The sequence below is a fragment of the Bacillus sp. YP1 genome, assembly GCF_000877815.1.
Taxonomy (GTDB): domain Bacteria; phylum Bacillota; class Bacilli; order Bacillales; family Bacillaceae; genus Bacillus; species Bacillus subtilis.
Window position 1 is genome coordinate 749,727 of sequence record NZ_CP010014.1, and the last position, 114,715, is coordinate 864,441.

Consider the following 114,715-nt stretch of genomic DNA (forward strand, 5'->3'; position numbering starts at 1 on the left):
TTCACTGTGTAAACAGAACTTCCGCTCTTCTTGGTTGTTGAGCTCGAAGTAGATGAAGAAGTGCTGGATTTGCTGCCTGGAATAGTAAGCGTCTGGCCGATCGACAGAACAGTAGTCGAAAGATGATTGGCGGATGTGAGGGCCGCCACACTTGTGTTATAGGTTTGGGCCAGTTTCCATAAAGAATCTCCGCTTTTGACCTTAATCGTTGCTGCTTCAGCTGGTGTCACTACTAAAGTTGTGCCGACAATCGCAGATGCTGTCAGCCCTGCTGCTAATTTCTTTTTCATCTTAGCTCTCCTTTTTCCCCCAATGATTTTGCATTTGCTGTTTCTTTTTTATATCGGCACATTTGTCTCATCGTTTTGCCTTTTTATAAAATTAGCCATATTATCTTAACAATAAGGGGGAAAAAGGGCATAAAAAAAAGAAGGAATCTTGATTCATTCCTTCATTTTTAAAAGCTTCATGATATCTTCTTTGTTTTTGACGAGGTCGCGCAGTGTGTATCTGTCTAAAACTGCGAGGTAGGCCAAAAGCGCTTCATTCAGCACATGTTTTAAGCCGCACACCGGGGAAATAACGCAGAGATTCTTGTTCGCATCAAAACATTCAACAATATTAAAATCGTCCTCCGTTTTTCTGACAACCTCACCGATGTTGATGTCTTCAGGGTCCATGCCTAATCGTATGCCGCCGCCCCGTCCGCGTATCGTTTCTACGTAGCCGAGCTGGCCGAGCCTGTATATGACTTTCATGAGATGATTTTTTGAAATAGAATACGTTTCGGCAATCTGTTTTATATTTGAAAGTTCTCCGGGACGCTCTGCAGCCAGAAAAATCAACACTCTTAATGAATAATCTGTATAATTGGTTAACTTCATAATAAGACCTCAGAATAAGACATTTTCTATATCTTATCATAATCGATTGAAAAATGAAAAAAAAGGAATTAAAAAACATGCACCCAGCTGGGTGCACGTTTTTTGCTTACATGTCATTCGGCGGATTTTGGTTTTTACGGTTTTTTTCGATTTCTGTGTTTTGCATTTTGCGTTCAAATGTAGACAGATAGCGTGATGCAAAATCCTTACCGCCAAGGCCGAAGGATAAACCGAAAGCGAGTGCGAAGCCGCTAAGTACGATGATGAACGCGGAATTGACGATTGTCGCAGCGACACCAAGCTGATCCAGGGCCATAAAGAAAGCAAGTGCGATAATCGTATATTTAGCAATAGGCGCTAAAGACTTGAATTCCTGGCCTTTTATCATGCTTGAGAGCACTTTTCTCACCAATTCTCCTGCGTAAAGGCCGAGTCCGAGAATGAATACTGCGACAAGGACATTCGGCAGATACGCGATGATGCCAGTGGCAATTTCTACGAGGAAGTGCAACCGAACAATTTGAAGCGCCTCAGCTGTAAAGAGCAGAATGACAATGATTTGCGCAATCATACCAACAACTTGAGACAAGGACAGCTTTGCAGGCGTTCCTGCTTCCATGCCCATTTTCCCTAAGACAGAATCAAAGCCTGCGCGATGGAGCAGTCCGGACACCATGGATTTCACCCATTTTCCTGCCCAGATACCCGCTAATACAAGCACGATGGCAATTATGATGTTCGGAAGCATGTTTAAAATCGTATTCAGCATAGAGACAGCTGGTTTTGAAATGCCGGCGACATCCAGCTGATCAAGCGCTGAAATGACCACCGGAATCATAATGAGCACATAAGCAATTGTTCCGATGACTGCTGAAAGGCTTGTGTCTTTTAAGTAAATTGATAAACCCATACGTGCCGCGAATCTTTCCGTGCCGATGCTTGCAAGGAAATTCGTAATGATATCACGGACAAGGCGGGCAACAAGCCAGCCGATTAATACGATAAGCGCCGCTGCAAATAATTTCGGCAGAAAAGCGAGCACGCTTTCCATCATATTTGTAAAAGGACCTGAAATGCCGCTGATTTTCAAAGAAGATAAGACCCCCGGCAGAAAAACAAGCAGCACGAGATAAAAGACAATTTGTGAAGCGGTATTGACAGCCTGGTGAATATCTTTTCCTTCAGACACCAAATTCCACTTGCGCAGTTTGTCACTCGTGTTCAGCTTCATCCCGATTTTTTTGACAAGGAAGCTTAAAACAGAGGCTGCAGCCCATCCTAACAGCAGAATGAGTCCGGCTTTCAGCACGCTTGGGATCGCAGCTGCAATCGCCGAAAGCATACTGACAAACGGCGATGCCACTGTTGTCAGGTGCAAAATGTTAAAGAATAAAATAAAGACGATGATCAGTGCGATAAAATAAACGACCTTGCTTATCACTTTTTCTGAGGAATAGCGTGAAGGCTTTTTCCCAGCAAAGAGCTTGTCGTCGATTTTTGTTTTGCTGAGTCCTTTGTATACCGCTTTTTCAATGATTTTAGCAATAGCCCAGCCGATTAATAAGACGAGTAAAGCAATGATTACGTTTGGCAGCTTACTGAGATAAGAAGAAAGCACGTCTGCTACATTCAATTGGTATCGCTCCTTTTTCGTAGTATGGTGTGTGTTTACCCACTGATCCAATAAGCAAACAGATGAATGTGCCGGGGGAATTTTTTCTTGCCCGAGTGAGACTATCATCTTTTGTATGGCGGGCTCATACATTATAGATAAGTCCAAGTAGGGGGGATTCGGTTGAACGCGGAGGAGAAGAAGGGATTACAGCGGGCAATTGAGGAAATTACCGAAATTGCAAAAGGATTCGGCCTTGATTTCTACCCGATGAGATATGAAATCTGCCCGGCTGAAATTATTTATACATTTGGCGCGTACGGGATGCCGACAAGATTCAGCCACTGGAGCTTCGGCAAGCAGTTTCATAAGATGAAGCTGCACTATGATCTAGGGTTAAGTAAGATCTATGAGCTGGTCATTAACTCAGATCCATGCTACGCTTTTTTGCTGGACAGCAACTCACTGATCCAAAATAAATTGATTGTCGCACACGTTCTTGCCCATTGCGATTTCTTCAAAAACAACTGCCGTTTCCAAAACACGAAGCGCGATATGGTGGAAAGCATGGCGGCAACAGCTGAACGGATAAAACACTATGAACAGGTTCACGGGATAAAAGAAGTGGAATCTTTTTTAGATGCGATCCTTTCGATTCAGGAGCATATCGATCCGTCGTTGGTCCGACCAAAGCTTCAATGGAGTGTGGATGATGAGGAAGAGGAGATTGAAGAGGCAGCCACGCCTTACGATGATCTATGGTCTTTGGATGAAAAGAAACCGAAAAAACAAGTGAAAAAATCGAAAAAACCGTTCCCGCCGCGGCCTGAAAAAGATATCCTGCTTTTTATCGAGGAGCATTCCCGGGAGCTGGAGCCATGGCAGCGTGATATATTAACGATGATGAGAGAGGAAATGCTTTATTTCTGGCCTCAGCTGGAAACCAAGATTATGAATGAGGGCTGGGCTTCCTATTGGCACCAGCGAATTATACGTGAGCTTGATTTAACCTCTGATGAAGCGATCGAGTTCGCCAAGCTGAATGCAGGTGTCGTTCAGCCGTCCAAAACAGGCATTAATCCTTATTATTTAGGGCTGAAAATATTTGAAGACATTGAGGAGAGGTACAACAACCCGACGGAGGAAATGAAGAAAATGGGCGTGCAGCCTGACTCCGGCCGGGAGAAAATGTTTGAGGTCAGGGAGATTGAATCCGATATCTCTTTCATCCGCAATTATTTAACCAAAGAATTAGTCATGCGCGAGGATCTTTATTTATTTCAAAAACAGGGCCGAGATTATAAAATCATCGATAAACAGTGGAAGTCGGTGCGCGACCAGCTCGTAAGCATGCGGGTAAATGGCGGTTTTCCATATTTGACAGTAAACGACGGCGATTATATGAAAAATAACGAGCTCTATATTAAGCATTGGTATGAAGGAATAGAGTTAGATTTGAAATATTTGGAGAAGGTGCTTCCTTATTTATTCCAGCTTTGGGGAAGAAGCGTGCACATTGAGTCTGTGCTTGAGGATAAGGAAGTCATGTTTTCGTACGACGGAAAAGGTGTTCACCGCAGATATTTATAAAAAAGAGGATGCAGCGTTCTGCATCCTTTTTATTTTCCAGTTTTTAAAATCTTAAATATGATGTTTGCCTGGTCCGTATTGTTAATCAATCCGCGGAATTTTTCTTTTCCGGGGCCGTACGCGTATACCGGTACTTCTTCGCCGGTATGATCGGTACTCGTCCATCCGCTGTTGGAGCGAGTATTATAAATCTTGATGATGGCTTTGTAGGCCCCTTTGCTTTTGTCAGCCTGTGCAGCTGCTTCAACGCTTTTGATTTCTTCAGATGTGACTTTCAGATTGCCATAGCGGGCGAGCACATCTTTAACCGGCTTGCCTTCACTGATTTTTTTGGCCATGAATTCAGGTGTTTTCTTAGCGGAGAGAATCGGTTCTGCGTGCCAATTCTTTTCCCCGTTTGCGCCAATGGTAAAGCCGCCGGTTGTATGGTCAGCAGTTGCAATCACAAGTGTATGTTTGTCTTTTTTCGCAAATTCAATCGCGGCTTTATAGGCCTGTTCAAAATCTTTAACCTCGCTCATGGCTCCTACTGTATCATTGTCATGGGCCGCCCAGTCAATCTGGCTCCCTTCGACCATCAAGAAAAATCCTTTTTTATTTTGGTTCAGGCGATCAATTGCTGAAACCGTCATGTCTTTGAGAGACGGTGTTTTACTGTCACGGTCGAGCGCTTTAGCAAGCCCTCCATCTGCGAAAAGCCCGAGCACCTGCTGATCTTTATTTTTTTTCAATGCTTGTTTAGTTGTCACATAGCTGTAGCCGGCTTGTTTGAATTCCTTTGTCAAGTTTCTGTCCTTGCGGTTAAAATAAGATTTTCCGCCGCCGAGCAGCACGTCTATTTTATGTTTGCCTTTTATCTTGTCATCCATATAGCTGTTGGCGATTTGGTCCATGTTTTTCCGTGATTCATTGTGGGCGCCATATGCGGCTGGAGTGGCGTGGTTAATTTCAGACGTGGCGACAAGCCCTGTTGACTTGCCTTGCTGTTTGGCCTCTTCAAGTACAGATTTCACTTTTTTTCCGTTTTTATCGACGCCAATTGCATTGTTATATGTCTTAACGCCTGTCGCTAATGCTGTTCCGGCTGCTGCTGAATCTGTAATATTATAGTCAGGGTCATCCGGATGCGTCATCATCATGCCTGTCAGGTTCCGGTCAAATTCTGTTAACTTCGGGTTATTCGGTGTGTCACCGTTATTTTTCATGGAACGGTAGGCTCTTATGTAAGGCGTCCCCATGCCGTCGCCTATCATCACAATGACATTTCTGATCTCAGCTTTGTCTTGTTTTTTGGCGCTGGCCTTTTCTGTTTGCTGAAGCTCAGCTCCGGCAAAGATTCCAGCTGTAAGGACAGAAACAGCGGCGATTGGCAGAAGTTTTGATTTCATATTTTGAAACAAACTCATTATTTTCATGCCTCCTTTAATGTATTCCGTTTATCATGTTAGGGAAATTTTGTTAAATGCGGCTGTTGATCATGTAAACAATAAGTAAAGCCTTGTAAGGAAATGAAAAAACGCTTTTCGTTATCTTGCCTTATTTGATGTAAAGCATTCATTTTTCAGAAAAATCTTTACCTCTCTGTCTTTGCATGATATGTTTGTTTAAATAAAAAAACTGCGGATAACCACAGCTCTCCTCGAATATTCTTTATCACTCATTTTTCCGATATGTGAGCCGACCCCGAAAGTTTTTCATTTATTTCCTTTATGTTGAAAAACATCCCATAAAACATGACAAAAGCACTCGTTTTTTGTCACCTTTGCAACGAAAATGAAATATTTAATACCCTTAAAAACTTTTTTTTAGAACGAATAATTAAGAAATTTGTCACATGAAGTCAAGACTATTTCTGATGGGAATCTATCCTTATAATAGAAATCAATAAGATTAATTAAAAAAAAGAGATACATATATATAGAGTTAACATTTGGGGAGGAAAATATGAAAAAGCAAATCATTACAGCTACGACAGCAGTCGTTTTAGGATCGACGTTATTTGCAGGAGCGGCATCTGCACAAAGCATTAAGGTGAAAAAAGGCGACACGTTATGGGATCTTTCAAGAAAATACGACACAACGATCAGTAAAATTAAATCAGAGAACCACCTTCGTTCAGACATTATTTATGTGGGACAAACTTTATCGATTAACGGCAAATCTACAAGTTCAAAAAGCAGCAGTTCTTCTACCTCTTCTTCTACATACAAAGTAAAGAGCGGGGACAGCCTTTGGAAAATTTCAAAAAAATACGGCATGACAATCAATGAACTGAAGAAGCTGAATGGCTTAAAATCAGATTTGCTTCGTGTTGGACAAGTCCTGAAACTGAAAGGTTCAACTAGTTCAAGCAGCTCCAGCTCATCAAAAGTGTCATCGTCTTCAACTTCTACTTATAAAGTGAAGAGCGGAGACAGCCTTTCTAAAATTGCGAGCAAATACGGCACTACGGTTAGCAAATTAAAAAGCTTAAACGGCTTAAAATCAGATGTAATCTATGTCAACCAAGTATTGAAGGTGAAAGGAACAAGCACAAGCAGCTCAAAACCTGCTTCATCTTCATCATCTTCAAGCAGCAAAACGTCATCTACATCACTTAATGTGAGCAAGCTGGTTTCTGATGCAAAAGCGTTAGTCGGAACGCCATATAAATGGGGCGGAACGACAACTTCAGGCTTTGACTGCAGCGGATTCATTTGGTACGTACTGAATAAACAAACAAGTGTGGGCAGAACAAGCACTGCAGGATACTGGAGTTCTATGAAGAGCATTGCCAGCCCGTCTGTTGGTGATTTCGTCTTCTTCACAACATATAAATCCGGCCCTTCTCACATGGGGATTTACATTGGAAACAACAGTTTCATTCATGCAGGATCTGACGGCGTACAAATCAGCAGCCTGAACAACAGCTACTGGAAGCCTCGTTACCTCGGTGCGAAAAGATTCTAATTTTTAGAGAAAACCCGTTCATTGGAACGGGTTTTTTTCATTAGACGGAGCACAGGCGTTTTGGTTGCTCCTAAAAATGAAAATGTGATAAAAAATCCAAGAATTTTTTTTCTTTCTTATTTTCATAAAGGGCAATCGCGTAAGCGCCGGCATAGGGCAGCTGTACAGACTGATAAGGAATTCTGATCATCTGTTTCTCTGCTAACTCACGCTTTACTGTAGATAAAGGCAGAAATGAAACTCCGAGTCCTTCCTTGATAAACCGTTTCGTTATATGTGTTTGAGTGACCTTCATTGTTCTCACAAATGGAAAAGTCATTCTGACTTGACGGAGCAAGTCGTCCCAGTAATCAGGGTGATTGTGGGTCAAAAGCAGGTATTGTTCGAGCACCTCTTTGGCATCAATTTCGTTGTCTTCTATGAAACGCTTATCGGGCGGGGCAACAAGGACGACAGGGTCTTTGTATAGGCAGTGGCAGCTTAAAGATGAAGACTGTACCTTTAAACAGCTTAGTCCGATATCTGCTTCCCCGGCTTTAATCAGTGACGCGATTTCCGCTGATTCGAAAATTGTAACCGCCATTTCTGTTTCCGTATTCATTGCTGTGTACCGTTTCATGACAGAAGGAAGCACAGTATCTGCAATAAGCGGAGAAACCGCGAGCTGTAAGGTTTGAGAGTAGCCTTGTCTCACTCTGTGAAGCTCTGCCATGCTGTTTTCATAATCATCAAGAAGCCTGAGCGCATACGGCAAATACGCCCTGCCTTCATCAGTCAGCTGGATTTGCCTGCCTTTACGCTCGAACAGCTTGCAGCTGATTTCTTTTTCTAATTGCTTGATATGTACGGTCACAGTAGGCTGAGATAAGAAAAGCGTTTCCGCCGTTTTTCGGAAGTTCTCATATTTTGCAGCGGTCACAAAGGTGTGAAGCCATTTGAAATCCATTTCTATTCTCCCTCTGATTAATATTTTTAATTAATTCCCTTTAAAATATTCATTATTTTTTAAATATTATATTTACTATAATAACAGAAAAGGATAGGGGGAATACAAATGGTACATTACGGATTAAAGGGAATTACATGTGTAGAAACATCCATCAGCCATATTGATGGTGAAAAAGGGCGTCTGATTTACAGAGGACATCATGCAAAAGACATCGCACTGAATCATAGCTTTGAAGAAGCGGCTTATTTGATTTTATTTGGAAAACTGCCTTCAACTGAAGAATTGCAGGTATTTAAAGATAAGCTGGCTGCGGAACGGAATCTTCCGGAACACATTGAGCGCTTGATTCAATCACTGCCAAACAACATGGACGATATGTCGGTGCTGAGAACGGTTGTTTCAGCATTGGGGGTAAATACGTACATATTCCATCCGAAAACAGAGGAAGCAATCCGGCTGATTGCAATCACGCCTTCCATCATCGCATACAGAAAAAGATGGACGCGCGGTGAACAAGCAATTGCACCTTCTTCCCAGTACGGACATGTCGAAAACTACTATTATATGCTCACAGGTGAACAACCTTCAGAGGCAAAAAAGAAAGCGCTTGAAACCTATATGATTCTGGCCATGGAACACGGCATGAACGCATCCACTTTTTCGGCACGAGTCACGTTATCTACAGAGAGTGATTTAGTGTCAGCCGTCACGTCTGCTCTCGGCACGATGAAAGGTCCGCTGCACGGAGGCGCTCCTTCTGCGGTGACAAAAATGCTTGAAGACATTGGAGAAAAAGAACATGCTGAAGCATATCTGAAAGAAAAACTCGAAAAAGGAGAGCGCTTGATGGGATTCGGCCACAGGGTGTACAAAACAAAAGACCCGCGGGCAGAAGCTTTAAGACAGAAAGCAGAAGAGGTGGCCGGCAATGACCGTGATCTTGATCTTGCGCTGCATGTAGAAGCAGAAGCGATTCGTTTGCTTGAAATCTACAAACCGGGACGAAAGCTGTACACAAATGTTGAATTTTACGCAGCTGCAGTGATGAAGGCCATCGATTTTGACGATGAATTGTTTACTCCGACCTTTTCAGCAAGCCGAATGGTAGGGTGGTGCGCCCATGTGCTGGAACAGGCAGAAAACAACATGATTTTCCGCCCGTCAGCGAAATATACTGGTGCCATTCCCGAGGAAGTTCTTTCATAACATATTTTGGCGTTTATTCATTTCTGTCGTGTGGTAACGTTCAGTATCAACCACATGTCTAGGAGTGATGAATGTGAACCCAATGGACAGACAAACAGAAGGACAAGAACCGCAGCATCAGGACAGACAGCCGGGCATTGAATCAAAAATGAACCCGCTGCCGCTGTCAGAGGACGAGGATTATCGAGGAAGCGGAAAACTGAAAGGAAAAGTCGCGATCATTACTGGAGGCGACAGCGGAATAGGGAGAGCAGCAGCTATTGCCTTTGCTAAAGAGGGGGCTGATATCTCCATTCTATACTTAGACGAGCATTCGGACGCAGAGGAAACACGTAAACGGATCGAAAAGGAGAATGTCCGCTGCCTGCTTATCCCGGGAGATGTCGGGGACGAGAACCATTGTGAACAAGCTGTGCAGCAAACAGTGGACCATTTTGGTAAACTTGATATCTTAGTGAATAACGCCGCTGAACAGCATCCGCAGGACAGCATTCTCAAAATTTCAACAGAACAGCTGGAAAAAACCTTTCGCACAAATATTTTTTCCATGTTTCATATGACGAAGAAAGCTTTGCCTCACCTGGAAGAGGGGAGTGCCATTATTAATACGACATCGATTACCGCTTATGAAGGGGATACGGCGTTAATTGATTATTCCAGCACAAAGGGTGCGATTGTCTCCTTTACGCGTTCCATGGCGAAGTCGCTTGCAGATAAAGGCATCAGAGTGAATGCGGTGGCGCCCGGTCCGATTTGGACACCGCTTATTCCGGCGACATTCCCTGAGGAAAAAGTGAAACAGCACGGCTTGGATACCCCAATGGGAAGACCGGGACAGCCGGTTGAGCATGCAGGCGCCTATGTTCTGCTGGCGTCTGACGAATCTTCCTATATGACAGGGCAGACCATTCATGTGAATGGCGGCCGTTTTATTTCAACGTAATCAACGAAAAACCAGCTCTAGAGCTGGTTTTTTTGTGCGGTAAAAAATTAAAAATAAAAAATTTGTCGATTTTTCTAACAATTTTGTTTTCATTTTTGCAATTTTATATATAATATTGAGTAGGAGAAAGGAATGATTCGCGACCAGTACAAATATAGTAGAAAAAAAGAAAAATGACCATTGTTGCTCATGAATTCAGAAAATTCAAATAAAATATATAAAAATAGATGATCGGGAGTTGAAGGGGAATGAAAGGGAGCGTTTTTAGGAAGAAAAGCATTCAGGATTTAATCGCTGCGACGAGCGGTGAAAAGTCTTTAAAAAGAGAATTAGGGGCATTTGATTTAACGTTGCTTGGAATCGGCGCCATTATTGGCACAGGGATTTTTGTTCTGACGGGAACAGGTGCAGTCACGGCCGGTCCCGGGCTGACGATTTCATTTGTTGTGGCGGCGCTGGCTTGTTTATTCGCCGCCCTGTCTTACGCGGAATTTGCGTCAAGTGTGCCTGTTTCAGGTTCGGTGTATACATTCACTTATGCGACATTGGGAGAGCTTATGGCCTTTATTATCGGGTGGGATTTAATTTTAGAATACATGCTGGCGGTAAGTGCAGTGTCGGTCGGCTGGTCTGGTTATTTCCAATCGTTTTTATCAGGGCTCGGCATTCATATTCCGGTTGCTTTAACAGCGGCACCGGGCGCAGTGAAAGGCACCTTTACCCTGTTTAATCTTCCTGCATTCGTCATTGTAATGGCGATAACATATTTGCTTTATTTAGGCATCAAAGAATCAAAAAGAGTCAACAATATCATGGTTATCTTGAAGATACTGGTTGTTCTGCTGTTTATCGCGGTGGCAGCCGTTTACGTGAAGCCGCACAACTGGCAGCCGTTTATGCCAATGGGCTTTGGCGGCGTGTTCAGTGCAGCGGCGCTCGTATTCTTTGCTTTTATCGGATTTGACGCTGTATCCTCTGCTGCGGAAGAAACGAAAAATCCCGCGAAGGATCTGCCTAAAGGCATTATTTTCTCTTTATTGGTTTGCACGATTTTATATGTCACCGTATCAGCGATCATGACTGGGGTTATCCCGTTTGCTCAATTTGCGGGTGTAGATCATCCGGTTTCTCTAGTTCTTCAAAGCGCAGGGCAAAATTGGGTGGCAGGCATCATTGATATTGGCGCCGTGCTGGGAATGACAACAGTTATGCTCGTCATGCTTTACGGGCAGACACGCGTCATGTTTGCCATGTCGCGTGACGGGCTTGTGCCGGGCTCACTTTCTAAAGTGCATCCAAAGCACAAAACACCTTATGTAGCCACTTGGTTTTTCGGAACGATGTCGGCGCTTCTCGGCTCACTTGTTCCGCTGGATGAACTTGCAAAGCTGGTGAACATCGGGACGCTGTCGGCATTTGTACTGATTTCTGTGGCAGTTATCGTTTTGAGAAAGAAGCAACCGGATCTTCCGAGAGCCTTTAAATGCCCGGGAGTTCCGTTTATCCCAGGCCTGGCGATTCTGTTCTGCCTGTTCTTGATTTTAAATCTGGGGTGGGTGACGATTGTTCGCTTCCTAGTGTGGCTGTTAATCGGCTTGGTAATCTATTTCCTGTATTCAAGAAAGCATTCAAAATTAAATCAATAACCTTTTGATAAAGAGAGCGGCCATACAGGCCGCTCTCTTTTCTGTTCTTGGCAAATGAATCTATAGAAATGAAGACAAAAATAAGAGATAATATAGGCTGGAAAGGAAGTGACGTTTATTGTCTGAGCAAAAACCAGTCCAATGGGCTTCGAAAATCGGTTTCGTCATGGCAGCGGCCGGCTCGGCTATCGGCTTGGGCGCGATTTGGAAGTTCCCTTACGTAGCGGGGACCAATGGGGGAGGAGCCTTTTTTCTTATCTTCGTGTTATTTACCATCCTCTTAGGCTATCCGCTTTTGGTGGGGGAATTTATTTTTGGAAGACGGAACCAGACGAATGCCATTGATGCATATAAAAAAGAAGCGCCGCGATCAGCTTGGTTTCTTACAGGGTGGATCGGCGTAGCCGCGTGTTTCTTAGTGCTGTCGTTTTACAGTGTAATTGGGGGATGGATTTTGCTGTATATCGTAAAAACGGCGTCAGGCTCACTGTCCGGGCTTTCTCAAGCACAGTATGGCTCTCTTTTTGCTTCTATTATCCAAAATCCGGTGCAGACGCTCGCGGCTCAGCTTGTCTTTATGGTACTTACTGTCATCGTTGTCGCAAGAGGGGTTCAAAAAGGGATTGAACGGGTAAGCGCGGTGATGATGCCGATTTTGTTTTTATTGTTTATTCTGCTCGTTCTTCGGTCTCTTACGCTTAATGGTGCAATGGAAGGCGTAAAGTTTCTGCTTGTGCCTCATTTCGGCGATCTGACTCCGGAATCCATATTATTCGCGCTGGGACAGGCCTTCTTTACGTTAACACTGGGGGTTTCGGTGATGGTGACCTACAGCTCCTATTTGCCGAAAACACAAAATATCCCTCGTTCGGCAGCCTCCATTGTCTTGATGAATATCATTGTGACACTCTTGGCAGGTTTGGCTATTTTTCCGGCGGTTTTCTCATTCGGTTTTCAGCCAAATGAAGGACCGACACTGCTGTTTACAGTGCTTCCGGCCGTTTTTGAACAGCTTCCGTTCGGCACGTTGTTTTTTATCGGTTTTCTCGTTGCATTTTTATTTGCAGCCTTAACCTCAGCATTTTCGATGGTTGAAATTATCGTTGCCACAATCGGAAAAGGGGACGAAAAGAAGAGAAAAAAACTGTCATGGACGAGCGGGCTTTTGATCTTTTTGGTCGGAATCCCATGCTGCTTGTCTTATGGCGTATTGAGTGATGTGCACCTATTTGGCAAAACATTTTTTGATATTGCCGATTTTACCGTCAGCAATGTTTTGATGCCTTCAGGCGCTCTGTTAATTTCTCTATTTATCCCGCTGAAAATTTCGAAAAGCGAACTCTTGGCTGAAATGCGAAATGGATCAAATGCAGGTAAAGCATTCTTTTACTCGTGGTTTTATTTGCTTCGTTTTATCGTGCCGCTTGCCATTATTATCGTGTTCTTAAATTTAATCGGAATTTTATCATTTTAAAAAAACAGGCTCCGTTTCCGGGGCCTGTTTTTTATTTAATAAGATGATATCAACGGTGCCCATGCCGTTTTCAGTTTTTGGATGCCGAGCCTGATGTCCTCTTCTGACAAACCGCCATAACCGATTAAGACAGAAGCAAAAGGCGTCTGTTCTTTATATGAGGGAGACACGGGATAGATGGTTACACCGTGGTCTGCGGCTGCTTGTATTGCTTCTTCCTCACTTGCTGGAAACAAAAGGCGCAGCAGAATGTGAAGCCCCGAGTTCTTACCGAGAATCTCAACGGTGTTTCCCAGTTCAGAGCGAATGGCTTCTAACAGGATAGCGTGTTTTTTTCGGTATAAGCTTCTCATTCTATTTATGTGTTTTTGCCACTCTCCGGTTTCGATGAAGTCTGCCAGTGCCAATTGCGAGTGGGCAGAAACGGTCTGCTTCATTAACTGAGCATTGTTTTGGATCGGTTCCATGAGTTCAGGGGGCACAATCATGAAGCTGAGCCGCAAGGAAGGCAGAAGTGACTTTGAAAAAGTGCCCAGATATATGACTCTGCCATTCGGATCAAGACCCTGTAAAGACGGAATGGGATGGCCGCTGTAGCGAAATTCTCCATCGTAATCATCTTCTATAATGAATGAATTTGTTTCTGCCGCCCATGCCAGCAGCTCCTGTCTGCGGGTAATCGTCATAATGGTCCCAATCGGAAACTGATGCGAAGGAGTCGTATACATGAGATAAGGATTCTGACGGTAGAGCTCATCCGGCAGGACGCCTTCTGCATCAGAACAAATCGGAGTGACATCCATGTGATTTGCTTCAAACATCCTTCTTGAACGGTGAAAGCCTGGTTCTTCAAAACCGATTTTTGTACCTGGCTTTAGCGAAAGGCAAAGAATTTGCAGAAGCACGGTGGTTCCTGCGCCGATGATAATCTGGCCGGGCTCGCAATTTACTCCCCGAGACAGCCTGACGAATCGGGCAATCATGTGTCTGAGTTCGTATTCTCCTTGAGGGTCGCCAGAGGTGTGAAACAATCCGGAATAGCGCTCAAGACTTTTTACTATGCTTTTTCTCCATGCGTTAAAGGGAAAGAGGGTCGGATCAACGCTGCCCTGATGGAAGTCAATAGCAGGTGCGTTCTTTTCATGTAATCCCGGCTGTACAGACTGCTGAAAATGGTCAGGAGCTGTCGGGAATCCTGGTTCTACTTCCGCCGCGAACCAGCCGATTTTCGGCTTGCTTTTGACATAGCCCTCAGCAGTTAATTGCTCATAAGCTCGTTCTATAGTTGCCGTGCTGACATCGAGCAAGCTGGAGAGCCTGCGTTTTGACGGAAGTCTTGTTCCCTTTGTGATTCGCGCATGTGAAATTTCTTGTTTAAAAAAGGTATAAAGCTGTTCATACAGCGGTGTTTTGCTCTTTTTATCAAGAAACGGCGTAATATCCATCTCATGTCTCCTTTGTAGCTGGCATGGTCATTTTTTCTGATATTGGCTATTTGGCAAATGCCATTTATTAGCTATGATCATTGTAACGAAAGGAAAGGGGATTGAGAAGATGATCCATATGAAACAATTAACCTCGAAAGAAGAATGGGCTGAGTCGTATCCGATTATGAGTGAATTGAGAACAGAACTGGATATAGAGACGTATTTACAAAGGCTTGAAGCCTGTGTGCAGAAAGAATCGTATATGCTGTTTGCCTTATATGAAAATACAGCAATCAGAGCGCTGTGCGGGGCTCTGCCGAGAGTTTCCATTCATAAAGGAGAGCACTTGTGGATTGCGGATCTTGTTACAACGGCACCTTGCCGATCAAAGGGATACGGCAAAATGCTTTTGGATTATGCCTCAGACTGGGCGAGAAAAGCCGGACTCGGTTTTGTCAGTCTTTCATCTGGCCTGCAGCGTAAAGACGCACATCGATTTTATACAGATAAAATGGGTTTTACTATAGAAAGTTATTTGTTCCGAAAACCGGTATAACGAAAAAAGACGCCTGAAAAGGCGTCTTTTTTAAAAGCCAAACTGTAAATTCGTATCTACAGATACAATGGTATACACACAAATAATCACAAAGAGATTAAGGATGACGCCGAGCAGGCCTGGACCTGTGCGCCCTCTCTTGATGAAGAGTTCAACAACGCCGAACGGAACGGCAGCCATGGCGAACGGAAGCATTTGATAGGAATAAAACGTGACGTTGCTGATAATGGCCAAATTCAGCAACAGCAGGGACAGAACCGCTGTCCCGACAGAGATCCAGCCGAATACATTGTGTTCTTTAAAAATTCTTACCAGTTCCATAATTCCACCTCGCCGACATTCGCTGATTTTACAGATTTATTTTTCAGCATGCGCTGGATTTCCTTGGTTGGCCCTGTAACGACCGAACCGTATACATTGACACCGTTTTTCTCTACATAATCTAATCGGTTATCTACATTCAGGTCTTTCCGTTTTGAAATGACCTGAGCCCATTTTTCGTGTTTGGACATGAATTTCAGGGCGTTGATAAACTGATCGCCATTCGACTTGCCTTTTGTATTAAGGGCGGCCAAGAACTTTGAATCCTTTCCAGGATAGCCAAGAGGTTCTGTGGAAGCTGTCTTATTTGTGTTTTTCTCTGTTTCGATTGCGTTCCACAAAAAGCTCACATCATAGCCTTTGAATTTGTTATACACGTCTTTTGTCGGATATGCACGGTCATATGAAAGGTAGACCTCTGATACCGTTCCTTCAGGCAATGTGCTTAACGTTTTTTCTGCTTTTGCGGTCGTTTGTTCAGACTTGTTTGAAGGATGTGTAAAGTAATGGCCGGTTTTATTCACTTCTAAGTCATAGTAGTTTACTGCCGGCGCTTTTACTTTGTTATAAAACATTTCAACCCGTTCATTCCCTACGGCAGCCGTCTTCGTGCCAATCTGCTTTTGCAGCGGGAATTCCGTATTCATTCCAAATAGCTTCACTTGGCTTTTCAGTCCGGAAGTATCAACAAGAACATTCGGCATGGTCAGGGCTACAGTGACTGCGGCAGTTTCCATAAACTCATTGCCGGTGCTGTGTTTCCCACCCATTCCGTAATAGAGGTAGCTTCCCAGCGTACAAAGCGGCAAAATCATCAATGTCGAAATGACGGCAAGCACAGAAATTCGCAAATAAGACTTGCGTTTGCCGTAGGCTAAAATCGCTTTTTGTTTTTCAGGACTGATGCTGAGATCCCAATCGTTATCGTCCTCTAGTTCGCTGTCAATCAGTTCCTGATATACTTCGAGCTTCTCAAGTTCTTCCTCAAATGCAGTCATTTCCTGGTCGCTCATTTCCCCATTTTTATATTGATCAAAACGCTTTTTAAATTCTTCATTCATCATTAACACCTCTATTATAAAGTGCTTTCAGCCGCTGTCTGGCACGAAATAAAACACTTTTAAAATTCGCCTCTGAAATATTCATAATATGGGATGCTTCTTTGTAGTTTAACTCTTTTAAATAATATAGCGTTAAGGCCTCCCGATAATTATCGGGGAGCTCGGACATATAACCAGTCAGCACTTCCTTTATCTCTACCTGATGGGCAGGACTTTGAACAGCATTTTGAAAGAGGCTTCCGATTAAGTCATCAGAAATGGTTACTTCTTTCTTATGCTTTCTGACGTAATCAATGAAGGCGTTTCGCGCCACTTGAAAAAGCCAGGGCTTTACTTTGCTGTGATCATAGGAGTGAATGTGTATGTATGCCCGCATAAAGGTTTCCTGCAGCAAGTCTTCAGCAAGATGCTTGTCTTTTGTCATGGAGAGCAGGAACCTGTAAACATCATTCATGTACATTTGGTAAATTTCATCGATCGTCACTGCCTTTTCTCCCCTCTATGTTATACACGCATAAGAAAGGTTTAAAGTTGCACATTACATGCAAACGGCTTTTTTATACCTAATCAAACACCATTACTATATAGTACCCAAAAATGGCCGCAAAAGATAGTGCGGAGAAATGTTTAACATTTTTTCCAGAGGGGAAAAGATAGTGAAAAAGTGAAGGAGTGGCACAATGGAATATACCAGTATAGCAGATACAGGAATAGAAGCCTCCAGAATCGGCCTCGGCACATGGGCCATTGGCGGAACGATGTGGGGAGGCACTGACGAAAAAACATCGATTGAAACAATCCGCGCCGCTCTTGATCAGGGGATTACACTGATTGACACCGCGCCGGCTTACGGCTTCGGGCAGTCCGAGGAAATCGTCGGAAAGGCAATCAAAGAGTACGGCAAAAGAGACCAGGTGATTCTCGCAACGAAAACGGCTCTGGACTGGAAGAACAACCAGCTGTTCCGCCATGCGAACAGAGCGAGAATTGTAGAGGAAGTTGAGAATTCTTTGAAGCGGCTTCAAACAGACTATATTGATCTTTATCAGGTGCATTGGCCCGATCCGCTTGTGCCAATTGAAGAAACGGCTGAAGTCATGAAGGAATTATATGATGCGGGAAAAATCCGGGCGATTGGCGTCAGCAATTTTTCAATTGAGCAAATGGATACATTTCGCGCCGTCGCACCTCTCCATACGATTCAGCCTCCATATAATCTGTTTGAAAGAGAGATGGAAGAGAGTGTCCTTCCTTATGCGAAAGATAACAAGATAACAACATTATTATACGGCAGTTTATGCAGAGGGCTGTTAACAGGCAAAATGACTGAAGAATATACATTTGAGGGCGATGATCTGCGTAATCACGATCCAAAATTCCAGAAGCCCCGCTTTAAAGAGTATCTTTCTGCTGTGAATCAATTGGATAAGCTGGCGAAGACACGTTATGGAAAATCAGTGATTCACTTGGCTGTCAGATGGATCTTAGATCAGCCGGGAGCGGATATCGCTCTTTGGGGAGCAAGAAAGCCTGGGCAGCTTGAGGCCCTATCTGAGATTACAGGCTGGACGCTGAACAGTGAAGATCAGAAAGATATCAATACTATATTGGAAAATACGATATCAGACCCTGTCGGACCGGAGTTTATGGCCCCGCCGACCAGAGAGGAAATATAACAAAAGCTGAGGGCGAATCCTCAGCTTTTTGGCGTTTTAACGGGAGAAATCTTAAAAATTAGTACCAGGTAATAAAAAATGTTGTTATAATAGATGACAGAAAGAATCATTGATTACGACAAAGGAAGTGCGATATGTATAAGTTTTGTGCAAATGCTTTAAAAGTTATTCTTTCTCTTCGCGGAGGAGTGAAGGTGTATAACAAAGAAAACCTTCCGGCCGATTCAGGTTTTGTCATCGCGTGTACACATTCCGGCTGGGTTGATGTGATTACACTCGGAGTCGGGATTCTTCCTTATCAAATACACTACATGGCGAAAAAAGAGCTTTTTCAAAATAAATGGATCGGTTCGTTTCTGAAGAAAATTCATGCCTTTCCGGTAGATCGGGAAAATCCCGGGCCAAGCAGTATTAAAACGCCGATTAAGCTGCTGAAAGAAGGAGAGATCGTCGGTATCTTCCCAAGCGGAACAAGAACCTCTGAGGATGTGCCTTTGAAAAGAGGTGCGGTGACGATTGCGCAAATGGGGAAAGCGCCGCTTGTCCCCGCTGCATATCAGGGCCCTTCAAGCGGAAAAGAATTATTCAAAAAAGGAAAAATGAAGCTGATTATCGGTGAGCCTCTTCACCAGGCTGATTTTGCCCACCTGCCTTCAAAGGAAAGACTTGCAGCAATGACAGAGGCTTTGAATCAGCGGATTAAAGAACTAGAGAATAAACTTGATCAGCTATAAGGCGTTCTGAGAGATTACCCTGAACTGTAAAAATAAGAAAAGCACCTTATACAAGGTGCTTTTCTTATTATGCTTCCTGCTGGTTAGCTGTCTCCAGAAGTTCTTCTTCTTGAAGCTTTTTCACTTCAATATATGCGACGTGGTGGCCGTCAATTTCATTAATAATGAATTCGCAGCCCTCTTCGATGATGGAATCATCTTTTTCAACATCGTATTTTTGAGTAAGGAACCAGCCGCCGATTGTATCGACTTCTTCGTTCTCTAAATGAATGCCTAGCAGGTCGTTTACTTGGTCAATTAACACTTTTCCGTCAAGAATATAATGGCCTTCGCCGATTTTGCGGATTTCGCTAATTTCATCAATATCAAATTCGTCGCGGATTTCACCGACAATTTCCTCAATGATGTCCTCAACCGTCACAAGCCCGGCAGTACCGCCGTATTCATCAGACAAAATGGCCATGTGGACCCTCTCTTTTTGCATTTTGACAAGCAGGTCTTGGATCGGCGCAGATTCAATGACATGAATGATAGGGTTGACGAATTGAGAAATGGTGGAATCAACAGATACCTCACCGCTGATGCAGGCGGTCAGCACTTCTTTAATGTTAATAACCCCGATAATGTTATCTTTATCGCCCTCTTCCACAGGGTAGCGGGTATATTTTTCAATCTGAATGATGTCCATCATTTCAGAAATCTTGATATCATGCGGAAGGCTGACAATTTCGGTCCGCGGAATCATAATTTCTTTCGCGAGCCTGTCGTCAAATTCAAAGATTTTATTCACATATTTAAACTCTGATTGGTTGATTTCACCGCTTTTATAGCTTTCAGACAAAATGATTCGCAGCTCTTCTTCTGAGTGAGCCAGTTCGTTTTCTGAAACGGTCTCCAGGCCAAATGCTTTGGTCAATAACCGTGCGGAATTGTTCAAAAGCCAAATGAATGGGAACGCGATGCGGTAAAACCAAATCAGCGGTTTCGCAAACAGCATAGACACTGCTTCCGCCTTTTGGATAGCGACTGTCTTAGGTGCAAGTTCTCCGACAACAACGTGTAAGAACGTGATAATGGCATACGCAAAAATAAACGATATGACATGTGAAAGGGAACCTGGAACGTTCATTTGGACGAAAAGCGGGTGAAGCAGCCTTTCGATCGTTGATTCACCTAAAACCCCTAATCCGATGGAAGTCAATGTAATTCCGAGCTGACACGCAGATAAATATTCATCAAGATGCGTGGTCACTTTTTTTACGGCTATTGCTGCTTTATTTCCTTCCGCGATCAGCTGATCGATCCGTGAGCCTCTGATTCTGATAATGGCAAACTCAGATGCCACGAAAAATGCCGTCAGGGCGATTAAAACAGCAACTAAAATCAAATTCACTATGTCCAATTAGAACCTTCACTCTAGCAATGAGAATGAAGGTAACACCTCCTGTTAGATAAAATGGTTTTAACTTAACAGCAGCATAAATGATTGGAACACGGCGAGCTTTTCAGGCGGGAGTTTGCTTTTCAGCTTGTCACGATCCTCGGGCTTCAGCCGTTCAAACCGATGCAAGATTCCGGAGATGTTTTGATTCATATGATCAATTTCTAATGCCAGATTTCCAATTTCATCATCAAGTTTAGCTGAAGAGGGAAACTGGTTCTCCAGTCGATCTTTAATATCGGACAGGGCCAATCGCTGCTTCTTGCAATCTACAATAAATATAAGTCGTTTGAGTGCATTTTCGTCGTAGTAACGGTAATTTGAACAGGATCTGGCCGGCGTAAGCAGACCGAGATTCGTATAATAATCAACTGTCCGTTTCGTTACTCCGGCGAGTGCCGCTAGTTCACTGATGCGATAAGTCTCAGCCCCATCTATATCCCTCCCAACCATCACGTTATAGTTATGAGAATAGTTTAATATATGAACGGTGTCTTGCACAAGTTTATTGTTTTTTTCAGACCGGAATTGGAAGTTGTGGAATTCATCATCTGATTGAAGTAACATAGGAAGATAGAATTTTCAAATTTTTATATGCGGAAGGGACAGATGAAATTGGCTGGGTTATCCCGGGAAGTTGAAGAAAATTTAAATAAAGGATCATGGATTCGCAAGCTGTTTGATGAAGGTGCAAGGCTGAAGAAGGAGTTCGGGGAAGACCAGGTATTTGATTTTTCACTCGGCAACCCGATTGTTGAACCGCCTGAAGCTTTTAAGAGAGCGTTAATAGAGGAAGCTGAAAAAGGCAGCCACGGATACATACAAAATCAAGGGCTTCCTGCAGCGAGAGAAAAAGTCGCGCAATTTCTGGGGTCACGTTTTGAAGCTGATTTCTCAGCGGAGCGTATCGTCATGACGGTGGGTGCGGGAGGCGCTTTGAATGTTGCGTTAAAAAGCATCGTAAACCCTGGGGAAGAGGTCATTATTCTCGCACCTTATTTTGCCGAATATAAGTTGTATATTGAGAACTACGGGGGAAAGGCCGTCAGCTGCCCGTTGACAAGCCGGTTTGAGATCGACATTGAAGCGGTAAGGCAATCGATCACTCCACAGACGAAAGGGCTGATTCTCAATACACCGCATAACCCCACAGGCACTGTTCTCAGCCAGAAAAATATAGACGATTTAGGCGCTTTATTAAAAGAAATAGAAGAGAAGAGCGGCCAGACGATTTATGTGCTGTTTGATGAACCGTACAGTCAATTAATCTATGATGAAGAGCTGGCAAATCCGTTTCGATCGTACCATCGTGTGATATTGGCCAGCTCATTCAGTAAAGATCTCGGCATAGCCGGAGAGCGGCTCGGGTATATCGGATTGGACAGCCGAATGCCGGATGCGGACCTTTTGATCAACGCTTTTGTGTATTGTAATCGAACGCTTGGATTTGTGAATGCCCCTGTCATGATGCAGCGGGCTGTGGCACGAATGGATGATTTAAGAGTAGACGCGAGCGCTTATAAAGAGCGCCGGGATTTAATGGTAGACATTTTAAAAGAAGCCGGTTTTGAATTTGAAATGCCAAAGGGAGGTTTCTTTGTTTTTCCGAAATCGCCGATTGAAGATGAAGTTGCATTTTGCGTGCATGCCGCCCAAAAATACAAATTATTAATTGTGCCGAGCAGCGGTTTTGGAATGAGCGGGCATTTCCGATTATCCTTCAGTGTGCCGATCGAGCAGATTAAAAACTCACGGGACATTTTCATTTCTTTATATAAAGATTTTGCTTAAGAAGGCAAAGAAAAGAAAACAGTTTTCAAGGCTGTTTTCTTTTTATATCCGCAAAATCCTTCCTCTTCCAATCCAGACAGGCGGAGAATTGACAAGCAGGCATGCAGTTAAGGCTTTCTTCATGATAAAAGTCTAAAAATTAAAAATCATTTTTGGAATGAGTTGTGTTACAATAAAATATACAATTTATAATCAAACTTTGACTTTTGGAGGTGGTATGATGGGGCCCTCTGCTTAGGCAACAATACACCGCGTACCTCAATGTTAAGGAAAAATGATTATATCAGGAGGTGACTCCTTATCCTTTGTTGAGAGGATAGGGTTAAATGGACGATATTGACAGTCTGATTTTAATTGGCGTGCTCATTGCTTTAACCGCGTTTTTCGTTGCAAGCGAGTTTGCGATTGTTAGAGTAAGGAGATCCAGAATAGATCAGCTTATCACAGAAGGAAACAAACGGGCGATACTCGCAAGGCGTGTCATTACAGATTTGGATGAATATTTATCCGCATCCCAGCTGGGCATTACATTGACATCAATTGGACTTGGCGTACTGGGTGAACCGGCCTTTGAACGGCTGCTGCATCCACTGTTTGAACCGCTCGGCTTGCCAGACTCGGTTTCACATGCAGCCTCTTTTGCAGTCGCGTACGGCTTGATCACGTTCCTGCACGTTGTTGTAGGTGAACTGGCCCCGAAAACGGTCGCGATTCAAAAGGCAGAACAGCTGACTTTACTGATAGCGGGCCCTTTGCGTTTATTCTATTTGCTACTGTTTCCATTTATTTGGATCCTCAATGGATCGGCGCGGCTTTTATGCGGGATGTTCGGTTTGAAGCCTGCGTCAGAACATGATGGTTCCCATTCTGAGGAAGAACTCAGGATGCTGTTATCTGAGAGTTTAAAAAACGGAGAGATTAATCCGTCTGAATATAAATATGTGAATAAGATTTTTGAATTTGATAATCGGATCGCCAAAGAGATTATGATACCGCGGAAGGAAATGGCTGCTGTGTCAACTGAGATGACAATGGCCGAGATGCTCGAAGTCATGCTGAAGGAAAAATACACGCGCTGGCCAGTCACAGATGGAGACAAAGACAGTGTGATCGGTTTGGTCAATACGAAGCATTTGTTTTCTGATTTGCTGTTTATGACAGAAGAAGAACGAATGAAGATGACGATCCATCCGTATGTGAGGCCGGTCATCGAAGTGATTGAAACGATCCCGGTTCATGACTTGCTGATTAAAATGCAGCGCGAGCGCATTCATATGGCTATATTGTCGGATGAATACGGAGGAACCTCGGGACTTGTGACGACAGAGGATATTCTTGAGGAAATTGTCGGAGAGATCAGAGATGAATTTGATGAAGATGAACAGCCGCTGATCCAAAAGCTTGGCGACGGCCATTATGTGATGGATGGAAAGGTTCGGATCGATCAGGTGAACAGCCTTCTTGGCGCATCGATTCAAGAAGACGTCGATACGATCGGCGGGCTGATATTAAAAGAAAACATCGATATTGAGGCTGGTGAATCCATTCGCATCGGTTCATATACGATAAAGGTGCTGAAGATGGACGGCCGATTAATCAAGCAAATCGATATAAAAGAAGAAGCCGGCAACACAACCGGGATTACGGCGCACCACAAGCTGCCGCTGCCTGAGCCTGTGATGCTGAACAGTGCAACCTTGAGCGAGAAATAAGCTCAAGGTTTTTTTACATTGTGATTGTCCAGCCGCACCAAAATGTCAAAAGCGATCCGCAAAGTGTCAGGGCGATGTACAAGATGCTTTCTATTACACGTTTGGCCATAAGGAGTTGAATACTTTCAACGCTGAAGGTGGAAAAGGTCGTAAAGGCGCCAAAAAACCCCGTGCCGATGATAAGCGAGACCGAAGCATTTGCAACGTGAAGTCCTGTAAATATTCCGAGCCCGAGAGCTCCGAGAATATTGACTGTCAGTATGCCAATGGGCAGGCTCAGACCTTTGGTTTTGGCGGTTATGACATTGCCAAGCCAGAAGCGAAGCATTGCGCCAAGTCCGCCCCCTATGAAAATACCCGCTAGTGTCATCTTTCCTGCAGCCCCTTTCTTTGCTGAATGCCTGCTATGCGCCGTCCCGCAAAAACACCAATCAGTGCAAATATGATCCCTGATATCAATGAGGCTGCCATATATAAAAGAGCCAATGAGGGTTGTCCTTGCAAAAGCATCACTGTTTCCTTAGAAAACGTGGACATTGTTGTGAAGCCTCCGCAAAAGCCGGTGCCTAAAAAAGCCGACAGCAGAGGCCGTTTTGCCCCGATCATAAAAAATCCGGTCAAAATGCCTAATAGAAGGCTGCCTGCCGCATTTTCCAGCCAGGTTGCCGCCGGGAACTGACCGGTGTGTATCCATAAGTTTAATCCGTATCGGAGGCAGGCGCCAAGCGCGCCTCCGATAAAAACCGCGCTATATATTTTCATGTTTGCCATCCTTTATGATGAAATCCGGGTAATCTGTAACGATGCCGTCCACGCCCATGGCTTGTAATTTTGCCGCTGTCTTTTGATTGTTGACAGTCCATGCAAATATGTTTAAGCCATTTTTATGGACGGAGCCGATTATCAGACGGTTGAGCCGTGTGTATTTTATATTGACATAGTTTGCAAAAGAGCGGAAGGCCTTCATCTGATTTCTGGACAGCATGCCAAAGTTGGGCCTTGTAATGACCGCTGTCGGAATCGAAGGATAAAGCTCGCGGAACCTTTGGACGGAGCGGAACTGAAAGGATTGAACAATATTATTGATAGAAAAAGAAAATTGCCCTAATAGCTGTCCCACCTCTTCTTCAATTCCGACTTGAGACGGATGGCCTTTTAGTTCAATTAAAAGGCCGATTTTTTTGTGGTAGCGCTTGAGCACCGCTTCCAGGGTCGGAATACGCTCTCCTTGAAAAGCGGGACCGTACCAGCTTCCTGCATCGAGTTTTTGCAATTCCTCCAAGGTAAAATCCTTAACAAAGCCCGATCCGTTTGTTGTTCGGTCAACCCTGTCATCGTGTATCACAACAATCTGCCTGTCTTTTGTAAGCTGGACATCCAGTTCGATCATATCTGCATTCATTTTCACCGCAAGGTCAAATGCGGCAATCGTATTTTCCGGAGCGTAGCCGGATGCTCCGCGATGGGCAATGATGTACAAGCTAAGTCAGCTCCTCGTATGGGCATTTCTGTTATTGTATCAAATCCATATATGCACCGCGATACAAACTGGTGAATTTTTTCTGCCATATCGGAATGGTCCGGGCTGAGGAATGCGTATAACTAAAAAAAGACACTCAGCGTATCAGAACACATTTCGTCAGAAAATTAGGTCTTTCGACATGTTCACAACAAAATATGATCCTTTATAATAGCAAAAAAGGAGGCGAGATCATGGGAAAAGGGAGAATCAGAGTGGAGGAAAGAATTAAAGCCGAAACGGATGCTGAAATGCAAAAAGCAACTCTCCTTGATCAGACACAAACGAAAAAAGGTAAGTGACTGTCCCTATTGAATCTGGCTGATAGATGAATTGAGAAATGACCCCGGCGTTTCGCCGGGGTTTTGTGCTGCAAAAGACATTTAAATGAACATCTTTACGAATATTTTAGTATAATAAACAATTGATTGGGATAGAGGGGAGACAGTCATGCCGGATTATCTGCAGCAGTATTTTACGCTTGATATCATCATTCAAATCGGCATCAGCTTGGCGATTTTGCTGGTGTTTCTTATACTTAGAAAATTATTCACAAGATATTTCTTTAACCTGCTTTTTAATTTGACAAACCGGCCGAAAACAGAAATTTTTAAACAGGTGGTTCTGGCGTTTGATAAACCGGCCAGATGGTTTTTTGTTGCCCTTGGGCTGTTTTTAGCGATCCGGTATTCACCGTTTTTAGATGAGCAAATGCCGGTCATCAGCAAAATATACCGCTCACTGATTGTGGCGCTCTTGTGCTGGGGTCTTTGTAATTTGACCGCAACATCGTCGTTTATCTTCCATAAGGTGAATCAGCGCTTTGAGCTTGACATGGATGACATTCTGGCCCCGTTTTTATCCAAATTGCTCCGTTTTGTGATCATTGCGCTCAGTGTCAGTGTGATCGCTCAGGAATTCAATTATGATGTCAACGGATTTGTAGCGGGCCTAGGTCTTGGCGGGCTGGCTTTTGCGCTTGCCGCGAAGGATACCATCAGCAACTTCTTCGGCGGTATTATTATTATTACTGAAAAGCCGTTTACAATTGGTGACTGGGTGGAGACGTCGACAGTAACAGGATCAGTCGAGGATATTACCTTTAGGAGCACGAGATTCAGAACAGCACAGGGGGCGCTTGTAACGGTGCCGAACTCTACGCTGTCGATGGAAGCGATCACGAACTGGACAAGAATGACCAAACGCCAGATTACGTTTTCCATCCATGTGTCCTACGCTACGCCGATTGAGAATCTTGAACGCTCCATTCATTCTCTCAGAACAATGCTCTTAGAGCATGAGGGCGTTGATAATGAAACAATCATGGTCAACTTCGATACGTTTGCCGACAGCTACTACAATTTATTTTTTAACTTCTATACAAAAACGACAGTTTGGGCTGAAAACCTTAATATTAGAGAGGATATCAACTATAAAATTATTGAGATTTTAGGTGCAGAAGGTGTCCAGTTTGCATATCCCGGCCAAATGGTTGTTGTCAAGCAAAAGCACGAAAGCGACCCATTCCAGGTGAATCTAAATAAAGAGGAAAAGGAACGGGCTTAAAAGAGAGACTTCGTCTGACAGAGGCGGAGTCTTTTTCATGGTAAAATAAGAGAAAAAGGCGGTGTTGAGTTGGAAGCATTCAAAAGTATTCTACATGAAGCACAGCGAATTGTTGTGCTGACCGGAGCGGGAATGAGCACAGAATCAGGGATTCCCGACTTTCGTTCAGCAGGGGGCATTTGGACGGAAGATGCCTCAAGAATGGAAGCGATGAGCCTTGATTATTTTTTAAGTCATCCGCGTCTGTTTTGGCCCAAATTCAAAGAATTGTTCCAGATGAAAATGAGCGGCAGCTTTGAACCGAATGAAGGACACTTGCTTTTAGCTGAGCTGGAGAAGCAAGGGAAGCAGGTCGATATTTTCACGCAAAACATTGACGGTCTTCATAAAAAAGCGGGGAGCAGGCATGTATACGAACTGCATGGTTCTATCCAGACAGCAGCTTGTCCGGCATGCGGCGCCCGATATGATCTTCCCCATTTGCTGGAGCGGGAGGTGCCGGAGTGCACGGCGGCCGGAAACAATGGGGACATTTGCGGAACGGTATTAAAAACCGATGTTGTTCTCTTTGGCGACGCCGTCATGCACTTTGACACCCTTTATGAAAAGCTGGATCAAGCAGATCTTTTATTGGTTATCGGCACGTCTCTCGAAGTGGCTCCGGCTAGATTTGTGCCTGAGGATGCAAGTCTGATTCCCGGCATGAAGAAAGTCATCATAAACCTTGAACCAACGTATTGTGACAGCTTGTTTGACATGGTCATCCATCAAAAAATCGGCGAGTTTGCCCGAAGTTTGGGCATAAAAAAGTGAGCCGCCTTATGCGCCTCACTTTTTTATTCATGAACAGGAACCATTGTGTCCTCTAACACTCCGAAGGAATAGCCTTTTTCTTTTAATTTATTGATTAGTACCGGCAGCGCGTTTACGGTAGCGGGAAGATCATGCATGAGAATCACATTCGGGAGGCCTGAAGAGCTGTGTTCCATATTTTCAAGCTGCTCTAACACGGCCGTCACATACTTTGAATTTCGGTATTTCCAGTCCATGCTGTCAATCGTCCAATCCCAGTATACAAAACCGTCTTTCTCAAGATTGCGGATTTGTGAGGGGGTTAGTGACGGTTTGCTTCCGTAGGGCGTTCTGACAAGAGCGGTTTTATATCCTGTAATGTCCTGCAGCGTGTCACGCGCCTGCTGCATTTCTTTTAGCGGAGATGTCGGTGTTTGATAGAACAATCTGTTATTGTGGGTAACGCCATGTAAACCGAGTGCGTGGCCTTCCTTTTCTGCTCTTTTCACAGCTTGTTTGAATTCGTTCATCCGCGGTGACAGCATAAAAAACGTCGCTTTTACATCAGCGCTTTTCAGCACATCGAGCAAGCGGTTTGTAAAGGCTGACGGGCCGTCATCGAAGGTTAAGTAAACCGTTTTATCTCCCATGTCCTGCTTTGTCTGCAGATGTTTTATCAGCAGATCGGGGGAGTCGTTTTTCAGCTTAAGGCTTTCCTTCTCATCTCGAAGCTGTCCGTTAGTTGTGACAGTGACTTCCTTTGCTTTCGTTGAACTGTTAGAATAACCCAAAATCACCATAAGCAAAAGCAGCACACATAAAACTGCTAAACTTGCAAATTTAAAAGCAAGCGAAACTGCAGAAGGAGAAGCCTCTCCTCTCGTTTGTCGCATAACAATCTCTCCATTGGCATAAAATCTCTACATAATGCTGTACAGCAGGCAGCTTATGAAGATGCCTTATGTTTACAACCTATGTATTACCAGTCAAGTATACAGGAATAAAACTGGAAAGCACATAGAAAATTTGTCGAAATGTCAGATTTTAAGGAAAAAATAAACTCCTTTCCGCTATAGATCTCTTGATCTTTCTGTTTTTCAGCTTGTCCAATATGGTAGAATTAGTGATAATGACAGCTTGAATGACATCAGGGACATCTCGAAAAGGGAGGGCTTTTATGAAGGTTTTAGTCAATGGCCGGCTGATTGGGCGCAGTGAAGCATCAATCGATTTGGAAGATCGCGGTTATCAGTTTGGTGACGGCATCTATGAAGTGATCAGGGTGTACAAAGGAGTATTGTTCGGCTTACGTGAGCATGCAGAGCGTTTTTTCAGAAGTGCTGCTGAAATCGGAATTTCACTGCCATTCAGTATAGAAGATCTCGAGTGGGACCTGCAAAAGCTTGTACAGGAAAATGCGGTCAGTGAGGGAGCGGTATACATTCAGACAACAAGAGGTGTGGCCCCGCGAAAACACCAGTATGAAGCCGGCCTCGAGCCGCAGACTACTGCTTATACGTTTACGGTGAAAAAACCGGAGCAAGAGCAGGCATACGGAGTGGCGGCCATTACAGATGAGGATCTTCGCTGGTTAAGATGTGATATCAAAAGTCTGAATTTACTGTATAATGTCATGACGAAGCAAAGGGCCTATGAAGCGGGAGCATTTGAAGCCATTTTACTTAGGGACGGCGTTGTTACGGAGGGTACATCCTCTAACGTTTATGCCGTTATCAACGGCACGGTGCGAACACATCCGGCTAATCGGCTCATTCTCAATGGAATTACACGGATGAATATTTTAGGACTGATTGAGAAGAATGGGATCAAACTGGATGAGACTCCTGTCAGTGAAGAAGAGTTGAAACAGGCGGAAGAGATCTTTATTTCGTCAACGACGGCAGAAATTATTCCGGTCGTGACGCTCGATGGACAATCGGTCGGAAGCGGGAAACCCGGACCGGTGACCAAACAGCTTCAGGCTGCTTTTCAAGAAAGCATTCAACAGGCTGCTAGCATTTCATAAATGAACGAAGAAAAGAGCCCGCTTTTTACAGCGGGGCTCTTTTTATTTTTTAACAAATCCAATCAAAATGGAGATCATCGGCGATATATAGAGGAAGAACGTAAACGGGATGTAGTCTATGACTGGAACACCAAGTGCGCTCGCCATAAATGCGCCGCTGACGCCCCAAGGAATCAATGGGTTAATTAATGTTCCGCCGTCCTCTAATGATCTTGTCAGAAATTTTCGCTGGATGTTTCGTTTGTCATATAAAGATTTAAATGATTGTCCCGGTATTAATATCGATAAATACTGTTCGCCCGTTGCCAAGTTGACGCCGATGCTTGAGCAGACAGTTGCTGCAACAAGACGGCCTTTTGAGCGGATGCCTTTCATGACGCCTTCCAATAGTGCAGAAATCAATCCGATTTTCTCCATCAATCCGCCGAGTGCAAAAGCAATCATAATGAGAGAGACAGAGCCCATCATGGATTGCAGTCCGCCTCTGTTGATAATTTTAGCGGCTGCCTCATTGTCAGTTTCGAAAGTTGTGCCATTTTGCAAAGCTGTCATAAACGCCTGCAGGCTGCTGTCGGGTACAAAAATAGCAGTCAAAATTCCCGAGGAAATAATTCCGGCAGTCAGAACGGGGATTACTGATACCCGTTTCATTGCCAGCAAAACGACTAAGAGCGGAGAAAGAAGGGCCCACGGTGTCACGTTTGCAGCATCTTTTATTCCGGTTATGACCTGCTGAATATTATCGGTTGAAGCAGCGTCCGCTGACACTGATGAACCGAGAAAGTAAAACAGAACGACAGTGATGAGCAAAGCTGGAATGGTTGTGCCCATCATATGGCGAATGTGTTCAAAGATTGGTATTTCGCCTATTCCGGCTGCAAAGTTGGTTGTGTCCGACATCGGCGACATTTTATCCCCAAAACAAGCGCCGCATATGACTGCGCCTGCTGTCCATTCAAGCGGAACGCCAGCCGCGCTCGCTACGCCGATCAGCGCTACCCCGATTGTGCTTACAGTTGTCAGGCTTGAGCCAACAAGTGTGCTGATGATCATACATGAAAACAAAGCAGTCAACAGAAGATGGCTTGGTTCAATAAAGGATAGGGCATAAACTGTCACAGTCGGTATGGCGCCACTGTACATCCAGGCGCCGATTAAGATGCCGATCAGCGCTAGAACGATAATCGGCTGTACGCCGTTTTTGATCCCGTCTACAATCCCTTTTTCAATGCTCTTCCAGGGAAATCCAAACCATAAAGCTGCTGCTGAAAGCATGACAACACTTAAAAACAGCGGGATATGAGGTTCTACATGAAGCAAGAATAAGCAAGAAATAATAATGCATAACATGAATATAAATAAACCGACGGCTAACGGAAACGTCAGCTTTTTTTGAGAATCCAAAATAACACCCCATATTTATCTTTAATGCTTTTGTGCTTTTGGGCACGAAAGCATTATAACAGAAAAAAACGAAAATCTATGTTTTTTCACAATTATGAATATAAAAGAAGTGAGCACAGGGCGTGCTCACTTTACAATCAGGACGGGTATATCCGATTTCGCTGAAAGCTTTTCACTTACACTTCCGAATATTAGCTTTTTCAGCCTGTTTTGGTCTCTGCTTCCGGTTACGATCAGATCGGCAGAAATGCGGTTTGCATGCTCGATAATTGATTCAGCCGGATCGCCTTCTAATATATCGATATCTCCATCTGCCTGCTGTTCATTCAGCATCATTCTGGCTTCGGCGATGACTTCTTCCGTACGGTCTTCATAGATCATTGGCTCAGGTGATGTTACATCCGATATCAGCGGATCAGGAACACTTGTCATGCCTCCGCTGATATAGCTTGCCTCAGCTGCGGGTCTGGGCGGGTCGATGACGGTCTGATTGTCTTTCATATCATGTGAATGGGCGACGGTAATAGCGGCATTTACGGTTTTAGCAAGATCAATGGCTGTCTGAAGCGCTTTCTTACTATTTTCACTTCCGTCAAACGCAACGATGATACGGTCAGCATGGAACATCCTTCTCACCCTTTCAAAGCGTCTTACAACACTACTACCCGAATTTGAGCACAATTAACCTTTTCCTATTCAAGTAATGATTGACAATAAAAGGTTTTGTTTATATGATGATAAAAAGATGAAATCAGAATGGAAGGAGGGTTTGCTATGCCAAGGAATTTGCGTGTTTATCAAACAGTTTCATATTGGCGCGGCAAACCTTTTGTTCTGTTTTCGTGAACGGTTTTTTAGGTCGGACCGCGCGCTGAAAAGCGCTGTGCGTAACATATCGGTTAAAAAAGGCATGGAGCTGACGCTTCATGCCTTTTTTATATACAAAATCTAAGGAAAGACAGGTGTATGGGATGTGAAGACAAATACAGAGGCGAGAGCTGTTCGTGCCAAACTGGATAAAAAAAGCTGCAAGGAAAAAATAGAAGGCGGCTGATAAGGAGATGGGGATAGATGTTTTCAGTTTTGAAAAAGCTTGGCTGGTTTTTTAAGGCGTACTGGCTGCGCTATACGATTGCGATTGTCCTTTTATTAGCAGTCAATGTCATTGAAATGTTTCCGCCTAAGCTCTTGGGGAACGCCATAGATGATATGAAAGCAGGGGCATTTACTGCGGAAGGGCTGCTGTTTTATATCGGTATCTTTTTTATGCTGACGGCGGCCGTGTATATCATGTCTTATTTTTGGATGCATCAGCTGTTTGGCGGAGCGAATCTGATGGAGAAAATTCTTCGTACGAAGCTGATGGGGCATTTGCTGACTATGTCGCCGCCGTTTTATGAAAAAAACCGGACAGGCGATTTAATGGCACGAGGGACAAATGATCTTCAGGCCGTCAGTTTAACGACAGGATTTGGCATCTTGACGTTAGTCGATTCTACGATGTTTATGATGACGATCTTTTTGACAATGGGGTTTTTGATCAGCTGGAAGCTGACCTTTGCCGCCATTATCCCGCTTCCAGTCATGGCGATTGCAATCAGTCTATATGGAAGTAAAATTCATGAGCGGTTTACTGAGGCCCAAAACGCGTTCGGGGCGCTGAATGACAGAGTGCTGGAATCTGTTTCAGGCGTGCGGGTGATTCGCGCGTATGTTCAGGAAACAAACGATGTTCGCCGGTTTAATGAAATGACCGCTGATGTTTATCAGAAAAATATGAAAGTGGCTTTTATTGATTCACTGTTTGAGCCGACGGTGAAACTGCTTGTCGGCGCAAGCTATCTGATTGGGCTCGGCTACGGAGCGTTTCTTGTATTCCGGAACGAGCTGACGCTTGGAGAGTTAGTGTCCTTTAACGTTTATCTCGGCATGATGATTTGGCCGATGTTTGCAATCGGTGAACTCATTAACGTGATGCAGCGCGGCAATGCGTCATTAGACCGGGTAAATGAAACTCTTTCTTATGAATCGGATGTGACAGATCCAAAACAGCCCGCTGATCTTAAAGAGCCTGGAGATATCGTTTTCAGTCATGTCAGCTTTACATATCCAAGCTCAACAAGTGACAATCTTCAGGATATTTCATTTACGGTGCGAAAAGGGCAGACTGTCGGGATTGCAGGTAAAACCGGGAGCGGAAAAACGACAATTATTAAGCAGCTTTTGCGCCAGTATCCTCCAGGTGAAGGGAGCATTACATTTTCAGGTGTACCGATTCAGCAAATCCCTCTTGACCGTCTCCGCGGATGGATCGGATATGTGCCTCAGGATCATTTACTGTTTTCACGGACTGTAAAAGAAAATATTTTATACGGAAAACAGGATGCAACTGATAAAGAGGTTCAGCAAGCCATTGCCGAAGCACATTTTGAAAAAGATTTGCACATGCTTCCGTCCGGTCTGGAGACAATGGTCGGTGAAAAAGGCGTGGCACTGTCAGGCGGGCAGAAACAAAGAATTTCGATCGCGAGAGCACTCATGGCGAATCCGGAAATCTTGATTCTGGATGATTCACTTTCCGCTGTAGATGCCAAAACAGAGGCTGCAATTATCAAGAACATCAGAGAAAACCGCAAAGGAAAAACGACATTTATTTTGACACACCGATTATCCGCGGTAGAGCACGCTGACCTGATCCTTGTGATGGACGGCGGCGTCATTGCTGAGAGAGGCACGCATCAAGAACTGCTGGCCAATAATGGGTGGTACCGGGAACAATATGAAAGACAGCAGCTGTTCACTGCGGAAGAAGGGGGAGCAGGGGCATGAAAATAGGAAAAACGTTATGGAGATACGCACTTCTTTATCGAAAATTGCTGATCACAGCCGTCCTTTTGCTAACTGTTGCCGTCGGTGCAGAACTGACTGGGCCCTTTATTGGCAAAAAAATGATAGACGACCATATCCTCGGCATTGAGAAAACATGGTATGAAGCTGCGGAAAAAGATAAAAATGCCGTTCAGTTTCACGGCGTCTCATATGTCAGAGAGGACCGCTTGCAGGAGCCTGTTTCAAAAGCAAAAGAAGCGCATATTTATCAAGTGGGAATGGCGTTCTATTTTGTTGATCAGGCTGTCAGCTTCGACGGGAATAGAACGGTTTCTGACGGGAAGCTGACGATCACAAACGGAGACAAGAGCCGGGCATATGCTGCCGAAAAGCTGACTAAGCAGGAACTTTTCCAGTTCTATCAGCCGGAAATAAAGGGAATGGTGTTACTGATCTGCCTGTATGGGGGCTTGCTTGTGTTTTCGGTATTCTTTCAATACGGACAGCATTATCTGCTGCAGATGAGCGCCAATCGGATTATTCAAAAGATGAGGCAGGACGTGTTTTCGCACATACAGAAAATGCCGATTCGCTATTTTGACAACCTTCCGGCCGGAAAAGTCGTTGCGCGGATTACCAATGATACGGAGGCTATTAGGGATTTATATGTCACAGTGCTTTCAACATTTGTGACAAGCGGAATCTATATGTTCGGGATATTCACGGCTTTGTTTCTGCTTGATGTGAAGCTTGCGTTTGTATGTCTGGCAATTGTGCCGATTATCTGGCTGTGGTCGGTCATATACCGGAGATATGCGTCATATTACAACCAAAAAATCCGCTCGATCAACAGTGACATTAACGCAAAAATGAATGAGTCAATTCAAGGCATGACCATTATTCAGGCTTTCCGCCATCAAAAGGAAACAATGAGAGAATTTGAGGAATTAAATGAATCACATTTTTATTTCCAAAACAGGATGCTGAATTTAAACTCCTTAATGTCCCATAATCTGGTCAATGTCATCCGCAATCTTGCGTTCGTCTGTCTGATCTGGCATTTTGGCGGTGCGAGCCTGAATGCGGCGGGGATTGTTTCTATCGGTGTGCTGTACGCGTTTGTCGATTATTTGAACCGGTTATTTCAGCCGATCACAGGCATCGTCAATCAGTTTTCAAAGCTGGAGCTTGCAAGGGTCTCCGCCGGGCGTGTTTTTGAACTGCTTGAAGAAAAGAATACGGAAGAAGCGGGTGAACCGGCGAAGGAGCGCGCGCTGGGGCGGGTTGAATTTCGTGATGTGTCATTTGCGTATCAAGAAGGTAAAGAGGTATTAAAGCATATTTCCTTTACTGCGCAAAAAGGCGAAACCGTAGCGCTCGTCGGCCATACCGGATCAGGAAAAAGCTCGATTTTGAATCTTCTGTTTCGTTTTTATGATGCGCAAAAAGGTGATGTCTTAATTGATGGAAAAAGCATTTACAACATGTCAAGACAGGAACTCAGATCCCATATGGGTATTGTGCTTCAGGACCCGTACTTATTCTCGGGCACAATCGGATCTAACGTAAGTCTGGATGACGAAAGAATGACTGAAGAAGAAATAAAAAATGCACTGCGGCAAGTCGGTGCTGAGCCTCTTCTTAAGAAGCTTCCGAAGGGCATTAATGAGCCCGTGATTGAAAAAGGCAGCACGCTATCCTCTGGAGAGCGGCAGTTAATTTCTTTCGCTAGAGCTTTGGCGTTTGATCCCGCGATCTTGATTTTAGATGAGGCAACGGCGCATATTGATACAGAGACAGAGGCCGTGATCCAGAAGGCGCTTGATGTCGTCAAACAAGGACGCACCACCTTCGTCATCGCTCACCGGCTTTCAACAATCAGAAATGCTGATCAGATTTTGGTTCTTGATAAAGGAGAAATTGTTGAGAGAGGGAACCACGAGGAACTGATGGCATTAGAAGGCCAATATTATCAAATGTATGAACTGCAAAAGGGACAGAAACATTCCATTGCATAACGCTCAAAAACCCAAAACAATCGTGTTTTGGGTTTTTGGTTTATGTAGTCAATAAGCCAGTCCGACACGGTTTCCGACATACTCACCTGTAACGAGCTCACGATATAAAAAGTCCGCAGTATCGCCGACCGAAATGCTTGTGCCGCCCTCAGGCAAAACGTTACGCTCCGTACGATAAACGCCGGTTGCTGTTCCGTCCGGGAGGTAAGTGGGGCAGATGATTGTCCAGTCTAATGATGATTGTTTAAGCATTTCGTATACTTTTGCATGCTCCTTGGCTGCGCGGGTCTGCTTTCGTTTCGATTCATTTGTTTCAAACCGGTATTTTCCCGGTTCATATCGGGAATCTAGGATCCCTGCGGTGCCGATCGTAATAAGCCGTTTGATATGCTGTTCCTCCATAGCGGAGAGAATGTGTGCCATAGCAGTTGACAAGGTATCATCACCATCTGTGCCTAGACAGCTGATCACGATTTCAGCATTCTCCATTATTTTTTTCACATCATCTAAGCGGCGGGCGTTCCCCATGACGGTTCTGTCTTTTGAAAGGGGAAGATCAGCATGTTGAGATCTGATCAGAGCGAAAATATCAAATCTTTCATCTGCTGCAGCTTGTGTTAAAAAGGCTTGTCCGACGCGGCCGCTGGCTCCTAATAAAGCGATTTTCATCAAAAAACCTCCTCGCCTTTTATTATAAAAGGATGTTCTCAGTTTGAACAGCGCGGGAAAGAATACCTGTAAAAATAAACAGAACGATGGGAAACATATTCATGAATCATGGATACACTTACGAATTGAACCAGCTCCCAATTCACAATGGTGATGAATGACACCCCGATTCCCTCCCTTTTTTTCTAGGATATGTGGAGCAGGAAAAAAGGGTGACAAAATAAAGAGAGCGCGGAAACCGCGCCCTCTATAGCCATATATTGAATTGTTATTGAACTCTGCCGCCCATTTGCTGCTGAGCGAAAGATACTAAACGTTTTGTGATTTCTCCTCCGACAGAACCGTTAGCGCGAGAAGTTGTGTCCGCTCCAAGGTTAACGCCGAATTCAGAAGCGATTTCAAGTTTCATTTGATCGATAGCCTGAGCTGCGCCAGGAACTAGTAAGTCATTTGAAGAGTTTTGGTTAGCCATGTGTAAAATCTCCTTTTTATTTAGTATGGTTGGGTTAACTGGAGTTGCACCAATCTGTGAACCCTTCTCGGGTGTCACTGCCGCCTCGGCGTAACCCAATGCTTTGCCGGCTTGTTACTACGTATTATGTTAAAATGGCCGGAAAATCATGCGGAGAATTGTGTGGTAAATCTTGAGAAATAAAAAAAGCTTAGCCGTTTAGGCTAAGCTAGTCATAAATATGAAAAAGCATCAGTTCATGTATCTCGTTTGTAAGAGCAGGCTCGTCAGCGCGGGCGGGAAACAAGTCTCCCCATTCAATCTCACCGCTCTTATGATAGATGCCTTCATAATGGGTCCCTTTATAATAAAATGAAATTTTCCATCCGGGCAGCTTTTCTTTTGGGAACAAAGGTTTCCAGCTGAAATGAGAAATCATTACGGCCACGCTCCTTACATTTGGTATCAATTGACCTAAATAAAAACGGCTTATGTTCATTGTATCATTGTTTCAGAACATCATTGAAGAGGCCTAAATATGCAGTTTGTCCCAGCTTTGGATAAAGATAAGCCCGCTTTATTAAAAAAGCGGACAGGTTACGAAGGCCACAATGCTTCAGGAGATATGATTGCCTTCTCAGATAAATATGACGCGTATTCAAAGCTTCTTCGTTTTGTAAGAGAATCAACATGATGCAAATTTGGATGAGAAAAAATGCTTCGGCCCGGGCGCGAATTCGCTTCAAACATCCATACTTTACCGTTCTGATCAATGCCAAAATCGAAACCGATCTCCCCGATAAACCCCTCGATATGATCATGAAGGACATGGCTTGCCGTCAGTGCCGCTGCAGAAAGCTTTTTAATGACCTCAACTCTTTCAGCGGGATCATCGTATACTTCCGCAAGTGTCTTTACAGTGCCGCCGTTAGAAAGATGTGTTGTAATGCTGTTCTTTCCGGAAATTTTTACGGCGATTGCTGTCACTGTCCATTTTCCTTTTCTGTTTTTATTGGTATGGACACGGAAATCCGCTGGTTTGCCTTGAAATTCGATGAGATCAACACCTTGCTGAATGAGAAAGTCGGACGGGTTGTGATGTTTTTGAAATTCTGCAAGGAATGAGGCGGCATCGGAATAATCAATTGATGTAAAAGTTTTGGCGTCATTCGTATGCTTTACCGTCAGGCCGCCATCTGTTCTTGTCAGCTGATAAATGCCGGTGCCGAGTGCTCCATTTGCCGGTTTGATATAGACTTTTTTGTATGCGCCACAGAGCTCATCTATCAGCTCCACAGACGGTGTCAGCTCGGATCTAGGCAAAAAGGGTGCCGTTCTTGGATCTTTTTCGAGCAATTGATGAACGTTCCATTTATTGAAAAACGTTTTATTAAACCATGGGATCTGATATTCATCGATCAGCCTCTTTTTTGTATGTTGCAAGAGAAGTGAATCTTCAATTTTTCGGTTCGGCAAACGGTCATAAACGACGTTCGGCAATGGAACGATTTTTTTCTCCCAGCCGTTTTCCCTGTAAAGGAGGCCTTCAATCGTGCCTTCCTCCCAATTGATTTGGTGCGCGCCAAAAACGAAGCAGTAGCCCCCGGCTTGCTCGTGTAACGTGACAAGCTTAGAAAAAAAGAGGGAACGATCCTTAAATGGGCGTTCAAGAGATACAGTAAACCCTGCCGTAAAGATGCCGACTAACGGCCCGATATGCACTGTATGATCATGAATCAGTATATCTGCCCTGCTTCGGTGGGGAAGCAAAAGCTCATGAAACAGATTTTCAGAGAGAAGCACGGTTTGTTCCAGATGCCGTCTGTAAGCAACGTGGCATCTGACAACCTTCGTTCCGAATGCAGCATGCAAAAGTCCGTCTTGCTTCAGCGAAGAGGGCAGAAACAGGGTGTTTTCACTGGTTTTGTCTATGCCGATCAAAAACCGTTTAGGATTCACGCGGAAGAACTCCTTTCTGGCTTTGCTCAGAAAACAGATATTGGCAGCGCTTTAGGGGACAAGTGTACAGCTGTTCTTTTTGCTCGGGAGAGACACGCAGGATTGACTTTCTGCCTGGTTTGGAATTGATATCTAAAATCCAAATTCTCCCGTCCTTAGCAAGACATATATCAAGACCGAGTTCAAACAACGGCCCATAGCGCTCGTCAAGATAATACGGAACCGATTGGGTAATCGAAAACACATCATCTAGTAAGACCACTTGCTGTTTTTTCGGTATATCTTCAAACCAGGAGTCAAATGTCAGCGCATCAGATCCGCCTGACAAATTGGCCAGCAGCCCGTGTTTATATCCGCGTCTTACTGCCTTTCCGACTGTATTCCATTCACATGCTTCGTTTTTTTCCATAAACAGACGAATATCACAAGGGTATTGTTCCTTATCTTGAATGTTTAAGTAAGGCTGAAGCAAATATTGATGCTGAAGCACTTTTTTGCACCATGTTTTAAAAGAAGTCTGGTTGGAAAACGTTTTTGTCTGCTTATCCTTTCCGATGTGATAAGTAGCAGTGATGTTTTTCTTGCCCAGCTTCAAAAGAATCACGCCTCTGCCTCCCGCGCCAAATGCCGGTTTAAGGATGCAGGCTTTTTCTTTGGATAAAAAGGAGTGAATTTGTTCGTAGCGGCTCACCTTTATCGTTTCGGGAATATAGGGATTGATTACAGAGTGCTGCTGCAAATCGTGAAGGACGGTCCACTTATCGGGAAGACCCCGCCCGATAAATTCCGTTTTCGGATATTTTTTGAGCCACTCAACGATTGGTTTTGCTTTTTGGGAATGTGAATCCTTGCCGTAAAAACAGCGATCATAAATATAATCTGGAATCGCCATTTCAGTTTCGTTCCATGTGCTGCTGGCCGAATGATAGACCGATGCTTTGACACGCAAAGTGTCAGGTGAAATATCAAATGGTGTAAACCGGATGAAACGTATGCCGAATTCGGGTGCTCTTTTGGCCAGTTCTGCGGAATAATCCGCTTCATGCTGGCGGGATAAGGACATAAAACCGAGTGTTATCATGGTGAGACTCCCCCTTTTATTCAAAAGCTGCCGGCGGGTGTCCGCAGCTTTACACTAAATACATGTAAGACGAACGCAGCTGACGGTATTCTACTTTACAGAATACGATTCTCCACCTTGCCCTATTCCAAAAGAACAAGCTGATTTTCTAAGAACAGGAATTTGTCTCCTCGTTTGCTAAGTGATTGCATGAGCCTCTATAATACGTATAGGTACATAATCTATATGAAAAAAGTTGAAGCACAGATGGAGGAAGATGAATAGGAATGGGTATTGCAGGAACCTTTATTTTTATGATCGTGATCGGCGCTGCTATTGGAGCGGTGACCAATCATTTAGCAATTCAAATGCTGTTTAGGCCGTATAAAGCGTACTATTTGTTTGGGAAGCGAGTTCCTTTTACGCCCGGGCTGATTCCGAGACGGCGAGATGAACTTGCAAAACAAATGGGACTGATGGTAGTCAATCATCTCTTAACCCCTGAAGGCATTAAAAAGCGGCTCGTCTCCGATGCAGCCAAAACGCAGGCTCTTCGAGTGGGGGAACAGCTGATTCAAAAGCTGTCACTTTCTGAAGTGACAGTAAAAGAAGCGCTTGAAAAAGCCGGGATGAAGCGCCCAGAAAAAGCTGCTGATGCATGGATCAGCAGCTGGACCGATGATAAGCTGAATGAGCTTTTCCGCCAATACGGGGACCAATCGTTAAAAGAGCTGGTGCCTATAGAGGTGCAGGAAAAGCTTGAGGAAAAAATTCCGATGATTTCAGGATATATATTGTCACGGAGTGTCAGTTATTTTGAAAGTGATGAAGGAAAAATCCGTCTTGGCAATATGATTGATGACTTTTTAAAAGAGCGCGGCATGCTTGGAAGCATGGTGCAAATGTTTCTTGGCAATTCAAGCCTTGCGGATCGCGTGCTGCCGGAGCTGCTGAAATTCTTGCGCAATGAGGAAACAAATAAATTGCTTTCTGATCTCTTAAAAAACGAATGGGGCAAGCTGAGGGAGTATACGTTTAATGAAGCAGATGAAAAATGGAATGCAAAGGCGCTCATTTTCAGTTTGAAACGAAGAGTGCTGCAAGCATTTTCGACTGCCCCTTTCTTCGACAATACGATTGGCACGCTTACCGTCCGCTATGAATCTGAGCTGACCCAGCAAATGCTGCCGGCACTGTTAGACAAATTGCTTGAAGGGATTTCGTCCAACCTTGAAAGTGTCTTAAAACGGTTGCGTCTTGAGGAAATCGTCAAGGAGCAGGTGGATCAGTTCCCGGTGGAGCGTCTTGAAGAAATGGTGCTGTCCATTTCAAAAAAAGAATTTAAAATGATTACCTATTTGGGGGGCCTTCTCGGCGGAATTATAGGCGCGATTCAAGCATTGTTTGTCATCCTTTTTTAAGAAGAAATGGGTTTTGATTAATGAAAGGAGCTCCATAGTCTGTTATAGTGGAGTGGTATGTCAAACGGCAATGATGAAAGGAGCTATTTACAATGGCTGTTAATTTTTATGATGTAGCGTATGATCTGGAAAATGCATTACGCGGGAGCGAAGAGTTCACCCGTTTAAAAAACCTTTACGACGAAGTTAACGCAGATGAATCAGCGAAGCGCATGTTCGAAAACTTCCGTGATGTACAGCTTAGACTCCAGCAAAAACAAATGGCAGGAGAAGAGATTACACAAGAAGAAGTGACGCAGGCTCAAAAAACAGTTGCGCTTGTACAGCAGCACGAAAAAATTTCTCAGCTGATGGAAGCGGAGCAGCGCATGAGCATGCTGATTGGTGAATTGAACAAAATCATTATGAAGCCTTTAGAAGAGCTTTACGGCAGTGTTGAAGGCTAATAAGCAAAATCCCTTCTTGGATAAGAAGGGATTTTTTATTCACTCAGCAAACTTGGAAATCCAATGAATCTTTTACCTCTCCATTGATGATGACTGATAATGTATGAATTCCTTTGTAATGCTTTCTGGTGGTTAAATCCTTAAAGGATTGGATTCTTGTGTATGATTTCGTTTCGTTTTTTCGTATATTTGTTTCTGTTATTTTAAATACTTTCTGATGACGCTGGCCTCTTGCTTTTACAAAATCAATTGCGTACTCAATTCTTACTTTTTGATCCCTGTCTGAATGAATATAGAAAGAAAATTCAAGGCTTTCGCCAATAACTATACGTTTGGGCTGGCATGTTAAATCATGTAGTTGTATCGAATCAGCATTTTCATAACCAAAAAGCGCTAAGGCCTGTTTATCACCCTTTTTTAATAAGGTCCGATAGGCGTGTTTGATAATCCAGTCTGTATGGGGATGTGTTCCGTACCATTGATCTGCGACTTTACTCAGTAAATGAGGATGCGTTTTTGATATATCATTAAGGTTGTTGGCCACGCTTTTCCTTACATATAAGGACTCGTCCTGCATCAGCTTCTCAAGGATCGGCAATACGGGGGAAGGGTCCGATTTCAAAGCCGGTATCGATTTTCCCCATGGCAGGCGGGGCCTGCTGCCTTCGCTTGCAAGTCTTCTCACGTGTTCATTTTTATGCTCAGACCATGCAAGCAATTGTGCAATCATCTTTTCTTGATCTAACAGCAAAAAAGGCCTTACAGCAAATTCTGAGGTCGAATATTGCGTAAAGTATTCCAATGCCTTTATTGATTCTTCCCAATGCGCTAACCCGTACTGTTCCACATAATCTGGAAATAAAATTCCGCTGAGTCCTTTAAAATGAGGGGCTGTATCCCGTAAAATTGTGAGCGCTTCAACGTATTGTTTTGGCAAAGTTTCGTATAAAGAAACTGTCACGCGGCGCATCCGCTCTTTTAAAGTGAGTTCAGGCCAGTCCTCCAGCCGTAATATATCCAAGAATCTGTTTTTGTTAAAATCAGGATAGGATGACCTTACATGATGGATCAACTGAGATATCAGTTCTTCATTATATATTTCTTTTAAATCAGCCATATAAACACCGCTTTTTCGTTTATTATTTATATTGTATGGGAATGTACGTTCTGGATCAAGTGTATAGTCCTAAAAATTAACAACTGATCCTACCACGGATATACAAAAGTTGGTTACTTTTTTTAGTTAAAAAAACCCTTGTCATCGGAAAGGAAAACTGAGATAATAACATTGAAAGCGCCTACACTTACCTATTTCAAATGGATACGGTCGCATATCATGCCGTTATATAGAGGGGATAAGCAACAGAGAGTAAGTGTTCGGAGCGCATCATTGGTCAAACAAGGGGTTCCTTATACATGATTTTTCGTAAATCGAAATAACGATATTAGGGAGAATGGCTGCTTCGATCGTATCCTATCAACAAGCCATACATAAAGTCTGCTGAGCCAGGCTTTTTTTGCTTTAAGAAAAGGTTGTTCTAAACACAGAGACAGGGTCATATCCTATACACAAGTACAGTCATCAAGGAGGGGGACATCTCTGTGTCAAAACAATTGCTTGCCTTAAATATAGATGGAGCGCTGCTTCGGTCGAACGGGAAGATTCATCAGGCAACGAAAGACGCGATTGAATATGTAAAGAAAAAAGGGATTTACGTCACACTTGTGACCAACCGTCATTTTCGCTCAGCACAGAAAATAGCGAAATCGCTAAAGCTTGATGCCAAGCTGATCACCCATAGCGGGGCATATATCGCTGAGAAAATTGACGCCCCGTTTTTTGAAAAAAGAATTTCTGATGATCATACCTTTAACATTGTTCAAGTGCTGGAGAGTTATCAATGTAATATTCGGCTTCTTCACGAAAAGTATTCCATCGGAAACAAGAAAAAGGTGAATTCGAATTTATTGGGGAAAGCACTCATTCATCCGTCTGACCCGATCTTTTATCCAGTCCAGTTCGTTGAATCATTAAGCGATCTCCTCATGGATGAGCCGGTGAGTGCACCCGTCATCGAGGTGTACACGGAGCACGACATTCAGCATGACATTACAGAAACGATTACAAAAGCCTTCCCTGCGGTGGACGTGATTCGCGTAAACGATGAGAAGCTGAATATCGTCCCGAAAGGTGTCTCGAAGGAAGCGGGTTTGGCCCTCGTCGCTTCAGAGCTGGGCCTGAGTATGGATGATGTCGTGGCCATTGGGCATCAGTATGACGATCTGCCGATGATCGAACTTGCCGGTCTTGGGGTAGCGATGGGGAATGCCGTTCCGGAAATTAAGAGAAAGGCAGATTGGGTTACAAGGTCCAATGACGAGCAAGGTGTCGCTTATATGATGAAGGAATATTTCCGAATGCAGCAGCGAAAAGGATTTCTTGATAAGTTCCACATGAAACGTGTGTAAATAAGCCGCTCGCGCCCTGACAGGTGCGGCGGCTTTTTTGCCGGATTGATTTTAGCAGTTTATTTCTGTACACTAAAGAAAGTTTTGAATCTGATAAATTAGGTGATGAAGTTGCAAATTAAAATAGAAGGCATACATGATGACCGCCTGCATCGGCCTCTGCAAAATATTGCAAATTTGTTTTATGAAGAGTGCGAGCTTGCGTATGGCGGAGAGGAGCCCGCAGATTTTGTCATTTCTTTAGCGTTGTCACAAACGGATGAGCATGTGACGGTTTCGGGAGAAGTGAAGGGAACTGGCATAAAGGAACAGCATACAAAATTCTTTTCTCCCGGCATGAATGAAAAAGAAGCTTTTAAGCAAGTGAAAAACACAATTTCTTATGTGTATCTCAATCTTCTTCAGGCGCATACGGGCATTACGCAGAAGTGGGGAATCCTCACAGGAATCCGGCCCACAAAGCTGCTTCATAAAAAACTGCAAAGCGGAATGTCCAAGGAGCAAGCGCATGCTGAGTTGAAAAAAGACTATTTAATTCATGATGAAAAAATCATGCTAATGCAGGAAATTGTTGACCGTCAGCTGGCGGCAGTTCCGGATTTGTACCGAGTAAAGGATGAAGTCAGCATTTATATCGGCATTCCGTTCTGCCCGACAAAATGCGCGTATTGCACATTCCCTGCGTACGCTATCCAAGGACAGGCGGGCAGAGTCGGCTCATTCCTATGGGGACTGCATTACGAAATGCAGAAGATTGGTGAATGGCTGAAGGAGCATGATGTTAAGGTTACAACCATTTACTTTGGCGGCGGGACGCCGACAAGCATTACAGCGGAGGAGATGGATCTGCTGTATGAAGAAATGGTCCGCTCCTTCCCGGATGTGAAAAACATTCGTGAGATTACGGTGGAGGCCGGTCGTCCTGACACGATTACAGAAGAAAAACTCGCCGTTTTAAACAAATATGACATTGATCGGATCAGCATCAATCCGCAATCCTACGAAAACGAAACGCTAAAGGCGATCGGGCGGCACCATACGGTTGAAGAGACCATTGAGAAATATCATCTGTCACGCCAGCACGGCATGAATAATATTAACATGGACTTGATTATTGGTTTGCCTGGGGAAGGCGTGAAGGAGTTTAGGCACAGTCTTTCAGAAACAGAAAAACTGATGCCGGAATCCCTTACCGTTCATACTCTTTCATTTAAACGGGCGTCAGAAATGACGAGAAACAAGCATAAGTACAAAGTTGCCGGCAGGGAAGAGGTTTCTCAAATGATGGAAGACGCGGTAGCCTGGACGAAAGAGCATGGGTACGTGCCTTATTATTTATACCGCCAGAAAAACATTCTTGGAAACCTTGAAAACGTCGGATACTCTTTGCCGGGACAAGAAAGCATCTACAACATTATGATTATGGAAGAGGTGCAGACGATTATTGGCATCGGCTGCGGCGCTGCTAGTAAATTTATTGATCGGGATACAGGGAAAATCACGCATTTTGCGAATCCGAAAGATCCGAAATCGTACAATGAGCGCTTCGAGCACTACACGGACGAAAAAATCAAATATTTAGAGCAGATTTTTGAGAAGACGACAAAGCAGCACTGATCACAGTGCTGCTTTTTTTATCCCTGTTTTTTTGCGGGCTGAACCTCAGGCTTCCATTTAAATACCTTGTTCAGCAAGCGGTAAATTCGTTTTGATTCCTTTGTTACAAGCGGTCCTAAAATCGCCAGAATGAGGACATATAATGCGGCAAACGGCTTTAATGTGGCCGACAGTCCGCCGGCTATTCCGAGATTCGCAACGATAATCGAAAATTCTCCCCGCGATACGATCGTCAGCCCGATATTCGATGAAGCCTTATGAGAAAGCCCTGCGCGTCGTCCTGCCACCATTCCGGCGATAAAATTTCCCAGAATGGTCAAAATCACTGCACCCAACGCAAGCCAAACCGCTTCACCAAGCGAAAACGGATCGATACTGAGGCCGAAGCTGAAAAAGAACATCGCACCGAAGAAGTCGCGAAACGGAACAACGAGGTGTTCAATCCTATCGGAATGCTCTGTTTCTGAAAAGACCAAACCGAGCAGCAGCGCGCCGATTGCTTCTGCTACATGAATCGTCTCTGAAAACCCGGCGATAAAAAAGAGTGCTGCGAAAATGACGATAATAAACACTTCGTTTGAGCGAATGTCCAACAGTTTGTTCAACAGCGGCGGGAGTTTTCTTGCTGCGATAAAAAACAGCAGCATATAACCGAAGGCGATCAAAATGGACAAGAGTGCACTCCCTACGGATGTCGCATCACCTAGTACAAGGCCGGAAACAACGGACAGATATACGGCAAGGAAAATATCTTCAAACATGATGATGCCGAGAATCAATTCGGTTTCCGGATTGGCAGTTCTTTTTAAATCAACGAGCACTTTTGCGACAATCGCACTTGATGAGATTGTGATGACGCCTGCGAGGATGAGGACTTCCAGAAAGGAAAATCCGGTGATAAACCCGTAAAGCAGTCCGAGGCTGAAGTTAATCAAAATATAAATCGTCCCGCCGACCGCGATTGATTTTCCTGATTTGATTAACTTCCCGACAGAGAATTCGAGTCCGAGATAGAAGAGGAGGAACAGTACGCCCATTCGCCCGAAAAACTCGATGATTTCACTGCTTTGAATAAATGTTAGATCAATAATCCCCATTTTCGGCGCGTGCGGTCCAACAAGCATTCCCAGCACAATCAGAAACGGAATAATCGAAAATTTAATTTTATTGGCGATCACACTGGCGATTGCCACAAGGACAAGTGCAGTTCCGACTTCAAATACAAGATGGTCCATCGGGGCTCACACGCCCTCTCCAGAAAGAAAATCGTGAATCAGTTTCTTCAGATGCTTTCTCTCACCTGAGAGGACAAGGGTGTCATTTTCTTCAATAATCGAATCCGCTCCGGGATTTAGGAGCTTTTCCTGGTTGTGTTTGATAATGGCAATCACAGTGACATCGTAATTCTGGCGGACATCAAGCTCTCCGAGTGTGCGCCCGATCGATTTGGCGCCTTTTTCGACCTTAAACCATTCAATAATAAGATCGCTGAAGGCCATTTCGATGGACTCCAGAGCTTGCGGTTTATAGACCATGCCTCCAAGAATAGCTGCAATTTGCCTTGCTTCAGAATCATCCAATGAAATATTTGAAAGAAGCTCATCCGGGTCCCGGTCATTAAACCGGTAAATTTCCCTTCTTCCGTCATCATGAATGATAATCGTCATTTTTTCGTGGCTTCTTGTTTCGATTTCAAACTTTTTGCCGATGCCCGGCAGATCGTTTTCTTTAATATTCAATGAAAATCCCTCCGAATGTAGTGTTGGCAGTATGGGGTGAGTTACAAATAAAACTTGAGCAAATTATATTCGGAGGTAGTTAGACTGGTATTTGACAGGGACGGCCAAAGCCTTTTCCAGCCTGTTTATCAGCGGTTCGTCAAGTGGTTTGACAGAGAGCTGCCTGACAGACTGCGCCAGCGGGCTGTACTCTTTGATCAGCTCAGCCGGGTGCATGCTGCCCGGCGATGGCGTTTTTGCCGATTGTGTTTCCTGCGGATATGAAGACATAGGCACATAGCTGTCAGTGCTTGCTTCAAACTGGGAAGGCAGAACCACGTCCGAAGGGGGAAAGTACACCATAAATAAACTTAACAGAAAACTGATCAGCAATTTATCCATGTTCCTTTCCTCCCTTCTCATCAAGATATCCCTTCTTTTTCACTATATAAAACTTTATGTTTCCATTCAAACAATATGCATTTTTCAGTATCTATTGACCTTGAAAAATAAAAAGGTTTATTTGGGGATGGCGGGGAATGTATAGGAGAAAGAAAAAGTAAGCGCATACATGGAGGTGCTTTTAATGGAGTTTGTTCAATATGCATGTAATGGGGCCGTTGCAGAGATTATCCTGAATCGGCCTGATGCCCATCACGCCCTGAATGAACAGATGCTGTCTGAATTGAAGGAGGCAGTCGAAATGGCGGCTGCAAGCGAGGCGCTCATCGTTCTCCTGAGAGGAAGCGGGAAAGGCTTTTCGGCCGGCGGTGATATCAGGATGATGACGTCAGAGCATGACCCTGACCAATTTAAACGGCTGATGGATACGATTGAGGCTGTCACCCTGAATTTATATCAGATGAAGAAAGTGACAATTGCAGCCATTCATGGTGCTGCTGCGGGACTGGGCCTGAGTTTGGCGCTTTGTGCGGACATTGTGCTCGCTGAAAAAAACGCCGTTCTCGCGATGAATTTTATCGGCATTGGGCTAGTTCCGGACGGCGGAGGACATTATTTGCTGAAGAAAAGAATCGGTGAAGCAAAAGCGAAAAAACTGATTTGGAGCGGAAAAAAACTATCTGCCTCGGAAGCTGCCGATATGGGGCTTCTTGATGGGACATTTGCCGGAGACCCTGCCGAAGGCGCAAGACCCATTATCGAAACCCTGTTGGCCTCCCCTCTTTTGGCGATGATCGAAACGAAAGGTATTTTTCAAAGCCTCCAAATTGAAGAACTGAAAAAAGTGCTATCCCTTGAGCGCAGCGCCCAAGAGAGAATGAGAAGGACCAAGGATCACCAAGAAGGAATCCGTGCCTTTTTAGAAAAACGGGAGCCGAAGTTTCAAGCGTAACAGATCAGCCGGAAAGCTGATCATCTGTGAAACAAAATCAGCTTTCCGGCTGCATTGACTAAACGATGAGTATGACTATGAAGCTCTTTTTCTTTTAAGAGGGCTTCACCATGCGTTTTTGCCGCTTCTTCATGTTCTGCCTCGAATTGCTCGTTTACCAGCGTGTTCCCCGAAGGATCAAATACGGTAAGGAAATAATCAGCCATCAGGTTTCTCCTCCATTTTAAGGTTTATCAGTCTTTCTTCATTTATATTCTAAAAAGGAAATCAAAATCCTTTATTATGCTTTATCCAAAATTAGTATATAATGGGTCAGGGAAGGAGGAGATTCAGTGCTTACAATTGATCACGTAACGAAGACATTTGGAGATTATAAAGCCGTTGACGGATTGGACTTAGATATTCCGGAACAGCAAATGTTCGGTCTATTAGGCGCAAACGGAGCGGGAAAAACAACGACGTTTCGCATGATCCTAGGATTATTAAGCATTACGGAGGGCTCAATCAGGTGGAAGGGCCGTCCTGTGAATTATCATATCAGCAACAAAATCGGTTATTTGCCGGAAGAGCGGGGCCTTTATCCGAAAATGAAGGTAAGGGATCAGCTCGTCTATCTTGCCAGATTAAAAGGGATGGAGAAGCGGGAGGCTGTAAAAGAGCTCGGTACATGGCTTGAACGCTTCAATATAACAGATTACGAGAATAAGAAGGTGGAAGAGCTTTCAAAGGGGAATCAGCAGAAAATCCAATTTATTTCAGCAGTTTTGCATAAGCCTGAGCTCCTGATTCTTGATGAACCTTTCAGCGGCCTGGACCCTGTCAATGTTGAGCTGCTAAAAGAGGCTGTGATCTCGCTGAAAAACAGCGGCGTTTCTATTTTATTTTCAAGCCATCGGATGGAACATGTGGAGGAGCTTTGTGAGAACCTTTGCATATTGCAGAAAGGAAAACCGGTTGTACAAGGCAAGCTGAAGGAGATCAAGCGTTCTTTCGGTAAAAAGAATGTTACCATTCACTCCGATGACGATCTGCGCTTTTTGCAGTCCCATGAAGGCATTCTTCAATGGAAGGAAACGGCAGACGGCGTCAAGCTGCAGATTGCCAATGAAGACATTTCTCAAGAGATTTTTGCTATGCTCCAAGGAAAAGGGTTTATCAGAAAGTTTGAGCTTGAAGAGCCGTCACTGCATGATATTTTTATAGAAAAGGTGGGGGCCGTCTATGAATAAATTTTGGATCATGCTTTCTCATACATACAAAAATAAGATTATGGCAAAATCCTTTATTATTTCGACTGTCATCACGGTGCTGCTTGTTTTAGTTGTAACGAATCTGGAGTCGATCATTTCTTTGTTTCAAGGTGACGATGCGAAAGAAAAAATCGCCGTTGTTGATGAAACAAACGAATTATATCCGGTTTTTTCTAAGCAGCTGAAAGCGGTGGATACTGACGGCGATCTTGATGTGAAGCTGTCGAAGCAATCGGAGGATGAGGTCACAAAGCAAGTCAAAGATGAATCACTCGATGGCATGCTCATCATCAAACGAGATGAAAAAGGGACCATTTCAGGAACATATAAAGCGTTAACGATTTCTGATGAAAGCACGTATCAAACGCTGCAGCAGGCGCTGACGCAAACCAAAACAGCTGTCGGAACAGCGGAGCTCGGCGTGTCGCAGGAAACGATTAGCAGCCTTTATGCGCCCGTTACTGTGGGGCAGAAGGCGCTGAAAGAAGGGGCAAAGTCTGAGGAAGAGCTTGGCCAGACGGTAGGGCTTGTTTACATTATGCTGTTCGTCATTTATTTTTCGGTGATTATGTATGCCAGCATGATAGCGATGGAGGTCGCTACAGAAAAATCTTCGCGAGTTATGGAAATCCTGATCTCAAGTATGCCGCCGATCCAGCAAATGTTTGCAAAGCTGCTTGGTATTGGGCTTGTCGGGATCACACAGCTTGCTATTATTATAGGAGCCGGCTCTCTGTCGCTTAAGCTGAACCAAAAGAGCGAAACGGCTTCATCTGTCGGCGGATTCCTTAATTTGACCGACGTATCTGCAACCACTGTCATCTATGCTGTCATTTTCTTTTTGCTCGGATACTTTTTGTACGCGACACTTGCCGCGTTTCTTGGCAGTGTCGTCAGCAGAATAGAGGACGTGCAGCAAACGATCACGCCGATGACGCTTTTGGTTGTCGCCGGTTTTATGATCGCGATGTTCGGTTTGAATGCGCCTGACGCAGGATTTATTACGGTAACTTCGTTTATTCCGTTCTTTACGCCAATGATTATGTTCCTGCGCGTCGGCATGCTTGATATTCCGTTCTGGCAGGCGGCTGTCGGAATCGGAATCACACTGCTCACCATTGTCATACTGGCCGTTATCGGCGCCAGAATTTATAAAGGCGGTGTATTAATTTACGGCAATTCAAGCGCGTTCAAAGCGATCAAACAAGCGCTACGTTTAGCGAAAAACTGATTGGAAAACAGCCTGGGGATTCTCAGGCTGTTTCTTTTTTGACAGAACGTGCATTCGCAAGAATTCGGTGCTAAAATAAGGGTACTTCATCCTGGAAAGGAGCAGAATGTTGACTGATCTAACCTTTATTCATGCGGCAGATCTTCATCTTGACAGCCCGTTTTACGGGATATCGCATCTGCCGGAGCCGATTTTTGCCCGGATTAAAGAAAGCACGTTTGCAAGCGTGAGACATATGATAGACGCCGCAGTGAGAGAGCACGTTGATTTCATTTTGCTGGCGGGAGATCTGTTTGATGAAGCCAATCGAAGCTTAAAGGCTCAGCTCTTTTTGAAAAAACAGTTTGAAAGACTCAGAGAGTGCGGGATTTCGGTATACGTCATCTTTGGGAATCACGATCATCTTGGCGGGGAGTGGACGCCGATTGAATGGCCTGAGAATGTCCATATTTTTTCGTCCGCTGTTCCAGAAGAAAAATCGTTTTTTAAAGAAGGCAGGCGCATAGCAAGCATTTACGGCTTCAGCTATCAAGCCAGAGCAGTGACGGAAAACCAAGCCGCCCGCTATCGGAGATCAACTGACGCACCGTTTCATATCGGCATGCTCCACGGCACGCTGTCAGGATCTGAAGGACACGATCCGTATTGCCCGTTTACACATGACGACCTCGTGAAAAGCGGGATGGATTATTGGGCGCTTGGCCATATACATAAACGCCAGGTTCTATCTGCCGAGCATCCGGCAGTCATTTACCCGGGAAACACGCAAGCACGCCATATAAAGGAGACGGGAGATAAAGGCTATTATCTCGTTCATGTGACAAACGGAGATATATCTTATGAATTTCAGAGAGCGCATGATGTCCTGTGGGAAAAAGCGGCGGTTGATGTGACGGAGGCAAAGAATATGACAGCCCTCTTCCAAATGGTGGAGGACACGTTTTCGAAGCTGCGGAAAAAGGGGAGCCCTGTTTGTGTAAGGCTTGTTTTACAAGGGACGGCGCCGGAATGGCTGCTGGAGGCGCCAAAAGGCACCTTGGATGAGTTTCTTGAAGCTCTTCAGGAACAAGAAGCGGAAGAGGAACATTTCGTTTGGCCTCTTAGATTGGACGATGAGACAGAAAACGAAGCAAACCTAACAAACCTTGATCCTTTTTTTGGCGGTTTATTTGAAGACATTGATCGCAGCGATCTGTCAGACGTGCTGGAAGGGCTTGAGCGGCATCCAGTGTATAGAAGGCACGCGGACCGGTTTAGCCAAGAGGAGGTAAAGGAAATAAAAGAGCAGGCACAGATATTATTGAAAAGACAGCTTAAGGTGCTTGATACATGAGGCGGTGACAGCTTTGCGAATTATATCTTTACATATCTACCAATACGGAAAATTTTCCAATCGGACCTTTCACTTTTCCGCCTCTCCTGTCCAAGTCATCTACGGATTAAATGAGGCAGGAAAAACGACGATGATGTCATTCATTGAAAGCATGCTGTTCGGTTTTCCGAAAACGAAAAAATATGAACCGAAAACAGGCGGTGTCTACGGCGGTGTTCTTGAAGCTGAACATCCTGAGTATGGAGTGCTGAAGATCGAACGGACGAAAGGGACTGCCGAAAAACTAAGCGTGTACACAGAAAAGGGCGAAGTAAAGCAGGGAGATGTTTTAAAGCAGCTGTTCCAGGGCACAGACAGGTCGTTGTACAAAGCCATATATTCGTTCGACGTATTCGGGCTGCAGGAAATTCACGCCTTTAATCGGGACAAGATAGGGGAATTTTTGCTCTTTTCCAGCTTGTTTGGTGCTGAAGCCGTATCAAAGCTTGATTCAAGGCTGACGAAGGAAAGCGAAAGGCTCTATAAACCAAATGGGCGAAACCCTCAATTGAATCAGGAGCTGGAAACGCTTAAGCAGCTGGCAGTGAAGCTAAAACAGGCTGAAGCAGAGGAAGCGGGCTATCATCAGCTTCTCGGGGAAAAACGAATGCTTGAAGCCCGCCTTGCAGCCGCGGAAACCGAATTGAAAGAGACGGCGGGACATATCCGAATGATTGAGGGAGCGATTGAGCGAAAACCATTGCTAAATGAAAAAGCGACACTCGAACAGGTGATTGCAGAATTTCCGGAACATGCAGGACAATTTCCTGCTGACGGCCTGCATCAGCTGGAAAAAAATGAATCCCATCTTCACCCGAAATCAGCACAGCTTGAGGCGCTTCGGGTGAAGATGGCGGAGTTGGACAAACAGAGGCAAAAGCTTATCCCCGATAAAGAACTATTGGCGAAAGAAACGCTGATACAAGAGCTTTCGGCAGCGTTTCATATGTACCAATCCTGGGGAGAACAACTGGCAGCCATTCAGGCACAGCTGCGCCAGACGTCTGCGCAGACAGCGGCAGGGCTGGAACAGCTCAATAAAACGGATGAAAATGAGCTCCTGAATATGAACACCTCATATGATTATGAATGGCAGCTTCAGCAAGCGGTGCAGCAATATGTACAGGCAAGAGACAGAAAACGGCAGCTTGACGAGACATTTGAACTTGCCCGGCAAGAGCTGGAAGACACGGAAAAGGCCGTTCGTGCCGCTTCGTCCGCGATTCTTGAAGATAGCCAAAGAAAAGATAAAGAAGCTGCTCTTAGAGCATATGATGAAACACAGGGGCAGCACCAAGAGCAAGCGAAGCTCAGAGAACAGCTAACGTTTTTTGAAAGACAGCAGGCTAAACAGAAAAAGACTGTCATTGCAGCTGGTATGTTGTTCATCGTTCTCTTTTCTCTGCTGCAGCAATGGATTCCCGCCATAAGTTTCGGCGCTGCACTTATTGTGTATTGGCTTGTATCAGGAAAATCGTCTTCTCGAAACAGCCGAGAGACAAGACAGCCCATGACGGATATTTCACCAGCAGAAGCTGAAATGCTTAGAGAAGCGTTATGGGAGGATGACCGCAATAAGCAGCACCTTCTCACACAGCGTGCAGCGCTCCAGCAAAAAGAGGCGGCGTATGAAAGGGTCATCCAGCAGTTTGAACAGTGGGAAGCCGAAATGGCGCCGTCCTTTACACAGGTTGAGCGTTTTATGAATGAGCTCGGATTTAAGGAAGATCCATCATTTTTGCTTGATGCATACAGCTTAATGAAGGATGTTAAAAAAGAAGTGAAGAAAAAGCATGAGCTGACCATTGAAGCAGGCAGGCTGAAAAAGCACCGGAGAACATTCGAAGAACGCGTCAGTATGCTTCTTCCCGTGAATCAGAGTCAGGATATCTCCATTTCGGACGCCCTTCACACATTGCGGAAAAACATTGAACGTGAAAAAGAAATTGAGAAGCAAAAAAAGGAAATTGAAACAGATATTCATTATACAAAGGAACAGATGCTTGAACTTGAGCAAGAAATACAGTATTTCCACGCACAGATCGAACAGTTATTTGTCGCGGCTGCTGCAAAAGACAGAGATGCGTTTTTTGCCATAGCCGACATCAGCAGGCAATTGAAGGATACGGAGAACAAGCTTCATCACGTAAACGCACAGCTTCAAGGCGGGTACCCGGAGGAACTTGAACTGGCGGATTCCAATACGCTTTCTGAATTGAAAGATAAGCAATTTGTTGAGAATGAAAGAAAAGAGCGGCTGACTGAGGAGATCGAGCAGCTCCGCAGCCAAATCGCACTGCTCTCAGTCAAACAGGAACAATTAGAGGCTTCGGGATTGGTCTCAGACCTCAAGCTTCAAACCGAAATGCAAAAAGAACGTGTGAAAGAAACGGCTAAAAAATGGGCCTCGATACAAATGGTCAAACAGGTGATCAGAAACAAATTGGAGCGGCATAAAAAAATCGAGCTTCCGCGCCTTCTAGAGACGGCAGGAGAATTCTTCCGCCCTCTGACTGACGGAAACTACCAAACCATTTATTTTTCCGAAACGGATGATTCGATCATGGTTATGCATCGCGATGGAACTGTCTATCATGCGGAAGAGCTGTCACAAGGGACGTGTGAACAGCTGTATACAGCGATCCGATTTGCTTTGGCCGTTACGCGCCAGGGTGGGTCAAAGCTTCCGTTCCAGCTTGACGACAGTTTTGTTCATTTTGATCAGGAAAGGCTGAAACGTGTATTACATGTTCTGTATGATTTATCTGAAGGCGGTAGGCAGATTTTGTATTTTACATGCCATGAGCACGTAAAAGATGCATTTCATAGCAGCCAAATCATCCATTTGGTGTCATAAAAGAGGTTCTATAGCTGAAAATCGGTATGTGATATACTGGTATTATGTAAGATACGGAGGGAGCTTTAATAGAATGGCTAAAGGGATTATGCTACATGAGGTTGGCGAACAGGTGGACCAGTATCTATTGATTAAATCCTCGACGAAAGGGATTGCAAGCAATGGAAAACCGTTTTTGACGCTGATGCTGCAAGACCAGTCAGGCGATATTGAAGCGAAGCTGTGGGATGCCAAGCAAAGTGATGAAGTGACCTATGCGCCGCAGACGATTGTCAAGGTCGTCGGCGATGTTCATCATTATCGCGGGCGCACCCAGCTGAAGCTAAGAAATATCAGACCGGTAAGCGAGCAAGAAAACGTCAATATAGATGATTTTTTAGAAACCGCACCGATTCCGAAAAATGAAATGATGGATACCATCACTCAATATATATTTGAAATGAAAAATCCGAATATCCAGCGAATCACAAGGTTTTTGGTTAAAAAACACGAAGCTGAGTTTATGGATTATCCGGCGGCTACGAAAAACCACCATGAGTTTGTCTCAGGTTTGGCGTATCATGTTGTCTCTATGCTGAACCTGGCGAAGGCAATAGCAGATTTATATCCTTCTCTTGATCGTGATCTGCTTTACGCCGGTGTCATCCTGCATGATCTTGGAAAAGTGAAGGAGCTGTCCGGCCCTGTTTCCACTTCATATACGGTTGAAGGCAATTTGCTTGGCCATATTTCCATCATGGTGACAGAGCTTTCAAAAGCGGCTGAGGAGCTTCAAATCGATTCTGAAGAGGTGTTAATTCTTCAGCATTTGATTTTGAGTCACCACGGCAAAGCAGAATGGGGCAGCCCGAAACCACCGATGGTGAAAGAAGCGGAAATTCTTCACTATATAGACAATCTGGATGCAAAAATGAATATGATGGACAGAGCGCTTGAGCGCGTGAAGCCTGGCGAGTATACTGAACGTGTATTTGCACTGGAAAACCGTTCCTTTTATAAACCGACATTTCATAAATAACGTAAAAAGGACTGATGCTGACATATTCAGCTCAGTCCTTTTTGATGCGTCTTTCTCGCACATAACTCGTCTCATTCCCGCATATGGTTAAGAATAAAGAATCTATGCAAAGGGGGAGGAGCCCGTGTTATTTTTTCCATGGTGGGTGTATCTTTGTATTGTAGGCATCATTTTCAGCGCATATAAACTTGTGGCGGCAGCCAAAGAGGAAGAAAAAGTAGACCAGGCTTTTATTGAAAAAGAAGGGCAGATTTATATGGAGAGGATGGAAAAGGAGCGAGAACGCCGCAGTTCTCAGCAGCATGAAGAAGAAAATCAAAACCATTCCATCGCATAAAAAAAGCTGTGCGGCTCAATGAGCCTGCACAGCTTTTTTATTATTTGGAACTGCTTGAAGATGAAGAAGTGCTGTTGCTTGTTGAAGATGTATTAAATGTGTCTTTCAGATCCTTATCTTTTACTTCGATGTCAGCCTTCTTCATGACTTTTTGAACAGCTTCCTGAACGGCATTGCTGTCATTTAGTTTTTGTTCAAGCACTTCAGATTTCAGTTCTTTTTTCATATCATCGTATTTGCCGCGTTCTTCTGTCTTTTTAATGATGTGGTAGCCGTATTGCGTTTTGACAGGATCACTGACTTCACCCGTTTTTAATTTGAATGCAACTTTGCTGAAATCAGCTATCATACCGTCTTTTGCGAACCAACCAAGATCCCCGCCTTTTGAAGCAGAGCTGTCTGTTGAGTATTCTTTCGCAAGGTCTTCAAACTTCTCGCCTTTTTTCAGCTTTTTCTCTACTTCTTCAGCTGTCTTTTTATCAGCAACAAGGATGTGGCTTGCACGGATTTTGCCTTTTAAGCCTTCCCAGTACTCTTTGATATCGGCGTCTGTTACTTTGATGTTATCTTTAGCCGCTTTTTGTGTCAGCAATTCATATTTTACTTGTTCTTTTAGGTAATCCTTGCCATATTGCTTTTCGAGGGCAGTATATTGATCGCCAAGCTGCGTTTTGTATTCTTTCAGCTTGTTGTCAATTTCTTTATCCGAAACTTTATACTTCTTGTCCAATACTTTTTCTTGCACTAGCTGTGTCAGTACGCTTGCGCCAGCTGTTTTCTTCATGTTTGTGTAAAGCTCGCCTTTTGTGACATCGCCTGCGTCAGTTTTTGCGATGACTTCTTTGTCGCCGCTGCTGCATGCACTGAGAGCGAGGATGCTTGTAGCAGTGATAGCTGCTATTGCGATTTTCTTCATTGTTTTCAAACACTCCTAATCATTCCAAATTAAATTACCTATGCGTATCATAACATATTGTGGCTTTCTGTAAAAAGATTTTAAATAAAGGGCATTCGTCTAGTCAAACTTTTGCTGATGACATACTTATATATTGATCAAGAAAAGGAGGTATGTAACATGAGCGGAGGATACTCTAACGGATTCGCGTTGCTCGTAGTACTGTTCATTTTGCTTATCATCGTAGGTGCAGCTTACATCTACTAAGCAGACCGAGGATCGCTTGCAACATAAGCGATCCTTTATTTTCACTAGCGCCTAATCGTTTCAAACATGAATTGCATAACATGTAATTGGTAAATAAAGCTTATTACAGGAGGTGCTTTTTAAGATGGGTGAAGTATTTGCAGGCGGATTCGCTTTATTGGTTGTGTTATTTATTTTATTGATTATCATCGGCGCTTCTTGGCTGTACTAATCAACATAAAAAAGCATAGCTGCTTAATCAGCAGCTATGCTTTCTTTCGTATTTACACTGTAAAGGAGATCTCCACAAACGAAGAGATCAGTAAAATTAATATAGATACATTAATAAATCGGAATACCTTATCTTGCCGCTCTTCAGGAATCTCTCTGACAAGGCATAATGTATTGGTGAGCCTGTTTATGAAATATAAAATAAACACGGCAGCCACGATAAAATAGAATAAAATGATGGGAGATTCCCCCTCTCTCTGAACTGTCCCATATTACATTACCAAATATTTATTAAAAAAGATAGAATGCAAATTGAAAAATCGCCACCAGCACCAGGGTTTGACTACTTTTCAACAAGAATATCCAAGCCGTCAGCTTCCTGATCAATAAAAGCGGTTTTCGGTGCTTTTATCAGCTTGAGAGCCAGCAGGAAATCAGGCAGACAGTAGCCGGCGTGAATGCCCGAGATCATGCAAAAATAATGAGCGTGATTCGGAAATGCCAGTGCTGCGTAAAACAATACCGGTGTAATCAGCAAGAACGGGCTGACGAGTGAAATCAGCATTGTTGTTTTTGGTATACGTTTCCATGTGCGCATGCGCAATATGTAAAACTTTTTTTCTATTTTTCTTTTTTTGCAGATGATTGGCAGGACATGGATGACTTTATGTACAAATAAAATAACGACGAGCAAACCGCCGAATAAAGATACATATTCATCGCTTAAGCTTGTGCCAGGCCGCAGCAGCTCAAAAGCTAAAAAGGTAGATATAAAAACCAAAATCATAAAACATACAGCAGTTAATATTATGCGAACGGCGCCATAATCCTTCATGAGATTTATGGTCTTCCAGCAATTCATCAAAGTCATCCTTCCATACATCTTGAATAGAATCTCAAAATAATTTACTCCTCCCAAGAGAAAAAATCAATGCTTTTTTAAGAAAAAATATCATCCGGCAGGTATTTTTTTGAAACAAGCAAACAAACTGCGAAATATGGGGTTAGAACTTTCTTCTCAGTGAATTATCAGCTAAAATAAGATTAAAGATAGAAAGAAGTGGTGTGGATGGATTCGATGGATCATCGCATTGAGCGATTAGAATATTACATACAATTATTAGTGAAAACAGTAGATATGGACAGGTACCCCTTCTATGCGCTTCTCATTGACAAAGGGCTGAGCAAGGAAGAAGGGGAAGCGGTTATGAGGATATGCGATGAATTGTCGGAAGAGCTGGCAACACAAAAAGCGCAAGGATTTGTAACCTTTGATAAGCTCCTTGCGCTTTTTGCCGGACAGCTGAATGAAAAATTAGATGTTCATGAAACGATTTTTGCCCTGTATGAGCAGGGGCTTTATCAAGAGCTGATGGAAGTCTTTATCGACATCATGAAGCATTTTGATTAACTGTTTACAGGTTCGAGCTCTTCAGCCGGTTCATCCGCCGCACTGTCCTTTGCTTTTTTCTTCAATTTTCCGTTTACGCTTTCAAAGTCATTGTCAATATTGGTGAGTGACGTTTCGAAAATTTCCATAAAATCATCGCCGTAGATATGGCGTATCATACACATCATTTCTGCCACTTCAGGAAATTTTCCGAATAAATGATACAAAGGCTGTGACCCTTTAAAAACAGCGTTGCGTGTCGGATCAAATTCCTCAAGCAAGCTCCAGAATACCTCGGTACCTTCCTCAGTCAATTGGACATATGTGTTCCGTTTATCATTCAGCCGTTTGGAGAACCTTAAATATCCCCGTTCTTCCAGCTTTTTTGAAAAGTTGAATGCGGTTGATACGTGCATGACCCCGAACTTCGCGATTTCAGAAATGGAAGCTCCATTCAATTGATACGCAATCCATAAAATATGATGCTCATTAATATTCAGGTCATACGGTTTGAGCCATTGCTGCCAATCCTTCTCGATTGATTTCCAAAGAGCCTTGCTAAGCTGAGCCATTTTCTGGGTGAAGACCAGAGCTTCTTTCACATCATAGGGCGGTTCCACTCGATTCATTACGTCACCTGCTTCTCTTTTTCTTTTTCTCTATTATGCCAATAAAATAAAGATTAATAAAGATGAAAATGTAAGAATTTTTTAATAAATTCACAAACCATTGCGGCGGAAGGGTTTTTCGGCCAAAAAAAATACGGGTCCAATTTTGGCCCGCATTTTTTTCTTTTGAATAGGATATTAGTTTTGTAAGGTTTTCTCCAGCTGTCTGATTTTCTCTTCGATATCAGCAATTTCTTTTTGCAGATCCTGCTGGTGGGGCTTGATCTCTTCCTGCCATTTTTTAATTGACGTTTGGAGCTCGCCGCCCACGTCTTTAATAACATCCGTGCTTTCTTTTGCCGCTTTGATCAGCTGGTCTTTTAAAGCAAGCCCGTCTGACTTTAAGCGTTTGATTGTTTCTTCAAAAGAATCATAATTGGTTTTCATTTTTTCACGCAGCTGCTTTCCTGAGGAAGGTGCAGTAAGAAGAACCGCTGCTCCTCCGATGATGCCGCCTACGAATAGTCCTGTTAATAGAGAACGTCCGCTCGCCATTACAATCACCCCGTCTTTTTCTTCAAATAGGATTCATTCAGCATTTTTCATTTTTGTTGAAAGCCTGAACTTCTATACATAGCTTGCTTTATTTTAGCATATTTTTTAAGTGAAAAGGAGGGAGAAGGTTGTCTGTCTTTTTGATTGTGTTATCCTGCATCACCCTTGCCTTCGCTTCAGGCGCTGTTTACTATATCAGACTTCTCAGCCAGGCTGCTTCTTATCCGCCCAAGAAAGTCATCCGGCAGAAAGCGCTTGTTTGTTCAACCGGAACCGCCTTTACACTATGTCTTATCTTTTTCACAAAACTCCTCGCTTAAAACATGCTGACATGCTGCGGACGCTCTGTTCAAAAAAACCTCTCCCGGAAGCGGAAGAGGTTTTGTGTGACAATTATTTAGCAGCTTCCATAAAGCTTGAACGTCTTAAAATGGTTTGCACAATCGGATAAATAATGATCATTGAGATTGTATTCAGCACAGCGGCCGGCAGAACAACAGCCGCGAACAATGCGGCGAAACCGCCCGGCAAACCGACGATCAATAAAGCTGACGATAGAAACACAATTCCTGATAAGATGGTCCCGATCACTGTCAGCACAGCGGCTGCACCTGTTTTTCGGCTCTTTCTGAACAAAAGAAACAGGGAGAAGAACAGAAACGCTGATACCGGTTTATCAATGATGTTAGGGATCTGTCCAGCTGGAAACGCGGTTGTAAGCGCGGAAATGATTCCGGTCACGATCCCGATGACGAGTACATTTTGCACCCGCGGGAACAGCAGAATGCCCATGAACATCATGATCAGCATCATATCTGGTTTCATGCCGCCTAAAAAGGGCGGAATAATGGAATGAAGCGCTGCGCCGATTGCGGCAAACAGAGCCATAATGACTAACTCTTTTGTTTTCATAACTATGCTCTCCTCTGCTAAGCTTTTTGCCCTCCAATAATATGCTCATCATTTATTGCGAAGGCTTTACAGAATGTGTTATGCAAACAGTATACCAAACGGACGGTTTGCATAGCCAGACTTTTTACTCATTTTTCTGCTGGAATTTCTTCATGAACGCAGCTAATTTTTCACAGTCTTCGAGAGAGACCGCGTTATAAATAGAAGCGCGGCAGCCTCCCACCGAACGGTGTCCGCCAAGGCCGATCATCTTCGCATCTTTTGCTTTCTGAACGAATGTTTTCGTTAATTCGTCATCCCGAAGCGTGAAGGTGACATTCATGCGTGAGCGGCTGTCCTTTCTGGCATGTCCTTTATAGAAGCCGTTGCTTTCATCAATACAGCTGTAGAGAACCTGCGCTTTTTGTTCATTGCGCTGTTCAACAGCTTCCACACCGCCGTTTTCCTTGAGCCATTCCAGAACAAGGCTCAGCATATAAATCGCAAATGTCGGCGGAGTGTTGTAGAGTGAATCCGCTTTGACATGCGTGGAATATTTCAGGATTTTTGGGACGTTCGCATTTTCATTTTTCAGCCAGTTTTTTTTCATGATGACTACAGTCACGCCGGAAGGGCCGAGGTTCTTTTGGGCGCCTCCGTAGATCACGTCAAATTTAGACAAATCGATTTTTCTGCTTAAAATATCGCTGGACATGTCGGCTACGAGTGGAATTGGAGAATTCGGAAACTCCTGCCACTGAGTGCCGAAAATTGTATTGTTGGATGTGATATGTAAATATGCGCCGTCTTTTACATCCGTAAGGTCAACCTCTGGAATATAGCTGTAATTGTCTGTTTCACTAGTAGCGGTGATAGACGTGTTCCCGAACAATTTCGTTTCTGCCAGTGCTTTTTCAGACCAAGCGCCTGTCATGACAAAATGTGCGGTTTTTTCAGGTGTTAAAAAGTTCATCGGAAGCATTGAGAATTGAAGGCTTGCCCCGCCTTGAAGAAACAAGATATCGTAATCTTCCGGAATGCCCATCAGTTCGATTAAGAGGGTTTTCGCTTTTTGGTGCACCGCTTCATACTCTTTGCTGCGGTGGGAAAGCTCCATAACAGACATGCCGGATTCGTTAAAATCAATAAATTCTTTCTGTGCTTTTTGCAGAACTTCCAGTGGCAGCGCTGCAGGACCTGCGTTAAAATTCGTTGTACGTTCCATTATGATCTCTCCCTGTTTTCCACGTTAATGTATAAAATAATACAATTATCCTATCACAAAAATTCAGTTTTTTGATAAAAAATTAGAATTATCAAAAGAAATTGACGGATGTTTGCGAAATGTTCACAAAATAAAATAACCTCATCTTATGATGAGGCCAGGCGTTTTGCGATAGAGGAAGAGATGTTCTGCAGATCCTCCGGTTTATAATCATCAGCATGCGTTTTCCAAACCGCTCCGAATCCATCTCCTTTTCCGTAGCGAGGGATAATATGCATATGGTAGTGGAACACAGATTGTCCAGCTTTTTCGCCGTTATTGTTCAGCGTATTTAAGCCGATCGGTTCAAATTCATCCCGGATAGCGCGGGCGATTTTTGGAACAGCATGGAAATATTGTTTTGCTAATTCATCTGTAAATTCATATACATTCTCAATATGTGTTTTCGGAATGACAAGCGTATGGCCTTTTGTCACTTGGCTGATATCAAGAAAGGCAAGTACATGTTCATCTTCATACACCTTCGCGGATGGAATGTCGCCGGCAATAATTTTACAAAAGATACAATTCTCTGCACAATGCATGAGGGTTCCTCCTTATGAAATTGTTTAGTATGTATACATTCATCGTACCACAGAAATGCAGAAAATAGAAAACAGGATGAACGGCGAGCGTTCACCCTGAATGCAGAGGAAGAGCTTATATGAAGAAAATGTGTTATGCCTTTGGTAAGCACCTCATTTGTCAATAAAATGAAGACTTGTTTAATGCCTAACGATTCCTGCGATAAACACCTCATTTGACAATTTGCTTCATACATGAAGAATTCATCAATTCAGTGAAGAGAAATGGTTTGAGCATTGGACATGTTTATTTTCTATCCAACTGTTTCTAAGACGTCTTTGACAAACACCTCATTTTTCAGTTGATATGCTTTTCCTCTACAACTATTATGATGTCCAGAACCTGTCTCTTTATGACAGCAAATTCATCATTTGTTAAAAGGGAATTGTTTCAAATCAGGCCTTGTTTTTGGTACTATGAAGAAAAACACTATAAGGGGAGAAACTATGTCTCTGCTATCGGTAAAAGACTTGACCGGCGGATATACAAGGAATCCGGTTTTAAAAAACGTATCATTCACCCTTGAACCGAATCAAATTGTTGGCTTAATCGGGCTGAATGGTGCTGGTAAAAGTACAACAATCAGACACATCATCGGGCTGATGGACCCGCATAAAGGTTCAATCGAATTAAACGGTAAAACGTTTGCTGAGGATCCGGAAGGCTACCGTTCACAATTTACCTATATACCTGAAACACCTGTTTTATACGAAGAATTGACGCTGATGGAGCATCTTGAACTAACAGCCATGGCATATGGACTGTCAAAAGAAACGATGGAGAAAAGGCTGCCTCCGCTTTTAAAGGAATTCCGAATGGAAAAGAGGCTGAAGTGGTTCCCGGCCCATTTTTCTAAAGGAATGAAGCAGAAGGTTATGATTATGTGCGCATTTTTGGCAGAGCCTGCGCTCTACATTATTGATGAGCCTTTTCTAGGGCTTGATCCGCTTGCCATTAACGCGCTGCTTGAGCGGATGAATGAAGCGAAAAAGGGCGGGGCGAGCGTGCTGATGTCAACGCACATTTTGGCAACGGCAGAACGCTATTGCGATTCGTTTATTATTTTACATAACGGCGAGGTGCGGGCGCGCGGCACGCTGTCAGAGCTCAGAGAGCAGTTTGGAATGAAGGACGCGGCGCTGGACGATTTGTATCTTGAGCTTACAAAGGAAGACGCTGGCCATGAATAATATGCTTGATATTTGGCAGTCGCGGCTGCAGGAGCATATCAAAGAAACAAGAACATACATGAAATATATGCTCAATGATCACCTCGTCATTGTTTTGATTTTTTTTCTAGCGGGCGCTGCAAGCTGGTACAGCAAATGGATACGGGACATTCCCGCTCACTTTCCGTCCTTTTGGGTGATGGCCGTGCTGTTTTCGCTCGTGTTGACAAGCTCTTATGTGCGAACGCTTTTGAAGGAGGCTGACCTTGTTTTCTTATTGCCTCTTGAAGCAAAAATGGAGCCTTACTTGAAGCAGGCGTTTGTCTACAGCTATGTGTCTCAGCTGTTTCCGCTTATTGCGCTGAGCATCGTTGCGATGCCGCTTTATTTCGCAGTCACACCGGGGGCTTCGCTCGTATCGTATGCCGCGGTCTTTGTCCAACTGTTGCTGCTGAAAGCGTGGAATCAGGTAATGGAATGGCGCACGACTTTCCAAAACGACCGCAGCATGAAACGGATGGACGTCATCATTCGCTTTGCGGCGAATACACTCGTTCTTTATTTTGTTTTCCAATCTGTTTATATGTATGCGCTTCTCGTCTATGTCATTATGGCTGTTCTTTATCTGTATATGTCTTCCGCAGCAAAACGGAAAACATTTAAATGGGAAAGCCATATTGAGTCCGAATTGAGACGAAAGCAGCGTTTCTATCGGATTGCCAACCTGTTTACTGATGTGCCGCATTTGCGAAAGCAAGCCAAACGAAGAGCTTATCTCGACTTTTTGCTGCGGCTTGTGCCGTTTGAACAGCGCAAAACATTTGCCTATATGTTCACCCGCGCCTTTTTGCGTTCGAGTGATTATTTGGGCATTCTTGTCAGATTAACGATCGTTTTCGCGCTGATCATTATGTATGTCTCAGCTAGCCCGCTGATTGCAGCGGTTTTGACTGTGTTTGCCATTTTCATTACGGGCATTCAGCTTCTGCCGCTCTTCGGCCACTTTGACCATCTGGCGCTTCAAGAGCTGTACCCTGTGAAAAAAGAAACAAAGCTGAAAAGCTATTTCTCTCTATTAAAAACTGCACTTAGTATTCAAGCGCTGCTGATGTCTGTTGCATCTGCCTATGCAGCCGGCTTGACCGGTTTTCTGTACGCGCTAATCGGTTCTGCCGTTCTGATTTTTGTTGTTTTGCCTGCTTATATGACAACCAGGCTGAAAAAGCACGGAAAGCTGTGAACTGAAAAGAGGTAATCAAATGACAGATAATCAGCTGCTGATGCAGGAAGCTTTGGAATGGAAAATGCATTTTTTGCGAAAGGATTCCATGTTTGAACGCTTTTCGAAGCGTGTCCAGACGAAGGTGAATGAACGGATTCCTGAAAAAATCCATACGGTCGTCACCGATAGTGTAAGAAAAATGGTAGAAGCGACAATGGCCGGCTCCAATATCATCACTTATAAAAAGGATACAAGTGCACTGTCGCTCAGTGAAAAAAACGAATTGGCGAAAAAAACGATTATTTCTTATCAGAAGGTGGCGGCTGCTGAGGGAGTCGGAACCGGAGCGGGCGGCATTTTTTTAGGCATTGCTGATTTTCCGCTGCTGCTTTCAATTAAGATGAAGTGTTTATTTACCTTGTCTTCCATTTACGGCTTTGATGTCAAGGATGCACAAGAAAGAATGTTTTTGCTGCTCGTGTTTCAGCTTGCGTTTTCGAGTGATGATGGCCGTAAATCGCTTTTTTCTGTCATCGAAAATTGGGAGACGGAGAAAAAGAGCATCGACTGGAGAGTGTTCCAGCAGGAATATCGCGATTATATCGACGTCGTGAAGCTTTTTCAGCTTTTGCCGGGCGTAGGAGCGGCAGTCGGCGGAATTGCCAATTATAAGCTGCTTGCTCAGCTTGGAGAAACGGCAAGACATGTTTTTCATCTGAGGATATTAAAGGAAACAGCCGGAGAATAAACACTCCGGCTGTTTTTTTATAGCTGATGATAGGTGATCGCAGCGCCGGCAAGGACCTTGGCCGCTGTCAGCATGGCTTTTTCGTTGATATCAAATTTCGGATGGTGGTGGGAATAAACTCGATCTGGCTGTTCGGGAGCGGCACCTGTAAAGAAAAAAGTGCCTTTCACGTTTTGTAAGTAATAAGCAAAATCCTCGCCGCCCATTTGCGGTTCACCGTCAATGACCTGCTGAACGCCCTCGGTATTCTTTGCGGTGCTCACCAAGTGGCTCGTTTCGGCAGGATGGTTCACAACCGCCGGATAACCCTGTTCATAGGTGTACTCATAGGACGCGCCGTGCATGCTGCATATTCCTTTTACAACCGCTTCAATTTCTTTCTCCAGAATGTCCCGGACATTTTCATCAAAAGAACGCGCTGTGCCGATGAGTACTGCTTGGTCTGCGATGACATTAAACGGATTGTCGGCGATGAAGGAGCCTGTCGAAATGACGGCGGATTGAATCGGATTGACTTTGCGGCTGACAATGTGCTGCAAAGAGGAAACGATTTGCGAACCGATCAGGACGGCGTCTTTAGTATCATGCGGATGAGCGCCGTGGCCGCCCTTTCCGAAGACTTTAATCGTAAATCGGTCTGCCGCCGCCATTACGGCGCCGGGGCGGCAGAGAATAGTTCCGAGCGGCTCAGTTGCCCAAAGATGAGTGCCGAATATCACATCCGTGTTTTCTAGACAGCCGTCATCGATCATTGGCTTTGCGCCTCCCGGATAATATTCTTCTGCATGCTGGTGGATCATCACAAATGTTCCCTTCAGTTCATGTCTGTTTTGGTGAAGGACCTTGGCCACTGCGAGAAGAGCTGCGGTGTGGCCGTCGTGGCCGCATGCATGCATGACACCAGGCACTTTGGAGGCGTAAGGGACATCTTTTTCATCTTGAATGGGGAGAGCGTCAAAGTCGGCCCTCAAAGCGACTGTAGGGCCGGGTTCGCTTCCTTCTATATATGCTAAAACCCCTCTGCCGCCAACGTTTGTGCGGATTGGGACTCCTAACGATTCATAATAGGAAGCAATAAATGCGGCGGTTTTTTCTTCTTGAAATGAAAGCTCAGGATACATATGAAAATGGCGCCTGATCTCAACCATTTCTTCAAAACAGCTGTCGAGCTGTTTGTTTATCTCTTTCTGCAGTGTGGATATGGACAAAGCCGCTTCCCCCTTTTCTATGTTTTCCATGATTGTATAGAAAAAGTCTGAATATTTCAACTCGTGCTGTTTTAAAGCATCATCACAGCTGCGAGGGTTGTCACCAAAAGGCCAATCGCGACGGGAATGAAGTTTTTTCTGGCAAGCTCAAAAGGATCAACTTTGCAAATGGCCGCCGCGGGAATCAACGCCCATGGGACCAGTGTTCCTCCGCCCACCCAGATGGCAGAGATTTGTCCGAGCGCGGTCAGAACGGCGGGATCGGCATGGAGAGCGGACGAAAAGAGCTTTGCGATGGAGCCGGCGAGAGAAATGCCAGAAAATCCTGAGCCGTCAAGGCCTGTTATGGCTCCAGCGGCAGTTAATGCAGCGGCGGCAAGCTCCTTTGACATAGGCATCATATGGGATAAAGCAATGCCAAGATCGTTGACAATGCCGTGGGAACCTTTAGGGAGTGAAGTGCCCAGTATGCTCTCATAGCCTGAGTCGCCAAGATAAAAGAAAGCGGCAATCGGGATGACGGGGCCGAAAACCTTAAAACCGAACTTAAATCCGTCAATAAAATAGCCGGTGATTTTTTCAAGCCCTTTATGCTTATACACGAAAAAATGAACGGTAAAGAGGATACAAATTGCAGACCCGCCAATTAACGCGGTGGCATCATTTCCTTGTAGGTTAAACAAGAGCATGCAGGCGATATCTGCAAGAAAGGCAAGCGGAATCAAAAAAGCCAGTATGGACCGCAGGCGTTTTGGCAAGTACAGCGAGTTGTCTTGTTCGCCGGAAAGAACGGGGGAAAAAGAAGCGGGATGCTTCTGCTTTTTGCGTTCGCGCTGAATCATGATAAAGGCAGCGGTTGTTGTTGTCACACCCATAATCAGCACAAGCGGAATGCTGGCCGAGACGACATCACCGACTGGAATGCCTGCTGCATCTGCAGTCAGCTTTGGCGCCGCCTGAATGACAAAGTCTCCTGAGAGGGCAAAACCGTGTCCGAATAAGTTCATGGCCATGGCCGCGGCAAGAGGCGTCAAACCGGCACGTGCGGCTGCGGGGAGCAGGACGGCGCCGATCAAAGCGACACCTGGAGAAGGCCAGAAGAAGAGAGAAATGGCGAACATCAGGCCTCCAATCAGCCAATAGGCAGTCACAGGCCCTCTCACAAGGCTTGCAAAGGGAGAAATCATCGCTTCATTTATCCCTGTTTTTGTTAACAAATCACTCATCGAAACGATAAAGCAAATGATGAAAATCGTGGGCAGCAGTTCGCCGGCCGCATAGATAAAGCTGTGGAATAAACTGCTGACAGAAGCTGAAAGTGAATGGCTGGCCCATAGCGATATGATAAAAATGCCGAATAGAGAAATAAATGTCGTGTCTTTTCTCAGCAGCATAAATAGGATAATTGCTCCGATAAAAAACACATACAGAACATGGACAGACAAAATCCCGACTTCCATCATCGATCACTCCTTCCGCTTACAGATTATTCATAGGCGGGCGGAAGGTGCCGGGACAGAGGGGAGGGTTATGATGGAAGATGAACATTGATCTGTTTCAGCTGCTCAATCAGATGATGCCTTAATACTCTATTCGCTTTTTGCAGATGTTTTGGGAAGCATTCAGGAGAAAAAAATGACGCACCCTTCAGCAAGCCAGTTTTTTCTATAGGCGATGATGCTTTCCGATGGCTCTAAATATGAATCATCCTCGTGCTGCATTTCGTAATCATCAAATCCGAACTGAAAACCGCAGCACGGGCAGATTTCATGAGAATGATTGCCTTCATGATCATATGGCGGTTCAGCCAATCCCTTAAACCCGCAGACTGGGCAAGTATGCTTCATTTTGCTTTCCTCCCAATAAAATAAGCTGCCGGACATGCCGGCAGCTATTCGACAGCTAAATATGTGGTGACATAGGAAGGCCGGGAGAAGATCGACGTTGTGTCAATTCCGGCAGATGTATCGCGTTTTTTGTGGGCTTCTTTGTAAGAACCGGACTGCTGCCAGTCTTGAAAGGCGCTTTCCGTTTCCCACAAGGTCAGAATGACATAGGTGTCACTGTCAAGCGGACGGAGCACTCGAATTGCTTCAAAGCCAGGCTCGTTTTCGACTTTTCCCGCTCTGTTTTTAAATCTGTTTTCAAACAGCGGACGCCCTTCCTGAGTAACGGCAATATTGTTCAATACTGCAAAACCGGGATGTTTGATCTCTCCGACTTGGTCAATGACTTCATAAGCGTGTGGTGCCTGGAAAACGGTATCTCCGTTTGTTTCATGAATTAAAATGGCGTTTTCCTGCCCCTGCATCAAAAGGATATTTTCTGAGGGATGCTTCTGTACGATCGTTTTTAAAAAATCGGCTGTCCCATATGTAATATAAACCTTCATATCAGCCACCTCCTGCTTGCTAGTATATCAAAACAATGGTATAAGTTTCTATTGGCGAGTGCTTCGAACATAATTCCAAACAATTTTTCCCATACTACCTTTAGAAAGGCGAGGTGAGTTCATGTTTAAGATAAAGAAAAAGAAACTTTTTATACCTATCATTATTTTAGTGTTAACTGCTTTTCTCGCTTTAATAGGATATATTTCAATTATTTTTCTCGGCCATTATGTCATAGATGAAAAAAAGCTTATTCTTCATGCTTCTTCAAAAATTGTTGATCAAAACGGAGATGAGGTTGCAAGCCTGTATACAGAAAATCGCGAGCCGGTCTCGATCAATGAGATTCCTAAGCAGGTCAGAGAAGCGTTTATCGCTGTTGAGGATAAAAGGTTCTATGAGCATCACGGCATTGATGCAAAATCTGTCGGAAGAGCAGTGTATCGCGATATATTAGCAGGCGGAAAGGTGGAAGGCGGAAGCACGATCACCCAGCAGCTTGCCAAAAATATTTTTCTGACACATGACAAAACGTTTCTAAGAAAAACAAAAGAAGTGATCATTGCGATCAATCTTGAACGGGATTACAGCAAGGACAAGCTGCTTGAAATGTATTTAAATCAGCTTTACTTCGGACATGGGGTTTACGGCATACAAGCGGCGTCCCACTATTATTTTAATAAAGAAGTAAAAGATTTGACTGTATCTGAAGGCGCTGTTTTGGCCGCTATTCCGAAGGCGCCTTCTACGTACTCTCCAATTTTGCACCCTGATAAAAATAAGGAGCGGCGTGATACAATTCTAGGTATGATGAATGACCAAGGCTATATCAGTGCGAAAGAGGCTGTCACCGCACAGGGCCGAACGCTTGGACTGCACGTGAAGAAACAGTCGGAAACACCTTGGTTTGACAGCTACATTGACCTTGTGATCAAAGAGGCGGAAGACAAGTATTCCATTTCCGGAGAGCAGCTTCTTCAAGGCGGATACACGATCAAGGTGCCGCTCGATTCGAAGCTGCAGAAGACGGCTTACCAGGTGATGAAAGAGGGAAGCTATTATCCCGGAACAGATCAGAATGCCGAGGGAAGCGCGGTCTTTATTAATAACAAGACAGGCGGTGTAGAAGCGGCCATCGGCGGAAGGGATTACACATCCAAAGGATATAACCGTGTCACAGCTGTCCGCCAGCCGGGTTCCACATTTAAGCCGCTTGCTGTATACGGACCGGCGATGCAGGAAAAGAAATTTAAGCCATATTCTCTATTGAAGGATGAGTTGCAGTCCTACGGAGATTATACGCCGAAAAACTACGACAGCCGGTATGAGGGCGAAGTCACTATGTCTGACGCCATTACGTACAGCAAAAACGCGCCGGCTGTCTGGACGCTGAATGAGATCGGCGTCGAAACAGGAAAATCTTATTTGAAAGCAAACGGCATTGATATCCCTGATGAAGGACTTGCTCTCGCTCTAGGAGGCTTGGAAAAAGGCGTTTCGCCGCTCCAGCTTGCCGGCGCGTTTCATACATTTGCCGCGAATGGAACGTATACGGAACCTTTCTTTATCTCGAGCATAATAGATGAAGACGGAGAAACAATAGCCGATCATAAAGAAGAAGGAAAGCGGGTTTTCAGCAAGCAGACGTCTTGGAATATGACGAGAATGCTGCAGCAGGTAGTCAAAAAGGGAACGGCCACGTCCGGCGCCTATCACGGCGACCTGGCGGGAAAAACAGGTTCTACATCTTATACAGGCGTCTCCGGCGCGACAAAGGACGCTTGGTTTGCAGGCTATACGCCGAAAATAACCGGGGCAGTCTGGATGGGCTATGACAAAACGGATCAAAACCATTATTTGAAAGCCGGGAGCTCATACCCGACGCGGCTGTTTAAGGATATTTTGACACAGGCAGGAGAAACCGGTCATGTGTTCACAAAGCCTAAAAACATTAAAGACCTGGAAAGCCCGATTGAGTTGAAGCCGGTCAAAACACTCACAGCCGATTACACATTTAAAGCAGCGGGACTCTTTACTATTGAATTAAAGTGGGACGCTCAAGAGGATGATCGGGCCGTATACAGAATTTATGTAAACAAGGACGGCGAGGAGACGCTTCTTGATTCGGTTGAAGGGAAGGGAAGCTATGAAATTCCTTATGCCAACTTATTTTCGGGCGCGTCTTATAAAATTGTGCCTTATAATACACAGACAAAAAGAGAAGGGGAAGGAACCGATTACGTTCAGCCAAAATTGTTTTCCTCTTAATGGAATTCGGCGATTTTTTGAACTTTGAGCTACATTTCTATACCATTTGCCTAAAACAAGGTATAGTGTAATAAGTCAAGAAATACGAACGTATGGTTGCCGTATGAAAGGTGGAAATCAGATGAGTAAACGAGAAACGTTTAACGAGACGTTTTTAAAAGCTGCGCGGGGAGAAAAAGCGGATCACACGCCTGTGTGGTATATGAGACAAGCAGGGCGCTCACAGCCGGAATACCGCAAGCTGAAGGAAAAGTACGGATTGTTTGATATTACACATCAGCCCGAACTTTGTGCGTATGTCACAAGACTGCCGGTTGAGCAATACGGAGTCGATGCTGCAATCCTTTATAAAGATATCATGACTCCGCTGCCGTCAATCGGTGTGGATGTTGAAATCAAAAACGGGATCGGCCCTGTGATTGATCAGCCAATCCGGTCTCTGTCGGACATTGAAAAACTCGGCCAAATTGATCCGGAACAGGACGTGCCGTACGTGCTTGAGACGATTAAACTGCTTGTCAATGAGCAGCTGAACGTCCCGCTCATCGGTTTCTCAGGTGCGCCTTTTACGCTTGCAAGCTATATGATCGAAGGCGGCCCGTCGAAAAACTACAATAAAACAAAAGCCTTCATGTACAGCATGCCGGATGCATGGAATCTGCTGATGTCCAAGCTTGCCGACATGATCATCGTGTACGTGAAAGCGCAGATTAAGGCAGGCGCAAAAGCGATTCAAATCTTTGATTCGTGGGTCGGCGCGCTGAATCAGGCAGATTACAGAACATACATCAAACCCGTGATGAACCGGATCTTTTCAGAGCTCGCAGAAGAGAATGTGCCGCTGATCATGTTTGGCGTCGGCGCAAGCCATCTCGCAGGTGATTGGCATGACCTTCCTCTCGATGTTGTCGGGCTTGACTGGAGACTCGGCATTGATGAAGCCAGATCAAAAGGAATTACTAAAACAGTGCAGGGCAACCTGGACCCGTCCATTTTGCTTGCGCCATGGGAAGTCATTGAGAAGAAAACGAAGGAAATACTTGATCAGGGTATGAAATCAGACGGCTTCATTTTCAATCTTGGCCATGGGGTATTTCCTGACGTCAGTCCCGAGGTTTTGAAAAAACTGACAGCGTTTGTCCATGAATATTCACAAAACAAAAAAATGGGTCAATATTCCTAAGCATATCTTTTGGTATCTTAATGATATCCTGTCAAAATGTTTGTATCAGATCATTAAAGAGGGTGTAAACAGTGAGTAGAAAGAAAATGGGGCTTCTCGTGATGGCGTACGGCACGCCTTATAAGGAAGAAGATATTGAACGTTATTATACACATATCAGAAGAGGCAGAAAGCCTGAACCTGAAATGCTTCAAGATTTGAAAGACAGATACGAAGCGATTGGCGGCATTTCACCGCTTGCCAAAATCACAGAAGAGCAGGCGCATAATCTGGAACAGTACTTGAATGAAATTCAGGATGAGATTACGTTTAAAGCGTATATCGGATTGAAGCATATCGAGCCGTTTATTGAAGACGCCGTAGCAGAGATGCATAAGGATGGCATTACAGAAGCAGTCAGCATCGTGCTGGCGCCGCATTTCTCCACGTTCAGCGTTCAGTCCTACAACAAACGTGCCAAAGAAGAGGCTGAAAAACTCGGCGGCTTAACGATTACGTCAGTTGAAAGCTGGTACGATGAACCGAAGTTCGTGAAATATTGGGTTGACCGAGTGAAGGAAACATATGCGTCAATGCCTGAGGATGAAAGAGAAAACGCAATGCTCATCGTATCCGCACACAGCCTGCCGGAAAAAATCAAAGAATTTGGAGACCCGTACCCGGACCAGCTGCATGAATCGGCGAAATTGATTGCTGAAGGCGCAGGCGTTTCCGAATATGCTGTCGGCTGGCAAAGTGAAGGGAACACGCCTGATCCTTGGCTCGGACCCGATGTTCAGGATTTAACACGTGATTTATTCGAACAAAAAGGCTATCAAGCATTTGTATATGTTCCTGTTGGATTTGTCGCGGATCACTTAGAAGTGCTTTATGATAATGATTATGAATGCAAAGTGGTGACTGACGATATCGGCGCAAGCTATTACCGGCCGGAAATGCCAAATGCCAAGCCTGAATTTATTGATGCTTTGGCAACAGTCGTATTAAAAAAATTAGGACGTTAAAGAAGGCGATGAACATGAGTGACGGCAAAAAACATGTAGTCATCATCGGCGGCGGCATTACCGGTTTAGCCGCCGCCTTCTATATGGAAAAAGAAATCAAAGAAAAGAATCTGCCGCTTGAACTGACGCTTGTTGAGGCAAGTCCGAGAGTCGGCGGAAAAATCCAGACTGTCAAGAAGGACGGCTATATCATCGAAAGAGGGCCAGACTCATTTCTGGAACGAAAGAAAAGCGCCCCGCAGCTTGTTAAAGACTTAGGTCTTGAGCATTTGCTTGTCAACAATGCGACCGGACAATCCTATGTGCTTGTAAACCGCACCCTGCATCCAATGCCGAAGGGCGCTGTAATGGGGATACCGACAAAAATTGCGCCGTTTGTTTCTACGGGTCTGTTTTCTTTGTCTGGGAAGGCGAGAGCTGCTATGGATTTCATCCTGCCTGCAAGCAAAACAAAGGATGATCAGTCATTGGGAGAATTCTTCCGCAGACGTGTCGGAGATGAAGTGGTCGAGAACTTAATCGAGCCGCTTCTATCAGGGATCTATGCAGGCGACATTGACAAGCTCAGCCTGATGTCGACATTCCCGCAATTTTACCAGACAGAACAAAAGCATAGAAGCCTGATTCTCGGCATGAAAAAAACAAGGCCTCAAGGCTCAGGCCAGCAGCTGACGGCAAAGAAGCAAGGCCAGTTCCAGACTTTGTCAACCGGATTGCAAACCCTTGTTGAAGAGATCGAAAAGCAGTTAAAGCTGACGAAGGTGTATAAAGGCACAAAAGTGACCAAGCTCAGCCGTGGCGGCTCTGGTTACTCGCTCGAATTGGATAACGGCGTCACACTTGATGCTGATTCAGTAATTGTGACTGCTCCGCATAAAGCGGCTGCGGGAATGCTTTCTGAGCTTCCTGCCATTTCTCATTTGAAAAATATGCACTCCACATCGGTGGCAAATGTCGCTTTAGGTTTCCCTGAAGGCTCCGTCGAGATGGAGCATGAGGGCACGGGTTTTGTTATTTCAAGAAACAGTGACTTTGCGATCACTGCCTGTACGTGGACGAATAAAAAATGGCCGCACGCAGCTCCGGAAGGCAAAACGCTGCTTCGGGCATATGTCGGAAAAGCTGGAGACGAATCCATTGTCGATCTATCAGATAATGACATTATCAACATTGTGTTAGAAGACTTAAAGAAAGTCATGAACATAAACGGCGAGCCGGAAATGACATGTGTCACCCGATGGCATGAAAGCATGCCGCAGTACCATGTCGGCCATAAGCAGCGTATCAAGGAGCTGCGTGAAGCACTTGCATCTGCGTATCCGGGTGTTTATATGACAGGCGCTTCTTTCGAAGGTGTCGGCATTCCCGACTGCATTGATCAAGGAAAAGCTGCCGTGTCTGACGCGCTTACCTATTTATTCAGCTAAAACCTCCGCTTTATCGCGGAGGTTTTTTTGATGTGCAATGGCAATATTGTGTAAAAAAATGATTGAATTGAACAGCAGGTTATGATACATTTGCATATGTACTTAATGACTAAAATGTTCAAACGGTCAGTTTCGAGGTGAATACAATGTCAATAGATCGAAAAAAGCTCATTTTGGAGGCGGCTACAAAGTCTTTCACGCAGTTCGGGTATAAAGCGACGACAATGGATCTTGTCGCAAAACTTGCGAACGTGGGGAAGGGAACCATTTATACTTTTTTCAAAAACAAAGAAGAGCTGTTTGACGAGATTTTCACTACTTTATTAAAGGAAATGAAGCAAAAAGCGGATGAAGCGATGGAGCCGAACCTTCCGTTCCATGAAAATGTGCACAGAGCGCTGTTTGCCATTCTGGAGTTCAGGAAAACACATCAGCTGACGATTAAAATTTTCCAAGAGAATGCCGAGATTGGTACAATGGCAGTTCAGGAAGTGATCCAGAAAATGGAGCGAGCCATACTGTCTTATATCAAAAGTAAGATTGAAGACGGGATCAAAAGCGGCGCAATCAAGCCGTGCGACCCTGAACTGACAGCCTTTGTGATGCTGAAGCTTTATATCGCGCTCATTTTTGACTGGGAAAAACAACACCCCCCGCTTGATAAAGAGACAATTGCGGGACTGCTTGAATTGTATGTTGTCAAAGGATTGTCAGCGAACTAGATAATCCTTTCTCTTTGCAAGAAAATGACCATTTTTCATGATGAGTCAGTTTTAGAATGGAGGCATCAGGATGAACACAATACGAAGTCAGTGGAAAGACATCGTAACAAGTAAAAAATTATTGATTCCCATCATCGCCATTTTGTTTGTCCCGCTTATTTACAGCGGCGTATTCTTAAAGGCTTATTGGGACCCGTACGGCACAGTTGACCAGCTGCCTGTCGTTGTCGTCAACCAAGACAAGGGAGCAACGTATGAAGGAGAAAAACTTCAAATCGGTGATGATCTGGTCAAAGAATTAAAGGATAATAACAACTTTGATTGGCATTTTTCCAATGATCTCGACCAATCGTTAAAGGACTTATTGAATCAAAAATATTATTTAGTTGTCGAGATTCCTGAGGATTTTTCTAAGAATGCCAGCACTGTATTAGACAAAAATCCGAAAAAATTGGATCTGAAATACCACACAAATGCAGGTTCTAACTATGTAGGGGCAACGATCGGCGAAAAAGCGATTGATAAACTGAAAGCCTCTGTTTCAAAAGAAGTGACCGAGCAATATACGAAAGTTATCTTTGATAACTTTAAAGATATCGCAAAAGGTTTGAGCGACGCGAGCAGCGGCGCGAAAAAAATTGATGACGGCACAAAGGATGCGAAAAACGGAAGCGCACAGCTGAAAGAAAATCTGGCGAAGCTGAAGGAAAGCACCGCTACCATCAGTGACAAAACAGCGCAGCTTGCAGATGGAGCGGCTCAGGTGACGAGCGGCATCCAATCACTTGATAGCTCGCTCGGTAAATTCCAGGACAGCAGCAACCAGATTTATGATAAATCTAGTCAGCTTGCAGCAGGATCAGGCGAACTGACAAGCAAGATGAATGAACTTCTTGCTGGACTTCAAAATGTGCAGAAGGGTGCGCCTAATCTTACTAACGGGCTGGATCAGCTCAACAGTAAAGCCCAAGAAGGTTCTGAGAAAGCAGCAAAAGCGGAAAAGCTCATTAATGCGCTCGATTTAACGAAGCTTGAAACTGCTGTAAACAATCTGGAAAAATCAGAAACTGCGATGAAGGAATTTAAAAAACAGCTGTCTGACTTTGAAAACAGCTTAAAAAACCGTGATCAGGCATTCAAAAATCTCATCAATTCGAGTGATTTCTTAACAGCGGAGCAAAAAAGCCAGTTGATCAGCTCTGTTGGAAAGCAGCTGCCGAAAGTTGATGCGCCTGATTTTGATGAAATTTTAAGTGGGCTTCCTTCAGCTGATCAGCTGCCTGACATCGCAACGATAAAAAGCTCTCTTGAAGACGTGAAAGCGCAGGTGGCGCAGGTGAAAGCCATGCCGGAAGCTACATCTAAGCTTTATAACGGCGCAAAAACAATCCAAGATGCAATTGACAGATTAACTGAGGGAGCTGATAAGATATACAATGGTTCACAGAAGCTGACAGATGGCCAAACTAAACTGACAGCCGGCATCGGTGAATATAATAAGCAGTTCGCAAAGGCAAAAGCGGGCTCAGAGCAATTGGTGACAGGAAGCAGCCAAGTATCCGGCGGATTGTTTAAGCTGTTAGACGGGTCTAAACAGGTCCAAAGCGGATCATCAAAACTTGCAGACGGATCTGCATCACTTGATACAGGTTTAGGCAAGCTATTGGACGGCACAGGAGAGCTGTCTAGTAAGCTGAAGGATGCGGCTGACCAAACAGGAGATATCGATGCTGATGATCAAACATACGGCATGTTTGCGGATCCGGTTAAAACCAAAGATGATGCCATTCATTCCGTTCCTAACTATGGAACAGGGCTGACACCTTATATCCTGTCAATGGGCTTGTATGTCGGCGGCATCATGCTGACGGTTGTCTTCCCGCTGAAGGAAGCGTCAGGACGTCCGAGAAACGGTTTTGAGTGGTTCTTCAGCAAATTCAATGTCATGATGCTTGTAGGAATCATTCAATCATTGATTGTGGCGACGGTTCTTCTATTGGGAATTGGTCTCGAGGTAGAGAGCACGTGGAGATTTTACGTGTTTACGATCATTACGAGTCTCGCTTTCCTGGCGATGATTCAATTTTTGGCTACCACGATGGGCAACCCTGGACGTTTTATCGCAGTCATTATTTTAGTGCTGCAGCTGGGAGCGAGCGGAGGAACCTTCCCGCTTGAATTGCTCCCGAATTTCTATCAGGTCATCCATGGCGCGTTGCCGATGACCTACAGCATTAACGGATTCAGAGCTGTCATTTCAAACGGTGACTTTGGCTACATGTGGCAGATGGCCGGCGTCTTAATCGGCATCGCCCTCGTCATGATTGCACTAAGCATTACTTACTTTACAATGTTAAGCCGGAAGGAAGAATCATCAGAAGAACAGCCGGCTTCATAAAGAAAAAGAACTTGTTTCCTTGGAAACAAGTTCTTTTTTTTGTTACATTCCCCATTTAATAAGCAATCCTGTATAGGTTAATCCGCCGCCAAACCCGAAAAGCAAAACAATTTGATCTTTTTTCAGCTTCCCGGCTTTCACTGCGAGATCGAGCGCCAAAACAATTGAAACCGAAGACGTGTTTCCGTAATGCTCAACACTAGTGAGCGTTTTTTCAATCGGGAACGGTGTTTTTTCACAAATTGACTCGATCATGCGCAAGTTGGCGCTGTGAGGAACAAACCAATCGAGATCATCAGAGCTGAGTCCTGCTTTATGTAAAAGCCGTTCAAATTCGCCAGGGACGGTTCTTGCGGCCCATTTATATACCTCGCGTCCGTTTTGCACCATTTTTCCAGAACCGACAAGCTGCACACCGTTTATTTCATTTCGCAGTCCGGCACGATACAAAATATCTCCGCCGTTCCCGCTTGTTCCTTGTACAGACGCAAGAAATCCCGGCGTCTCTTCATCTCGTTCCACTAACAGCGCACCAGCGGCATCGCCGAACAGAACGCATGTCGTTCGATCGGTATAATCCGTTACCTTTGATAACGTCTCTCCGGCGATCACGAGAATTTTTTGATGAAGGCCAGATGTGATCAATCCATTTGCCAAATGGAGGCCGTAAGTCAGCCCGGCGCATGTCGCATTAATATCCAGCGCGCCGGTGCTTTCCCAGCCGAAATATTCCTGTACGCGGCATGCCGTACTCGGAAAGGCGTAATCGGATGTGGTTGTGGCAACGAGGATCATATCGACATCATCAAGTGTTCCTTTATAACGGCTCTTGAGATTCTTCACCGCTTCTATGCATAAATCAGAGGTAAATTGATGTTCATCCGCAATCCGGCGTTCTCTCATTCCTGTGCGCTGAACGATCCATTCATCAGAGGTATCAACGATCTTTTCTAAATCTGCATTGGTTAAACGTCTGCTCGGCGCATAGGTGCCGATAGCTGTAATTTTTGCTTTTGACATATGAATCACTCCTTATGGTCAGATTATAACACTAGATATTAGTATCTGGTACTAAAAAGGAGGTTTTTTTACAAAAAAAGAGAAGTGTAGAATAGGGAATCTATGAAAAAGAAAAAGGAGGCTGAAAAATGGTCAGTCAAGAAGCAGTAGTCTTTTTGGCATTATCCGGGGCTATTGCGTTTCTGTTGCCAATCGGGCTGATTGTATGGTTTAAGCGAAAGTATGGCGCCTCGCTTAAAGTATTTTTTATTGGCGCTCTCACGTTTTTTGTCTTCGCTCAGCTGCTGGAAGGCGGCGTTCATGTTTATGTACTGCAAGTGAATGAAATCTCGAAAGAAGTGATGCAACATCCATTATGGTATGGCGTTTACGGCTGCTTGATGGCCGGAATTTTTGAGGAGTGCGGAAGGTATATGATGATGCGATTTTTTATGAAGCGCCATCATACTTGGGCGGATGGTCTGGCTTTCGGGGCAGGCCATGGCGGGCTTGAAGCCATCCTGATTACAGGCTTGACCTCTATCTCACTTATTGTATACGCATTTGCAATCAATAGCGGGACGTTTGAACAGCTTTTGGTCAATGGCGACGTCAAACGGGCGCTTTTGCCGATACAGGAGCAGCTGCTGCATACTCCTTCGTATGAATGGATGCTGGGCGGAATAGAAAGAATCAGTGCCATTGCCGTCCAAATTGGGCTGTCTCTGCTTGTTTTGTACGCGGTTAAAAGCCGCCGGTCGCTGTTTTTGTTGTATTCTATTCTTTTACATGCACTGTTTAATGTACCGGCGGTTTTATATCAGAGAGGAATCATAGAGCATGCTGCAGCTGTTGAAATCATTATTGCTCTTATAGCGGCTTTATCAGTTTATTGGATTGTAAAAGCAAAAAGGGTGTTTCAATAAAAGGTCCAAGCAGCAGCAATGCCCGCTTGGAAAAATGTGAATGGAAATATTCATTAAGCATGGGTCATCAGAATATTTCTGATTCAGTCTTTACAATGACAGCAAGAATGTCTGTGTTTTTTACAAGAGAAACAATGGTGTTTCTTTTTCTTCTTCTCGCAAGGGTCATGGCATTCTTTCTTTTTCTTGCAATGGTCGTGGAAATCTTTATCGAACCACTCGTCAAAGAACCAAAAATCATCGAACCAATCGTGACAACGACATTTCTGTTCATGTGAATGACGACAGCACATAGAAATCCCTCCTCTTCCCATGCTCTCTACAGCATATGAGAGATTGATAGGAAAAGATTGGACGGGTCCCTCGGGAAAAGAGTATATTTTAAGTAGAAAATAAAAGGAGGAATGCCCTATGACGTCTGTACGTAAAACGATGGAGCTCATTAAAGAACTGGTATCGATCCCAAGCCCGACCGGAAATACATATGAGGTGATCAATTATATTGAAAGCCTTTTAAAAGAATGGAAGGTAGAAACGGTTCGGAACCACAAGGGCGGCTTAATTGCAACGCTTCCAGGACGCGACACATCCCGGCATCGCATGCTGACTGCGCACGTTGACACCCTCGGCGCTATGGTAAAGGAAATTAAAGCGGACGGCCGGCTGAAAATCGATTTAATCGGCGGGTTCCGCTACAACTCGATTGAGGGGGAGTATTGCCAAATTGAAACCGACTCAGGAAAAACGTACACAGGCACAATCTTAATGCATCAAACGTCTGTGCACGTATACAAAGACGCGGGAAAGGCTGAGCGGAATCAAGAGAATATGGAGATCCGCCTAGATGAACCTGTTCACTGCCGGAAAGATACGGAGGAGCTTGGCATTGGCGTCGGAGACTTTGTGTCGTTTGATCCACGTGTCGAGATCACATCAAGCGGATTTATTAAATCGCGCCATTTGGATGACAAAGCAAGCGTCGCCTTATTGCTCCGCTTAATTCATGAAATTCAAACAGAAGACATTGAGCTGCCGTATACAACCCATTTTCTTATTTCCAATAATGAAGAAATCGGTTACGGCGGGAATTCGAATATTCCTCCTGAAACAGTTGAATATTTGGCGGTTGATATGGGCGCTATCGGTGACGGGCAGGCGACAGATGAATATTCAGTATCAATCTGTGTGAAGGATGCGAGCGGGCCGTATCATTATCAGCTCAGAAAGCATTTAGTTCAATTAGCCGAGAAGCATCATATTGACTATAAGCTTGATATATATCCGTACTACGGGTCTGATGCGTCAGCAGCGATCAAATCCGGGCATGATATTGTGCATGGCCTCATAGGGCCGGGAATTGACGCTTCCCATGCATTTGAACGCACCCATAAATCATCTCTTCGCCATACCGCTAAGCTTCTGTATTACTATGTACAGTCACCAATGGTATAAGGGGGAGGACCAATGAAGATTTATAAGCTGAAAAGCACATTCGGCTGGGAAGGTGATGATGGGTTGGGAGAACAGCTGATTCAGCAGATCCTTGCCGGAGAAAAAACCGCCACGTGCGCGCCGAAATCATTGTATTCAAAAGATGAATTGAGGGACGTTTATCAAACAGCGGGTCAGCTTGTTACCGTTTATGATAAACATGACAATCCAAGATGCAATATAAAAGTGACAGATGTCTTTGAAACCACCTTTGGTGCGCCTGATATGAGGTTAGTCAAAGGAGAGGGCAATGGAGACCGAATTGAGGAGTTTCAAGAGGATCATCGGATGGCATGGGCGGAACTGATCAAAAGCGGTGAACTGGAGCTGAATGAGGATACTGTTTTGATTACAGAACTGTTTGTGCTTGTTAAAGATTAAAAAAGCCTGCGGGGCAAGAACCCCGCAGGCTTTTCATTAACCAGAAATGGTTGCGTTTTGTTCTGTTTTCGATTGGGACATAACAGTTTCTGCTTTCGCAGGATTAAACATGCCTTCCCATTTAGACATCACAACGGCAGCAAGCGCGTTACCAGTCAGGTTGACAACTGTACGTGCCATATCCATGATGCGGTCTACGCCGGCAATAAAGGCAAGTCCTTCAGCCGGAACGCCGATGGTGCCAAGCGTTGCAAGCAAGACAACAAAAGAAGTACCAGGCACGGCAGCCATCCCTTTGGATGTCACCATTAAGACGAGCACAAGCGTAATTTGGTGCCAAATCGTCAAATCAATGCCATATACCTGTGCTAAAAAGAGTGCGGCAATAGATTGATAGAGAACGGAACCGTCTAAGTTAAACGTGTAACCGATCGGAATGACAAATGAAACAATGCCTTTTGGACATCCGATTTTCTCCATTTTTTCCATGATACGCGGAAGAACCGTTTCAGAGCTGGAAGTACTGAACGCCAGTAAGATTTCGTCCTTCATGTAAGCAAGGAACTTGAAGATGCTGATGCCGGCAATTTTTGCGACAATCCCGAAAATAACAATTAAGAAGAAAGCAAGCGCGACATAAACCAATCCGACGAGCTTTCCGAGAGAGATAAGAGAACCGAGTCCAAATTTAGACACAGTCACTCCGATAAGAGCGAAAACGCCGAATGGCGCCACTTTCATCACAAGGTTTACAACGTGGAACATGGCATGGGATACACCTTCAAAAAAGGCTAATACAGGCTTGCCTCTTTCACCGATTGCGGAAATACCCAATGCAAATAGTACTGTAAAGCAGATGATGGCTAGAAGATCCCCTTCGACCAATGACTGGAAGAAGTTTGTCGGCACAATATGGAGGAACGTTTCTGCCACTGATTTATTACTTTGTTCTTTTTCAGTTTCAACATATTGACTGATGTCCGATTTTTGAGCTTCGTGTATATTAACTCCTGTACCCGGATGGAAGATGTTTGCAAGGGCTAGTCCGAGAATAATAGCAAAAGTCGTGATGATCTCGAAGTACAGAATCGTTCTGAAGCCTAATTTACCGACTTGCTTTCCATTTCCTGCACCGGCTACACCGATGATTAAGCTGGAGACAACAATAGGAATCACTATCATTTTGATTAAGCGTAAAAAGAGATCCCCGATTGGCTGCAGGTAAGTAGGCAATGCTGGGTTGCCATACCAAATGACGCCAACAATGACACCTAGAATAAGTCCAACGAATATTTGTGTGGCTAATCCAAACTTAATTCTTTTCATAGATTACCTCCCAAAAAACAAAGTATCAACATATATCATGAATAGACATATATTTAATCTCACTATTAGATCAAATTATAATAGATAAGAAATCAATTCGTCTATAGTAAATTATATTTCGAAAATAAAGAATATTCAATGACATTATGGCAATCACCAGAATTATCTAAAAACAGGTGAGCTTTGACCTAACCTGACTATTATTTCAAAATTAAGAGATATGTGAAAAAATAAGAAAATCCCACGCGTAAGGCGCGGGATTTTCGCTCATTACAAATCGTTTACTTTTATACAGTCATTGCAGATATTACCATAGCACTCATGCTGCTCTTCTATCTTTTTTCCGCATTCCGCACACTTTTTCGAAGGCAGGTTTCTAAAAAATTCTGTGATTTTCCCCAGCATAACCAATCCCTCTTTCCCCTTTGTAGTGATTTCATTGTAATATAACAGATTACAAAAATCAATAACTGTTTTGATACAATGTTTAAAACATGCTTTTTTCAAGAAAAATGGGTATATTGAAGGAGGATCAATTTTTTTGAAAAGATAGGAGGACATTATGAAAGTTACAGTTATCGGATGCTATGGCGGTTTTCCGGCCGCAAATGAAGCGACGTCAGGCTATTTGTTTCAGTCAGGTGATTACTCTCTGCTTGTTGATTGCGGCAGTGCCGTATTGTCTAAGCTGTTCGGATATGTGCCGGCGGAAAAGCTGGATGCGGTCGTTCTGTCTCATTATCACCATGACCATATCGCTGATATCGGGCCGCTGCAATTTGCCAAGCAAGTCGGTTCGTTTCTCGGCAAAGGAGAGCATACGCTTCCGATTTACGGACATGATGCTGATATAGAACAGTTTCAAAAGCTTACATATAAAACACATACGAAAGGGATCGCCTATCAGCCGGATCAGCCGCTGACTGCAGGTCCGTTTACGATCACCTTTTTAAAAACGATTCACCCGGTGACGTGCTATGCCATGCGGATTACTGACGGCAGCCACACTGTCGTTTATACTGCTGATTCCAGCTATCAGGATTCATTTATACCGTTTTCGAAAGATGCTGATTTATTGATCTCGGAATGCAATTTTTATGCCGATCAAGACGGAACAAGTGCAGGCCATATGAACAGCCTGGAAGCCGGGCGCATTGCAAAAGAAGCGGGAGCGGGAGAACTGCTGCTGACACATTTGCCGCATTTTGGCGTGCATGACAACCTTCGCAAAGAAGCGAAAACCGTTTTTAACGGAGAAGTGAATATTGCGAAATCAGGTTTTGTGTGGGAAGGATAAAGGAGGAGCACCATGTTATTTATAGACAATCAAAATATCAATGATCCGCGGATCAATCTTGCTATCGAGGAGTACTGTGTAAAGCATTTAGACCCTGAACAGCAATATTTGCTCTTTTATGTGAATCAACCGTCTATTATCATTGGGAAAAACCAAAATACAATAGAAGAAATCAATACAAAATATGTAGAGGAAAACGGGATTATCGTCGTCCGCCGTTTATCAGGCGGGGGCGCTGTGTACCATGATCTGGGGAACTTGAACTTCAGCTTTATTACCAAGGATGACGGGGACAGCTTTCATAACTTTAAAAAATTCACTGAGCCGGTGATTCAGGCGTTACATCAGCTTGGGGTTGAAGCGGAATTAAGCGGCCGGAACGACATTGTAGTGGATGGCCGGAAAATATCCGGAAACGCTCAGTTTGCAACGAAAGGCCGTATTTTCAGCCACGGCACCCTCATGTTTGATTCAGCTATAGATCATGTTGTATCAGCATTAAAGGTGAAAAAGGATAAAATTGAATCAAAAGGCATCAAATCGATCAGAAGCCGAGTGGCAAACATCAGTGAGTTTCTCGATGATAAAATGACCACCGAAGAATTCCGCAGCCATTTGCTTCGCCATATTTTTAACACAAACGACATTGGAAACGTGCCGGAGTATAAGCTGACGGAAAAAGATTGGGAGACCATTCATCAAATTTCGAAAGAGCGCTATCAGAATTGGGATTGGAACTACGGCCGCTCACCGAAATTTAACCTTAATCATTCGAAACGTTATCCGGTTGGATCGATCGATTTGCGCCTAGAGGTCAAGAAAGGCAAAATCGAGGACTGCAAAATCTTCGGAGATTTCTTCGGTGTCGGTGATGTATCTGAAATTGAAAACCTGCTGGTCGGAAAACAATACGAACGCAGCGTCATCGCTGATGTGCTCGAAGGTGTGAATCTCAAGCATTACTTTGGGAACATTACGAAAGAGGATTTCCTTGATCTGATTTATTAAGGGCAAAACACATCGTTTGAAAGAGCGGTTGTGTTTTTGAAATAATGGAGGCAGGAGGGATTCACATGAAAGTGTTTTTAATCGGAGCGAACGGACAAATCGGGCAAAGACTCGTCTCTTTATTCCAAGATAATCCTGATCATTCCATCAGAGCGATGGTCAGAAAAGAAGAACAGAAAGCGTCTCTTGAAGCTGCCGGTGCAGAAGCTGTGCTTGCGAATCTGGAGGGCAGCCCGGAAGAAATCGCCGCTGCGGCAAAAGGCTGTGACGCGATCATTTTCACAGCCGGTTCCGGCGGCAGCACAGGCTATGATAAAACGCTGCTGGTGGATCTTGATGGAGCGGCAAAAGCCATTGAAGCTGCGGACATTGCCGGAATCAAACGGTTTATTATGGTCAGCGCCCTGCAAGCCCATAACCGTGAAAATTGGAATGAGGCACTCAAACCTTATTATGTAGCCAAGCATTATGCTGATAAAATTCTGAAAGCGAGCGGTTTAACCTATACGATTATCCGTCCGGGAGGCCTTCGCAATGAGCCTGGAATGGGAACTGTTTCAGCAGCTAAGAATCTGGAGCGGGGATTTATTTCCCGTGATGACGTTGCAAAAACGGTCATTGCCTCTTTAGATGAGAAGAATACGGAAAATCGGGCCTTTGATCTGACCGAAGGAGATATACCGATTGCCGAAGCATTGAAGAAACTATGACAGTACTGACACTCAGGGCTTTTTGCTCTTGAGTGTTTTTTTCTGTTTCTCTATAATGGAGGAGAAAGCTAGGCTTCAATAATGAATGACTATTCATTCACTTTAAGGGGTGGGAGAATGAATCTTGTTTCAAAATTGGAAGAAACAGCATCTGAGAAGCCCGACAGCATCGCATGCAGGTTTAAAGATCACTTGATGACGTATCAAGAGCTGAATGAACATATTCAGCGATTTGCGGACGGCCTTCAGGAAGCCGGTATGGAGAAAGGGGACCATCTAGCTTTGCTGCTTGGCAATTCGCCTGATTTTATCATCGCGTTTTTTGGCGCTTTAAAAGCTGGGATCGTGGTTGTTCCCATCAATCCGTTGTACACGCCGACAGAAATTGGTTATATGCTGACAAATGGCGATGTAAAGGCGATTGTGGGCGTTAGCCAGCTTTTGCCGCTTTATGAGAGCATGCATGATTCGCTGCCAAAGGTTGAGCTCGTCATTTTATGCCAGACGAGGGAGGAGGAGCCGGAAGCTGCGGACCCAGAGGTCAGGATGAAAATGACAACGTTTGCAAAAATATTGCGCCCGACATCTGCCGCTAAACAAAACCAAGAACCTGTACCTGATGATACCGCGGTTATTTTATATACGTCAGGAACGACTGGAAAACCGAAAGGCGCGATGCTGACACATCAGAATTTGTACAGCAATGCCAACGATGTCGCAGGCTATTTGGGAATGGATGAGAGGGACAATGTGGTCTGCGCTCTTCCCATGTTTCACGTGTTTTGTTTAACCGTCTGCATGAATGCACCGCTGATGAGCGGCGCAACTGTCTTGATTGAGCCTCAATTCAGTCCGGCATCTGTTTTTAAGCTTGTTAAGCAGCAGCAGGCGACCATTTTTGCCGGTGTGCCTACAATGTATAACTACTTGTTTCAGCATGAAAACGGAAAGAAAGATGATTTTTCTTCGATCCGGCTGTGCATTTCGGGAGGCGCGGCCATGCCAGTCGCGTTGCTGACGGCGTTTGAAGAAAAATTCGGTGTTACCATTTTGGAAGGCTACGGGCTCTCGGAAGCATCACCCGTCACGTGCTTTAACCCGTTTGACAGGGGCAGAAAGCCGGGCTCCATCGGGACAAGTATCTTACATGTCGAAAACAAGGTCGTAGATCCGCTCGGACGCGAGCTGCCCGCTCACCAGGTCGGTGAATTGATCGTGAAAGGCCCCAATGTGATGAAGGGCTATTATAAAATGCCGATGGAAACAGAGCATGCATTAAAAGACGGGTGGCTTTATACGGGGGACTTGGCAAGACGGGATGAGGACGGCTATTTTTACATTGTTGACCGGAAAAAAGACATGATCATTGTAGGAGGATACAATGTGTATCCGCGGGAGGTGGAGGAGGTGCTGTACAGCCATCCGGACGTCAAGGAGGCGGTTGTCATCGGCGTGCCGGACCCCCAAAGCGGGGAAGCGGTAAAGGGATATGTGGTGCCGAAACGCTCTGGGGTAACAGAGGAGGACATCATGCAGCACTGCGAAAAGTATCTGGCAAAATACAAGCGGCCTGCCGCCATTACGTTTCTTGACGATATTCCGAAAAATGCGACGGGGAAAATGCTCAGACGGGCACTGAGAGATATTTTGCCCCAATAAAATGAAAAAGCGAAGCGGTTAGCTTCGCTTTTTCATTTTCAATCCTTTGCTTCTTTTTTAATAATATTTAGCAGCGCCTTTGTATCATTTTTGCTTAATTTGTAGTATGTGCCATCCTTCAAAAAAACGGCTTGCTGGCTGCCGTCAATCCATAGTCTGAATGAGTCATACCGGTCTTTATGAAACTTGATTGTCCCTTCGTAATCAGGGGCTGATGTTTTTTCTGTCTTCACCTGTTTTCCCTGATTCATAATATCCAGCATATCTTTGACGTGCTGTCTTTTTTCAATCTCGATATCTTCCTGGCCGCTTGAAGACAGTGTGATCAAATCCGCGTCTACCGATTGATACACATCGCCTGATCGGCTGTAAAGATAAAAAAATGCTATAAACACAAGACCGATTACCACGATGGCTGCCACTATTTTTTTCATTTGCATCACTCCAAACATTGTTAGTTTTCCCAGCGATCGGGTTTTCCATGCTTAAAAGGATGGAAAAGTGCGGAACACAGCTTGGTTCTAAGAATTTGAATTTATGATTACAATAGAAGTAACGGGTTGATGTGAGGAGTGAGGCGTTATGCGCAAGTGGATTGCGGCAGCAGGACTTGCTTACGTGCTGTACGGGCTGTTTTTTTATTGGTATTTTTTCCTGTCGGGTGATTCTGCAATACCGGAAGCCGTGAAAGGGACGCAGGCTGATCCGGCTTCTTTCATGAAGCCGTCTGAGTTGGCAGTGGCCGAGCAGTATTCGAATGTCAAGAATTTTTTATTTTTTATCGGGGTACCACTTGATTGGTTTCTGTTTTTTGTTCTGCTTGTCAGCGGTGTTTCAAAGAAAATCAAGAAATGGATGGAAGCGGCCGTGCCTTTTCGGTTTTTGCAGACTGTAGGTTTTGTGTTTGTGCTTTCGCTGATTACAACATTGGTGACGCTGCCTTTAGATTGGATAGGCTATCAAGTATCGCTTGACTATAACATTTCCACACAGACAACGGCCAGCTGGGCTAAGGATCAGGTTATCAGCTTTTGGATCAGCTTTCCAATCTTTACGCTTTGCGTTCTCGTTTTTTATTGGCTGATCAAAAGGCATGAAAAAAAATGGTGGTTATACGCCTGGCTGTTAACAGTGCCGTTTTCGCTTTTTCTGTTTTTTATTCAGCCGGTCATTATCGATCCTTTATACAATGAATTTTATCCGCTGAAAAACAAAGAGCTTGAAAGCAAAATTTTAGAGCTGGCAGATGAAGCCAATATTCCGGCTGATCATGTATATGAAGTGAACATGTCAGAAAAAACAAATGCGCTGAATGCCTATGTTACAGGAATCGGGGCTAACAAACGGATTGTATTGTGGGATACGACACTGAACAAACTTGACGATTCAGAAATCCTGTTTATTATGGGCCACGAAATGGGCCATTATGTCATGAAGCACGTTTACATCGGTCTGGCTGGTTATTTGCTCGTGTCGCTCGCCGGATTTTATGTCATTGATAAGCTTTACAAGCGGACGGTTCGCCTAACCCGCAGCATGTTTCATTTAGAAGGGCGGCATGATCTTGCGGCACTTCCGCTGGTATTGCTTTTGTTTTCTGTTTTGAGCTTTGCGGTTACGCCTTTTTCAAATGCTGTCTCGCGTTATCAGGAGAATAAGGCTGACCAGTATGGGATCGAGTTGACAGAGAACAGAGAAGCCGCTGTTAAAACGTTTCAGGATTTGGCCGTGACGGGGCTGAGCCAGGTTGATCCTCCGGTGCTTGTGAAGATTTTCAGAGGCAGCCATCCTTCGATCATGGAACGGATTCAACATGCGGAGAAAGAAGAGAAAACGCCGGAACATCCTGCCACAGAACAGGATAATGGCAAATAAAAAGAAGCAGGTATGGAGGAACCTGCTTCTTTTTACTATTATTGTGCAGCTGCTTGTACGTTGATTAACCCTTTTCCATAGTAGAAAGAGTTTCCAAGGTATGTTGCAGTGCTTTCTAAACGATCACGGACTTGCGCGTTTGTCCAAGTCGGGTGCTTAGAAAGAATTAACGCTGCTGCTCCGGCAACGTGAGGAGTCGCCATGGACGTGCCGTTGTAAGCACCGTAAGTGCCTCCAGGAAGTGTGCTTTGGATGGATACGCCAGGAGCCATCACATCAAGCTCAGAACCTGCGCTTGAGAATGAAGCTCTTTGGTTGCTGCTGTTTACCGCACCTACCGCAATAGTGGAAGGATATTTTGCAGGGTAGCCGACTGTGCTTGAGCTTCCGGACGAACCTTCGTTTCCGGCAGCGGCAGCAACGACGATACCGCTGGAAACGGCTTTATCAACGACTGTTTTCAGCGCTGTAGAACCAGAAGGTCCGCCAAGGCTCATGTTAATAACATCCATATTGTTGGAAATGGCCCATTCAATGCCGTTAATAATCCAGCTATATTGGCCGCTTCCTGTTGAATCAAGCACTTTTACTGCATATAATGATGCGCTTGGCGCTACGCCCAGAACACCGATTGAGTTATTAAGAGCGGCAATCGTACCGGCTACATGCGTACCGTGAGAACTGCCGTCCTGGTATGGGTTTGTTTCAGAAGGTACGAAGCTTGCTCCGCCTCTGACGTTTAAGTCAGGATGAGAAGAGTCAATTCCGCTGTCGATAACAGCTACTTTTACGTTAGAGCCTGTGTAGCCTTGAGAGTGAAGAGCCGGCGCTTTAATTTGAGAAATGCCATAAGGAACAGATTGCGCATATTCATGTGCAATATGATCTTCTTCCACATATGCAACGCTCGGATCTTTTTTCAATTCTTTTACAGCTTTTTCATCCAATGTTGCTGCGGCCGCGTTAACATACTTAAATTGCTTTTGAACCTTTCCGCCTTTTTCAGAAATAACATCCTTTTTCTTGGCGGAACTCATGGCACTCATTGTCTGTTTAAATCCGACAATGTATTTCTTTTCTGTACTGCTTTTTCCGGCAGCCTGCGCAGACATGTTGCTGAACGCCATCGTAAAGATTAACGTTAACGCAAACAACAAGCTGATCCACAATTTTTTGCTTCTCACTCTTTACCCTCTCCTTTTAAAAAATTCAGAGTAGACTTACTTAAAAGACTATTCTGTGAATTTATTGTAATAGATGGAATAATATTTTAGTAGACCCATTTTTTTGAGATGATTTTATCTCTATTTAGGTATATCATCTCTCGCTATTTCCGTAGAGACTCGAAATAACTATTTTCATACAGAAAAGAACGAAAATAGACATGAGTAAATGTTCATTATGCTGAAATGTCATGCTTTTTTAGGTTAAATGCTCCTGAGTCCCGGCAAATTCCTGTCGAAAAAATTCGTTCAAATGACCTGCATATGCTTCCGTGAGAACAATGGATATTATCGTGATATTTTTTCAAAGCATGATGATAAAAGTATTCTGAAAAATAAACTTTACAGAAAATGGATATAATGAAAAAATTATTGAGAGGGAGGAAGAAATAAGATGAACATTCGCCAAGCAAAGACATCAGACGCGGCGGCCATTACGCCGCTGTTTAACCAATATCGGGAATTTTATAGACAGGCATCCGATTTGCAAGGGGCGGAGGCTTATTTGAAAGCTCGTTTGGAAAATCACGAGTCTGTTATTTTGATAGCAGAAGAAAATGGAGAATTCATAGGGTTTACCCAGCTCTATCCAACGTTTTCTTCTGTGTCAATGAAAAGGATCTACATATTAAATGACTTATTTGTCGTTCCTCATGCGCGTACAAAGGGAGCCGGCGGCCGGCTGCTTTCTGCCGCAAAGGATTATGCAGAGGAAAACGGGGCAAAATGTTTAACACTTCAGACTGAGCACCACAACCGGAAGGCAAGAAGCTTGTATGAGCAAAACGGCTATGAAGAGGATACCGGATTTGTCCATTATTGTCTCAATGTGCCGGCGAAGTGAAAATGGCGGCTTGATGATTTGGTTTTTTGAACGTTCTTCGGTTACGATATAAATGAAAAGGAGTGTGCCGAATGTCAACGTTATTTCAAGCATTGCAGGCAGAAAAAAATGCCGATGATGTTTCAGTCCATGTGAAAACCATATCAACAGAGGATTTGCCGAAGGATGGTGTCCTGATTAAAGTTGCTTATTCCGGCATTAATTACAAAGATGGTCTGGCCGGAAAAGCAGGAGGCAATATCGTCAGAGAGTATCCGCTTATTTTAGGCATTGATGCTGCGGGTACGGTCGTCTCTTCCAATGATCCGCGTTTTGCGGAGGGGGATGAGGTGATCGCGACAAGCTATGAGCTCGGTGTCTCCCGTGATGGCGGATTAAGTGAATACGCTTCTGTGCCTGGTGACTGGCTGGTGCCTTTGCCACAGAATCTTTCGTTAAAAGAAGCGATGGTGTACGGAACGGCGGGATTTACTGCGGCGTTATCAGTGCATCGGCTTGAACAGAACGGTCTGTCTCCGGAAAAAGGCAGCGTGCTAGTCACAGGAGCAACTGGCGGTGTCGGCGGAATTGCGGTATCGATGCTGAACAAGCGGGGCTATGATGTGGTGGCAAGTACCGGAAACCGGGAGGCGGCTGATTATTTGAAACAGCTTGGTGCAAGCGAAGTAATCAGCAGGGAAGATGTCTATGACGGAACGCTTAAGGCGCTGTCCAAGCAGCAATGGCAGGGAGCGGTTGATCCAGTCGGCGGAAAACAGCTTGCCTCGCTTTTAAGCAAAATTCAATACGGCGGATCTGTCGCAGTGAGCGGCTTAACCGGCGGAGGAGAAGTTCCGGCAACGGTGTATCCTTTTATTCTTCGCGGAGTAAGCCTGCTCGGAATCGATTCAGTATACTGTCCGATGGACGTCAGAGCCGCTGTTTGGGAGCGCATGTCTTCTGATCTCAAGCCTGATCAGCTGCTGACCATCGTGGACAGGGAAGTATCATTGGAAGAAACGCCGGGTGCGTTAAAAGATATTTTGCAAAATCGCATTCAAGGAAGAGTGATTGTGAAGCTTTAACAGGATCAGCTTGCAGAGAATGTTATTTTTCTGCAAGCTTTTTTGTGGACAGGATGTTCAGCTGCTGAACTGCTGTGTCGTGAAACAAGATTTTCCTGTAAGCCGAACTTTCTCTTCTCATTTAAAAAATAATTGGTGATAATGATTCTCATTCCGTGTTATACTACTCTTGGACATCTTAACCATAGAAACTACCAACAGGAGAGACTGGAACATATGAAAAAAACACTGATTATTCTTACAGTTTTACTTCTTTCTGTCTTAACGGCTGCTTGCTCGTCTTCAAGCGGCAATCAAAACAGTAAAGACCATAAAGTGGCGGTAACACATGATTTAGGGAAGACAAATGTGCCTGAGCATCCGGAGCGGATTGTTGTTCTTGAGCTAGGTTTTATTGATACACTGCTTGATCTCGGCATTACGCCTGTCGGGGTTGCCGATGATAACAAAGCGAAGCAGCTGATCAACAAGGATGTGCTGAAGAAAATTGACGGCTACACATCTGTCGGCACCCGCTCACAGCCAAGCATGGAAAAAATCGCTTCATTAAAACCCGATTTAATTATTGCTGACACGACCCGGCATAAGAAGGTGTACGATCAGCTGAAAAAAATAGCGCCGACGATTGCACTTAATAATTTAAATGCTGATTATCAGGATACAATTGACGCTTCGCTTACAATTGCAAAAGCAGTCGGCAAGGAGAAGGAAATGGAGAAAAAGCTGACGGCGCATGAAGAAAAGCTTAGCGAGACAAAGCAGAAAATCAGCGCGAACAGCCAGTCCGTGCTTTTGATCGGAAATACAAATGATACCATTATGGCCAGGGATGAAAACTTCTTTACATCGAGACTTTTAACACAGGTCGGCTACCGATATGCAATCAGTACGTCAGGCAATAGCGATTCAAGCAATGGCGGCGACTCTGTGAATATGAAAATGACACTGGAGCAGCTGCTGAAAACAGATCCGGATGTGATCATCCTGATGACAGGAAAAACAGATGACCTCGACGCCGACGGTAAACGCCCGATCGAAAAGAATGTCCTTTGGAAAAAACTGAAGGCAGTGAAAAACGGGCATGTATACCACGTGGACCGTGCGGTGTGGTCTCTGCGCCGCAGTGTAGACGGGGCGAATGCCATTTTGGACGAGCTTCAAAAAGAGATGCCGGCTGCTAAGAAATAAAAGAAAAGACAGGCAAACGCCTGTCTTTTTCTTATTTGATAAAGCGGGATAAGTGGCTGTTGATATTATAGTCTTTTATCCGCCATTTTTCTTCTGCAAATTCAATGTTGCTGAGGCAGGCGTTGACGAGACGGGTGCTTTGAAGCTCCGGGTCACCGCCGGATATTTCTGTCAGCAGGGCGTGAATTGCCGCACCGTGCGCCACGATCAGCACCTTCTTGTTTGGATACGCCTGGTTCACTTTTGCCAAACCGCCCATCAGCCTGTCAGTGAGTTCTTCTAAGGTTTCCATATTCGGATAGATGTTATCTGGATAGCGCTTTGTCCGTTCCTCCAGCTGCATGCCCTCCGCGTCGCCGTAATCGCGTTCCTTAAAATCATCCATCTCGACTATCGGAAGATGCAGATATTCATTAATAATTTCCGCGGTTCTTTTCGCTCTTTTCAGCGGGCTCGTCACAATAATATCCCAAGAAAAGTCCTTTACATATTCTCCGGTTTCTCTTGCTTGGCGTTCACCTGTTGCGTTTAGCGGGATATCGGTTTTGCCTTGGCATTTTTGCTGCAGGTTCCAATCGGTTTCTCCATGTCTTACTAAACAAACGGCTGTCATAAAATCCCCTTCCTGACTTTATTCATATCGCTATTATACTAAATCGAAAGCATGTGTCCTATGAAAAAGCCTATGCAAGAACTTCAAATAATAAAGCCAGTCCAATTCCGCCGCCGCTTCCGATGGCTGCAACAGCATATTGACAGTCTGGCCGTCTTTTCGCTTCATAAAACAATCTGGTTACCAGAGCTGCACCTGATGCACCGTACGGATGGCCAAGAGCTAAGGCGCCGCCGCGCACATTGATTTTTGAAAAGGGAATGCCGAGTTCTTGCGAGCAGACACAAATTTTGACGGCAAAGGCTTCATTGATTTCAAATAAATCGATATCATCAGGTGTTACATCGTGTGTATGTAAGAGCTGACGAATCGCGACAACCGGTGCCGCGGGCGGAAAGTTGGGGTGAATCCCGCTGACAGCGCTGCCGATAAACCGGAGCACAGGCTTAAGTCCCAGGGCTGCCGCTTTTTCTTCTTCCATTACCAAAAGAGCGGCTGCTCCGTCTGCTATGCCACTGCTGTTGGCTGCTGTGACTGTTCCGGAGCTGGTGTCGAAAACCGGCTTTGCACGGGGAATAATCGCTTTTATCGGCCGCGTTTTCAAAAATGCTTCGTCCGTCTCCAATTCCCCGAGAGGAACAATTTCTTCACGGTAAAATCCTTCATCATGCGCGTTCCTGCTGCGTTGATGGCTGAGAAGCGCGTACTCATCCTGCATGCCTCTGCTGATGGAATAGCGTGCAGCCGTATATTCTGCTGCAATGCCCATGTCTGGATCGCCAATCGCATCTGGAGAAAAGCGGGCCCGTTCTGAAAAAGGGGATTGGCTGCTGCTTTCTGAGCCGCCCGCGATATACATCGTGCCGGCTCCCGCTTGAATAAGGCTGCAGGCATAGCGCACAGCTTCAAGGCCTGAGCCGCACTGTCTGTCAATTGTCATTCCGGGAACCGATAAAGGCAGTCCGGCTTGAAGGGCTGACAGTCTGGCCAGGTTGCCGCCTCTGCCAGTAGCGTTTCCGAGAATGACCTCGTCAACTTGATCCTCTAGCTTTCGGCTGAGACAGCGGATGATGGGAGCCGCCAAATCCTCCGGCAGGAAGGGCTTCAGCAGTCCGTTTTGATTTCCAAAGATCGTTCGTTTTGCATCAACAATAACCGCATTCATTTATACTGTATACTCTCTTCCAGCCATTTTTTCACTCTGGAACGGGCAATTTTTCCGCTGCTCGTTTCCGGCAAGCTGTCTGCAAACACCCATTTTTTCGGAATTTTATAGGAGGCTAATTTCTGTTTACACCAGGCTTTCAGTGTTCTGGCATTAGCGTTTCCAAGAATGACAGCTACAGCGATTTCTCCCCAATACTCGTCGGGAATGCCAACGACAGCCGCGCTTTCAACCTCTGGGCAGGCGAGAAGCACACGTTCAATTTCTTCTGGGAAAATATTTAATCCTCCGTACACGATCATCCCGTTTTCTCTTCCTGATATGTAAAGAAAGCCCTCTTCATCAACGTAGCCCATATCATCTACTGTCATCCATTCATCTGGTGTGCTGCCGTTCACATAGCCGGAAAACCTCATCGGGCTTTTGACAAATATTTTTCCGATTTCTCCTGGCTGGCAGCGTTCTCCTCCAGCGTTGAGGATTTCGATCCGGACATTATGAAAAGGGCGGCCCGCTGAATGCGGCTTCCGTTTGCTGTCTTCCGGTGAAGAAAACGTCACAAAACTAAGCTCTGATGTGCCGTAAAAATCGTACAGCTTGAGATGAGGCCATGCAGCGGCAAGCTTCTCCTTGGATTCTGCCGGCCAGTCTGCGCCGGATGAAATGATTTTGACGGGACTGTCGGGAAAACCCTCAATCCTTGCGAGGGCGTCTGTCATCGTCGGTACGGTATAGAGAACACTGATGGATTCACGGCACAGCCATTCCTTCGCTTTGGCAGGAGAAAACTTTTTCAGCAAACAAACGGTTCCTCCAAGAAACAAAGTGCTGACTGCCCCGTATAAGAAGTGAGAGGACATTAACGTCCCGGGAATCAATACCGTGTCATTTGATGAAATCGAAAAATCTGTTTCTGTACAGGTAAAGCTCTCTATCCATGAGCGGTGAGATCGCGTAAAGGCCTTCGGTTTTCCTGTCGAGCCCGACGTAAATCCCATATAAAAAGGGTGCTCCGGATCAATGGTAGGCAAGGGATCAGCGGTTGCTTCAGAAATATCTGCCATACAGTTATCCAGCAAAACAACAGGTGTCTGGCTATCTGTCAGTTTGTTTTTGAAAAAGGCTAAAGTAACCACAAGATCCGCATTGCTTATGGACAGCCGCTCCTTACATTCAGCCGGGCTCCAGCGTGTGTCGATGGGAATGGCTGTGCATCCAGCCGCTGCGGCTCCGGCAAACAGCTGTAAAAACGCCAGACTATTTGGGAGCAGGATCGCCACACGATTCGGCATGCTCGGCTGTGACCGCAGCCAATTTGCGGTTTGAGAGACAAGCCGATCCCAATCATGGTACGTGATTTGCTCCGATTCAGTCTGGATCGCTACACGGCCGGGCGATGTTTCGGCAGTAGATGAATAGGTATGAGTAATTGTCATGTAGTGTCATCCTCCTTTTGTAAACATCGTATCAGAAAGAGACAAGGCTTGAGTGATTTTTATCGCCAGAAATGCAGATACAGCCGCTTTTATCAAATCACCAGGCACATATGCAAGGCTCATGAAGGCGGCCTGTGACAAATCAATATGCATGATAAAAGCTTGTACCGGTATACCAAGCAGATAAATAAAGATGATGCCGAATACGATATGAGTGAAAAAGAGACGCAATACTGTCACCTTCCGCAGCCTGTTAGCGGCTAAACTGATCAGCCATGAAGCGAGGGGATAAGCAATCAAAAAGCCTGCGCTCGGTCCGAAAAACACACCAAAACCGCCTCGTCCGCCGGGCAACAGCGGCGCTCCGAAGGCGACGAGCAGCAAAAAGACAAGCTGGCTTAAGAAAGCAGACTTTGGCCTGAGGATGCTGCCTGCCAACATGACACCAAGCGTTTGCAATGTAATCGGAACAGGTGTAAAGGATAAGAAGAGAGGGGGCATAAAGCCGAGCACTGCCATCAGCGCGGTGAAAATCGCAATATGCATCATGTCGATTAATTTCAGCATGTGAAATCCTCCAAACAGTAATCAAATATGGTTATACAATAAATGCAGGTAATTATTATGTCAACTGATTTTTAATTTAAGTTTACATAATGAACGCAAAAAAAACCGGCCGTATGGCAGACCGGTTTTTGATGGTTATTCTTCTGTCAGGATGACAAGCGAATCAACGGAAGCGGCCACATGGGAAACGGCGCGGCTGACTTCCTGAAGCCCTCCAAGAAAGGCTTGCAGATCGACGTCGATTTTGCCTGATTGCTCTTTGCTGATTTTCATGCTGTGGACGATTTCATCGAATAAGCGGTTAATTTGCGTCATTTTTTCTTTACTTTCGCTGACTAGCTCATTCACGTCTTTGATATGCTTGGATACAATGTTGATTTGTGTATTCGTATTGTTCACAAGCTCAGAAACAGTAGAGACGGTTTTTTTCGTATCCTCAGAAAGCTTCCGCACTTCATTTGCCACGACAGCAAAGCCTTTGCCGTGTTCTCCGGCGCGGGCGGATTCAATAGATGCATTGAGCGAGAGAAGGTTTGTTTGTTCAGCTATGCCTGTGACGATGCCGAAGATTTTTTCAATTTGCTGCGCGATTTCATCCAGCTTGACCATTTCTTTTTCGATTTGGACAAGGCTTGTGTCAATTTTGTTCATCTGTTTTTGCTGGACTTCTAGCTCTTTTTTTCCGCCGATCGACTTTTCTTCAACAGTGCTGGATGTTACAGTGCCGGCTTTGGATGCTTGAGAAATGCCCTCAGATTTGTCCACAAGCTCTTGAACTGATCTGCTTGTTTCTGAAAACAGATTGGCAATCGATCCAGAGGTTTCTTGAATTTTCTGATGAAGAAGGTTTTTCTTTTCTTCTTGTTCATCACGGGTCTGGTTATACTCGCTTTGAAACGCTTCAAGGACAAGCTGCTGTTCTAAGTTCAAGATTTTTGTTGTTGCTTTAATGGCTTTTAGCAGTTCTTGCTGATTTGTAATGGATGCTTCATAAATGTCAATCATTGACAAAAGAAGCTCTTGAAACGCACCCATATACCATTTTGGCAAAAGGCCGATTCTTAAATGGATGGAGGCGATTCGGTTACGCTTTTCAATAAATTCATCATCGATAACGCCTGCAAACATTTCCTGAATATGCCGTTTTAACGTTTGTTTTAAGCGGTCAACTGAACTGTGATCATTAATGATATCCATCAATGAGCTTTCATGGTCAAGGTTTTTATAAAACGCATCAACGATATTTACGATATTTTCTTGAATGAGTGGCTGAAGCTGCTCTAACACGTAAAGCTCAGCATCTCCCAACCTGACCATTTTGAGCTGTTTTTTGACATCTGCATGTTTGTTTGTGAGCTGAATGCGGTTTTTTTGCTGTCCGTTTGAATCTGAAAAGTAAGCTGTTTCTTGTTTTCTGTCTTTTTTAAATAACAATACAATGATCCCCCTTGGGAAAAATATAATTTTTACTTTTTGGCTTTTTAAGCCTTTTTCTTTTTTATCGGCCAAGGGAAACATGAATGAAGCTGAAGATGAAAAATATTTGAAAAACCGTTCATTAAAATGAACGGTTTAATCGAGATCTATTTGTTTTAATGGTTTAATGGCCGGACCCTCTACAACTTCGCCAGATGGCTTAAAGCGTGACCCGTGGCACGGACAATCCCACGTATGCTCACTGTCGTTCCACTCGACCTCGCAGCCTAAATGGGTACAAGTCGTATCAACGAGATGGAGGCAGCCTGTCTCATCCCGAAATGCTCCCGCTCGCCTGCCGTTTATGGTGACGGCTTTCCCTTCTCCTGGCGAAATGTCTTCAAATTGGACATCAGGCTTTTCAAGCTTTCCTTTAATCAAATGCTTGGCGACATCGGCATTGTAGGAAATCACTTTCTGCAACCCGGGATTCAGATGGAAACGGGACGGAGTGAAAATGCTTTCGTATGGATTGTCTTTTTTCTCTACAAGGTCTGACAATAGAGTGGCTGCGACTGCTGAGGACGTCATGCCCCATTTTTTGAACCCGGTCGCTACTAGAATATTGTCCTCATTTTCCGACATCGGCCCGATAAACGGGATTTTGTCGATCGTCACTAGATCTTGTGTGGACCAATAATATGGAATGCTTTCGATGCCGATGGAGCTTTCGGCCAGTTGTCTCAGTGTTTCATAATGTGTAGACATGGCTTTTCCCTGGCCTGTTTTATGGCTTACTCCGCTGAAGAGAATCAGCTTTTCACCGTTTACAACCGTATAGCGGAGCGCCACTGACGGCTGATCGATACTCAAATACATGCCCTCGGGATACTCGATCTTCGGCTTGATGGCAAGGACATAAGATCTGTCGGAGTACATTCTCGCAGCATATAATCCGCCTCCGTCATAAAAAGGGAAGTGGGAACAGCATATGATAAAGCGGCTCTTAATGGCGTGCCGGCTTTTTGTTACCACTTCGGGCCTTTCGCCTTTTTTGATATCAAGCGCAACGGTCTCTTCATAAATTCGGCCGCCTTTTTGAACAATTTGCTCCAGAAGCGCTTTTAAGTATTGAAGCGGATGAAATTGAGCTTGATTCTTCATGACAAGCGCCAGCTTAGAACCTAAGGGAATTGGAAGATCCTTGATAAGGTCTCTTTCAATTCCCAGCTTTGTGTATGCCTCATGCTCGGTGCGGATTTTTTGAACATTTTTTTCATTTGCCGTATAAAGATATGCGTCTTGCTCGATCCATTCACAATCAATTTGATGTTCATCCACAATGCCTTTTATGTAATCAATTGCGTTTTGGTTTGCTTCATAATAAAGCCTCGCATGGTTTAATCCGAAATTGCGGATAAATTCGTCGTATATCATGTCATGCTGTGCGGTAACTTTAGCAGTTGTATGCGCAGTGGTTCCGTTAAGAACCTGATTTGCTTCAATCAAAACGACACGGAAGCCTCTCTTCGTAAGTTCATATGCCGTTGTGATTCCCGTAATCCCGCCTCCGATAATGGTGACGTCACATTCAGTGTCCTCTTGAAGCGCAGGAAAAGAAGGCAGGTCAGTTGATGTTTTCCAGTATGTTTCAGGTGCTTCCTTTGCAAAATGTTGATTAGCCAAGCCGTTATCCCTCCAATCAGATTTATTCTTAATTTTTCCATATTCTATCTTTTCATACATAGGAAGCAGGCATTGTTCATAACATAATAAGGTTGAAAAGGAGTGATTTCATTGGCGAATCAAAAAAAGAAAACATTACCGCCTCAGCACCAGAACCAGCAGCCTGGTTTTGAATATCTGATGGACCCGCGTCCGGTTTTTGATAAGCCGAAGAAAGCGAAAAAATTAGAGGGCAAAACCGCTATTATTACTGGAGGAGACAGCGGGATTGGACGCGCTGTCTCGGTGTTATTCGCAAAAGAAGGGGCTAATGTGGTCATTGTGTATTTGAATGAACATCAGGACGCCGAGGAAACAAAGCAGTATGTAGAAAAGGAAGGGGTAAAATGCCTGCTGATTGCAGGAGATGTCGGGGATGAAGCGTTTTGCAATGATGTGGTCGGGCAGGCAAGCCAAGTGTTTCCATCCATTGATATATTGGTTAACAATGCAGCTGAGCAGCATGTCCAGCCAAGCATTGAAAAAATCACCAGCCACCAGCTGATGAGAACCTTCCAAACAAACATTTTTTCCATGTTTTACTTAACAAAGGCAGTGCTGCCTCATTTAAAAAAAGGGAGCTCTATTATTAATACCGCTTCAATTACCGCCTATAAAGGCAATAAAACGCTGATCGATTATTCAGCGACAAAAGGCGCGATCGTTACGTTTACAAGGTCCCTTTCCCAGTCGCTTGTTCAGCAGGGCATACGGGTCAATGCAGTGGCACCGGGTCCCATTTGGACACCGCTTATCCCGGCCAGCTTTGCCGCAAAAGACGTGGAAGTGTTTGGTTCAGACGTGCCGATGGAACGCCCGGGACAGCCGGTCGAAGTGGCGCCAAGCTATCTATACCTTGCCAGCGACGATTCCACATACGTCACAGGGCAGACGATTCACGTCAATGGCGGAACAATTGTGAACGGATAATAAAAAGCCAATCCTTGAAGGATTGGCTTATTCGCTCTGCTTGAGCGCTGCATATTCTTTAGAGAGCGTAAGAAACGCATCTTTATCTTTTTCGTCCAAGGCTTTGTTAATTTGGTCCGTCAGCATGGCAAGCCGACGGTTATACAAGGATTCATCGAGCACCATTTGAATGTAAATATCCGTCATTGTGACATCGAATTCTTTTGTTTTTTGCGTGTTGCGGGACTTCATGAGCTCAGTGTACGATTTTTTCTCTTTCATAAAGAATCCCCCCAATGCCTTTTTTATAGTATATGGATAACGGTCGAAAAAATCAATAAATTTTTATAATTTTTAGACAACTAATACTTGGCAATCTATCGACATATCCTGCAAAATGCCGTAAACCGGCAAATCTTATGAAAGTAAAATCGGTTTATTACTAGTCATTTAGTACCAGTAAATATCATTAAAAGATGATTTTATCTTAAATGTTAAAAAAACCTGTCGTTTTACAAAAACAGATGATAGATTATTAGTATAAATTTTGCAGAAAAAGGATGGAGGCCATAATATGAGTCAGAAAACAGACGCACCTTTAGAATCGTATGAAGTGAACGGCGCAACAATTGCCGTGCTGCCAGAAGAAATAGACGGCAAAATCTGTTCCAGAATTATTGAAAAAGATTGCGTGTTTTATGTCAACATGAAGCCGCTGCAAATTGTCGACAGAAGCTGCCGATTTTTTGGATCAAGCTATGCGGGAAGAAAAGCAGGAACTTATGAAGTGACAAAAATTTCACACAAGCCGCCGATCATGGTGGACCCTTCGAACCAAATCTTTTTATTCCCTACACTTTCTTCGACAAGACCCCAATGCGGCTGGATTTCCCATGTGCATGTAAAAGAATTCAAAGCGACTGAATTCGACGATACGGAAGTGACGTTTTCGAATGGGAAAACGATGGAGCTGCCGATCTCTTATAATTCGTTCGAGAACCAGGTATACCGAACAGCGTGGCTCAGAACCAAATTCCAAGACAGAATCGACCACCGCGTGCCGAAAAGACAGGAATTTATGCTGTACCCGAAAGAAGAGCGGACGAAGATGATTTATGATTTTATTTTGCGTGAGCTCGGAGAACGGTATTAGAAAAATAGGAAGGAGCTGACCGAACAGGGCAGCTCCTTTCATAAAGCTATGCCGTCGGAATTCCTCCGGTGATGCCATATACCTGAGATGTCACATAGCTTGAATTCTCTGAAGCTAGAAATACATAAACATCGGCCAATTCCACTGGCTGACCAGCGCGATTTAATGGAGCTGGCGGCGTGCCTTGTCCGAATTTCGGGATGTTTTCCGTCGGCTGTCCGCCGGAAATTTGCAGCGGTGTCCAAATTGGTCCGGGTGCAACTGAATTTACTCTGATGCCTTTGGAAGCAAGCTGTTTTCCCAGTCCAACGGTAAAGCCGATAATGGCGTTTTTTGTTGCTGCGTAATCTAACAACATCGGGCTTGGATTATAGCCTTCAACTGAGGTAGTTGTGATAATTGAAGCTCCCTCCGGCAAATACGGAAGCGCCGCTTTTACAACCCAGTAAAGGGAAAAGACGTTCACTTCAAATGTTTTATAGATTTGTTCAGTAGGCAGATCTTCGATGTTTTCGACCGCTTGCTGTTTGCCTGCAACGAGCGCTAGCACATCAAGTCCGCCGAGTTTGTGATGCGACTGTTTGACTAGATCTTGGCAAAAGGATTCGTCGCTCAAATCTCCGGGGATCAGCACTGCTTTTCGGCCTTCTGCTTCAATCAGCTCTTTTACCTCTTCAGCATCTGGCTGTTCCTCGGGCAAGTAGTTAATGGCCACATCGGCACCTTCTCTGGCGTAAGCAATCGCGGCAGCGCGGCCGATACCGGAATCGCCGCCCGTGACAAGCGCTTTTCGACCCGTTAGTTTACCTGATCCTTTGTAGCTTTTTTCTCCGCAATCAGGGACAGGCTTCATGTTCTTTTGCAGGCCTGGCGGCTCTTGATATTGTTCAGGAAATTCATCATGAAAAAATGCTTTTATAGGATTCGTAAGATTTGAATCAGACATCATCAACGCTCCTTTTCTGTTTGGTGTACATTCGTATGTGTACCCCTGAGCATAAGCAGAAAAACATGTTTTGGCAGTTTGAATAGTGAAGGAAAAAGAAAACAAGAAAAAACAAAGACTTCTTCCATATTTATCTTGTCAAATAAGACTATATGAATTATGATAAATTCGAGCTATAAATCAACTAAATATTGGGTGTTGGGGGAGTGAATCGTCATGAAAAAAGCGGCCGCGGTTTTGCTGTCACTCGGTCTCGTTTTCGGTTTTTCATACGGAGCTGACCATGTGGCGGAAGCCAAAACAAAGGTGAAGGTCTATAAGAACTGCAAGGAGTTAAACAAAGTATACAAAGGCGGAGTGGCTCGCACTTCGAAGGCGAAAAACAAAGGCGGAAAAACAAAGTACAAGCCTTACGTTTCTAAGGCGCTTTACGATGCCAATAAAAAGAAAGACCGCGATAAAGATCTTATCGCCTGTGAACGGTAAATAAGAAAAAGCAATCTGGTGTCCAGATTGCTTTTTCTATTGCTTAAGCCGCCTGATCGGCCGCAGCGCTTTTCGCCTTCCTTGTCATAAGGCTGACTGCCATCATGACCGAGATATTCAAAAGCAGGGCAACGATGCCTACATTCAAGTCTTTTGCGGCTTGCGGCAGAGCCGGAAATAAAGTGCCGATCGTCGTTTCCGTCATTGTAATATAAGTAACTGCTCCGACACCTGCAATAATGCCGGCGAAGGCTCCTTGCTTTGTCACCATATTATGCTTGAACAGGCTGAACAAAAGGGCGGGGAATAGCTGTGTGACAAGGCTGTAGCCCATCAAAAGCAACGTAACGATGGTATTCCCGCCTTTGAAGGTAAAATACACCGAAATCAACGCAATCACCGGCACTAAAAACTTAGCAAGAGCCGATACCTGTTGTTCTGTCGTGCGGGGCGCAATTACCTTGTACACATTTTTTGCAAACAGCGTGGAGGCGGACATTAAGATCATAGACCCTGGCACAAGTGCTGTCAGCAGTCCGGCAGCACCGATAATTCCGACAAACCAAGGGTCAAATGCTTGCAGAGACAGTTTCAAAAGCGATAGATCCCCGTCTGCGCCTTTCAGATCTGGAACTTGCAGGATAGCCGCGAAGCCGACGAAAAGGACGAAGAGCAGGACCAGCTGGTACAAAGGCATGATGATGGCGTTTTTACGAAACACTTTTGGGTTTTCGGCTGAATACGAAGCGGAAAACGTGTGAGGCCACATGTAAAACCCGAGCGCTGTCAAGAGTACGGTTGAACTGAACCAGGCCACACTTTGTCCCGATTCGGGTAGCGTAAGAAAGCCAGGCTTTGCCGTTTCAATCTGCTGAAACATGTCTTGAAATCCGCCGTAGTAATGAATTGGCAAATACACACCTAAAAACAGAACGACAACCAGAATCATGATGTCCTTCACAACCGATATCCAGGCAGACCCGTGAATGCCTGAAACCATAACATAAACCGTGATGGAAACAGCGCCGATCCAGATGGCGGCGGTCGGGGTGATTTTGCCGTACGAGGTTTCCGATACAATCAGCCCGAGGCCTTTCAGCTGCAGTACAAGATAGGGAATGAGTGCGGCGATGCCGACCAGTGAAACGAGAATGCCAAGCAGCGGACTGTTGTATTTTTTTGTGAAAAAATCAGACTGCGACATCAGTTTATGCTGTTTCGCGTACGTCCAAACTGCTGGAAGAAGCCAGTAAGAAAGGATGTAGGCCAGACATCCGTAGGCGATGATATAAAAGGCTGGACCGCCTTTTCCGTAGGCCCAGCCGCTGCCGCCGAGAAACGTAAAAGTAGTATAAATTTCGCCTGCCATCAAAAGGAAGACGAAAACAGTTCCGAAGCCGCGCCCTCCGACCGTCCACTGCTCCAGGTTCATGTCTTTTCCTTTTTGGGCGCGTATACCGAGAAAAATACTCAAGAGCAGGACACCGAAAATGATGATGAGAGCTGCATTCATTCTGCTTCCTCCTTTTTATTTTCCTTGTCGAGGACATACACAATCGCCATCAGCGCAGAGGTCAAAAGAGCCCACATCACAATATAGGCAAGAATAAACGGCATGCCGAACACATAGGGGGTCACCTTATTTGCAAAAGGGATGCCGAGTAAGATTCCGATAAAGGGCAAAGCGGCAAGAACGTGAATCAGTTTCATAGAATCCTCCTTCTATTTAGGATTGGGGTGTACAAGCCCAAGCGTACTGAAAATGATGTCGCAGATATGGCAGCACATGTCACTTTTTAGGGTGAAAGGCTGTGGTTCGAATTATAAATAAATTTATTTTGTTTGTATAGTGTGAATTGTCTGAAAATAATGATCTGAATCGCCCGAAGAGGGAACGGGCAGTATGATTCAAAAGGCTCGGAGTCTGTCCGGGGCAAATAGATAGTATGTTAATAATTCGCTGACCTGCTCACGGATTCGCGGATTAAAATAGCGATGGTTTTCTTCATAACCGTCGATGACAAATGTATAGAGCGTAAAGGCTTCATCGCGTTCCGTCTCGCGGATTGCAATTTTTCTTTTCCTCAGTTCTTTTCTGACCTCCATCAAATCCTTTTGTGCTATTTTTAATGATTCGCTGATAAGCTGTTTATAAGGATGCTTCAATTTTAATGTGCTTTCTTCAATTCCGGCGAGATCACGGTTAAAAATCGTAATGGCCATGGGCAAAAAGAGAGCCCGTTCAATTAAATCGTATATTTCCTCCTGCAGATTTGGCATATTGACTCCTTCTTTCTAAAGGAACGTTTGTTCTATTTGTATTCTATATCGGCTGGTGAAATGTTTCAAGACAGAAAAAATCACCAAAACTTTTTAGTTTTCTGCTGATAATGTGTAGAATAAGGATAGACAAACCCGGTAAGGAGTATAAATGTTGGAGCATTTTTTATCCTATTTGACACAAGAACATTTAACTGAATTATTTCAAAGCTATAGGGCTTTCGGTCCGCTCATAGCTGTGCTGCTGCCTTTAATTGAAGCATTTCTCCCGTTTTTGCCGCTGATCGTGTTTGTGGTGGCGAATACGAACTCGTTTGGCTTGTGGGAAGGATTCATCCTGTCTTGGGCGGGATCAACTGCTGGTTCCATTCTCGTCTTTTTGATTGTCCGTCAATACGGACAGAGAAAATTGCTTGGATTTATCCGCAGTCATCCGTCTGTAAGAAAGCTGATGTTATGGGTGGAAAGACACGGCTTCGGTCCCATGTTTCTTCTGCTTTGTTTTCCATTTACACCGTCAGCCGCGGTGAATGTTGTTGCCGGTTTGTCAAGGATCGGAACGCGGCCGTTTATTTTGGCGGCAGCCTCGGGGAAGCTTGTCATGATTTTTATGATCAGCTTCATCGGATATGATCTGCACGCGCTGATTACACAGCCGATTCGAACGGTCATCGCCGTATTGGTGATCACTGTCTTATGGTATGTCGGCAAAAAGGTGGAGCGGTATCTGCATGTAAGAGCCAGTCAGCGTGAGCATGATGGAGGGAGACAGTAACATGAAAAAACGGTTTTGGTTTCTTGCCGGTGTAGTGTCCGTTGTTCTCGCCATTCAGGTTAAAAATGCTGTCTTTATTGATTACAAGGTAGAAGGCGTCAGTATGAACCCGACCTTCCAGGAAGGAAACGAATTGTTGGTCAATAAATTTTCGCATCGATTTAAAACCATCCATCGTTTTGACATCGTCCTTTTTAAAGGCCCTGATCATAAAGTGCTGATTAAACGGGTAATCGGCTTGCCCGGTGAAACGATCAAATATAAAGATGATCAGCTGTATGTGAACGGAAAGCAGGTTGCTGAGCCATTTTTGAAGCATTTGAAATCTGTTTCTGCCGGCAGCCATGTAACGGGTGATTTTTCTTTGAAAGATGTGACGGGAACAAGCAAGGTGCCGAAAGGAAAATATTTTGTCGTTGGAGATAATCGCATATACAGCTTCGACAGCCGGCATTTTGGTCCGATAAGAGAAAAAAATATTGTCGGTGTGATTTCTGATGCCGAATAAAAAGACGCTAATGGAAGAGGCGTCTTTTTGTATGCCGTTTGGAAAAATGTGTTGAAGAAAAATTTGCAAGGAGCTATAATCAAAATTGTTACCTGTGTAACAAAATTTATATATTTTTTGATTGGAGGGCCGTTTTTATTGGTTTTTGTTCGTTTTTCATGAAACAAAAGGAGTGGTGAATGATGAAATATGAAGCAGTGATTATAGGAGGAGGACCGGTTGGATTTATGCTGGCTTCTGAGCTTGCGATGGCCGGAGTGGGAACATGTGTGATTGAACGGCTTGAAAAACCTGTTCCGCATTCCAAGGCATTGACGTTGCATCCCCGAACGCTGGAGCTCCTTGAGATGAGAGGGATTTTAGAGCGGTTCGTATCCAAGGGAAGCAAGATACCTTCCGGACATTTTTCAATGCTGGATACCCGTCTGGATTTTTCAGGCTTGGATACGAGCTGTCCTTACACGCTTTTGCTCCCGCAGTCCAAAACAGAAAAGCTGCTTGAAGATCATGCACGAAGGCTGGGAACAGAGGTGTTTCGGGGTGCAGAGGCGCTGTCGGTTACGCAAAACGGGGAAGCGGTCCAAACAATTTTTAAGGATCGGGACGGCAGTGTACGGACGATCACAAGCAAGTTTGCCGTTGGTGCAGATGGCGCCGGAAGTACCGTCCGGAAACAGGCAAAAATTGAGTTTCCGGGAACAGACAGCACTGTCACCGCTGCGCTTGGGGATGTGGTGCTCCTTTCTCCGCCGCCGTCAGGCGTGCTGTCCCTTTGCACAAAAGAGGGCGGTGTTATGATTGTTCCGTTATCTTCAGACCGATACCGTGTCGTTGTGATCAGTCCTTATCGCACACAAATGCCGAAAGATGTGCCTGTGACTGAGGAAGAGCTGAGAGCTGATCTCCTGCGAATTTGCGGAACTGACTTTGGTTTAACCGACCCTTCGTGGATGTCGCGGTTCGGGAATGCCGCGCGCCAAGCGAAACGGTATCGGGACGGCAGAATCTTTCTTGCGGGTGATGCCGCGCATATTCATTTTCCAGCGGGCGGGCAAGGGCTGAATGTCGGCCTTCAGGATGCAATGAACCTTGGGTGGAAACTGGCGGCGTCCATCAAAGGCTCTGCGCCTTCATGGCTTTTGGACAGCTACCATGACGAGCGGCACCCGGCAGCTGAAGGGCTCCTCAGAAACACGGAGGCACAGACAAAGCTGATCGATTTCACTCAAGCAGGCCTCCATTTGCGAAGCATGATGTCGGAGCTGCTGGCCTTCCCTGATGTGAATCGATATGTAGCAGGGCAAATTTCTGCACTCGATGTCAGATATGAAGCTGATCGTACCATGCCGCCGAATCGTTTGAACGGGGCAAGGCTCCCTGACATGAAGCTGATTCTTTCCGACGGCAATTCGGAACGGCTGTACAGCTTTCTCCAAAACGGGACATTCGTTTTGCTGTCATTGAGGCAGGAAGCTGATGATCATATCGAAGTGAAAGGCTTACGTATGGTAACCGCCTCGCTTGCAGAACCGAATGAAAAGTTGCGGGATGTGCATACCATATTGATTCGTCCCGATGGACATGTAGCCTGGGCGGTGGATGCATCAGCGCCCGATTGTTCCGAGGTGATTCAAAAAGGGATCAGCCGCTGGTTTTCCGTCACCAGCCGAGTATAATTCAATTCGATTGTTTCATCTGTAACAAAACGGTATGATAGAAGAAACAATCGAATGAAAAAGGATGGAAAACCCGATGAACACAGATCATACGAAACGCAATCTTTTTGAATTGTATGCGGAGCTCATTCATCAACAGGAGAAATGGGAGGGGCTTATTAAAGCCTTTTTATCTGACGAATTGAGGAAGCTGGATGTAGAGCACGGGAGTAAATCTCAATTGACGATGACAGAAATTCATGTTCTATCCTGTGTCGGGGACAATGAACCAATTAATGTCACGTCGATAGCAGAAAAAATGAATACGACAAAAGCGACTGTATCACGCATCAGCACAAGATTGCTCGGCGCAGGCTTCCTTCACAGAACACAGCTTAGCGATAATAAAAAGGAGGTCTACTTCCGATTGACGCCTGCTGGAAAAAAGCTGCACAGTTTGCACAAATATTATCATCAGAAGGCTGAACAGCGTTTTCTGTCATTTTTTGACCGCTATACCGAGGAAGAGATTCTTTTTGCGGAACGGCTGTTTCGGGATCTGGTGACAAAATGGTATCCGTCGTCAGAAGAAATTGAAGGGGGTCTCCCGAGCATTTTTAAATAAAAAACACGCACTGCGGTGCGTGTTTTTCACGTTTCTTCTTTCTTTTTCAAGATTGTAACGTAAATCAGATTTCCTCCGACTAAAATCATAAGGGGCAGTCCAGGGGAGCCGGATGTCACCAAATTATAAATCAGCCAGATTCCTAAACATATTCCATAATATAAGTGCATTGCCTTCTCGGGATTGTCGCGCAGCAAACTTCCTTTAATAATCTTTTTCATCATATCGCCCCTATTAATTTTAGGATTTCCCTTTAGTTTACATGCATCTTCGGTTCATCTCAAAATTTGCTCTTTGGCTTTTGATGCTCTCAAAATATTTCGAGGGAATTTTAGAATTATTTTTTTACAGATATGTTTTCTGATAGCTCTGCCCACTTCTATCATCTACTATCTCCCTTGCTAAAACACTGTTTTCTCCATATAAACAAGGAAAGACCTTCTGTAGCAAGCCACCTATTTAGTCCTTTTATTTCCTCTTGGGAGGAATGTCTCGCTTTCTATTTCGGCTAATACTCCCATAGAATCAACAAATGTAATACTTGTTTCATTTTCACGCATAAGAATTTTCGTACCCCCACTTAATAGACCCTGTCATTTCTCAGCTAAGTCTGTTGTTAACTTGCCAATATCTTCTGCAGAGATGCCGTACCATCCAACAATTCGTTATGAATCAACCTATTCTGAAATTGGTCAGAGATCTCTAGAATACCCAAGTAACTAGCGATTTTACTTTCTAATAATTGGAAGCACTGATCTTTTTCACTCAATGTATCTTCTATATATATAAATTTGTACATGTATTCACCTCAATTCATTCATTTGTTTTATTTTTATTTGAAAAGTAAAAAGAAGACATTAAGTCCTCTTCTTACTTACGATATGTCTATTAGTATCTTTCATTTACACGTGTTTTTGATGCTTTGTTTTCAAGTGAAATAGGGTCTTCTGTTTTAGTTCTCCTAATCTTTACAGAAATACCTACTAGAATGACCGCCATAGTTGTAAATATTCCCATGGTTAATAAGATCGTATCCTGATTTAAACTCCATCCAATTAAGAAAGAGATGATCGCTCCTCCGAAACTTGCCGAGGCAATAAATAAACTTGTAACTTCGTCAACGTACTTCTGAATAATGATTGATGCTAGTGTTAAAGCAATGGGAAATATCCCCGCTATACTTAGGCCAATCAAAAATGTACCACTCAATTGAAGTAATGGGTTACTTATATAAGAGAAGGCAATCAACAAAACAATTAAACAACTACAGCTAAAAAGGAGGTATTTGGAAAAATCAAGCCTTCTACTTACGAAACCAATCAATATTCTTCCTAGGATGATCCCTACCCAGAAAAAGGAGACACTTATAAGACTAATTTGTTCATTGTCTTGGTTTATCATGATTGAAGGTAAAAAGTTGGCAAAATTTGTTTCGATTCCAGCATATAGGAAAGCAAAAAATACAAAAAAGCCTAATTGCTTTGATTTTTTTCTATCTCCTATAAAGTATTGAAATGCTCCTCCGTCTGGAAAGGTCACTTGTTGGTTAGCATTCTTAGCGTACTTTCGGTTCTTGGACAAGAAAATTAACCACCCTACGAATAGGACGAATAAAAAGGTGAATATACAGTAATACGGTAAAAACCAGTTATTGATATCTATGAAGGAATTAATTAATAATGGGAAAGATAAAGCGCCTAATCCAAAGAGAACTTCCAGCTTACTCATTTTTTCTGCATTACTTTCGAAATTAGCAATAACAAATGAACCAACTGTCGTTTCTAATGTGCCTGCCCCATATCCTAAGAGAAAAGCCATTACAACAATATAATACCAATCCTTAGTTAGAAAAAAGATACTTAACGCTACAAGCATTATTGTCAAAGCTAAAGTAAGTGTCCTAAAATGACTGTATTTCTTAATCATTAACGGTGCGATTAATACTCCGCTTAGAAATCCGGTAAACTGAAAGAAGATTATGACCGAAATATCATCTGTTGTCTTGTTAAAAGCCTCTAATAGAAATGGTGTCAAACTCCCTGTTGATATATGGATAATACCTACTGTAAAAAAGAAAGCATATCCGAATAAATATGTCCCTCTTAACATTCATTACACCCCTATATGAAAAAGCAGGAAAGTAAATTCCTGCTTTTTTAGTAACTTCTCTCTTTGAAATACTAGTTGACTGCTGAAACAGACATTGGTTGAGAGTTGCTGTCTTTCTCAAAGAACATTTCTAACACTTCCTGAGATCTAAAACCATCACTAAAAGTAGGGATCTCAACCCAATCATTCTGAGTTGATGCAATCCAATTGATTAACTCGCTTCTAAAAGAATCAGCCCATCCATAAAACTCGTTTGGCGGATCGTTTAATAGGCTTTGCGGTACTGGGCAGTCTACCACGTTCAAGCCATCTATGAGCTTGTAAACGTGAGGATTACCTGTGTGGTATTTAAACTCTTTTTTGTGTCCAACTACCTCAATGCTAAAACCACAGTCTTCAGGTACAGAACATTTTGATGTGATGATATTTACAAATACCTTGTTCTTCAGCTGGCCATAAATTTCTGCATAGTCATCTACTAGTACCTGTTTATCCTCTTTTGTTTTTACATTTGTGTTCATCTTTGCCCTTACTGATTCTGTGATGAAATCACTCTCAAACAAATACCATACCATGTCGATAAGGTGAATACCCAGA

The 114,715-nt window shown here is 44.3% G+C and carries 119 protein-coding genes and 2 pseudogenes (2 of these 121 only partly in view); 61 read left to right on the forward strand and 60 right to left on the reverse strand.

Annotation, left to right across the window (positions count from 1 at the left end; translation table 11 throughout):
• The 3 genes from lytF to QF06_RS03635 all read right to left on the reverse strand — a co-directional run.
• On the reverse strand, positions 1-290 hold the beginning of the coding sequence (gene lytF / locus QF06_RS03625; RefSeq protein ID WP_041851034.1) for a peptidoglycan endopeptidase LytF. 1,177 nt of this gene lie to the left of the window's left edge; the window shows 290 of its 1,467 coding nt (coding positions 1-290); the start codon lies at positions 288-290; its stop codon lies beyond the left edge, outside the window.
• Positions 291-443: 153 nt separating this feature from the next.
• Positions 444-884, reverse strand: coding sequence for a nitric oxide-sensing transcriptional repressor NsrR (gene nsrR / locus QF06_RS03630; RefSeq protein WP_014476271.1), 441 nt, complete (start codon positions 882-884; stop codon positions 444-446).
• Positions 885-990: 106 nt separating this feature from the next.
• Positions 991-2,517 carry a mechanosensitive ion channel gene (locus QF06_RS03635; protein ID WP_041851033.1) on the reverse strand — a complete coding sequence of 509 codons (1,527 nt, stop codon included), beginning with the start codon at positions 2,515-2,517 and terminating at the stop codon, positions 991-993.
• A gap of 162 nt (positions 2,518-2,679) precedes the next feature.
• On the opposite strand from QF06_RS03635, the gene spoVR reads away from it, so the two are divergent.
• Positions 2,680-4,086: a stage V sporulation protein SpoVR gene (gene spoVR / locus QF06_RS03640; RefSeq protein ID WP_014479295.1), complete on the forward strand. Its 1,407-nt coding sequence runs from the start codon at positions 2,680-2,682 to the stop codon at positions 4,084-4,086.
• 29 nt (positions 4,087-4,115) lie between these two features.
• On the opposite strand, the gene phoA is transcribed toward spoVR, so the two are convergent.
• Positions 4,116-5,501, reverse strand: a complete 1,386-nt coding sequence (gene phoA, locus QF06_RS03645; protein ID WP_080332597.1) for an alkaline phosphatase PhoA — start codon at positions 5,499-5,501, stop codon at positions 4,116-4,118.
• 529 nt (positions 5,502-6,030) lie between these two features.
• Here phoA and lytE point away from each other — a divergent pair.
• On the forward strand, positions 6,031-7,035 hold the full coding sequence (lytE, locus tag QF06_RS03650) for a peptidoglycan endopeptidase LytE (RefSeq protein ID WP_021479670.1): 1,005 nt from the start codon (positions 6,031-6,033) through the stop codon (positions 7,033-7,035).
• A 70-nt stretch (positions 7,036-7,105) separates the two neighbouring features.
• On the opposite strand, the gene citR is transcribed toward lytE, so the two are convergent.
• Positions 7,106-7,981, reverse strand: a complete 876-nt coding sequence (gene citR, locus QF06_RS03655) for a transcriptional regulator CitR (protein WP_003233357.1) — start codon at positions 7,979-7,981, stop codon at positions 7,106-7,108.
• 108 nt (positions 7,982-8,089) lie between these two features.
• Here citR and citA point away from each other — a divergent pair, with 108 nt between their 5' ends.
• From citA to QF06_RS03675, 4 genes are all read left to right on the forward strand, one after another.
• Positions 8,090-9,190 carry a citrate synthase CitA gene (gene citA / locus QF06_RS03660; RefSeq protein ID WP_032721234.1) on the forward strand — a complete coding sequence of 367 codons (1,101 nt, stop codon included), beginning with the start codon at positions 8,090-8,092 and terminating at the stop codon, positions 9,188-9,190.
• A 73-nt stretch (positions 9,191-9,263) separates the two neighbouring features.
• Positions 9,264-10,133 (forward strand): SDR family oxidoreductase, encoded by an 870-nt coding sequence (locus tag QF06_RS03665; protein ID WP_032721235.1) that lies wholly within the window; start codon positions 9,264-9,266, stop codon positions 10,131-10,133.
• Between the two features lie 248 nt (positions 10,134-10,381).
• A complete protein-coding gene (gene bcaP / locus QF06_RS03670) occupies positions 10,382-11,779 on the forward strand; it encodes a branched-chain amino acid transporter BcaP (protein ID WP_041851031.1) in 1,398 nt (465 codons plus the stop codon).
• 118 nt (positions 11,780-11,897) lie between these two features.
• On the forward strand, positions 11,898-13,253 hold the full coding sequence (locus tag QF06_RS03675; RefSeq protein WP_038829254.1) for a sodium-dependent transporter: 1,356 nt from the start codon (positions 11,898-11,900) through the stop codon (positions 13,251-13,253).
• 35 nt (positions 13,254-13,288) lie between these two features.
• On the opposite strand, the gene pdxR is transcribed toward QF06_RS03675, so the two are convergent.
• Positions 13,289-14,698: a MocR-like pyridoxine biosynthesis transcription factor PdxR gene (gene pdxR, locus QF06_RS03680; protein ID WP_014479301.1), complete on the reverse strand. Its 1,410-nt coding sequence runs from the start codon at positions 14,696-14,698 to the stop codon at positions 13,289-13,291.
• Positions 14,699-14,807: 109 nt separating this feature from the next.
• Between pdxR and QF06_RS03685 the strand changes: the two genes are divergently transcribed.
• Positions 14,808-15,236: a GNAT family N-acetyltransferase gene (locus tag QF06_RS03685; RefSeq protein ID WP_009966899.1), complete on the forward strand. Its 429-nt coding sequence runs from the start codon at positions 14,808-14,810 to the stop codon at positions 15,234-15,236.
• 30 nt (positions 15,237-15,266) lie between these two features.
• Here QF06_RS03685 and QF06_RS03690 read toward each other — a convergent pair whose 3' ends face one another.
• From QF06_RS03690 to sigM, 3 genes are read right to left on the reverse strand one after another with little or no spacing between them, the layout of a single operon-like run.
• Positions 15,267-15,557: an anti-sigma-M factor gene (locus QF06_RS03690; RefSeq protein WP_003233341.1), complete on the reverse strand. Its 291-nt coding sequence runs from the start codon at positions 15,555-15,557 to the stop codon at positions 15,267-15,269.
• A complete protein-coding gene (locus QF06_RS03695; protein ID WP_010886459.1) occupies positions 15,545-16,621 on the reverse strand; it encodes an anti-sigma factor in 1,077 nt (358 codons plus the stop codon). Before QF06_RS03695 ends, QF06_RS03690 begins: the two co-directional genes overlap by 13 nt.
• The gene (sigM, locus tag QF06_RS03700) at positions 16,611-17,102 is read right to left on the reverse strand and encodes an RNA polymerase sigma factor SigM (RefSeq protein WP_003224177.1); all 492 of its coding nucleotides are present in this window, start codon (positions 17,100-17,102) and stop codon (positions 16,611-16,613) included. The genes QF06_RS03695 and sigM overlap by 11 nt, the downstream gene beginning before the upstream one ends.
• Before the next feature lie 196 nt (positions 17,103-17,298).
• Here sigM and akrN point away from each other — a divergent pair, with 196 nt between their 5' ends.
• Positions 17,299-18,294, forward strand: a complete 996-nt coding sequence (akrN, locus tag QF06_RS03705; protein ID WP_003245422.1) for an aldo/keto reductase AkrN — start codon at positions 17,299-17,301, stop codon at positions 18,292-18,294.
• A 134-nt stretch (positions 18,295-18,428) separates the two neighbouring features.
• The gene (locus tag QF06_RS03710) at positions 18,429-19,028 is read left to right on the forward strand and encodes a 1-acylglycerol-3-phosphate O-acyltransferase (RefSeq protein ID WP_003233335.1); all 600 of its coding nucleotides are present in this window, start codon (positions 18,429-18,431) and stop codon (positions 19,026-19,028) included.
• Between the two features lie 67 nt (positions 19,029-19,095).
• Here QF06_RS03710 and QF06_RS03715 read toward each other — a convergent pair whose 3' ends face one another.
• Positions 19,096-20,430 (reverse strand): hemolysin family protein, encoded by a 1,335-nt coding sequence (locus QF06_RS03715; protein WP_009966903.1) that lies wholly within the window; start codon positions 20,428-20,430, stop codon positions 19,096-19,098.
• A 60-nt stretch (positions 20,431-20,490) separates the two neighbouring features.
• Positions 20,491-20,922, reverse strand: a complete 432-nt coding sequence (gene cueR / locus QF06_RS03720; protein ID WP_010886460.1) for a Cu(I)-responsive transcriptional regulator — start codon at positions 20,920-20,922, stop codon at positions 20,491-20,493.
• A gap of 156 nt (positions 20,923-21,078) precedes the next feature.
• On the opposite strand from cueR, the gene QF06_RS03725 reads away from it, so the two are divergent.
• A complete protein-coding gene (locus QF06_RS03725) occupies positions 21,079-22,260 on the forward strand; it encodes a pyridoxal phosphate-dependent aminotransferase (RefSeq protein WP_038829258.1) in 1,182 nt (393 codons plus the stop codon).
• 326 nt (positions 22,261-22,586) lie between these two features.
• Positions 22,587-23,972: a hemolysin family protein gene (locus QF06_RS03730; protein ID WP_003233322.1), complete on the forward strand. Its 1,386-nt coding sequence runs from the start codon at positions 22,587-22,589 to the stop codon at positions 23,970-23,972.
• A 13-nt stretch (positions 23,973-23,985) separates the two neighbouring features.
• Here the strand turns inward: QF06_RS03730 and crcB are convergent, their stop codons facing one another.
• Genes crcB through QF06_RS03745 form a run of 3 tightly spaced genes read right to left on the reverse strand, consistent with a single transcriptional unit; the run spans position 23,986 to position 25,452 of the window.
• Positions 23,986-24,342 carry a fluoride efflux transporter CrcB gene (crcB, locus tag QF06_RS03735; protein ID WP_032725293.1) on the reverse strand — a complete coding sequence of 119 codons (357 nt, stop codon included), beginning with the start codon at positions 24,340-24,342 and terminating at the stop codon, positions 23,986-23,988.
• A complete protein-coding gene (locus QF06_RS03740) occupies positions 24,339-24,734 on the reverse strand; it encodes a fluoride efflux transporter FluC (protein ID WP_041851030.1) in 396 nt (131 codons plus the stop codon). Before QF06_RS03740 ends, crcB begins: the two co-directional genes overlap by 4 nt.
• A complete protein-coding gene (locus tag QF06_RS03745) occupies positions 24,721-25,452 on the reverse strand; it encodes a glycerophosphodiester phosphodiesterase (RefSeq protein ID WP_041851029.1) in 732 nt (243 codons plus the stop codon). The genes QF06_RS03740 and QF06_RS03745 overlap by 14 nt, the downstream gene beginning before the upstream one ends.
• A gap of 233 nt (positions 25,453-25,685) precedes the next feature.
• On the opposite strand from QF06_RS03745, the gene QF06_RS20935 reads away from it, so the two are divergent.
• From QF06_RS20935 to srtN, 3 genes are all read left to right on the forward strand, one after another.
• Positions 25,686-25,793: a YhdX family protein gene (locus QF06_RS20935; protein ID WP_009966908.1), complete on the forward strand. Its 108-nt coding sequence runs from the start codon at positions 25,686-25,688 to the stop codon at positions 25,791-25,793.
• A 148-nt stretch (positions 25,794-25,941) separates the two neighbouring features.
• Complete coding sequence (gene mscY / locus QF06_RS03750; protein ID WP_015383218.1) at positions 25,942-27,057, forward strand: small-conductance mechanosensitive channel protein MscY; 1,116 nt, start codon at positions 25,942-25,944, stop codon at positions 27,055-27,057.
• 69 nt (positions 27,058-27,126) lie between these two features.
• A complete protein-coding gene (gene srtN / locus QF06_RS03755; RefSeq protein WP_014476294.1) occupies positions 27,127-27,870 on the forward strand; it encodes a sirtuin NAD-dependent deacetylase in 744 nt (247 codons plus the stop codon).
• Positions 27,871-27,893: 23 nt separating this feature from the next.
• Here srtN and QF06_RS03760 read toward each other — a convergent pair whose 3' ends face one another.
• The gene (locus QF06_RS03760) at positions 27,894-28,742 is read right to left on the reverse strand and encodes a polysaccharide deacetylase family protein (RefSeq protein WP_041851028.1); all 849 of its coding nucleotides are present in this window, start codon (positions 28,740-28,742) and stop codon (positions 27,894-27,896) included.
• A 284-nt stretch (positions 28,743-29,026) separates the two neighbouring features.
• Here QF06_RS03760 and dat point away from each other — a divergent pair, with 284 nt between their 5' ends.
• On the forward strand, positions 29,027-29,875 hold the full coding sequence (gene dat / locus QF06_RS03765; RefSeq protein WP_017695386.1) for a D-amino-acid transaminase: 849 nt from the start codon (positions 29,027-29,029) through the stop codon (positions 29,873-29,875).
• Between the two features lie 42 nt (positions 29,876-29,917).
• Here dat and nhaC read toward each other — a convergent pair whose 3' ends face one another.
• Together nhaC and QF06_RS03775 are read right to left on the reverse strand one after the other, a co-directional pair.
• A complete protein-coding gene (nhaC, locus tag QF06_RS03770) occupies positions 29,918-31,279 on the reverse strand; it encodes a Na+/H+ antiporter NhaC (RefSeq protein ID WP_029317547.1) in 1,362 nt (453 codons plus the stop codon).
• Between the two features lie 126 nt (positions 31,280-31,405).
• Positions 31,406-31,906 carry a universal stress protein gene (locus tag QF06_RS03775; protein ID WP_041851027.1) on the reverse strand — a complete coding sequence of 167 codons (501 nt, stop codon included), beginning with the start codon at positions 31,904-31,906 and terminating at the stop codon, positions 31,406-31,408.
• A gap of 163 nt (positions 31,907-32,069) precedes the next feature.
• Here QF06_RS03775 and QF06_RS20940 point away from each other — a divergent pair, with 163 nt between their 5' ends.
• The 3 genes from QF06_RS20940 to bmrD all read left to right on the forward strand — a co-directional run bounded on the left by QF06_RS20940 (position 32,070) and on the right by bmrD (position 36,126).
• Positions 32,070-32,231: a hypothetical protein gene (locus tag QF06_RS20940; RefSeq protein WP_010886461.1), complete on the forward strand. Its 162-nt coding sequence runs from the start codon at positions 32,070-32,072 to the stop codon at positions 32,229-32,231.
• 119 nt (positions 32,232-32,350) lie between these two features.
• A complete protein-coding gene (gene bmrC, locus QF06_RS03780; RefSeq protein ID WP_041851026.1) occupies positions 32,351-34,108 on the forward strand; it encodes a multidrug ABC transporter ATP-binding protein BmrC in 1,758 nt (585 codons plus the stop codon).
• Positions 34,105-36,126, forward strand: a complete 2,022-nt coding sequence (gene bmrD / locus QF06_RS03785; protein ID WP_041851025.1) for a multidrug resistance ABC transporter ATP-binding protein/permease BmrD — start codon at positions 34,105-34,107, stop codon at positions 36,124-36,126. The genes bmrC and bmrD overlap by 4 nt, the downstream gene beginning before the upstream one ends.
• Before the next feature lie 48 nt (positions 36,127-36,174).
• Here the strand turns inward: bmrD and QF06_RS03790 are convergent, their stop codons facing one another.
• From QF06_RS03790 to spaC, 6 genes are all read right to left on the reverse strand, one after another.
• Positions 36,175-36,795: an SDR family oxidoreductase gene (locus QF06_RS03790; protein WP_041851024.1), complete on the reverse strand. Its 621-nt coding sequence runs from the start codon at positions 36,793-36,795 to the stop codon at positions 36,175-36,177.
• 38 nt (positions 36,796-36,833) lie between these two features.
• Complete coding sequence (locus QF06_RS20945; protein ID WP_080332596.1) at positions 36,834-36,959, reverse strand: hypothetical protein; 126 nt, start codon at positions 36,957-36,959, stop codon at positions 36,834-36,836.
• 104 nt (positions 36,960-37,063) lie between these two features.
• Entirely contained in the window at positions 37,064-37,267 is a 204-nt protein-coding gene (sspB, locus tag QF06_RS03795; RefSeq protein ID WP_003233287.1) for a beta type acid-soluble spore protein SspB, read from the reverse strand.
• Positions 37,268-37,475: 208 nt separating this feature from the next.
• A complete protein-coding gene (locus QF06_RS03800; RefSeq protein ID WP_010886462.1) occupies positions 37,476-37,694 on the reverse strand; it encodes a YheE family protein in 219 nt (72 codons plus the stop codon).
• A 149-nt stretch (positions 37,695-37,843) separates the two neighbouring features.
• The gene (gene yheD, locus QF06_RS03805) at positions 37,844-39,205 is read right to left on the reverse strand and encodes a spore coat associated protein YheD (RefSeq protein WP_015715592.1); all 1,362 of its coding nucleotides are present in this window, start codon (positions 39,203-39,205) and stop codon (positions 37,844-37,846) included.
• Positions 39,195-40,286, reverse strand: a complete 1,092-nt coding sequence (spaC, locus tag QF06_RS03810; RefSeq protein WP_015715593.1) for a spore coat associated protein SpaC — start codon at positions 40,284-40,286, stop codon at positions 39,195-39,197. The genes yheD and spaC overlap by 11 nt, the downstream gene beginning before the upstream one ends.
• Before the next feature lie 266 nt (positions 40,287-40,552).
• Between spaC and QF06_RS03815 the strand changes: the two genes are divergently transcribed.
• Both QF06_RS03815 and QF06_RS03820 read left to right on the forward strand, forming a co-directional pair.
• Complete coding sequence (locus QF06_RS03815; RefSeq protein WP_003233281.1) at positions 40,553-41,686, forward strand: DUF445 domain-containing protein; 1,134 nt, start codon at positions 40,553-40,555, stop codon at positions 41,684-41,686.
• Positions 41,687-41,778: 92 nt separating this feature from the next.
• Positions 41,779-42,132, forward strand: a complete 354-nt coding sequence (locus tag QF06_RS03820) for a YlbF/YmcA family competence regulator (protein WP_003224239.1) — start codon at positions 41,779-41,781, stop codon at positions 42,130-42,132.
• 43 nt (positions 42,133-42,175) lie between these two features.
• Here QF06_RS03820 and QF06_RS03825 read toward each other — a convergent pair whose 3' ends face one another.
• Positions 42,176-43,249 (reverse strand): DNA alkylation repair protein, encoded by a 1,074-nt coding sequence (locus QF06_RS03825; protein ID WP_041851023.1) that lies wholly within the window; start codon positions 43,247-43,249, stop codon positions 42,176-42,178.
• Positions 43,250-43,734: 485 nt separating this feature from the next.
• On the opposite strand from QF06_RS03825, the gene QF06_RS03830 reads away from it, so the two are divergent.
• On the forward strand, positions 43,735-44,601 hold the full coding sequence (locus QF06_RS03830; RefSeq protein ID WP_003233277.1) for a Cof-type HAD-IIB family hydrolase: 867 nt from the start codon (positions 43,735-43,737) through the stop codon (positions 44,599-44,601).
• 111 nt (positions 44,602-44,712) lie between these two features.
• Positions 44,713-46,218, forward strand: coding sequence for a coproporphyrinogen III oxidase (locus tag QF06_RS03835; protein ID WP_014479327.1), 1,506 nt, complete (start codon positions 44,713-44,715; stop codon positions 46,216-46,218).
• 17 nt (positions 46,219-46,235) lie between these two features.
• On the opposite strand, the gene khtU is transcribed toward QF06_RS03835, so the two are convergent.
• The 3 genes from khtU to khtS all read right to left on the reverse strand — a co-directional run bounded on the left by khtU (position 46,236) and on the right by khtS (position 48,359).
• Positions 46,236-47,453, reverse strand: a complete 1,218-nt coding sequence (khtU, locus tag QF06_RS03840) for a K(+)/H(+) antiporter subunit KhtU (RefSeq protein WP_038428703.1) — start codon at positions 47,451-47,453, stop codon at positions 46,236-46,238.
• Between the two features lie 6 nt (positions 47,454-47,459).
• Complete coding sequence (gene khtT / locus QF06_RS03845) at positions 47,460-47,957, reverse strand: K(+)/H(+) antiporter subunit KhtT (RefSeq protein WP_003233269.1); 498 nt, start codon at positions 47,955-47,957, stop codon at positions 47,460-47,462.
• Positions 47,958-48,020: 63 nt separating this feature from the next.
• A complete protein-coding gene (gene khtS / locus QF06_RS03850; RefSeq protein WP_010886463.1) occupies positions 48,021-48,359 on the reverse strand; it encodes a K(+)/H(+) antiporter modulator KhtS in 339 nt (112 codons plus the stop codon).
• 163 nt (positions 48,360-48,522) lie between these two features.
• Between khtS and QF06_RS03855 the strand changes: the two genes are divergently transcribed.
• Positions 48,523-49,290 carry an enoyl-CoA hydratase gene (locus QF06_RS03855; protein WP_003245167.1) on the forward strand — a complete coding sequence of 256 codons (768 nt, stop codon included), beginning with the start codon at positions 48,523-48,525 and terminating at the stop codon, positions 49,288-49,290.
• Positions 49,291-49,310: 20 nt separating this feature from the next.
• Here the strand turns inward: QF06_RS03855 and QF06_RS03860 are convergent, their stop codons facing one another.
• Positions 49,311-49,496, reverse strand: coding sequence for a YhzD family protein (locus QF06_RS03860; protein WP_003233264.1), 186 nt, complete (start codon positions 49,494-49,496; stop codon positions 49,311-49,313).
• Positions 49,497-49,622: 126 nt separating this feature from the next.
• On the opposite strand from QF06_RS03860, the gene QF06_RS03865 reads away from it, so the two are divergent.
• The 6 genes from QF06_RS03865 to yhaL all read left to right on the forward strand — a co-directional run bounded on the left by QF06_RS03865 (position 49,623) and on the right by yhaL (position 57,355).
• Positions 49,623-50,519 carry an ABC transporter ATP-binding protein gene (locus QF06_RS03865; protein ID WP_015715597.1) on the forward strand — a complete coding sequence of 299 codons (897 nt, stop codon included), beginning with the start codon at positions 49,623-49,625 and terminating at the stop codon, positions 50,517-50,519.
• A complete protein-coding gene (locus QF06_RS03870) occupies positions 50,512-51,771 on the forward strand; it encodes an ABC transporter permease (RefSeq protein WP_003244912.1) in 1,260 nt (419 codons plus the stop codon). The genes QF06_RS03865 and QF06_RS03870 overlap by 8 nt, the downstream gene beginning before the upstream one ends.
• 106 nt (positions 51,772-51,877) lie before the next feature.
• Positions 51,878-53,104 (forward strand): metallophosphoesterase family protein, encoded by a 1,227-nt coding sequence (locus tag QF06_RS03875; protein WP_014479332.1) that lies wholly within the window; start codon positions 51,878-51,880, stop codon positions 53,102-53,104.
• Between the two features lie 4 nt (positions 53,105-53,108).
• Positions 53,109-56,000 carry a DNA repair/recombination ATPase SbcE gene (gene sbcE, locus QF06_RS03880; RefSeq protein ID WP_080332616.1) on the forward strand — a complete coding sequence of 964 codons (2,892 nt, stop codon included), beginning with the start codon at positions 53,109-53,111 and terminating at the stop codon, positions 55,998-56,000.
• Between the two features lie 73 nt (positions 56,001-56,073).
• Complete coding sequence (gene yhaM / locus QF06_RS03885; RefSeq protein ID WP_003245698.1) at positions 56,074-57,018, forward strand: 3'-5' exoribonuclease YhaM; 945 nt, start codon at positions 56,074-56,076, stop codon at positions 57,016-57,018.
• A gap of 124 nt (positions 57,019-57,142) precedes the next feature.
• The gene (yhaL, locus tag QF06_RS03890; RefSeq protein ID WP_003233252.1) at positions 57,143-57,355 is read left to right on the forward strand and encodes a sporulation protein YhaL; all 213 of its coding nucleotides are present in this window, start codon (positions 57,143-57,145) and stop codon (positions 57,353-57,355) included.
• Between the two features lie 40 nt (positions 57,356-57,395).
• On the opposite strand, the gene prsA is transcribed toward yhaL, so the two are convergent.
• Positions 57,396-58,271, reverse strand: a complete 876-nt coding sequence (gene prsA / locus QF06_RS03895) for a peptidylprolyl isomerase PrsA (protein WP_040083568.1) — start codon at positions 58,269-58,271, stop codon at positions 57,396-57,398.
• A gap of 159 nt (positions 58,272-58,430) precedes the next feature.
• On the opposite strand from prsA, the gene yhzE1 reads away from it, so the two are divergent.
• Complete coding sequence (gene yhzE1 / locus QF06_RS20950) at positions 58,431-58,517, forward strand: sporulation protein YhzE1 (protein WP_003327753.1); 87 nt, start codon at positions 58,431-58,433, stop codon at positions 58,515-58,517.
• A gap of 124 nt (positions 58,518-58,641) precedes the next feature.
• Positions 58,642-58,728: a sporulation protein YhzE2 gene (gene yhzE2, locus QF06_RS03905; RefSeq protein WP_003155248.1), complete on the forward strand. Its 87-nt coding sequence runs from the start codon at positions 58,642-58,644 to the stop codon at positions 58,726-58,728.
• Between the two features lie 52 nt (positions 58,729-58,780).
• Here the strand turns inward: yhzE2 and QF06_RS20955 are convergent, their stop codons facing one another.
• Both QF06_RS20955 and QF06_RS03910 read right to left on the reverse strand, forming a co-directional pair.
• Complete coding sequence (locus QF06_RS20955; RefSeq protein WP_024571667.1) at positions 58,781-58,963, reverse strand: hypothetical protein; 183 nt, start codon at positions 58,961-58,963, stop codon at positions 58,781-58,783.
• 107 nt (positions 58,964-59,070) lie between these two features.
• Positions 59,071-59,589 carry a DUF3267 domain-containing protein gene (locus QF06_RS03910; RefSeq protein WP_003245590.1) on the reverse strand — a complete coding sequence of 173 codons (519 nt, stop codon included), beginning with the start codon at positions 59,587-59,589 and terminating at the stop codon, positions 59,071-59,073.
• Between the two features lie 207 nt (positions 59,590-59,796).
• Here QF06_RS03910 and QF06_RS03915 point away from each other — a divergent pair, with 207 nt between their 5' ends.
• Positions 59,797-60,138: a YhaI family protein gene (locus tag QF06_RS03915; RefSeq protein ID WP_009966921.1), complete on the forward strand. Its 342-nt coding sequence runs from the start codon at positions 59,797-59,799 to the stop codon at positions 60,136-60,138.
• Here the strand turns inward: QF06_RS03915 and QF06_RS03920 are convergent.
• Together QF06_RS03920 and QF06_RS03925 are read right to left on the reverse strand one after the other, a co-directional pair.
• Positions 60,135-60,746 carry an HTH-type transcriptional regulator Hpr gene (locus tag QF06_RS03920; RefSeq protein WP_003239501.1) on the reverse strand — a complete coding sequence of 204 codons (612 nt, stop codon included), beginning with the start codon at positions 60,744-60,746 and terminating at the stop codon, positions 60,135-60,137. The two genes, QF06_RS03915 and QF06_RS03920, sit on opposite strands and share 4 nt — an antisense overlap.
• Before the next feature lie 177 nt (positions 60,747-60,923).
• Entirely contained in the window at positions 60,924-61,280 is a 357-nt protein-coding gene (locus QF06_RS03925) for a YtxH domain-containing protein (protein ID WP_003245875.1), read from the reverse strand.
• A gap of 128 nt (positions 61,281-61,408) precedes the next feature.
• Between QF06_RS03925 and QF06_RS03930 the strand changes: the two genes are divergently transcribed.
• A complete protein-coding gene (locus tag QF06_RS03930; protein WP_014476318.1) occupies positions 61,409-61,600 on the forward strand; it encodes a membrane protein YhzF in 192 nt (63 codons plus the stop codon).
• 73 nt (positions 61,601-61,673) lie between these two features.
• On the opposite strand, the gene trpP is transcribed toward QF06_RS03930, so the two are convergent.
• The 3 genes from trpP to QF06_RS03945 form a co-directional block, all read right to left on the reverse strand.
• The gene (trpP, locus tag QF06_RS03935) at positions 61,674-62,192 is read right to left on the reverse strand and encodes a tryptophan transporter TrpP (protein WP_003233236.1); all 519 of its coding nucleotides are present in this window, start codon (positions 62,190-62,192) and stop codon (positions 61,674-61,676) included.
• 124 nt (positions 62,193-62,316) lie between these two features.
• Positions 62,317-63,396, reverse strand: a complete 1,080-nt coding sequence (gene serC, locus QF06_RS03940) for a 3-phosphoserine/phosphohydroxythreonine transaminase (protein WP_041851021.1) — start codon at positions 63,394-63,396, stop codon at positions 62,317-62,319.
• Between the two features lie 146 nt (positions 63,397-63,542).
• Positions 63,543-63,980, reverse strand: coding sequence for an HIT family protein (locus tag QF06_RS03945; RefSeq protein WP_003233231.1), 438 nt, complete (start codon positions 63,978-63,980; stop codon positions 63,543-63,545).
• Positions 63,981-64,466: 486 nt separating this feature from the next.
• On the opposite strand from QF06_RS03945, the gene ecsA reads away from it, so the two are divergent.
• The 3 genes from ecsA to QF06_RS03960 are packed head-to-tail and all read left to right on the forward strand — an operon-like array spanning position 64,467 to position 67,159.
• Positions 64,467-65,210 carry an ABC transporter ATP-binding protein EcsA gene (gene ecsA, locus QF06_RS03950; protein WP_003233230.1) on the forward strand — a complete coding sequence of 248 codons (744 nt, stop codon included), beginning with the start codon at positions 64,467-64,469 and terminating at the stop codon, positions 65,208-65,210.
• Positions 65,203-66,429: an ABC transporter permease EcsB gene (gene ecsB / locus QF06_RS03955; protein ID WP_017695369.1), complete on the forward strand. Its 1,227-nt coding sequence runs from the start codon at positions 65,203-65,205 to the stop codon at positions 66,427-66,429. Before ecsA ends, ecsB begins: the two co-directional genes overlap by 8 nt.
• A 19-nt stretch (positions 66,430-66,448) precedes the next feature.
• A complete protein-coding gene (locus QF06_RS03960; protein ID WP_015715605.1) occupies positions 66,449-67,159 on the forward strand; it encodes an EcsC family protein in 711 nt (236 codons plus the stop codon).
• A gap of 17 nt (positions 67,160-67,176) precedes the next feature.
• Here the strand turns inward: QF06_RS03960 and sndC are convergent, their stop codons facing one another.
• From sndC to hmoB, 4 genes and pseudogenes are all read right to left on the reverse strand, one after another.
• The gene (gene sndC / locus QF06_RS03965; RefSeq protein WP_015715606.1) at positions 67,177-68,367 is read right to left on the reverse strand and encodes an N-acetyl amino acid acetylase SndC; all 1,191 of its coding nucleotides are present in this window, start codon (positions 68,365-68,367) and stop codon (positions 67,177-67,179) included.
• Between the two features lie 71 nt (positions 68,368-68,438).
• Entirely contained in the window at positions 68,439-69,830 is a 1,392-nt protein-coding gene (locus QF06_RS03970) for a hypothetical protein (RefSeq protein ID WP_080332595.1), read from the reverse strand.
• A gap of 65 nt (positions 69,831-69,895) precedes the next feature.
• Positions 69,896-70,214 (reverse strand): annotated as a pseudogene (locus tag QF06_RS03975) (hypothetical protein).
• Between the two features lie 44 nt (positions 70,215-70,258).
• Positions 70,259-70,759, reverse strand: a complete 501-nt coding sequence (gene hmoB / locus QF06_RS03980) for a heme-degrading oxygenase HmoB (protein WP_015715609.1) — start codon at positions 70,757-70,759, stop codon at positions 70,259-70,261.
• A gap of 121 nt (positions 70,760-70,880) precedes the next feature.
• Here hmoB and QF06_RS03985 point away from each other — a divergent pair, with 121 nt between their 5' ends.
• The 6 genes from QF06_RS03985 to QF06_RS04010 all read left to right on the forward strand — a co-directional run bounded on the left by QF06_RS03985 (position 70,881) and on the right by QF06_RS04010 (position 79,759).
• Positions 70,881-73,025 (forward strand): transglycosylase domain-containing protein, encoded by a 2,145-nt coding sequence (locus QF06_RS03985; RefSeq protein ID WP_014479344.1) that lies wholly within the window; start codon positions 70,881-70,883, stop codon positions 73,023-73,025.
• A gap of 121 nt (positions 73,026-73,146) precedes the next feature.
• Positions 73,147-74,208: a uroporphyrinogen decarboxylase gene (hemE, locus tag QF06_RS03990; RefSeq protein WP_015715610.1), complete on the forward strand. Its 1,062-nt coding sequence runs from the start codon at positions 73,147-73,149 to the stop codon at positions 74,206-74,208.
• A gap of 71 nt (positions 74,209-74,279) precedes the next feature.
• Complete coding sequence (gene hemH, locus QF06_RS03995) at positions 74,280-75,212, forward strand: ferrochelatase (RefSeq protein ID WP_015715611.1); 933 nt, start codon at positions 74,280-74,282, stop codon at positions 75,210-75,212.
• 14 nt (positions 75,213-75,226) lie between these two features.
• Positions 75,227-76,639: a protoporphyrinogen oxidase gene (hemY, locus tag QF06_RS04000; protein ID WP_015715612.1), complete on the forward strand. Its 1,413-nt coding sequence runs from the start codon at positions 75,227-75,229 to the stop codon at positions 76,637-76,639.
• Between the two features lie 146 nt (positions 76,640-76,785).
• Positions 76,786-77,361 carry a TetR/AcrR family transcriptional regulator gene (locus QF06_RS04005; RefSeq protein ID WP_014479348.1) on the forward strand — a complete coding sequence of 192 codons (576 nt, stop codon included), beginning with the start codon at positions 76,786-76,788 and terminating at the stop codon, positions 77,359-77,361.
• A gap of 70 nt (positions 77,362-77,431) precedes the next feature.
• The gene (locus QF06_RS04010) at positions 77,432-79,759 is read left to right on the forward strand and encodes a YhgE/Pip domain-containing protein (RefSeq protein WP_015715614.1); all 2,328 of its coding nucleotides are present in this window, start codon (positions 77,432-77,434) and stop codon (positions 79,757-79,759) included.
• 42 nt (positions 79,760-79,801) lie between these two features.
• Here the strand turns inward: QF06_RS04010 and fabHB are convergent, their stop codons facing one another.
• Positions 79,802-80,779, reverse strand: a complete 978-nt coding sequence (gene fabHB, locus QF06_RS04015; RefSeq protein ID WP_003233200.1) for a beta-ketoacyl-ACP synthase III FabHB — start codon at positions 80,777-80,779, stop codon at positions 79,802-79,804.
• Between the two features lie 128 nt (positions 80,780-80,907).
• On the opposite strand from fabHB, the gene QF06_RS04020 reads away from it, so the two are divergent.
• The 4 genes from QF06_RS04020 to QF06_RS04035 all read left to right on the forward strand — a co-directional run bounded on the left by QF06_RS04020 (position 80,908) and on the right by QF06_RS04035 (position 83,556).
• Positions 80,908-81,684 (forward strand): YhfC family intramembrane metalloprotease, encoded by a 777-nt coding sequence (locus QF06_RS04020; protein ID WP_043940088.1) that lies wholly within the window; start codon positions 80,908-80,910, stop codon positions 81,682-81,684.
• 59 nt (positions 81,685-81,743) lie between these two features.
• Positions 81,744-81,962 carry a hypothetical protein gene (locus tag QF06_RS22000; RefSeq protein ID WP_170948348.1) on the forward strand — a complete coding sequence of 73 codons (219 nt, stop codon included), beginning with the start codon at positions 81,744-81,746 and terminating at the stop codon, positions 81,960-81,962.
• A gap of 133 nt (positions 81,963-82,095) precedes the next feature.
• Complete coding sequence (locus QF06_RS04030; protein WP_015715617.1) at positions 82,096-83,136, forward strand: M42 family metallopeptidase; 1,041 nt, start codon at positions 82,096-82,098, stop codon at positions 83,134-83,136.
• Positions 83,137-83,148: 12 nt separating this feature from the next.
• Complete coding sequence (locus tag QF06_RS04035; protein WP_003233192.1) at positions 83,149-83,556, forward strand: ASCH domain-containing protein; 408 nt, start codon at positions 83,149-83,151, stop codon at positions 83,554-83,556.
• Between the two features lie 36 nt (positions 83,557-83,592).
• Here the strand turns inward: QF06_RS04035 and gltT are convergent, their stop codons facing one another.
• Both gltT and yhfH read right to left on the reverse strand, forming a co-directional pair.
• Entirely contained in the window at positions 83,593-84,882 is a 1,290-nt protein-coding gene (gltT, locus tag QF06_RS04040) for a glutamate/proton symporter GltT (protein WP_003245579.1), read from the reverse strand.
• 270 nt (positions 84,883-85,152) lie between these two features.
• Positions 85,153-85,287, reverse strand: coding sequence for a protein YhfH (gene yhfH / locus QF06_RS20965; protein ID WP_003244802.1), 135 nt, complete (start codon positions 85,285-85,287; stop codon positions 85,153-85,155).
• 157 nt (positions 85,288-85,444) lie between these two features.
• Here yhfH and QF06_RS04045 point away from each other — a divergent pair, with 157 nt between their 5' ends.
• The 4 genes from QF06_RS04045 (at position 85,445) to lcfB (ending at position 89,556) form a co-directional block, all read left to right on the forward strand.
• A complete protein-coding gene (locus QF06_RS04045; protein WP_003233185.1) occupies positions 85,445-86,179 on the forward strand; it encodes an MBL fold metallo-hydrolase in 735 nt (244 codons plus the stop codon).
• A 12-nt stretch (positions 86,180-86,191) separates the two neighbouring features.
• Positions 86,192-87,187, forward strand: a complete 996-nt coding sequence (gene lplJ, locus QF06_RS04050) for a lipoate--protein ligase (RefSeq protein ID WP_014479356.1) — start codon at positions 86,192-86,194, stop codon at positions 87,185-87,187.
• A 65-nt stretch (positions 87,188-87,252) separates the two neighbouring features.
• Positions 87,253-87,897, forward strand: coding sequence for an SDR family oxidoreductase (locus QF06_RS04055; protein ID WP_015715618.1), 645 nt, complete (start codon positions 87,253-87,255; stop codon positions 87,895-87,897).
• 117 nt (positions 87,898-88,014) lie between these two features.
• Positions 88,015-89,556 (forward strand): long-chain-fatty-acid--CoA ligase LcfB, encoded by a 1,542-nt coding sequence (lcfB, locus tag QF06_RS04060; protein WP_015715619.1) that lies wholly within the window; start codon positions 88,015-88,017, stop codon positions 89,554-89,556.
• Positions 89,557-89,594: 38 nt separating this feature from the next.
• On the opposite strand, the gene QF06_RS04065 is transcribed toward lcfB, so the two are convergent.
• A complete protein-coding gene (locus QF06_RS04065; RefSeq protein ID WP_003245187.1) occupies positions 89,595-89,990 on the reverse strand; it encodes a YhfM domain-containing protein in 396 nt (131 codons plus the stop codon).
• 148 nt (positions 89,991-90,138) lie between these two features.
• Between QF06_RS04065 and QF06_RS04070 the strand changes: the two genes are divergently transcribed.
• A complete protein-coding gene (locus QF06_RS04070) occupies positions 90,139-91,431 on the forward strand; it encodes a M48 family metallopeptidase (protein WP_015715620.1) in 1,293 nt (430 codons plus the stop codon).
• A gap of 38 nt (positions 91,432-91,469) precedes the next feature.
• On the opposite strand, the gene aprE is transcribed toward QF06_RS04070, so the two are convergent.
• The gene (gene aprE / locus QF06_RS04075) at positions 91,470-92,615 is read right to left on the reverse strand and encodes a subtilisin AprE (protein ID WP_015715621.1); all 1,146 of its coding nucleotides are present in this window, start codon (positions 92,613-92,615) and stop codon (positions 91,470-91,472) included.
• 433 nt (positions 92,616-93,048) lie between these two features.
• On the opposite strand from aprE, the gene QF06_RS04080 reads away from it, so the two are divergent.
• From QF06_RS04080 to QF06_RS04090, 3 genes are all read left to right on the forward strand, one after another.
• On the forward strand, positions 93,049-93,498 hold the full coding sequence (locus QF06_RS04080) for a GNAT family N-acetyltransferase (RefSeq protein ID WP_015715622.1): 450 nt from the start codon (positions 93,049-93,051) through the stop codon (positions 93,496-93,498).
• Between the two features lie 71 nt (positions 93,499-93,569).
• On the forward strand, positions 93,570-94,562 hold the full coding sequence (locus tag QF06_RS04085) for an NADPH:quinone oxidoreductase family protein (RefSeq protein ID WP_003233163.1): 993 nt from the start codon (positions 93,570-93,572) through the stop codon (positions 94,560-94,562).
• A gap of 216 nt (positions 94,563-94,778) precedes the next feature.
• Positions 94,779-95,750 (forward strand): ABC transporter substrate-binding protein, encoded by a 972-nt coding sequence (locus tag QF06_RS04090; RefSeq protein WP_015715624.1) that lies wholly within the window; start codon positions 94,779-94,781, stop codon positions 95,748-95,750.
• 31 nt (positions 95,751-95,781) lie between these two features.
• Here QF06_RS04090 and phoE read toward each other — a convergent pair whose 3' ends face one another.
• The 7 genes and pseudogenes from phoE to QF06_RS04120 all read right to left on the reverse strand — a co-directional run bounded on the left by phoE (position 95,782) and on the right by QF06_RS04120 (position 102,633).
• The gene (gene phoE, locus QF06_RS04095) at positions 95,782-96,363 is read right to left on the reverse strand and encodes a phosphatase PhoE (protein ID WP_015715625.1); all 582 of its coding nucleotides are present in this window, start codon (positions 96,361-96,363) and stop codon (positions 95,782-95,784) included.
• Between the two features lie 70 nt (positions 96,364-96,433).
• Positions 96,434-97,528 (reverse strand): acetyl-CoA C-acyltransferase, encoded by a 1,095-nt coding sequence (locus tag QF06_RS04100; protein WP_015715626.1) that lies wholly within the window; start codon positions 97,526-97,528, stop codon positions 96,434-96,436.
• Positions 97,525-98,964, reverse strand: coding sequence for an acyl-CoA synthetase (locus tag QF06_RS04105; RefSeq protein ID WP_015715627.1), 1,440 nt, complete (start codon positions 98,962-98,964; stop codon positions 97,525-97,527). Before QF06_RS04105 ends, QF06_RS04100 begins: the two co-directional genes overlap by 4 nt.
• Positions 98,965-98,970: 6 nt before the next feature.
• Positions 98,971-99,531, reverse strand: coding sequence for a biotin transporter BioY (locus QF06_RS04110; protein WP_003233151.1), 561 nt, complete (start codon positions 99,529-99,531; stop codon positions 98,971-98,973).
• A 135-nt stretch (positions 99,532-99,666) separates the two neighbouring features.
• Positions 99,667-100,182: a methyl-accepting chemotaxis protein gene (locus tag QF06_RS22325; protein ID WP_326255844.1), complete on the reverse strand. Its 516-nt coding sequence runs from the start codon at positions 100,180-100,182 to the stop codon at positions 99,667-99,669.
• Between the two features lie 288 nt (positions 100,183-100,470).
• Positions 100,471-101,049, reverse strand: a pseudogene (locus QF06_RS22330) (protoglobin domain-containing protein); the annotation flags it as partial.
• 54 nt (positions 101,050-101,103) lie between these two features.
• Positions 101,104-102,633 carry an FAD-dependent oxidoreductase gene (locus tag QF06_RS04120; RefSeq protein WP_041851020.1) on the reverse strand — a complete coding sequence of 510 codons (1,530 nt, stop codon included), beginning with the start codon at positions 102,631-102,633 and terminating at the stop codon, positions 101,104-101,106.
• 111 nt (positions 102,634-102,744) lie between these two features.
• Here QF06_RS04120 and QF06_RS04125 point away from each other — a divergent pair, with 111 nt between their 5' ends.
• On the forward strand, positions 102,745-103,602 hold the full coding sequence (locus QF06_RS04125; protein WP_021479616.1) for an SDR family oxidoreductase: 858 nt from the start codon (positions 102,745-102,747) through the stop codon (positions 103,600-103,602).
• 27 nt (positions 103,603-103,629) lie between these two features.
• On the opposite strand, the gene QF06_RS04130 is transcribed toward QF06_RS04125, so the two are convergent.
• Entirely contained in the window at positions 103,630-103,863 is a 234-nt protein-coding gene (locus QF06_RS04130) for an IDEAL domain-containing protein (RefSeq protein ID WP_003233142.1), read from the reverse strand.
• Positions 103,864-104,155: 292 nt separating this feature from the next.
• Here QF06_RS04130 and comK point away from each other — a divergent pair, with 292 nt between their 5' ends.
• On the forward strand, positions 104,156-104,734 hold the full coding sequence (gene comK / locus QF06_RS04135; RefSeq protein WP_029317573.1) for a competence transcription factor ComK: 579 nt from the start codon (positions 104,156-104,158) through the stop codon (positions 104,732-104,734).
• Between the two features lie 46 nt (positions 104,735-104,780).
• Here the strand turns inward: comK and QF06_RS04140 are convergent, their stop codons facing one another.
• A complete protein-coding gene (locus tag QF06_RS04140; protein WP_041851019.1) occupies positions 104,781-105,680 on the reverse strand; it encodes an SDR family oxidoreductase in 900 nt (299 codons plus the stop codon).
• 216 nt (positions 105,681-105,896) lie between these two features.
• On the opposite strand from QF06_RS04140, the gene QF06_RS04145 reads away from it, so the two are divergent.
• Complete coding sequence (locus QF06_RS04145; protein WP_038829151.1) at positions 105,897-106,166, forward strand: excalibur calcium-binding domain-containing protein; 270 nt, start codon at positions 105,897-105,899, stop codon at positions 106,164-106,166.
• Between the two features lie 43 nt (positions 106,167-106,209).
• On the opposite strand, the gene QF06_RS04150 is transcribed toward QF06_RS04145, so the two are convergent.
• The 3 genes from QF06_RS04150 to QF06_RS04160 all read right to left on the reverse strand — a co-directional run bounded on the left by QF06_RS04150 (position 106,210) and on the right by QF06_RS04160 (position 108,446).
• Positions 106,210-107,679 carry a sodium:solute symporter family protein gene (locus QF06_RS04150; RefSeq protein WP_029317574.1) on the reverse strand — a complete coding sequence of 490 codons (1,470 nt, stop codon included), beginning with the start codon at positions 107,677-107,679 and terminating at the stop codon, positions 106,210-106,212.
• Positions 107,676-107,876 carry a DUF3311 domain-containing protein gene (locus tag QF06_RS04155; RefSeq protein ID WP_003224377.1) on the reverse strand — a complete coding sequence of 67 codons (201 nt, stop codon included), beginning with the start codon at positions 107,874-107,876 and terminating at the stop codon, positions 107,676-107,678. The genes QF06_RS04150 and QF06_RS04155 overlap by 4 nt, the downstream gene beginning before the upstream one ends.
• Before the next feature lie 198 nt (positions 107,877-108,074).
• A complete protein-coding gene (locus QF06_RS04160) occupies positions 108,075-108,446 on the reverse strand; it encodes a YhjD family protein (RefSeq protein ID WP_014476361.1) in 372 nt (123 codons plus the stop codon).
• A gap of 151 nt (positions 108,447-108,597) precedes the next feature.
• On the opposite strand from QF06_RS04160, the gene QF06_RS04165 reads away from it, so the two are divergent.
• The 4 genes from QF06_RS04165 (at position 108,598) to QF06_RS04180 (ending at position 112,009) form a co-directional block, all read left to right on the forward strand.
• Positions 108,598-109,221, forward strand: coding sequence for a TVP38/TMEM64 family protein (locus tag QF06_RS04165; RefSeq protein WP_010886465.1), 624 nt, complete (start codon positions 108,598-108,600; stop codon positions 109,219-109,221).
• A gap of 1 nt (position 109,222) precedes the next feature.
• Positions 109,223-109,729: a signal peptidase I gene (lepB, locus tag QF06_RS04170; protein WP_003233128.1), complete on the forward strand. Its 507-nt coding sequence runs from the start codon at positions 109,223-109,225 to the stop codon at positions 109,727-109,729.
• A 179-nt stretch (positions 109,730-109,908) separates the two neighbouring features.
• On the forward strand, positions 109,909-111,405 hold the full coding sequence (locus QF06_RS04175; RefSeq protein ID WP_082044604.1) for a monooxygenase: 1,497 nt from the start codon (positions 109,909-109,911) through the stop codon (positions 111,403-111,405).
• A gap of 76 nt (positions 111,406-111,481) precedes the next feature.
• Positions 111,482-112,009, forward strand: coding sequence for a MarR family transcriptional regulator (locus QF06_RS04180; protein WP_041851017.1), 528 nt, complete (start codon positions 111,482-111,484; stop codon positions 112,007-112,009).
• A 26-nt stretch (positions 112,010-112,035) separates the two neighbouring features.
• Here the strand turns inward: QF06_RS04180 and QF06_RS04185 are convergent, their stop codons facing one another.
• From QF06_RS04185 to ntdC, 3 genes are all read right to left on the reverse strand, one after another.
• Positions 112,036-112,233 carry a hypothetical protein gene (locus QF06_RS04185; RefSeq protein WP_014479377.1) on the reverse strand — a complete coding sequence of 66 codons (198 nt, stop codon included), beginning with the start codon at positions 112,231-112,233 and terminating at the stop codon, positions 112,036-112,038.
• Positions 112,234-112,897: 664 nt separating this feature from the next.
• Positions 112,898-114,118: a glucose/mannose transporter GlcP gene (gene glcP / locus QF06_RS04195; RefSeq protein ID WP_041851015.1), complete on the reverse strand. Its 1,221-nt coding sequence runs from the start codon at positions 114,116-114,118 to the stop codon at positions 112,898-112,900.
• Between the two features lie 71 nt (positions 114,119-114,189).
• Positions 114,190-114,715: the 3' portion of a glucose-6-phosphate 3-dehydrogenase NdtC gene (gene ntdC / locus QF06_RS04200; RefSeq protein ID WP_041851014.1), read on the reverse strand. Its footprint extends 527 nt past the window's final position; the window shows 526 of its 1,053 coding nt (coding positions 528-1,053); the start codon falls outside the window, past its right edge; it ends in the stop codon at positions 114,190-114,192.

Excerpts from the sequence above, each read along its gene's own strand:
- QF06_RS04150 (WP_029317574.1), bottom strand. The coding sequence starts at position 107,679 with ATGAATGCAGCTCTCATCATCATTTTCGGTGTCCTGCTCTTGAGTATT.
- QF06_RS03710 (WP_003233335.1), top strand. The coding sequence starts at position 18,429 with ATGTATAAGTTTTGTGCAAATGCTTTAAAAGTTATTCTTTCTCTTCGC.
- QF06_RS04035 (WP_003233192.1), top strand. The coding sequence starts at position 83,149 with ATGAAGATTTATAAGCTGAAAAGCACATTCGGCTGGGAAGGTGATGAT.
- citR (WP_003233357.1), bottom strand. The coding sequence starts at position 7,981 with ATGGATTTCAAATGGCTTCACACCTTTGTGACCGCTGCAAAATATGAG.
- QF06_RS04145 (WP_038829151.1), top strand. The coding sequence starts at position 105,897 with ATGAAAAAAGCGGCCGCGGTTTTGCTGTCACTCGGTCTCGTTTTCGGT.
- QF06_RS04180 (WP_041851017.1), top strand. The coding sequence starts at position 111,482 with ATGAACACAGATCATACGAAACGCAATCTTTTTGAATTGTATGCGGAG.
- QF06_RS03855 (WP_003245167.1), top strand. The coding sequence starts at position 48,523 with ATGGAGTTTGTTCAATATGCATGTAATGGGGCCGTTGCAGAGATTATC.
- citA (WP_032721234.1), top strand. The coding sequence starts at position 8,090 with ATGGTACATTACGGATTAAAGGGAATTACATGTGTAGAAACATCCATC.
- pdxR (WP_014479301.1), bottom strand. The coding sequence starts at position 14,698 with ATGGATATTACGCCGTTTCTTGATAAAAAGAGCAAAACACCGCTGTAT.
- sspB (WP_003233287.1), bottom strand. The coding sequence starts at position 37,267 with ATGGCTAACCAAAACTCTTCAAATGACTTACTAGTTCCTGGCGCAGCT.
- yhfH (WP_003244802.1), bottom strand. The coding sequence starts at position 85,287 with ATGCTGGGGAAAATCACAGAATTTTTTAGAAACCTGCCTTCGAAAAAG.
- gltT (WP_003245579.1), bottom strand. The coding sequence starts at position 84,882 with ATGAAAAGAATTAAGTTTGGATTAGCCACACAAATATTCGTTGGACTT.
- QF06_RS03815 (WP_003233281.1), top strand. The coding sequence starts at position 40,553 with ATGGGTATTGCAGGAACCTTTATTTTTATGATCGTGATCGGCGCTGCT.
- QF06_RS03960 (WP_015715605.1), top strand. The coding sequence starts at position 66,449 with ATGACAGATAATCAGCTGCTGATGCAGGAAGCTTTGGAATGGAAAATG.
- khtU (WP_038428703.1), bottom strand. The coding sequence starts at position 47,453 with ATGGACCATCTTGTATTTGAAGTCGGAACTGCACTTGTCCTTGTGGCA.
- phoA (WP_080332597.1), bottom strand. The coding sequence starts at position 5,501 with ATGAAAATAATGAGTTTGTTTCAAAATATGAAATCAAAACTTCTGCCA.
- QF06_RS03820 (WP_003224239.1), top strand. The coding sequence starts at position 41,779 with ATGGCTGTTAATTTTTATGATGTAGCGTATGATCTGGAAAATGCATTA.
- bcaP (WP_041851031.1), top strand. The coding sequence starts at position 10,382 with ATGAAAGGGAGCGTTTTTAGGAAGAAAAGCATTCAGGATTTAATCGCT.
- QF06_RS04005 (WP_014479348.1), top strand. The coding sequence starts at position 76,786 with ATGTCAATAGATCGAAAAAAGCTCATTTTGGAGGCGGCTACAAAGTCT.
- QF06_RS03910 (WP_003245590.1), bottom strand. The coding sequence starts at position 59,589 with ATGAATTGCTGGAAGACCATAAATCTCATGAAGGATTATGGCGCCGTT.
- QF06_RS03825 (WP_041851023.1), bottom strand. The coding sequence starts at position 43,249 with ATGGCTGATTTAAAAGAAATATATAATGAAGAACTGATATCTCAGTTG.
- lplJ (WP_014479356.1), top strand. The coding sequence starts at position 86,192 with ATGTTATTTATAGACAATCAAAATATCAATGATCCGCGGATCAATCTT.
- dat (WP_017695386.1), top strand. The coding sequence starts at position 29,027 with ATGAAGGTTTTAGTCAATGGCCGGCTGATTGGGCGCAGTGAAGCATCA.
- QF06_RS04010 (WP_015715614.1), top strand. The coding sequence starts at position 77,432 with ATGAACACAATACGAAGTCAGTGGAAAGACATCGTAACAAGTAAAAAA.
- QF06_RS03690 (WP_003233341.1), bottom strand. The coding sequence starts at position 15,557 with ATGGAACTGGTAAGAATTTTTAAAGAACACAATGTATTCGGCTGGATC.
- QF06_RS04160 (WP_014476361.1), bottom strand. The coding sequence starts at position 108,446 with ATGCCAAATCTGCAGGAGGAAATATACGATTTAATTGAACGGGCTCTC.
- QF06_RS04155 (WP_003224377.1), bottom strand. The coding sequence starts at position 107,876 with ATGAAACTGATTCACGTTCTTGCCGCTTTGCCCTTTATCGGAATCTTA.
- lepB (WP_003233128.1), top strand. The coding sequence starts at position 109,223 with ATGAAAAAACGGTTTTGGTTTCTTGCCGGTGTAGTGTCCGTTGTTCTC.
- lcfB (WP_015715619.1), top strand. The coding sequence starts at position 88,015 with ATGAATCTTGTTTCAAAATTGGAAGAAACAGCATCTGAGAAGCCCGAC.
- nsrR (WP_014476271.1), bottom strand. The coding sequence starts at position 884 with ATGAAGTTAACCAATTATACAGATTATTCATTAAGAGTGTTGATTTTT.
- QF06_RS03970 (WP_080332595.1), bottom strand. The coding sequence starts at position 69,830 with ATGATGGAAGTCGGGATTTTGTCTGTCCATGTTCTGTATGTGTTTTTT.
- QF06_RS04070 (WP_015715620.1), top strand. The coding sequence starts at position 90,139 with ATGCGCAAGTGGATTGCGGCAGCAGGACTTGCTTACGTGCTGTACGGG.
- QF06_RS03875 (WP_014479332.1), top strand. The coding sequence starts at position 51,878 with ATGTTGACTGATCTAACCTTTATTCATGCGGCAGATCTTCATCTTGAC.
- QF06_RS04130 (WP_003233142.1), bottom strand. The coding sequence starts at position 103,863 with ATGAAAGAGAAAAAATCGTACACTGAGCTCATGAAGTCCCGCAACACG.
- QF06_RS03695 (WP_010886459.1), bottom strand. The coding sequence starts at position 16,621 with ATGATGAATGAAGAATTTAAAAAGCGTTTTGATCAATATAAAAATGGG.
- hemY (WP_015715612.1), top strand. The coding sequence starts at position 75,227 with ATGAGTGACGGCAAAAAACATGTAGTCATCATCGGCGGCGGCATTACC.
- crcB (WP_032725293.1), bottom strand. The coding sequence starts at position 24,342 with ATGACACTAGCGGGTATTTTCATAGGGGGCGGACTTGGCGCAATGCTT.
- phoE (WP_015715625.1), bottom strand. The coding sequence starts at position 96,363 with ATGACAGCCGTTTGTTTAGTAAGACATGGAGAAACCGATTGGAACCTG.
- yhzE1 (WP_003327753.1), top strand. The coding sequence starts at position 58,431 with ATGAGCGGAGGATACTCTAACGGATTCGCGTTGCTCGTAGTACTGTTC.
- trpP (WP_003233236.1), bottom strand. The coding sequence starts at position 62,192 with ATGAAAACAAAAGAGTTAGTCATTATGGCTCTGTTTGCCGCAATCGGC.
- QF06_RS04085 (WP_003233163.1), top strand. The coding sequence starts at position 93,570 with ATGTCAACGTTATTTCAAGCATTGCAGGCAGAAAAAAATGCCGATGAT.
- QF06_RS22000 (WP_170948348.1), top strand. The coding sequence starts at position 81,744 with ATGGGTCATCAGAATATTTCTGATTCAGTCTTTACAATGACAGCAAGA.
- QF06_RS03915 (WP_009966921.1), top strand. The coding sequence starts at position 59,797 with ATGGATTCGATGGATCATCGCATTGAGCGATTAGAATATTACATACAA.
- QF06_RS03775 (WP_041851027.1), bottom strand. The coding sequence starts at position 31,906 with ATGTTCCATGCTGACCGTATCATCGTTGCGTTTGACGGAAGTGAAAAT.
- akrN (WP_003245422.1), top strand. The coding sequence starts at position 17,299 with ATGGAATATACCAGTATAGCAGATACAGGAATAGAAGCCTCCAGAATC.
- QF06_RS04045 (WP_003233185.1), top strand. The coding sequence starts at position 85,445 with ATGAAAGTTACAGTTATCGGATGCTATGGCGGTTTTCCGGCCGCAAAT.
- QF06_RS03945 (WP_003233231.1), bottom strand. The coding sequence starts at position 63,980 with ATGCATTGTGCAGAGAATTGTATCTTTTGTAAAATTATTGCCGGCGAC.
- prsA (WP_040083568.1), bottom strand. The coding sequence starts at position 58,271 with ATGAAGAAAATCGCAATAGCAGCTATCACTGCTACAAGCATCCTCGCT.
- yhaM (WP_003245698.1), top strand. The coding sequence starts at position 56,074 with ATGGCTAAAGGGATTATGCTACATGAGGTTGGCGAACAGGTGGACCAG.
- QF06_RS04055 (WP_015715618.1), top strand. The coding sequence starts at position 87,253 with ATGAAAGTGTTTTTAATCGGAGCGAACGGACAAATCGGGCAAAGACTC.
- QF06_RS04175 (WP_082044604.1), top strand. The coding sequence starts at position 109,909 with ATGATGAAATATGAAGCAGTGATTATAGGAGGAGGACCGGTTGGATTT.
- ecsA (WP_003233230.1), top strand. The coding sequence starts at position 64,467 with ATGTCTCTGCTATCGGTAAAAGACTTGACCGGCGGATATACAAGGAAT.
- QF06_RS04105 (WP_015715627.1), bottom strand. The coding sequence starts at position 98,964 with ATGACAATTACTCATACCTATTCATCTACTGCCGAAACATCGCCCGGC.
- serC (WP_041851021.1), bottom strand. The coding sequence starts at position 63,396 with ATGGAACGTACAACGAATTTTAACGCAGGTCCTGCAGCGCTGCCACTG.
- QF06_RS03920 (WP_003239501.1), bottom strand. The coding sequence starts at position 60,746 with ATGAATCGAGTGGAACCGCCCTATGATGTGAAAGAAGCTCTGGTCTTC.
- QF06_RS04080 (WP_015715622.1), top strand. The coding sequence starts at position 93,049 with ATGAACATTCGCCAAGCAAAGACATCAGACGCGGCGGCCATTACGCCG.
- QF06_RS04090 (WP_015715624.1), top strand. The coding sequence starts at position 94,779 with ATGAAAAAAACACTGATTATTCTTACAGTTTTACTTCTTTCTGTCTTA.
- QF06_RS03790 (WP_041851024.1), bottom strand. The coding sequence starts at position 36,795 with ATGAAAATCGCTTTATTAGGAGCCAGCGGCCGCGTCGGACAAGCCTTT.
- QF06_RS22325 (WP_326255844.1), bottom strand. The coding sequence starts at position 100,182 with ATGAACAAAATTGACACAAGCCTTGTCCAAATCGAAAAAGAAATGGTC.
- comK (WP_029317573.1), top strand. The coding sequence starts at position 104,156 with ATGAGTCAGAAAACAGACGCACCTTTAGAATCGTATGAAGTGAACGGC.
- QF06_RS03760 (WP_041851028.1), bottom strand. The coding sequence starts at position 28,742 with ATGCGACAAACGAGAGGAGAGGCTTCTCCTTCTGCAGTTTCGCTTGCT.
- bmrC (WP_041851026.1), top strand. The coding sequence starts at position 32,351 with ATGTTTTCAGTTTTGAAAAAGCTTGGCTGGTTTTTTAAGGCGTACTGG.
- QF06_RS04100 (WP_015715626.1), bottom strand. The coding sequence starts at position 97,528 with ATGAATGCGGTTATTGTTGATGCAAAACGAACGATCTTTGGAAATCAA.
- mscY (WP_015383218.1), top strand. The coding sequence starts at position 25,942 with ATGCCGGATTATCTGCAGCAGTATTTTACGCTTGATATCATCATTCAA.
- glcP (WP_041851015.1), bottom strand. The coding sequence starts at position 114,118 with ATGTTAAGAGGGACATATTTATTCGGATATGCTTTCTTTTTTACAGTA.
- hmoB (WP_015715609.1), bottom strand. The coding sequence starts at position 70,759 with ATGAAGGTTTATATTACATATGGGACAGCCGATTTTTTAAAAACGATC.
- QF06_RS03860 (WP_003233264.1), bottom strand. The coding sequence starts at position 49,496 with ATGGCTGATTATTTCCTTACCGTATTTGATCCTTCGGGGAACACGCTG.
- QF06_RS20935 (WP_009966908.1), top strand. The coding sequence starts at position 25,686 with ATGGGAAAAGGGAGAATCAGAGTGGAGGAAAGAATTAAAGCCGAAACG.
- QF06_RS03740 (WP_041851030.1), bottom strand. The coding sequence starts at position 24,734 with ATGAAAATATATAGCGCGGTTTTTATCGGAGGCGCGCTTGGCGCCTGC.
- QF06_RS03730 (WP_003233322.1), top strand. The coding sequence starts at position 22,587 with ATGGACGATATTGACAGTCTGATTTTAATTGGCGTGCTCATTGCTTTA.
- lytE (WP_021479670.1), top strand. The coding sequence starts at position 6,031 with ATGAAAAAGCAAATCATTACAGCTACGACAGCAGTCGTTTTAGGATCG.
- bmrD (WP_041851025.1), top strand. The coding sequence starts at position 34,105 with ATGAAAATAGGAAAAACGTTATGGAGATACGCACTTCTTTATCGAAAA.
- fabHB (WP_003233200.1), bottom strand. The coding sequence starts at position 80,779 with ATGTCAAAAGCAAAAATTACAGCTATCGGCACCTATGCGCCGAGCAGA.
- QF06_RS03985 (WP_014479344.1), top strand. The coding sequence starts at position 70,881 with ATGTTTAAGATAAAGAAAAAGAAACTTTTTATACCTATCATTATTTTA.
- QF06_RS03725 (WP_038829258.1), top strand. The coding sequence starts at position 21,079 with ATGAAATTGGCTGGGTTATCCCGGGAAGTTGAAGAAAATTTAAATAAA.
- spaC (WP_015715593.1), bottom strand. The coding sequence starts at position 40,286 with ATGATAACACTCGGTTTTATGTCCTTATCCCGCCAGCATGAAGCGGAT.
- QF06_RS03685 (WP_009966899.1), top strand. The coding sequence starts at position 14,808 with ATGATCCATATGAAACAATTAACCTCGAAAGAAGAATGGGCTGAGTCG.
- QF06_RS04065 (WP_003245187.1), bottom strand. The coding sequence starts at position 89,990 with ATGAAAAAAATAGTGGCAGCCATCGTGGTAATCGGTCTTGTGTTTATA.
- QF06_RS04110 (WP_003233151.1), bottom strand. The coding sequence starts at position 99,531 with ATGCTGAAATTAATCGACATGATGCATATTGCGATTTTCACCGCGCTG.
- QF06_RS04020 (WP_043940088.1), top strand. The coding sequence starts at position 80,908 with ATGGTCAGTCAAGAAGCAGTAGTCTTTTTGGCATTATCCGGGGCTATT.
- QF06_RS03870 (WP_003244912.1), top strand. The coding sequence starts at position 50,512 with ATGAATAAATTTTGGATCATGCTTTCTCATACATACAAAAATAAGATT.
- QF06_RS04140 (WP_041851019.1), bottom strand. The coding sequence starts at position 105,680 with ATGTCTGATTCAAATCTTACGAATCCTATAAAAGCATTTTTTCATGAT.
- yhzE2 (WP_003155248.1), top strand. The coding sequence starts at position 58,642 with ATGGGTGAAGTATTTGCAGGCGGATTCGCTTTATTGGTTGTGTTATTT.
- QF06_RS04030 (WP_015715617.1), top strand. The coding sequence starts at position 82,096 with ATGACGTCTGTACGTAAAACGATGGAGCTCATTAAAGAACTGGTATCG.
- ecsB (WP_017695369.1), top strand. The coding sequence starts at position 65,203 with ATGAATAATATGCTTGATATTTGGCAGTCGCGGCTGCAGGAGCATATC.
- khtS (WP_010886463.1), bottom strand. The coding sequence starts at position 48,359 with ATGAGAAGGGAGGAAAGGAACATGGATAAATTGCTGATCAGTTTTCTG.
- hemE (WP_015715610.1), top strand. The coding sequence starts at position 73,147 with ATGAGTAAACGAGAAACGTTTAACGAGACGTTTTTAAAAGCTGCGCGG.
- QF06_RS04185 (WP_014479377.1), bottom strand. The coding sequence starts at position 112,233 with ATGATGAAAAAGATTATTAAAGGAAGTTTGCTGCGCGACAATCCCGAG.
- cueR (WP_010886460.1), bottom strand. The coding sequence starts at position 20,922 with ATGGTTGGGAGGGATATAGATGGGGCTGAGACTTATCGCATCAGTGAA.
- QF06_RS03925 (WP_003245875.1), bottom strand. The coding sequence starts at position 61,280 with ATGGCGAGCGGACGTTCTCTATTAACAGGACTATTCGTAGGCGGCATC.
- QF06_RS04165 (WP_010886465.1), top strand. The coding sequence starts at position 108,598 with ATGTTGGAGCATTTTTTATCCTATTTGACACAAGAACATTTAACTGAA.